Here is a 115,343-nt window from a genome sequence, read left to right as displayed (position 1 = left end):
CATGTAAATCCTTGGAAGAAGCCCCTTGAATATATCTATAGGCCATTTTTCCATTGCTTCAGCAAGAATTGTATGGTTGGTGTAAGCTATAGTATTTGTAGTTACATTCCATGCCTCATCCCAATGAAGCCCTTCAACATCTATTAATATTCTCATAAGTTCAGGTACTGCAACAGCTGGATGAGTATCATTTATTTGTATAGCAATATATTTAGGAAGATCAGTTATCGGTTTGTTAAGCTTTTTATATCTTCGAATTATACTTTGAATTCCAGCACTTACGAAGAAATATTGCTGTTTTAACCTAAGGAGTCTTCCCTTTTCTGTGGAGTCGTCTGGATAAAGTACTTTGGTTATAGACTCAATAGATGACTTATATTCTACTGCTTTAGAATACTCTCCTTGGCTAAATAAATTTAAGTCAAAATCCTTATCAATAGGCTCGGCGCTCCAAAGTCTTAGAGTATTTACTGTTTTATTATTATATCCTATAACAGGAGTATCGTAGGGAACAGCAAGTATTGTTTCTGTATTTTCTTGTATAAATTTTGTTTTGCCATTTTCATATATATGTTTTACAGTCCCGTAAAAATCAACAGTAACAGATTTATTTGCATTTCTAGTTTCCCAAACATTACCTTCTTTTAACCATTTATCAGGTACCTCTACTTGATATCCATTGATTATCTTTTGTTCAAAAAGTCCATAATTATATCTTATACCATTGCCATGACCGGGAATATTAAGAGATGCCATGGAATCCAAAAAGCAGGCAGCGAGTCTTCCAAGGCCGCCATTACCAAGACCAGCATCACTTTCAACTTCCTCAAGTTCGTTTATGTTTATATTAAGTTCTTTTAACGCTTCTTTACATATGCTGTAGATTCCTAAATTCATCATATTGTTACCAAGAAGCCGACCAATTAAGAATTCCATAGAAAAATAATATACCTGTTTATCTTTATTATTAGTATATTTTTTATTAGTTTCTAACCAATTTTCGGCAACATAGGATCTTATTAAGAAACCTAAGGCAACATATTTTTGAAATGAAGAAGCTTCATCAATATCTATGGAATATAAATTGATGAGATTTTGTCGAAAGTCAGCTTTAATTTTTTCTTTATCTATATTCAAGGAAATCCCTCCTCTTTATTTACTGTATTTTCATATGATATATTTTTATTAACTATTAGTCAATAAAAAATGTGATAAAGTTTAACATATTTGAGAATTTTATGGATTAAGGATATAATTATAATAAACTATTATATACTTATATAAACTATAATTTATATTATTCAAAATAGTTTATTATGCACACAATTATAAATGTAGTACTAATATTTATAATGAAAATTTTTCGTGAACTTGTTTATTATGTGATAAAAATTATTTTTTATTTATTTTATGTAATAAGAGTTTTTATATAGGAGGTTAGCATATTTGAATAAAGCAATATTTTTAGATAGAGATGGGGTAATAAATGATTTTAAAGAATATGTACTTACTCCTGAAGACTTGATAATATTTGAAGAGGCAAAGGAAGGGATTAAGATTGCAGCTGAGGCTGGATATAGTATATTTGTAGTAACAAATCAAGGAGGAATAGAAGTAGGAACATTAACAGAAGAGGAACTTGAAAAGATACATACAAAGCTTATAAAAGAAGTAGAACCTTATGGCGAAATAAAGGAAATAGTATATTGTCCGTTTTATGATAGAAATGCTTCTTGTAGAAAACCTAACCCTACCATGTTACTTGGGCTTATAGAAAAATATAATATAAATGCTAAAGAAAGCTGGATGATAGGGGATAGGGATACCGATGTGGAGGCAGGAATAAAGGCAGGATGTAAAACAGGTAAGATTGGGGAGTTTTGTGATAAAGCTAACGTAAATGGGAGCAACTTGCTCAAAGTAATAAAAAAGATATTAAAATATAAATAAAAATAGATAATTTGAAACTGCAGTGGTTATTACTGCAGTTTTTGAACTTTTTGTAAAGTAATAAAAAAATAGGTATAAACATATTTATAGGTTGTAAAACAATTTTAGAGACATTAGGAGGAGATAAAATGTCAGTAAAGACAAAACTAGCAGACATATTAGCAGCTAAGGGATTACCTATTAATTTTCAAGCGGGAGGAACTGCTCCAGAGGAGCTAGTAGATAGAGAAGTAAAGAAAGAACCTACGGAAAGAGCAAAAAAACTAAGAGATATATATTATAATACATTATCCTCCACCAATACAGAATTTCCATACTGGTACACAAGAAGATGGAATGAATTAGAAGGAGAAGTTAATGTAATTAGAAGAGCTGAGGCATTAAAATGTGCATTTTCACATTTAACTCCAACCATTTTTCCAGGAGAAAAGCTTGTAATGCAGAAAACTAACTACTACAGAGGGTCATTTCCAATGCCTTGGCTTTCAGAAGGATTCTTTGTAGCAAAGGAAGATGAACTTTATAAAGAGGCTTTAAAAAGAGGAAGTGCCAGCGCTGGTGAGTTAAGCAAATTTGGTACTGGCGGAGGAAATGTTACTAATAGCTTTGGAAATATAGTGTCTATAGCTGGAAAGTTTGGGATTAGAAAAGAAGAAGTTCCTGCATTGGTAACACTAGCAAAGTCATGGGTAGGAAAATCTGTAGAAGATTTAGGACATAAGTATGAGCAAATGGTTCCAAGTTATCAAATCAAAGAAAATATAATGAAAAGTTTAATATGTATGTTTGACTCAGGATTTACACTTCCACAAGGAAGAGAAGTTATAAATTATTATTATCCTCTCCAATATGGATTTGATGGGTTAATAAAAATGGCTGAAGAATGTAAGAGAGAAGTAGCTGGAAATGCTGATGGAGATGGAGTAATAGGTATGGACAGGCTATACTTCTATGAAGCTGTAAAGCTAGTAGTAGAAGGAATACAAAACTGGATTTTAAATTATGTAAAGGAGGCCAGGAGACTTATAGGTATAACAGAGGACAAAGTTCAAAGAGAAGAATACGAAGAAATAGCAAATTGTCTAGAATGGATAGCTCACAATCAGCCAAGAACCTTTAAAGAAGCACTTCAGCTTACTTATACTGTTCACATTGCTTGTTTAAATGAAGATGCCATTTCAGGGCTTTCACCAGGAAGAGTAGGGCAGGTACTTTATCCTTGGTTTGAACAGGATTTGGAAGCAGGAAAACTTACTAAAAAGGAAGCTTTAGAGTTATTGGAGCTTCATAGAGTTAAATTTACATGTATAGATTGCTTTGCATCCACTGGAGTTGTAGGCGGAGTGCTTTCAGGAAATACATTTAATAACTTAAGCTTAGGTGGTCTCACTAAGGATGGTAAATCTGCAGCTAATGAACTTGAAATGTTAATAGTTGAAGCTGGAATTACCTGTGGATCTCCCCAACCAACATTATCAGTTTTATATGATGAAAAGCTTCCAGAAGAATTTTTACTGAAATGCATTGAATGTGATAAAACTGGAGCGGGATATCCAGCGTGGATGAATAATCAAGGTGGTATGCAATTTATATTAAATCAATATGCAGAAGAAGGTATGACAGTAGAGGAAGCTAGATCTTTTGCCATAGGAGGATGTTTAGAAACATCACCTTGCGCATGGAAAGAGCTTACTTTGAATGGAAAGAAATACTTTATTCCAGGGGGAGCAGGACAGCCAACCAGCGTAGGAGTACATTTTATAGCAAATCCTAAAATATTAGAACTAGTAGTAACAAATGGTAGGGACTACAGAACAAATATTCAAGTATATCCTCCTCACAATAAAAAACTTGAAACCTATGAAGAATTTTGGAACACCTACAAAGAATATTATGATATAACTTGCGATTGCCTTGCTAGAACAAATAATATTCAGCATGACATATGGAGAAAAAATAATATGTCAGTATTTAGCTCAATGCTTAAACCAGATTGCCTGGATAAAGGACAGCACATCGGCAATATGGGATATAGATATAATGCGACTTATAATGTTGAGAGCTGTGGAACCATAAATATGGTTAACTCATTAGCAGCAATTAAGAAACTTGTATATGATGATAAGAAATATACTTTGGAAGAAATACAAGAAGCGATTCTTAACAATTTTGGATTTAAGACTGCATCAGAAGTAGGAAGTTACTCACTAGCAGATCAAGAAAAAAGAGAAGATGGAATTAAGTATGACAAAATATATGGAGATTGTTTGCTTGCTCCTAAATACGGAAATGATGATGCGTATGCAGATAGTATTCTAAAGGATTATGAAGATTGGTTCTGTGAAATGACTCATAATTATGAATCACTATTTGGTAAGAAGATGTATGCATGTCAAATTTCTGTATCAACTCATGGTGCTCAGGGAGCAGCAACACTTGCAACCCCAGATGGTAGACTGGCAGGAACAACTTATTCAGATGGATCTATGTCTGCATATCCTGGAACAGATAAAAATGGTGCTTATGCATTGTTTAACTCTGCAACTATTTGGGATCATACTAAATCACAAAATTCTCAAATGAACTTAAAGATTCACCCAAGTGCTATAAAAGGTGAGGAAGGGGCTAAAAAGCTTCTTGATCTTACAAGAGCTTATATGAGAAAGGGTGGATATCATATTCAATATAATATAGTAGATTCTAAGGTTTTAAAAGATGCTCAACAAAAACCTGAAAATTATAGAGATTTAATGGTAAGAGTGGCTGGATTTACTCAATATTGGTGTGAAATAGGAAAACCAATTCAAGATGAAGTAGTTGCAAGAACAGAATATGAAGGGGTGTAGTATTATGACAAATAACAATAAACACAATGATTGTTTAAATTTTGCATCTATAGACGTAGCTAAAGGAATATGTAGAAAAACAAATTCTATTATATTTATAGATTCTGAAGTATGTGGAAATTTTAACGAAGTACCAAAATGTAAAAATTGCAGCAAGTTTAAAAATCCCAATGCAGATAATATGGGAATATGTACTGGGCTTGATAAAGAGTATTGGACTTATGGAGAGCTTATGGGATTAACTTGTGAAGGATATGAAAAAAAATAATTAGGGGGAAAGTCTATGGAAGATAGAAGAGCAAGTAAATTAGGTCACATGGTTGTACTTGCTTCTTGGCTGGCAGTATTTTGTCTATTTGGATACAGGTCTACCTTTTCTGTACTTTTAGGACCAATGACTAAAAACCTTGGATGGAGTGTATCCAAGGTCTCCCTTGGATATTCAATCATGATGATGGTATATGCAGTAACGGCATTTTTCAGTGGTATGATAATAGATAAGTGGGGAACTAAGCCTGCTTATGCTATTGGTTCTATATGTGCCGCTTTAGGATTTTATGTAACAAGTTTTGCTCAAACTTATTTTGGATATTTAATTCCTTATGCAGTTTTTGCAGGTATAGGTACAGGTATGCTTTGGGTTTCTTCTACAGTATCTGTTCGTAAATGGTATATAGGGAAATCCTATGCCACTATGTGGGGTATTGCTTTTATGGGAGCGCCAGTCGCTCAAGTTGCTTTAAGTTTAGGAGTCAAAAAGATATTACTTACTATGGACTGGAGGCTTGCAATGAGAGGGCTTTCAGTAGTAGTGCTTATAGCTCTTATAATTGCAGCAATTGTAGCAAAGAAAAATCCTCAGGACTACGGACTAGAGGCATTTGGAACTGCTCCAGGTAAAAAGGCATCTGGCAATGAGCATCTGTGGACAGTTAAAGAAGCCTTTGGTACATTTCCTATTTGGGGAGCGATAGTTGCTTTTTTAACTAGTATGGTAGCAGAATTTTTAATTTGGACTCAAGTTGTTACCTATTGGACTACAGATGTTAAATTATCTTTAGGCACAGCTACTAATTTATATGTAATGATAGGTATTGCAGGAATAATCACCATGCCTTTAATGGGAGTTGTAGCAGATAAGGTTGTTGTAAAAGTTGGAAATGAAACAAAAGGCAGAAAAATAATGCTTATTTTTGCACCAGTTATGGGAGTAATCGCTTGTATACTTCTTCTAATGAGTAAACAGTCAATTATACTAGGCGGAATCGCATGTATATTATTTGCTATTTACTGGGCAATTGAACCAGGTGGAGTTGCAGGATATGCAGGTACTATTTATGGAGGTAAAACGCTTGGTAAAATATGGGGAACAGCAACTTTAGTTGTTATGGGTATAGGGCCAGCTATTGGAAGCTTCATGGGAGGATTCTTATTTGATAGATCTGGAAGCTATCTTTATTCTATAATATTTGCGACTTGCTCTTTTGCAGTATCTATTGTAGCAGCTTTATCGTTACCATTGTCTATTGATAATAAAAAAGAAGCAGTCAAATAACAAAGATTAATTAAAGGCTTTGCTTTGAGAAGTTAAACATTAATAATTCTTTAAAGCGAAGTCCTTGATTAATTGTGGGGGAGGGAGTAGATTTTGCAAGAAAATAAAGGATTAATTTTTGATATACAAAGTTATTCAGTACATGATGGGCCTGGATGCAGGACTATTTGTTTTATGTCTGGATGTCCCCTAAAATGTGAATGGTGTGCTAACCCTGAAAGCTGGTATTATGGAGAAAAGCTAATGTTTGCCCAAAGCAAGTGTAAATCTAATAATGGATGTGAAATGTGCATAAATGTTTGTCAAAAGCAATCAATAAGTATAAATCGGGATAAGTCTCTGAATATTCATTGGGAAAAATGCAGAAGCTGTAATACTTTTGAATGTACTAAGGCGTGCTACTATGAAGCTTTAAAGCTTTGCGGGAAATGGTATGATATAGATTCTCTTATAAATATATTAAATAGAGATAGACAATATTGGGGAGGTACAGGGGGAGTTACCTTTAGTGGGGGAGAACCGTTGTTACAATCAGATTTTTTAATTAAGGTTTTAGAAAGATGCAAAGAAAAATATATACACACTGCAATAGAAACTACAGCATACAAGGATACAGAAACTTTTCTAGATGTGATGAAATCTATAAATTTTGCATTTATAGATATAAAGCATATGGATAGAGAAAAGCACAAGGAAAAAACAGGAGTATATAATGATTTGATATTAAAGAACATAACAGAGCTTTCAAAGTCAAGTTGGGATGGAAGGCTAGTTTTAAGAATGCCAGTAATAAGAGATTTTAATGATAGTGATGAAAATATTATACAAACTGCAGAGTTTATGAATTCTCTAGGATTATTTGAAATTAACATATTGCCATTTCATAGACTTGGAGACTCTAAATGGAATCAGCTAGGAAAGGAATATGCTTATAAAAGTGAGGAGGGTACTCCGCAGGATAAGATGGAATATATTCAAGATTTATTTTTAGATAGGGAAATTGCTTGTTATATAGGACATGAGACAAACTTCTAATAAGAATAAGTAGTTGTAAATATAATAAAGACTCTGAGATGAGTTTCTCGGAGTCTTTATATTTTTTAATATATTTTATGCGCCTTCTAATTTACGAACTTTTGCAGTCTCAGGTTGTCCTTCATATCCGTAAACAACTTTTAGAAGTATTGGAGTTATAATTGTTGTAACTATAACTACTAATATAAGTGGAGCAAAATATTCTTCCTTCATAAGGTTCATAGATACACCGATGTTTGCAACTATTAAGGCAACTTCTCCACGAGATATCATTCCCGTACCAATTTGAAGAGCCTCTTGTTTAGAATACCCGCAAGCCTGTGCGCCAAATTTACATCCAACTACCTTGCTTAATATAGCAACTGCTAATAATAAGAAGGTAAATATTATCATTTTCATATTCATGCCATGTATAACAGTAGCTATACCAATATTAGCAAAGAATATAGGAGATAATAATGTAGTTGAAACAGTTTCTACAGTTTCCATTATATTATGTGCTTCACTTGTTTTAGATAAAGCTAAACCTGCAATATAAGCACCTGTAATATCTGCTACTCCGAAGAAATGTTCTGCATCAAAAGCCATCACGAAGCAGAAGATTAAAGCGTATATTGGAAGTTTTTTCTTATCTACTGTTACGGAAGATAATTTATTAAATCCATGATAAAACAATATTCCAAATACTGCAGAAACAGCAAAGAATGCAACAATTTTAAATAAAACTACTTTGATATCCACAGATGGGTTAGAAACACTTGTAACAATAGTTAAAAGTACGATACCTAAAATATCATCTATTATAGCTGCTCCAAGAATTGCCGTACCAGATGGAGTTTTTAATTTTCCCATTTCTTGAAGAGTTTCTACCGTAATACTAACAGATGTAGCAGTTAATACTATACCTATAAATATATTTTGCAAAAGAGTTTGTAGATCTCCACTAAAAGGCTTTCCGTTATTGTTGAAGAAGCCAGCTACAGCAAGTCCGCCTAGCAAAGGCACGATTACTCCAGCAAGTGCAATAATAAATGAAGCTTTACCACTCTTTTTAAGTTCGTCTAAATCGGTTTCAAGTCCGGCAGTAAACATTAAAAGAAGTACACCTAATTTAGAAAGCTTTGATAAAAAGTCGCTGGAATGAACTAATCCTAAAAAAGCAGGGCCTATTATAAGTCCAGCTAAAAGTGCACCAACTACTTGAGGCATTTGAAATCGTTTAGCTAATAGTCCAAATAATTTAGTACTTAGTAGTATAACTACTATATCCATTAAAAATTCTATTGACATACTATTTCCTCCTTGTTAGACAAATTTATATGAAATATATGTATAGCCGATAATTTTGTACGGAATTTGTATATTTGATAATTTTACAATAAGTGAATAAATTGAATAATAGATATGTTAAAAATTCAACAATTTAAGTTTATCATAATTGAGAACTAGACACAATATTTTCACAAAAACGCAGAAAATTTAATTAATTTAACTAAATGTTAATATTTATAAAAATGATTGAGTTTGGTCATTTTTATAAATATATGTATAAATTTATTTATGAATAAGAATAATTGATGCAACTATTTATATGATTTATAATTATATAAATAGTTGGAAAGTATTTATAGGAGGAATAATGAATGCTAAAAAATAACTTGTTAAAAAGTGAAAAGTTAAAAATAACATCATTAAAAGAACAAGATATAGATATAATGATGGAATGGTATGAGGATACGGATTTTTTAAGAAAATTTGACTTTAATGCTGCTGCACCAATGTATAGAGGAAGAATAAAAGAATGGCTTTTAGGGGAAGTGAATAATCCAAATAACTATTTTTTTGCACTTCGAACTAAAGAAGAAAATGAATTTATAGGATATATAGAAATAGATAGAATAAATTGGAACAATAGATTTGGATGGCTAGGGCTTGGAATAGGAAATAATAATTATCGCGGGAGGGGATATGGTACCGAAGGACTATCTCTCGTAATAGATTTTGCATTTAGAGAATTAAATTTACATAGGCTTCAGCTTGAAACAATAAGTTATAATGAAGAAGCTATAGGGTTATATGAAAAACTGGGATTTAAAAAAGAAGGGATATTAAGGGAAGCAGTCAGAAGAGATGGAACATGGCATGATATGTATGTATATGGGATATTAGATAGTGAATGGGGCAAAATAAGGAGCAGGTAAACTCTTAAGTTTATCTGCTCCTTATTTTAATAAAAGTCTTAAGATTAGTAAATAATAGCAAAATTAAAAAAAGATAAAATTTACACTTGAAAAATGCACTTAATGAGTATATAATAAAACAAAACAGACCCCCACCGGGGGAGGGAGGTATGGGAATTGAATGAAGAACAAAAGAAAGCAATGCAAGCTTTAAAAACTTGTAAGGGACAAATAGAAGGAATAATAAAAATGTTAGAGGATGGCAGATACTGCATAGATATATCTAACCAAATAATAGCATCTCAAGCTTTATTGAAAAAAGCAAATATGCTTATACTAAAACAACATTTAAACCATTGTGTAAAGCATGCTTTTATGAATGATAATGGAGATGAAAAGGTAGATGAGATTATAGGAGTTTTAGAGAAGCTTATTCAAAAGTAATGATTAAAGGAGAAATAATTATGAAAGCATTTTTTAAAAAATTTATAACAAAAATTGCACAAGAAAATAATAAAACATTTGGAAACAATAAATTGGATTGCTGTGGATTAAATAGTGACAATGATAAAAATAAGAAAGATGGTTGTAAAAATAAATAACTATAAGAGAGGTAGTAAAATGAGGAAAATTCTCAAAATAGAAGGAATGACTTGTTCGGCTTGCGCTAAGGCGGTAGAAAGAGCTGCAAAAAAAGTCGATGGAATAAAAGAAGCTAATGTGAATTTTGCAACAGAAAAACTTATGATAGATTTTGAAGACGAAAAGATGAACTTAGAAGAAGTAAAAGTCTTTATTGAAAAAGCAGGATATAAAGCTTTTACAGAAACTCAAACTAAAATGTTTTCTGTAGAAGGAATGACGTGTGCATCTTGTTCTAAAGCAGTAGAAAGAGCTACTAGGAAAGTAGAGGGTGTAAGTGAAGCTAATGTTAATTTAGCCTTAGAAAAGTTAACAGTTACCTATGACCCTGAAATCGCTAGTATAAGTGAAATTAAAAAAGCTGTAGAGAAATCAGGATATAAATTGATAGAAGAAGAAACTAAGGATGTTCATCAAGAAAAAAAGGAAAAAGAAATGGATAATTTATGGAAGAGGTTTATACTATCTGCTATACTTACAGTTCCTCTTTTATATATAGCTATGGGGCCTATGATAGGAATTCCTATACCAGACTTCATAAGCCCTGATATCAATCCTAAAGTGTTTTCAGTAGTTCAGCTTGCTTTAACTATACCTGTTATAGTTTTAGGGGCAAAGTTTTACAGGGTAGGATTTAAAACATTAATAAGGAAAGAGCCTAATATGGACTCTCTAATAGCAATAGGTACTTTGGCTGCCTTTGTATATAGTTTGTATTCTATGTATAAAATATTTATAGGAAATCATCATGCAGCACACAACCTTTATTTTGAATCAGCTGCAGTTATTCTTACATTAATAACTTTAGGTAAATATTTAGAAGCAAGAAGCAAAGGGAGAACATCAGAAGCAATTAAAAAACTAATGGGACTTGCGCCTAAAACAGCTCGAGTTATAAATGATGGAGTAGAGTCTGAAATATCTATAGATGAAGTAGAAGTAGGAAGTATAGTTGTAGTAAAACCAGGAGAGAAGGTTCCTGTAGACGGTGTAATTGTAGATGGCATTACTTCTATAGATGAGTCAATGCTTACTGGGGAAAGTATTCCAGTGGAAAAAACAAAAGGAGATAGAGTAATAGGTGGAAGTATAAATAAAAATGGATCTGTAAAATATGAAGCAACTAAAGTAGGAAAGGATACAGTGCTATCTCAAATTATAAAATTAGTTGAGGAAGCTCAAGGAAGCAAGGCGCCTATTGCAAGACTTGCAGATATTATATCTGGATATTTTGTACCTATAGTAATAGTGCTTGCAATACTTTCTTCTATAGGTTGGAAGGTATATGGAGAAACTAATACATTTGCTTTAACTATATTCATATCAGTACTAGTAATAGCTTGTCCTTGCGCTCTTGGACTAGCAACTCCTACAGCCATAATGGTAGGAACAGGAAAGGGAGCAGAGTATGGAATTCTTATAAAGAGTGGAGAAGCTTTAGAAAGTGCTCATCATATAAAGACAGTGGTTTTAGATAAGACAGGAACTATAACTCAGGGTAAACCTGAAGTGACAGATATAATTACTTTTGATTTTAATGAAGAAGAATTATTAATACTTGCGGCAAGTGGAGAAAAAAATTCAGAGCATCCATTAGGAGAATCTATAGTAAGGAATGCAGAAGAAAGAAATCTAGAATTTAAAGGAACTAAAGAATTTAAGGCAATCCCAGGAAAAGGAATAGAAGTTAAAATAGATGGGAAAGATATTTTTCTAGGTAATAAGAAGCTAATGGATGAAAAAAATCTTTTAACAAAGGAAATAGAAAAGATATCTGAAAAGCTTGCAGAAGATGGGAAGACTCCTATGTATGTAGCTATGTCTGAAAGAATAATAGGCATAATTGCAGTGGCAGATAAATTAAAGGAAACAAGTAAAGCGGCAGTTGAAGAAATGCATAAACTTGGAATAGAAGTTGCAATGATTACTGGAGATAACAAAAGAACTGCAGAAGCTATTGCTAAACAGGTAGGAATAGATAGAGTGTTATCTGAAGTATTGCCTCAAGATAAAGCTAATGAAGTGAAAAAGCTTCAAAAAGAAGGTAAGAAAGTGGCTATGGTAGGAGATGGAATAAATGATGCACCTGCTTTAGCGCAGGCAGATATAGGTATCGCTATAGGTTCTGGTACGGATGTGGCCATAGAATCTGCTGATATAGTTCTTATGAGAAGTGATTTAATGGATGTACCAAGAGCTATCCTTTTAAGTAAGAGGACAATAATAAACATAAAGGAAAATTTATTTTGGGCATTTGGGTATAATACCATAGGGATACCAGTAGCAATGGGTATACTTCATGTGTTTGGAGGCCCACTATTAAATCCTATGATTGCAGGAGCCGCAATGAGTTTAAGTTCTGTTTCCGTATTGTTAAACGCATTAAGGTTAAAAACCTTAAAGTTATAATATAATAAAAAGTTTAAAAAGAGAAGGGAGAAATAGAAATGAGAAAGAAAATTATAGTTGAAGGAATGACTTGTGCGCATTGCCTTAGTCATGTTAAAAATGCATTACTTGAATTAGGTGGAGAAAATTTAGAGGGAAATCTTGAAAGTAAAACACTTGTAGGAAGATTTGATGATGAAGTAAGCAATGATGAAATAAAAAGAGTAGTTGCAGAAGCAGGGTACGAAGTAATAACTATAGAATAAAATATTAAATAATATTAAACACAAATAAACTAAGGCACTAGAAACTAGGAAATTTGGGGTTTATTATATAAAATTCCGTATATTCTAGTTTCTAGTACCTTTTCTTTAATACTTAAAAAATGTTACATATTTTTTATTGAAGTTCATTTAATTTTTGGTGACGATTTTCTTGTTTTTCTAACATGTTTTCTAATTGTTTTTCGTCCATATGATCCTTATTGTTCTTAATATATCCATTAGCAAATTCTATATTTTTACGGATATTTTCTTTTTCCTTTGTTGGGCCGCCATCATCATAAACTATTTTATCTTTTAAGTTATCTATATTATCTTCTCTAACTTGTTGAATATGTTTAGCGTTAGATAATTGATCAGGTGAGGCAATATCAGAATGTTGTTCTAAGTGTCTTTCTGTACGTGTATAATTTTCTACCACATTTACCAATTCCTCTATTCTATTTTCAGTTTCTATATCTCTACACTTTTTATTATCCATTTAAGACCCTCCATTCAAGGTTTGTTTTTAGTACACCTTTATTTTGTCCTAATTTAAAATAAAAATTATAATAACATTATGGAAGGTTTATAGAAATGTAATAAAAATGACTTCTATTAGTAACAAATAAGTTTATAATAGTATATAATTAATTTAGAAAACAATAAATTAAGTGAGGATAGGAAAAATGAAACAAAAATCTGTCTTGGGATTAATATTTATATTTATAGGAATTGGAACTTTGTTTAATCAACTTGGAATATGGAATTTTGGGGATATAGTCTCTCTTTGGTGGCCATTAATAATAATTTTTATTGGATTGATACAAATTATAAATAAATCAATTTCTAATACAAGTGGACTTATAATAATAGGAATAGGAGCTTTTTTTCAGTTAAGAAAACTGGGTATTATAACTCAAAGTTTAGGATCTTTATTATGGCCTATAGTATTTATAATAATAGGAATAAAGATAATTTTTTCTCGTTCAGATAAGAATTTTCTAGGTAAAGAAATAAAGGAAGTTTCAGATGAATATATAGATTATTTTACGTTATTTTCAGGAATAGAAAATAAAAATATATCTAAAAACTTTAAGGGAGGAAAAGTAACTGCAATTTTTGGAGGAGCAGATATAGATTTGAGGAAAAGTGAATTAGCAAGAGAAGGAGCAGTACTTGACTTAACGGTAGCCTTTGGAGGAATAGATATATTAGTGCCAGAAGGTTGGAAGGTAATTGCTACAGGGATTCCCATATTTGGAGGTTGGAGCAACAAAACTAAAGAGTATGAAGAAAATTCGTTAAATGATAGACCGGTTTTAAAAGTAAGATGTGTTGCAGCTTTTGGAGGAATAAATATTAAAAACTACAAATAAATTTAAATCAAATTTAAAAGAGGCTGTTGCACTAAAAAAATTAGTACGACAGCCCCTTTATTTTTTTAATGATTAGACTTTACAAAATTCGTTTTTAATTAACAAACTATGGGTTTATTATGTAAAAAAAATACATTTAAGTAATTCAGAAGGGATGTTTTGTTAAGATTGTGTTAAATAAATTTAAGAATTATTTTTTTTAGTTAAATTTAATATATTATTTATAAGGGAAACATATCGATAAAATAAAAGTATATTGATTTATAGTAAATCTAAAATATCTATAACTCATGCGTATAAATGCTTAGAGTAATCGATTTGTATTATTTATAATTAATTTGGAAGGAGCATGAAAATGAATATTGGATCAATGTTGATTGGATTGTTTGGAGGATTAGGTTTATTTCTTTATGGAATGAAGGTAATGGGAGATGGCCTAGAAAATGCAGCAGGAGATAGATTGAAGGTATTTTTTGAAAAGATTGCATCTAATCCTATAAAAGCTGTTCTTACAGGTACAATAGTTACGGCAGTAATTCAAAGCAGTAGTGCCACTACTGTTATGGTAGTAGGTTTTGTTAATGCTGGGCTTATGAATTTATATCAAGCCGCAGGAGTTATAATGGGTGCCAATATCGGTACAACTATTACAGGGCAACTTGTAGCTTTGAATTTAAAAGCAATAGCGCCAATATTTGTAGGGATTGGTGCGCTTATAATTCTCTTTTCTAAGGGTGGAAAAACAAAAGACATAGGAAATATAATACTAGGATTTGGTATATTATTTATAGGTATGGAATCCATGTCTGGTTCTATGAAACCACTTGCTAAATCTGAGGGATTTAAAAGTCTTATAGCTACTTTATCATTTAACCCATTTCTGGGAATATTAGTTGGTTTAGCACTAACAGCAATAGTGCAAAGTTCTTCTGCAACTATAGGAATACTTATAGCATTAGGACAAAATGGAGTATTACCTATATCCGTTGCACTACCAGTACTATTTGGAGATAATATAGGAACTTGTGTAACTGCACTTTTATCAAGTATAGGAACAAATAAGAATGCTAGAAAGGCAGCACTTATACATTTTACTTTTAATGTTATTGGTACAACTATATTTTTAATTTTGCTTAAACCTGTATCTAATCTTATTGTAATGTTAACTCCAGGCAATATAGCAAAGCAAATTGCAAATGCGCATACATTTTTTAATATAGCAAATGTTTTAATACAAATTTGGTTTATTAAATACTTAGTAGCTTTTGCTAATAAAGTTATTCCAGGGGACGAAATAGAAGAACATATTGGAGTTCAGTACATAGATGATAGACTACTTCAAACTCCTGTTATAGCTGTAGGACAGTGTCAAAGAGAAATAGTACATATGGCAGAGAAGGCAAAAGAATGTCTTGAGATGTCAGTAGAATCACTAAAAAAAGGTGATGAAGATTTAATTAAAAAAGTTGGAGAAACTGAAGACCTTATAGATTTGCTAGAAGAAGAGATAACTAAATTTTTAGTAAAATTATCTAATGAAGAGCTTTCAAAACAACAAGTTGATATAGTTACTTCTATGTTCCATGTAGTAAAAGATATAGAGCGTATAGGAGATCATGCTAAGAATATATCAGATTTATCAAAGGAAAAGATAAACAAGAGACTTGTGTTTTCAGAAGATGCTATGGAAGAGCTTCAATCCTTATATGGATATACTTTAGACGCTCTTACAAGAGCATCAGGAAGTTTTGAAAAAAATAATATACAACTTGCAAAGTCTGTATATGAAGTAGAAGAAAAAATAGATGAAGTTCAAGAGTTACTTAGGGACAATGATATAAAGAGACTTAGTAGTGCTACTTGTGAAGCAAGAGTAAGTGCGATATATCTTGATATATTAAGTAACTTTGAAAGAATAGGAGATCATTCATTAAATATTGCAGAAGCTGTACTTGATATAAATCACTTGAATAAGTTAAATGAAAATCCTACAGTAAATCAAATACTTGGAAAAAATTAAAATTGAAAGGGATGCTAAATAGCATCCCTTTAATTTCTCTTATATTGATCATAATAATTTTTAATTGCTTCAGCATTTTTTTTATTGAAAGAATAATCATTATCATTATTTGAATTAACACTGTTATTAAATGCATCATGCATCGCTTCTCCTACAGTATAGCTTAAAGTTGGTGAAGAGTTGACGGTGGTAGTATTTAAATCAGCAGTGTTTGTAAATGCATTATTTGTTCCTAAAGTATTAGAGTCTTTTTCAGGATTTTTAGGAGCACCTTTAAGTGTTGCATCAAAATCCCTTTTCCATAAGTTGGTTAGGTCATCTCTATCTTTTTTAGCTTCTTCCTGGAAGCTTTTACTTACATTTTGATCTATATTTATATTGTTTTTCATTTGATTATCTTCACCATAATTTATATCTGAAAAAGTATTTGTAGTAGTACTTGTATTTGTAGAAGTATTGGTAAAAGTATTCATGTTATCAACTTTATTAAAATTTCCATAGATTTCGCCATTGCCTGGAAGATCTTCTAGTTCTTCAATTTCTATAGTTCCGTCTTTATCTTCAAATTCATTATCATTGGACTTTTTATTAACTGTTTTGTATATTAAAGTACCTACACCAGCTGCAGCAGCTACCATGGCAGCTCCTAATACATATCCATTTTTCTTATGCATTCTCATTGTTATTCCTCCCTTATTTGCTTTAGTAAGTATTTTTATTAAATAAATACAATGTTAAATAAATATAATATATATAAATTAATTTACTCTTTTTAAGATATTTTATACTTAGTATATTTTATGAAGAATCGGACATGAAAGATTTTTGGTACATATTTATAATGAATTTATTGGTAGAATTGATAAAAGTGTGATTTTTTATTAAATATTTTAAAAAATTCTTATATAATAAAATCATGAAGGGAGATGTTGAAGTGTTTAAAGTGGTATGGAAAGCAGGAGATGATGATTTAAGAGATGCACATGAAATACGGAAAAGGGTATTTATTGAAGAACAAAATGTACCAGAAGAAGTTGAAAGGGATAAATTAGATGTATCTTCTAAACATATTATATTCTATAGTGATAATGTGCCTATAGCTACTGGAAGGATAATTTTTAAAGGGGATAGCTGCTCGCTGGGAAGAATTGCAGTATTAAAGGGATATAGAGGTAAAAGTATAGGTAAGATGCTAGTAGAAAACTTAGTAAAAAAGTCTTTTGAATTAGGGGCTCATGAAATACATATTCATGCACAAAAGCATGCAGAAGGATTTTATGAGATGCTTAATTTTACACCTTATGGAGAATTATTTTATGAAGGAGGCATTCCTCATGTAAGCATGGTGCTTCATAAGTAGATAGAAAGCAGTAAACAAGTTCTAAAACGGCTTTATTTATAAATTCAAAATACCGTTAAGAGCCGCCTACTGTCTGAGCGACAGCGAGTTTAGACGGCTTAGGAATTTTAAATTTATAAATATTAGCTGTTCTTGCATGCTTTATAGAAATCTATGATTTCGTTATAAATCAGTACATCTCAGTTTGCTGAGATGCTACCATAACTCAATGTCTTCCTAGATGAAAATTCTATACGACCCAGAGCATTAAAAATGTTGTTAAACCTCATGGGGAAGGTCTCTCCAAGCCATAAGCCCATACTGTGAGTCTGCATGAGTTATGGCATTTATAACAGCTTTTTCTACAACGCGCGCCGCTAAAAGTCCTATTACGTTTATATCAGCATCAACTGTTCCTGTAGCCATGGTAAATATAGTATCTCCATCAGCCATGGAATGAGCGGGACGCATGGTTCTTCCATATCCGTTGTGTGCCATAGAAGCCACCTTACTTGCTTGAGCTTTTGTAAGTTTAGCATTAGTTACCACAACTCCAATAGTGGTATTTCCTGAAAATAAATTTTTCTTTTCGCTATATTGAGATATCATTACGGTTTCTGTGTTTAAAAAGTTTAAGTTTTCGTCAATAGCTCCAGCCATTATTTTGCCATTTTCAGGGTTTACTACATCTCCTAGACAATTAACAGCTATTAATGCTCCAACTTCAAGATCACCGACTTTAACTGAATAAGAGCCTAATCCGCCTTTCATAGAGTGTTCTGGACCAAGTATTTTTCCAACGGTAGCTCCAGTTCCAGCTCCTATATTTCCCTGAACGTCTTTATTGTTTTTTTCCGAATCTAAGCAAGCGTTATATCCCATAGACTTGTCAGGACGAACCTTAGGATTGCCAATAACTAAGTCAAAAAGAACTGCAGAACATACTATTGGAACTTTAGCCACAGTTACATCAAATCCAATATCTTGTTCTTCTAGATATTGCATTACGCCATTAGATGCTTCAAGACCAAAGGCACTTCCACCAGATAAAACTACTGCATGTATTTTATCAACAAGATTCACGGGATTTAAAAGATCAGTTTCACGAGTTCCTGGTGCGCCGCCACGTACATCTACTCCAGCTGTAGCACCATCCTTACATATTACAACAGAGCAGCCTGTAGCTCCTTCGATATCCTGTGCGTGACCCACACTAATGCCTTCTATATCTATAAATTTTATTTCTTCCATTTTCAAAACCTCACTTTTATGTTTGCTTTTTATTTTAAATATATATCATATAAAAAGATACTTGTATTCAAAAAACTCCCGATTAGAAAAATCGGGAGTATAAATTACTTTTTAAGTTTTTTTACTGCCATTACTACTGGTATGGTTATAAGTATTGATACTGTTATTTCAGGTAAGCCATTAGTAGCACCTATGGCAATTATGCCTTTTTTAGCCGCAGAGGAGCTTATATGCAAGATTTGAGCATATTTCTCTACGTATAAGACATACATCATGCCAAGTACACCTACAGTGTTAGTAAGAGTACCTATAGCTGCAGTAATTCCTATTTTAACCATATTTGATTTTTTTATAAAAGGAATATTTTTAATAGATATGTAACAATAATAAGAAACTATACCTATTAAAACTCTTGGTAAAACTGAAACTAAAGGATTCATAAATATAGGGGATAGTGGTGTTGGATTTATAACAGACTGTATTACGCTAAATACACCAAACATAAGTCCGATTAGGGCGCCAACCATAGGCCCCTCGACAATAGCACCTATAATTACAGGTATATGCATTATGGTTGCCTTTGCAGGGGGAATAGGTATAAATCCTAATCCAGTAGCTCCAAGTATGATGGAAATAGCGGACAACATACCAACTACGGCAAGCTGTCTAGTGTTAATGTGGGTAGTAGTTCTTAGATTTTTTTCCATAAATCTTACCTCCGTTCTTATTCCTTGATAAGGATATAATTCGGAACTTTCTTATTAAACTTATTTGTTCAGTTTCATAAGAATACCGACGAAAATATTTTATCACGTTTTTGTGATAAGTAAAATATCTATGTTAAAAAATTATCAAAAAATATTAAAGTTTTTATTTTTCAAATATTTTAACTTTTTTAATAAAGTTTTAACATTTCTTATGTACTAAAATTCTATTATGGAACTCATTAATTTATGACCATAAATACTTGGATGTATTCCATCTGTATATAAATTCTTTATGAGGTTATTTTCAAATACCTCATAAAAATCAAAGTAAACTAAATTTTGACTTTTTAACTTTTTTATCAAATGAGTTCTATACTCTTCAATTTTTAAATTAACTTCATCATAATTTATATAAGAACTCCAATAAAGTTCAGCTGATTTTTTATCTATTTTCATTTGGATACCTAGATAAGGGGTTATATTATTGTGTATACATTCATCAATTATAAGATCTATATTCTCAATTGTGTTTTGTAATTTGTATCCCATTAAAAAGTCATTAGTCCCACCCATTATAAATGCTTTGTCAGGGTTCAAAGCTATTAAGTCTTCTTCAAGTCTAAAGAGCATACCTGAGGTTGTATCACCGTTTAAACCTGAATTTATAAAGGTATTATTTGATATCTCAGACGCTAAGTGTATCCAGCTATTTTCCTTAGGTACACCATACCCATAAGTTAGGCTATCTCCGATGCAAACTATCTTCATTATGTTCCTCCTAAATATACAATAGTATAGCATTATAGTTTAGTTATAATAAATCTCATAAATTCTTTTTATGTTTTCTTTAAACTGATTTATTTTTACAAATCTAGATTCCCTAAACGTTTCGTGCCCTTCAATAAATAGTATCATCATAGGAACAGTAAATAAGGATAAAGTAGAACCTACTTCGGGAAGTTCATCCAAATCCATTTTCCTTAAATTAATATTTGGGAATTCTGATAGCATTTCTTTTATCTTAAGAAAAAGGGGAGCGCATACACTACAATTTTTAGAAGATACATATAAAAATGCAAAAGTATTGTTATTTATAAAACTTTGTAGTTCATTTAGATTATTTATATTTTCCATTCATCAGCACCTCGGTACTAGTATAGCTAAATATTTAATAAAAATAAATAAAAATATGAACTATTACTAGTAATATCGGTATCAATGGTGATTGGTATCAATACTGATATATATCAGTATTGATAATTGTTTGAAAGATGATATAATTTATATAATATATGAAATACTAATTAAGAAGATATATTGATAGGGAGGAATATCTATTGGAAAAAATAGCTTTAATCACAGATACAGCTGCTGATTTACATGAAGATATTATAAAAAAATATAATATAGAGATTTTGCCATTTAGGATTATATATAGTGACAGAGAATATAAGGATAAATTAGAGATAACTCCTCAAGAGGTCTATGATAATTTTAAAATTGAAGTACCAACATCCTCGCTGCCTTCTATGCAAGATACAGAAGATTTGTTAACGAAGTTAGAAAATGAAGGGTACACTCATGCTATTATAATTACACTTTCTTCAGGACTTTCAGGTATATATAATAGTGTTAAGCTAGTAAGCGAAAATCATCCTAATTTAAATATACATGTATACGATTCACGCTCTATTTCCATGGGAGAAGGTATTTTAGCCCAAAAATGTGGAGAAATGATAGCTAAGGGAATGAGTTTTGCTGATATAGTAAATGAGATACCAAGAATAAGAGATAAAGTACATTTATTTTTTGTAGTAGGCACATTAGAATACCTAAAAAAAGGCGGAAGAATTGGAAAGGTGTCTGGAACCATTGCAGAACTTCTTAATATCAAACCAATAATAGGTGTAGATATAAATGATGGGAAGTATTATACTTATGATAAGGTAAGAGGAAGAAAGCAATCATTAAATAGGCTTTTAGAGCTTGCCAAAGAAACCTTAGACAAAAAGAAGTGCAAGTTGTATATAGTTCATGGAGATGCTTTAGAAGAATCAAAAAAGGTATATGATTCGATTTCAACACATGAAAATGTAGTAGAAGGATTCTTTGGAGGTCAAATAAGTCCTGTAGCAGGAGTGCACAGTGGACCAGGTTTGGTTGGCTTGATTTTAGTAGAGGAGTAATAATATATGTCTAATATGGGCAAGGACTCTAAGCTTGAAGAAAAAAGGCTATATGAAGAATATAAAAAGAAATTATTAGAATTAAAAAAAGTAGAAAAGGAAAAGGAAGCGGTAGGACAGGTATTTACTAAAGGGCTGCTGCCTCTATATGTTCTTTATGTACTCAGTTTAGGGCCAACTAATGGAAATGATATTGCACATAAAATAGGGGAAAGAACAAGAGGATTATGGATACCAAGTACTGGAGGTATATATCCTCTTTTGAAAAAACTTGAGAAAGAAAAATTTATAGTTGGTAAGTGGGATGATTCTCAAAATAGAATGCAAAAAATATATACACTTACAGAAGCAGGTTATGTTGAATTTGATGACAAAAAAGAACTTTTGAAGATTAAAATAGAGGAAGCACTAGAGGTATTTAAAATTATATATAAGGATCTTTATAAATGACAGTAAATGAGCTTTTATTGCTTATTTACTGTTATTTTTGCTATATATTTGTCAAAATTGTGATATAATTATAATAAATCAGTATTCTGTAAGGGGTGATTGTATTAATGGATAAAAGAATAATAGTATGCGGATATGGAAATGTCGGAAAAAAACTAATAAAGCTTATTAAAGATAAGTATTCAGAAATATATGAACAGTATAACGTTAATTTAATTTTAAGTGGAGTTATAGGAAGTAAGGGTTGTATATTTGAATATAATGGATTAAATTTGGACATGCTTTTAGAATGCACTACCGGTTCTGATGGACTTATAGAATATGGAGAAAAAAATAGTGATTCCTTTTACAACTATCCAATATATGAAGGAGATATTTTTGTAGATTGCACCCCAAGTGATATAAATGGAGGAGTAGGTTTAGGGCATACGATAAACGCAATTAACTCTGGAATGGACATCGTGTTTCTTTCTAAAGGATCATTGGTTTCAAACTTTTCTTTTATAATGAATACTGCAAAAGAAAAGGATGCAAAAATAAAATATAGTGGAGCTACCGCTGCTGCGCTTCCGACTATGGACGTGGGACAATATAGTTTAGCAGGATGCAAAATTAACTCTATTAAGGGAATTTTAAATGGAACTACCAATTATATTTTAAGTAAAATGCATCAAAGTAATATTTCTTTTAATGAAGCGTTGATAGAAGCACAAGAAAAAGGAATAGCAGAAAGAAATCCAAAATTGGATATAGAGGGGACGGACAGTGCAACTAAGATATTGATTTTAGCTAATAGTCTTATGAACTCGGAATATAGTTTAAGAGACATAAGCATAAAAGGTATAGATGAGATCAAACAAGAAGATATAAAAAGAGCTAAAAATAAAAATGCGAAATTAAAACTTCTAGCCTATGCTTATAAAGAAAATGATAAGGTTAATATTGAAGTAAAACCTATGGAAGTTTATCAAAATGATATATTATCTTATGTAGAAGATACAAACAAGGGAGTAGTATTTAGTACGGATACTATGGGGGAAATATATGTATTAGGAGGAGCTTCTAATCCTTTAGGAGCTGCGGCAGCAGGACTTAAAGATATAATAAACTTATCAAGATAAATAAACTAAAGTTTTGAAAAACTTTGCCGAAAATATATGTAAAGGATTTACAAAAATGATACAAAATTTTGAATATAGTGAATTTTGTATGTATCAAAGTGTATACCTTGGAGAAAGTTATAATATTTTATAGAAAATTGTTAAATTTAATTGAACTTTGTTAATATTTGATATATTATACACTTATAAGCAAATATTTCAGTAACTATTAAGATAGGTTAATTTGTAATAAAATTAAAAATATAAAAATTATGTAGGAAGTATCTCAATAAAAATTGATATGTGCTAATTTACAAAATTAAAATTTCTGTAAATTGTGCAAGGAAGAGGGGGAACAAATGAAATCAATAAAGCAAAAATTAATATTTATGGCAGTTTTAATAGCTGCAATTCCTTTGCTAGTATCCAATTTGATTTTTAATATCTCCATGCAAAGAAGTTTAGAAGAACATGTATATGGAGATCATACAACTCTTGGCAAAACTATTGCTAATGGAGTTACGGATTACATGAATAAAGCCTATGTGCTTACTGAAGAAGTTATTAGTAGTGACATAATAAAAGGATTTGATGGACCGGCTCAAACAAAGGCCATAAAGGATACAATAAGGAGAAATCCTTATTTTGATTTGTTCTGTATACAGGACATGAAAGGAGACCAAACTTCTAGGACTAAGGGAAATCTTGCTAATAGAGCAGATAGATGGTGGTTCAAACAATCAGTTTCCACTCAAAAACCGTTCGTGAGCAAATCTTATTTAACTGTAAATGACGATAGCGAAGCAATTAACTCTATTATATTTCCTATACTAGATGATAAAGGCAAGATGCTTGGAGTTATGGATGCAGACTTGAAGTTGGACGAGCTTCAAAAAATGGTAGAGAAATATAGTACAAATAAAGCTTATGCTTACGTAATAGATGGAGAAGGTGCTGTTATAGCCCATCCAGAGAAAAACCAAGTTCAAGAAATTTATAATTATAAAAATTTAACTAAGACTGTAAAATTAAAAGACGCTTCTGGAAAAGTAGTAAAGGATGCAAGTGGTGCACCTAAAACTGACCAAGAAGATATAGTAGTTCCTGAAGAACTTAAAGAAATAACATTGCAGGCATTACAAGGTAATTCAGGAATTAAGGAATATAAGGATAAGGATGGGAATAAGGTAATTAGTGCCTATGAAACAATAAAACTTCCAGGAAGTTCAGATAACTGGGCAGTTATTACTGTAGAAAAGAAATCAGATGCCTTTGCAATGATAACAAGTATAAGAAATACAAATATATTCTTAGGACTTATTATTCTTATAATTGTAATAGTAATTACTTATATTCTTTCAAATAAATTCACTAAGCCTCTTATATACTTAGTTGATTTAATTAAAAAAGCATCAGAGGGAGACTTAACAGTTAAAAGTATTTATAAATCAAAAGATGAATTTGGAACTTTAAGCAATAGCTTTAATTTGATGATAGGAAATATGCAAGGACTTATACAAGATATACTTGAAGCTTCACAGGTAGTATCTAATTCCTCAGAATCTCTGCTTGCATCAACTCAACAAACTACTACTTCAATTACAGAAGTAGCAAAAACAATTAGTGATGTCACAATTAGTATTGATAAGGGAGCTCAAAATGCACAGGATGGTGTACAAGCAGCTAATGAGCTATCAGCAGAATTAGATGAAGTAGTAGAGCATATAGAGGACAGTAAAGGATCTTCAAATAGGGTATATGAAATATCCAATAAGGGATTTGAAACTATTGAAAAACTAGAGGAAAAAAATAAAGAAAATAACGAAGTATCTTTAGAAATAGTAGAAGTTATAAATTCACTTAGCGAAAAAGCAAACAGCATAGGAAGTATTGTAGAAACAATAACTTCAATTTCAGAGCAAACAAACTTACTTGCTTTAAATGCGGCAATTGAAGCTGCAAGGGCAGGGGAAGCTGGAAGAGGATTCTCCGTAGTTGCAGAGGAAGTAAGAAAACTATCTGAAAATACTGCGCAATCAACAGGTAATGTAAAAAATATAATAAACAATATACAAAAGGATATTGAGCGTGCAAAGAGCACTATGAAGCATGCTGAATCAGTAGTGTCAGAGCAAGATCACGCAGTTAAAAACACAAAAGAAACATTTAAGGAAATAAATACAGCAATAGAACATGTAGTTCAAAAAATAAATAATATAACTGAAAGCTTAAAAAATGTAGATGATAGCAGAAATAAGGTTGTCAAGGTAGTGGAAGATGTTTCAGAAATGTCCAGTAGTATAGCAGATGCAACACAAAGTGTATGTGGAGTAACAGAAGAACAAAATGCTGAAATGGAAGAAGTAAGTGCATTATCAGAAGAGCTTAATAGAATGGCTCAAAAGCTTTCAGGTGAAATAAAGAAATTTAAAATAGAATAATAAAAAAGCTCTATCTTTCAAAAGATAGAGCTCTTTATTTAATTATGGTGGGAGTGTTTTTTATATTCAGTAATTCTCTTTTTCCTATCTAAGGATTTAGGTTCTAAATTAATTTTCTTTCCATGGAATAAAGAAGATACTCCAGTATCGGTAGTTGTTTCTTCAGAAGTACTACATACAGGACAATGACAAGTAGAGTCTTCTGAATGTTTTGGCTCAGTATAAGTAGTTATAACACCTTCATAATTTCTAAGTACAATTTTATTTGGTGATTGACTTATTAAGTATTGAGGCATTACAGGTATTTTACCTCCACCTCCTGGAGCGTCTACAACAAATGTAGGAACAGCATAGCCAGAGGTATGACCACGTAATCCTTCGATGATTTCTATTCCTTTAGAAACTTTAGTTCTAAAATGTTCTATACCTTGAGACAAATCGCATTGATAAAGATAATAAGGTCTAACCCTCATTTTTACAAGTTTATGAACTAAATCCTTTTGGATATGAATACAATCATTTATGCCTCTTAAAAGTACTGTCTGATTTCCTAGGGGAATTCCAACATTAGCTAGTTTTTCACAGGCTTCTATTGAATCTTTTGTTATCTCATTTGGATGATTAAAGTGAGTATTAATCCAAATTGGATGATATTTCTTTAGTATGTTAACCAAATCATCAGTGATTCTCATTGGATTAACTACAGGAGTTCGCGTGCCAAGTCTTATGATTTCCACATGAGGAATTTCTCTAAGCTTCTTTAATATATATTCAAGTTTTTCATCACTTATCATAAGAGCATCTCCGCCAGAAAGTAGAACATCTCTAACCACTGGAGTATTTCTTATATATTCTATAGCTTTATCTATCCTATCTTGGGGCATGGAATCATCCTTATGTCCTGCAAACCTTCTTCTTGTGCAGTGCCTGCAATACATAGAACACATATCTGTTACTAAAAGTAATACTCTATCTGGATAAGCATGAGTAAGTCCTGGCACTGGTGAAGAAGCATCCTCATGAAGTGGGTCATTCATATCAGCTGTTGAAAAATTTAACTCGTGTATTGTAGGTACAGCTTGTTTTCTCACAGGATCTTGAGGATCATTTGGGTTTATTAAAGTTGCATAATAAGGTGATATCCCCATTCTCAAAGTTTTTAAGCACTTATCTATAGCATTTTCTTCTTCAGGAAGAATATTTATAACTTTTTTTAATTGTTCTACTGAGGTAATTCTATTTTTTACTTGCCATTTCCAATCATTCCACTGCTCTTCTGTTACATCTTTCCATAGCTCTATATCTTTATAATTTGTCATACAATTCATCCTCCTTTTAAAATTCTGAACCTTCAATTGGTTCTATAGTTTGCTTATAAACTCTTATCATTTTCAATAAGCCTTTTAGACGAGTATATATATCTGGAGTTATATTATCTCTCTTATAATGAAAGTCTTCAGGATCTAGAAGATAACTATGAGTAATAGCTAAGGCTTTTTTATTATTTTCCATGGCATCAACTAAAAGCTCACTCAATTTTTCTAAATTAAAGTATTCTAATCTAAGCTCTTCAGCATCATTATAGGCATAAACAGGAATAGGAGTTAAAAGATTTTTTGTAACTTTATATTGGCTGCGATAAATATTATGAGACTCGTATTTTATATCTGTTACTTCTATCAATGCTTTAGCGGTATTATCATCCATTGAGAAATAACCGCCTCTAAATATCTCAATAGGAGCAATTTCTTTAGAATGTAAATAGTCTAAACATAATTTTATCAAGGTTTTTTGTTCTTCATAATTGTATGAAGTTAAAATTTCCTCATTTTCTTTCAAGAAGGGGCAGTTCACACTTATTTCTTCAGGTAAATTATCTGGATGAATATGAAGACCAAAAATTACTTTATATTTTTTTATTACCTGGACTAAGTTAAGTTTATGCAGCATGTCTGCAAAATAAGGTGTGATAAAAAGGATGGTATACACATCATTATCTGTATTTAACTTAAGTAATCTCTCTAAGTGTTTAACGTTATTTTCTAAGTTTTTATCGAAGTTTGTCCCTTCTGAGTCTATGGATAAGGCGAAATCAAATCCATCTTTTTTAAAAAAGTTTTTTATGTAACCCATAAAAATATCCCCCTATATCAATTATTGATTTACAATTATCATTTTCGAACAATTTGCACAAAATTCAAAAAATATATAACATAAATTCTCATTATGTAAATAAATGTATTGAAAAATTACAACTTGGCAAGTATAATTAAGTTGTATATATTAACAACTTAATTATATAATACAAGTGTTAGGTTGTCAAAAAATTTCAGTGCATATTTTTAAAAATTTTGAAAAGGGTGATAAATATGATAACTTTAGGATTTCCAAGAATGCATAAAGAAGAAAAGGAAAAAAGAGATTTCTTGCCAGAATTTTTTAATATGTTAAAAAATGAAGAATGTATATTTTACTTAGAAGAAGAGTATGGGAGTAAAATGGGAATAACAGAAGAGGATTACTTGAAAGTAAATCCAAATATAAGATTTGTGAGTAATGAAGAATGTTACAAAAAAGATATAGTAGTAGTTTTAAGATCGCCAGAATTTAAAGAAATAGATATTATGAATGATAATTCAACCTTAGTAAGTATGCTTCATTATCCTACTAGAGATACTAGGGTGAAAAAGCTTAAGGAGAAAAATATATTTGGAATTTCTATGGATTCCTTAAGAAATGACTTTTTAGAAAGAATAGTAGTAAATTATAATGGTACTTCTGGAAATGGCGTAGAAATGGCCTTTAATGAATTATCAAAGATAATGCCGGATTTTTATTCTTTAGATAGGGAATGTATAAATGTATCTATAATAGGTATGGGAATGGTAGGGCTTTATGCAGCAAAGGCAGCAGGAAAGTATGGTAACATAGAGTTAAATAAAAAGATGAACAAGCTAAATACTAAAGGGGTAATAGTAAGTATGCTTCCTAGAAGTATAACAAATGATAAAGAAGAGTTAATAAAAATACTTAAGAACACAGATATATTGGTTGATGCATCAACTAGAGATAATCCTTCACAATATATAATAGATAATGGACTTCTAGGATATTTAAAACCTCATGCTGTTATACTAGATTTAACTGCTGATCCATATTTGACTGATATAAATCCTATTCAGGTAAAAGCTGTAGAGGGAATACCTACAGGAACACTAGATAAAACAGTTATATATGAAAATGATGAAATATATAAAAACATTCCAAAAGAAGTAAATACTTCAATTAGAAGAACAGTTGTAAGCTGCAATGCATGGCCAGGAATAAAGGCAGAAGAATGTATGAAGCTTTATGGAATTCAGTTGATTCCTATAATTCAAAAGCTTATAAGATTAAGTAGAGAAGAATTTAATGAAGATAGTGATGATTATTTTGTAAGAGCAATTTATAGAGGAACTATAGATTACTTTGAAAAATGTGAAAAACACTAGAAATTTGGTGGGTTTTGATATATTATATTTGATGTACTGATTTATAACGAAAGCATGTAAAAAAGCATTTCTAATGAAAATTGGAGGAATATAGATGAAAAATCCACATGGAGGGGCAGTATATAAAAATATAGCTCTGGACATAGCAAATAAGATAGTACTTGGAGAACTTAAATCTAGTGAAAAGATAAGCGGAAGATCGACACTGGCTAGTATGTATAACGTATCTCCAGAAACTATAAGAAGAGCAATAGCATTATTAGAAGATATGAATGTTGTTTTATCTACAAAGGGCAGTGGTGTAGAAATAATGTCAATCCAAGCAGCTGAAAAGTTTATAGAAAAAAATAAGGATACTGAGTATTTAGCAACTGTTAAAGAAAATATATTTGACCTTATAGATAAAAAAAGAAAATTGGATGAAGAAATAGAAGTGAATTTTGAAAAAGTGTTAGATTTTGTAGATAGATTTAAAAATATAACCCCATTTACTCTTATTGAGGTTGAAATAAAAGAGGATTGTAAAGTATTAAATAAGAAAATAAATGAATTAAGATTTTGGCAGGCTACTGGTGCTACTTTGTTAGCTTACAGAAGAAATGGGAAAATAGTAGTATCTCCAGGACCTGACTATGTATTTAAAGACGAAGATATCATAGTGGTTATAGGAACAACTAATGTATATGATAAGGTATATGACTTTATATACAACGCATATTCAGAAGTAGAGAGTTAATGAAGTCTTTTATAAACTCCTGAAAATTATATGATGAGAAATTTTAAATGTCATGTTGTAAGAACATGGCATTTTTTGTATTATAGTTATAGAATGATCTGGAGGGGGCAAACAATTGAAAAGTTTTTTAGTAAGATTTAAAGACTCATTTTCTAAGTACAGAAAACATGATGAAAGATGGAAATACTTTGTACTGGGGATCTTAGTATCCTTTATATCTTTATTTGCATTTTTAAGCATAATACAAGAGTACTTTGAAAATGGAGGTAATTATGCTATAGATAAGGTAGCTATAAATTTTGTAAAATCTATAGAAACACCTTTATTAAGTAAAATAATATATAAAATAACCATGCTTGGAAACTCATTAGCTGTAATAATAATTACAATACTTGCAGCTTTATTTTTGATTTATAAAAACCTTAAAAATGAAGCAGGATTCTTAACATTAAATATTTTAGGAGTATGGCTTTTAAATGAGGCTTTAAAGGCATCTTTTAAAAGAAATAGGCCTGATATAAGAATTATAGAAGTACGCGGGTATAGCTTGCCAAGTGGACATGCTATGATTTTTATGACACTGGCAATAATGGCTTCTTACCTTATATTAATTCATTTAAAGGCGATGCCTATAAGATGGTTTTTTGCCACTTTATTAATAATATTAGCCATAGCTATAGGATTAAGTAGAGTATACTTGAGAGTACATTATTTAAGTGATGTACTGGCAGGATGGTCAGCGGGTGCCTTTTGGTCAGCACTAAACATAATTTTCCACAGATACTCATATTATAAGAAAAATGCTAAGCGTTTTTAATGTTGAACGGGTCGTATAGAATTTGCATTTAGGAAAGCCTCACTTCGCAAAAAAGCTCTAATATTTCTTCCTTTTAAGGCGCCTAAGCCTTCTAAACTCGCTATCGCTCAAACAATAGAAGGCTCTATACGGCGCCTTAAAATCAGAAATAAAGAGCTTTTAATTGTTTGTTCAATGCTTTCTACAATGCAAATTCTATACTCATGTTCAACATTAAAAATATTATTCAGACCACTGACTGAAGGAAAGAATTTCGCTTTGGCGAAATTCTATTAAGTTTCTTAGAGTTATAGAATCGCTATGATTTCAAGGGGATTTTTCTATTTTTATTGAAAATAAATTTATATGATAAGAAGGTTTAAATATTGAAAAAATTGTTGATGATTTTAGGGATAATTTTTGTTTTAGCAATTTCAATTTTATGTTTCAAGACTTTTAAGTTGCCAAGAAAGGTACCTATTCCATTAATAAAATATAATAATTTAGAAATCAAAATTGTTCCATCTACATATGCATGGTTTAATAAAGGTAAAGGTGGAAATAGTGTTCTAGGATTACCTCCTGAAGAGGGCGTAAAAAATATACAGCCTGTAATCATAGAATCCAATGGAAAAGTAAGTTTTAGTTTTGATGTTTTTTTAAAACCCAAAAATATTTCACTTATTCTTTGGAGAAATGGAAAAATAATTTCTGAAAAAACATTGAAAGGAACAAAAGAAGGATTTTTTTATGCACCTAATGAAACAGGGATATATGTTTATGAAATTAACAGCGAATGGGATGAAACACATACGTCTTCATTTTCATTTAAAATAGAAGTAAAGAATTAAAATACGTTATAGTTGTTTATTTGATTTATTGAAATCACTACATTTTTAATGGGGAATGCCATACGAAACATTCCCCATTAAAAATGTAGTGATTATTTACAATATGCTAATTAAAATTGGAGCCAAAAGAGAGGTTATAATGCCAGCAATTCCTATGGCAAGGCTTGACATTGCACCTTCCGTTTCGCCCATCTCAATTGCTTTAGTAGTACCTATAGCATGGGATGCTGTGCCTATAGATATTCCTATAGCAATTTTATTTTTAATTTTAAATACTTTACAAACTAAAGGAGCGATAACTGCTCCTACAATACCTGTAAATATAATAGCAGCTACAGTAATAGCAGGGATTCCTCCTATTACCTTAGAAACCTCTATTCCAATAGGTGTTGTTATGGATTTAGGTACTAATGAAAATGTAAGCTCATCGTTAAGGCCAAATAATTTAGATATATAATATATGCTAAACATTGCTGTAATTGATCCAACTGTTACTCCTAAAAGTATGGGAGCAAAGTACTTTTTAATAAGATCAAGCTTATGATATAGTGGTACTGCAAGTACAACTGTTGCAGGTCCTAAAAAGAAGCTTATGAGGTTACCTCCCATATTAAAGGAATCTAAACTAATATTGAAAAGTTTAACTATAAATATAACTAAAATAATTGCTATTAATAATGGATTAAAAAATGGTATCTTAGTCTTATGGTATATATATAAGCCTAGCTCAAAGCATATTAATGATATGAGCACTCCAGTCATAGGAGAGTTTAAAAGTTCAGTCATTTTTTTCAATCCTCCTTATGTACAATTGAATGGTCCAACCTGTAACAACTATAATTAACACAGTTGTTATAAGACAAATTATAATAAAACTTGCCCATTTGTTTTTTAATAAAGGTAAACAAGTAAGTATACCTACTCCGGCAGGTATAAAAAAGAAGGCTAAATGGTCCAATAAAAAGTCTGTGATTTTATCAATCATAGTCACTTTTATAATGCCTTTATAAAGACAGGCAAATAAAATTGACATACCTATAACATTTCCAGGAATCGTCAAATGGAAAATGGTATGTATTAGTTCTCCCAAATAGCCTATTATAAGAATAATAGCTAATTGTCTTAAAAGTTTCACTAAAACACCTCTTTCTTTAAGAATTATATTAAATGTACAATCTTTATTTTAGTACTTTTCTACATAAAAAACTATATTTTTATAAAAAATATCAAATTATGAGCTAAGGTTACGGTGCTTTTTCAATAAAAAGAATGTAATTATAATTATGGGCATACTTATGTGGTTACTTGCTTTTTATAGATAAATTATAATATATGATATTGACAATATAAGAAAAATGATAATATAATAAAATGTAACTTAAAAGGAAATAATATAAATTCTATGAAAAGGAAAGTACTTTTTATAAAGTTCTTTAAAGCGAGTAGAGTATGGTGAGAGTCTACAAGAAGATAAAAAGGAAGAGAGCCTTGGAGAAGTTTATCTAAAATCAGTAATTATGAAAGTAAGATAAATCGCAAGTTTTGCGTTAAAATTTGGAGTGGACATTAGTCAATTAGAGTGGTACCGCGGAATTTACCCGTCTCTGTTTTTTACAGGACGGGTTTTTGTGATATAGCATTATAATAAATGATATATGTGGTAAAAATAATAATAAATGGAGGTAGTACATATATGGATTATAAAAATACTTTAGTAAAAAGAATTAAAGAACATGTAGATATGCCAGAAGAAAAAATAGAAGCATTAATAGAAATTCCACCTAGACCAGAAATGGGGGATTATGCATTCCCATGCTTTCAGCTTTCAAAGGTATTAAGAAAGGCACCAAATTTAATAGCTGAAGAGTTAAAAACTAATATAAACAAAGAAGGATTTGAAAGAATAGAAACTATGGGTCCATACTTAAACTTCTTTGTGGATAAATCAGTATTCACTGAAAATACCTTAGAAAAGATATTAAGTGAAAAAGAAAACTATGGTAAAACAAATTCAGGTGAAGGTAAAAATGTAGCAGTGGAGTACTCATCTCCAAATATAGCAAAACCTTTCCACGTAGGACATTTATTTAGTACATCTATAGGAAATTCTCTTTATAAAATATTGAGTTTTGAAGGATATAATTGTACTAGAATCAATCACTTAGGTGACTGGGGAACTCAATTTGGAAAGCTTATTTCTGCTTATAAAAGATGGGTAGATGAAGAAGCATTAGAAAAGGAACCGATTAAAGAGCTGCTTAGAATATATGTAAAGTTCCATGATGAAGCAGAAAAGGATCCTTCCTTAGAAGAAGAAGGAAGAATGCACTTTAAAAAATTAGAAGACGGATCAGAAGAAGAAGTAAGACTTTGGAAGAGATTTAGAGATTTAAGTCTTAAAGAGTTCAATAAAGTATATGAAATGTTAAATGTAGAATTTGACTCCTATGCGGGAGAAAGCTTCTACGGAGATAAAATGGATGCTGTAGTAGAAGAAATAGGTAAATGCGGTCTACTTACAGAAAGTAATGGAGCAAAGGTAGTAATGCTTGAAGAATACAATATGCCTCCGTGTATAATAAAGAAATCCGACGGAGCAACTATATATGCTACTCGTGACCTTGCAGCAGCCGTATATAGAAAAAATACATATGATTTTGACAAGAGCATATATGTGGTAGGACTTGAACAATCATTGCACTTTAAGCAAGTATTTACTACTTTAAAACTTATGGGGAAGGAATGGGCAGATTATTGCAAACATGTAGGTTTTGGACTTGTGAGATTTGCAGACAGAAAACTTTCAACCAGAAAGGGTGAAGTTATATTCCTTGAAGAGCTTTTAAATGAATCAATAGAAAAGACAGCGGCAGTAATAAAGGAAAAAAATCCTGATTTAGAAAACAAGGAAGAAGTAGCTAAAAAAGTAGGAATTGGGGCAGTTATATTTACATATCTTAAAAACAATAGGGAAAGAGATATAGTATTTAACTGGGAAGAAATGTTGAGCTTTGATGGAGAAACAGGACCATATGTTCAATATAGTTATGCAAGAGGTAAAAGCATATTAAGAAAAGCAGGCAATATAGAAGGAAGCATAAATTATAAAAAATTATCCTCAAAAGAAGAATTTGAGCTTGCAAAAACACTATCCTCTTTCAATGAAGCAATACTTTACTCTATAGATAAATTAGAACCATCTATCGTTACAAGATATGTTATAGATGTAGCCAAAGGATTTAATAAGTTCTATAATGCACATAGTATTGTGAATGCAGAAGATGAGGAAACTAAGGTTGCAAGAATTAAGCTGGTAGAAGCTACTTGCCAAGTTATAAAGAATGGATTGAACCTTTTAGGAATAGATGTAGTAGAAGAGATGTAAGTATAAATATTGTGCATGTAGTACTTAACTTATTAAGAGGGTACTACATGCATTTGTATAAGTAAGGGTTGCTTTGGTTTGGAGGAGAGTAATGTATATAAGAACTCGGGAAGAAACAATTGATCTAAAACCTGATATATTTTATAAATATGATATGGAAAATATGGCTTACTTTGATATAGAGACTACGGGATTTGACAAAGAAAAGGATTGCATTATGCTTATTTCTTTAGGATGGTTTTCTGAAAAAAGCACCTTTTATGTTAAGCAATATTTTGCAGAAAACTTGCAAGAAGAAAAAGATATACTAATGCAATTCCAAAAAGACATTGAAGGTTTTAATACATGGTGCTCCTATAATGGGAAAGCTTTTGATGAACCATTTATTAAGATAAAGCTTACAAAACATAATATAAATTATATAATGCCTGATAACCATGTGGATTTATATAGAATGATACGACCTTACTATAAAAAGCTTGGTATAGAGAGATGTAATTTAAAAACCGTTGAAAAATTTATTGGTATACAAAGGAAAGATTTAATTGATGGCGGAATAAGCATCGATTTATATTATAAATATTTACAAGAACCCGGAGAAGAGTTAAGAGAAACAATCATGCTTCATAATTTTGAAGATGTACTAAATTTGCCCAAGCTGTTTCAAATTGTGTCCAAGATTGATGAAGATGATTTAAGAAGAGATGATATTATAACAGAAAAGCAGTACAAGTATCTCCAGTATTTGATTAAAAAAAACAATATTGAAATTCCCTGTGATGTACAAAAGATATCTAAAAAATCTGCAGGCAAGGTTATTGACTGCTTGCTAAGGGGAAATATAGATATAGAAGAATTGATGACAATAATAAAAAATAGTTATTAAAAGAGGTAATAGTGAAATATCACTATTACCTCTTTTTGTAACTAGGGCAGTGGGAAGAGCAACTACCGCAGTCGCACTTTCCTTGACCTTTATTTTTTATATTTTTATAAAGTATATACACAGCAGAGCCCACAATTGCTGCTGTAATGATATATTGAATAATCATACTTTTCACCACCTAAAATATAACATTTAGAATTAGGTATGTTATAAAAGATATAATCCAAGCTAAAACAAATTGATATACCATGGAGAAGATAGCCATTTTATTCCCGTATTCCTTCTTCATTGTAGCTATAACTGAAACGCATGGAGTGTAAAGAAGAACAAATACTAAAAATGTATAAGCAGTTACAAAGTTAAAATGCTGAGGAAGTATACTCATTAAGTCTCCGCCATATATTACTCCCATGGAACCAATTATAACTTCTTTAGCCATAAAACCTGTAAGAAGTGAAACTGAAGCTTCCCAGTTTCCAAAGCCTAGAGGGCTGAAAATAGGACTTATAAACTTACCGATAGAAGCAAGTAAACTGTTATTCATATCAGTCATACCTTGCATGTTAAAATTAGATAATATCCAAACTATAATTGAGATTGAAAATATTATAGTACCAGCTTTTCTTAAAAATCCTTTTCCTTTATCCCAAGTATGCAGAGCTAAGTTTTTAAGTGTAGGAAGTTTATACTCAGGTAATTCAAGTATAAATGGTTCTTCATCTTTTTTAAATAATGTATTTTTAAATATTATACCTATAATAAAAGCTATAAATATGCCTAAAAGATATAAAGAAAATACCAATAAGCTTTCATGTCCAGGGAAAAATGCTGCTGCAAAAAGACCATATACAGGAAGTCTTGCATTACAGGACATAAGTGGGACTATTAGTGCTGTAAGTTTTCTATCCTTTTCGCTTTCTAAAGTTCTAGCTGTCATTATTGCAGGAACTGAACATCCAAAACCAACTATAAGGGGAATAAACGCCTTTCCTGAAAGTCCCATGCTTCTCATAAATTTGTCCATTATAAAAGCTGCACGAGCCATATATCCGCTGTCTTCTAAGAAAGAAATTCCAAGGAAAAGAGCAAGTATAACTGGCAAGAACACTATTACTGAACCAACACCGCCAATTATTCCATCAATTATTAATGATTGGAACCAAGGGCTTGTACTGGAAAGTACCATTTCTACAAATGGTACAAATTTATCGTTTAAAAGACCATCTAGAACATCAGCTAGGGGGTTTCCTACCCAAGTAAATGTGAATTCAAATATTAAATATAATAGCCCTAAAAAAATAGGATAAGCTAAAAACTTATTTAAAACAATCTTATCTATAGCTTTACCGATATTTTGATTATTTTTTTTAGGAGATACTGTTACTTTATTTAGCACTTCATCAATAAAAGCATATGCTTGGGATTCGTTCTGAAACTGATAGTCATTATCATTATTGCTTTTAAAAAAAGTACCGCTTTTTAGCAGTAATTTCAACTCATCTATACCTATATTTTTAGAAGCTGATATTGGAATTACTTGTACGCCTAATGCCTTGCCTAAAGCATCATAATTTATTTTTATTCCTCTTTCGTTGATTATATCTACCATATTTAATATCAATACAATAGGTTTGTTAAATTCTTTTAATTGAAGGGTAAGATATAAGTTCCTTTGTAAATTAGAAGCATCTACAATGTTTAATATTACATCTACATCACCATTTAAAAGAAATTCCTTTGATACTTTTTCCTCATTAGAATAGGTATCCATGGCATATATACCAGGAAGATCTACTATTTTAACATTAGTATCTAAATAACCCTCTTTTTTCTCAACCGTTACTCCGGGCCAATTTCCTACGTACTGATTGGAACCAGTTAGTGCGTTAAAGAGAGAAGTCTTACCTACGTTAGGATTACCCAACAATGCTGCATTTATCATAAACTGCCTCCTTATATTCTATTCCTCTTACAAGTATATTTTTAGCATCATTTTTTCTTATTGCTAAATCAAAACCTCTAAAATTTATAATTATAGGATCACCAAATGGTGCCTTGTTTTTCAAACAAACTTCTGTTCCTGCAATGCAACCTAATGATAAAAGACGTTTTGCTAATTTTTCATTTCCACAAACATTTTCTATACAAGCCTTTTCTCCAGGTTTTAAATCTATAATACACATATTATCCACTCCTCGTTGATAACTATTATCATTCTCAACCTTAATATACCACCATAGGGGGTGAATGTCAATATAAATTTTATCTTAGTAAAGCATTTCATAAAAAATATGTATTTAAAGTATTAAAATCTATATATTTTACAAATACTTTAGTAAAGGGTATAATAAAAAGTAAATTGGAAATATATACTTTTTAAGTAAAAATAACTTGTCTATAATAATTAAAATATTGATTGCAGGGAGGTATGAATATGAAGAAGGTAGCAGCGTTTTTTGATATAGATGGTACTCTTTATAGAGAAGGGTTAATTACAGAACTATTTAAAAAACTTATAAAATATGAAATAATTTCTCAAGATAGATGGTACAAAGAAGTAAAGCCTGAATATGTAAAGTGGGATAAAAGAGAAGGAAATTATGATGATTATTTATTAAAAATGGCTAGTATTTATATAGAAGCAGTGAAAGGTCTTCCAAAATATCAGGTAGAATATATAGCTAAAAATGTAATAGAACAAAAGGGAGATAGAGTATATACTTTTACTCGTGACAGAATAAAATGGCATAGAAGCCAAGGTCATGTGGTTGTAACGGTTTCGGGAAGTCCTATTGAGCTTGTAAAAGAAATGAGCGTTAAACATGGATTTGATGATTATAGAGGCACAATTTATAAGTTAAATGAAGAAGGAATATATACCGGAGAAGTTATACCTATGTGGGACAGCGTAAATAAAAAAAGAGCCATAAATGAGTTGAAAGATCTTTATGATATAGACTTAAATGCAAGTTATGCCTATGGAGATACAGCTGGAGACTTTTCTATGTTTCAAATGATAAAGTATCCCATTTGTGTAAATCCAACTAAAGAACTATTAAAAAAGGTTATGAGTAATGAAGAGGTAAGAAGCAAGATAAAGATAATAGTTGAAAGAAAAGACAGTGTTTATAACATAAGTACTGACTGCTTAGATATATTAAATATGTAAAAGTTAAGATAAATAATCTAGAAAGAGTGGAGTTTATGATTGTAAGAGAAAATACACAAAAGGTTGAAGAAATAAATGAAGATATGGCTTTAAAAATAAATGCAAAAGAATCCATATTTAAAAAAGCAGTATTTTTTGACTTAGAACATTATGTATATAAAAAACCTATATGTATAGGAGTGTTTGGATGCAGCTATTATGATGAAGAAAAGCAAGTTTTAAACACTACTCAATATATGATAGAAAATAAAGCTGACTCCTTAGAAATTTTAAGGTTAGCTAAAAAATATTTTGTGAATTTATATGAAAATAAAGGGAAAAGATATATTGTTACTTTTTCAGGAAACAATGATTTTACTGTAATAAACTATCTTATGAATAAATATAAATTAAATCTTAATTTAGAAGAATATTTTACTCATATAGATTTGCAAAAGGAATATGAAAAGTGCAAAGGTGTAAATATAGGTCTTAAGGCATTAGAAAAGGAATTTGATATAGAAAGAGAAAGTGAGCTTATAAGTGGGCAAAATCTTGCTAAAACCTTTGGAAAAGTAATAAAGGATAGAGAGTATATAAATCGAATGCCAACTGAGAAAAAGGAAAAGATACTTCTTTATAATGAGCAGGACGTAGTAAGCTTATTTTATATGTATATTACTTGGGAAAAGTATGTGTCTAGCGAGGTTTCCCCTAAAGAGTAAAAAGTCTCCTTAAAAATTAAGGAGGCTTTTCATTTTATTGAACTTCTTTTAACTTTTCGATTCCTATTCTAATTCTTCTTAAAGATTCTTCTTTGCCAAGTATTTCAGCTATTTCAAAAGCTCCACCAGGAGTAAATTGTTTTCCTGAAACTGCAGTTCTAATTGGCCAAAGAACTACTCCGTTTTTAACTTCTAATTGCTTAACTAAATCCATCATGGAATCATGGATAGAAGTTAAGTCCCAGTTATCTAGTCCTTCTAATATAGGAAGGGCTTTTTCAAGACTTACTAGAGAATTTTCATAATTAGTTTTCATCTTCTTATGAATATATAATTCTGGAGAATAATCTGGCATTTCTTCAAAGAAATCAATTTGGCCAGGTATTTCGCTTAACACCTCTGTTCTAGTGTGTAAAAGTTCACTAAGCTTCATTAAATCTAAGTCTTTTTTAATAACTTGATTGTAATATGGAAGAGCCATCTTATGGAATTCTTCTACAGGAAGCATCTTTATATATTCTGAATTCATCCATCTAAGTTTTACAATATCAAATATTGCAGGTGCTTTATTTATGTGAGTGTAGTCAAACTTTTCTATAAGTTCTTCTAAATTAAATATTTCTTGAGTAGTTCCTGGATTCCAACCAAGTAGGGCTATATAGTTTAATATAGCATCTTTTAGGTATCCTAGTTCAAGTAAATCTTCGAAGGAAGCATCTCCTTTTCTTTTACTTAATTTATTGTGGGCATCTCTCATTATTGGAGGACAATGAATATATTTTGGTACATTCCAGCCAAAAGCATCATATAAACGATTATATTTTGGGGAAGAAGATAAATATTCTGTGCCTCTAACTACATGAGTTATATTCATAAGATGATCATCTACTACATTAGCAAAGTTATAAGTTGGAAAACCATCAGATTTTAAAAGTATCATATCATCAAGTTCATTGTTTTCTACTGTAACCTTTCCGTAAAGCTCATCTTCAAAAGTAGTAGTTCCAGTGGAAGGATTATTTTGTCTTATAACAAATGGAACGCCGGACTTTATCTTTTCATCTATTTCTTCCTTTGATAGGTGAAGACAATGTTTGTCATATTTAAAAGGTCTATTTAGAGCTTCTGAATTTTGTCTAAGCATATCAATTCTTTCTTTGTCACAGAAGCAATAATAAGCATCGCCTTTATCTATAAGCTTTTTAGCATATTCCATGTAAATAGGTTTTCTTTCACTTTGAATATAAGGACCTACAGGACCGCCTACATCTGGACCTTCATCATGATGAAGACCTGTTACATTTAATGTGTTATAAATTACTTCTAGAGCACCCTCTACTTGTCTTTCTTGATCCGTATCCTCAACTCTTAATAAAAAATCTCCTCCATCATGTTTAGCAATTAGATAGGCATAAAGTGCTGTTCTAAGGTTACCAACATGCATGTATCCGGTTGGACTTGGAGCAAATCTAGTTCTTACTTTTTTTCCATCCATAGTTTTTCAACTCCCTATTGTATAAATATTTTAATCCATAAAGGACTTAAAAATTCAGTAAAACAAAAACCTCTCATCCTTTAGATTAAGGACGAAAGGGATAGGTTTTAAGTCAATTCTATCATATAATACTATGATTTCCCTGTCAAGCTAATGAAAGAATAATGACTTATTAAGTGGTATTAAAGTAAATATAAAGAATTAAGTTACTTTAGTGGTAATATTATTAGCAAAATATGGAGAGTTTATACATATACATCTTCTCCTAATTTAACTATATGAGAATTAAATCCTTCTTCATTAAGTATTTTATAAAAACTCTCCTGTGCTTCTTCATCCCCATGAACTAAAAATATATTCTTAGGTTTATTTTTAAATCCTTTTACCCAATTCAAAAGTCCATTTTTATCTGCATGGCCTGAAAGGCCTTGTAAATTATATATATGTGCTTTTACTGCGATTTCATCTCCAAGTATTTTTACTAATTCATCTCCATTTAATATACGTTTCCCAAGAGTTCCTTCCGCTTGATAGCCTACAAATACCACTGAGCATTCTTCTCTCCACAAATTGTGTTTAAGATGATGTTTTATTCTTCCTGCATCGCACATACCGCTGGAGGAAATTATTACAGCACCACTTTGAATATTATTTATATCCATAGATTCCTGAGGAGACTTAGTAAATGTAAGACCAGTAAATTCTAGTGGATTATCACCAGAGTCAACTAATTTTGAAGCCTCAGTATCAAAATAATTTGTATACTTTTTAAATACTTCTGTAGATTCTGATGCTAAAGGGCTATCTACATATACCTTTATGCCTTTTAAAATTCCTGACTCAACATAGTTATTTAATGCATAAATTACTTCTTGAGTCCTTCCTATTGCAAAGGACGGGATTATAATATTTCCTCCTCGGTTTACAGTGTTATGTATTATATTAACTAATTCTTTTAAATCATAAGATACATCTCCATGAAGTTTATCTCCGTAGGTGGTTTCCATAATAATATAATCTGCATTGTCTATGTAGGTAGGGTCTTTTAAAATAGGTATATTTATATTTCCTAGATCACCAGAGTAAACAAGTTTAGTTGTATGTTTATTTTCATTTATCAACATTTCAGTTATGGCCGATCCTAAAATATGTCCTGCATCGGTAAATTTGATTTTAAATCCATCAAATAACTCAATCCACTCATTATAAGTGCAGCCTTTAAATAATTCTATGGATTTTTTAGCATCAATTGCGGTATAAAGGGGAGTGACCTCTGGCAGAGCTTTACGTCTGCGTTTTCTGTTAAGCCATTCGGTTTCCATTTCTTGAATGTGTCCGCTATCTTGGAGCATTATGTTACACAAATCCTTTGTGCCTTCAGTGCATAAAATTTCTCCTTTAAAACCTTCTTTATAAAGCATCGGTATTCTTCCGCTGTGATCTATATGGGCATGGCTTAATATTACAAAGTCTATATCCTGGGGGTTGAAGCTAAATGTATTATTATTTCGTTCTTTTTCGTCTTTTCCTTGAAACATACCGCAGTCTAGCAATATTTTCTTATCATTAATATGCAATATATGTGAGGAGCCTGTAACACATCCAGCAGCTCCATAAAACTCTATATTCAAATTAAAACCTCCTTAAAACTTCCGGTAAAGTATAGTATTACCTAAATCTTGTATATTTATAGTGTGAAAATCTTTTTTATGATAAAATAATAGGGAAATATTTCAATTAGGAGGAAATAATATGGGAGATATAAGATTAAATAAATTAGCAAAGCTTTTAGTGAATTATTCTACAGAAGTAAAGCCAGGAGATTTTGTACTAGTGCAATGTGACGATGTGGCAACTCCATGGATGGTAGAAGTAGTTAAGGAGGCTGTAAAGGCAGGGGCTCATGTAGAAACTTTAATAGACTCACAGGAGACAAAATATATAAAGCTTAAGCATGCATCAAATGAACAGCTTCTGGAAGAAAACTACATACAAAAATGTGCTATAGAAAAGGCAGATGTATGGTTAACTGCTTGGGGAAGTCAAAATACTAAGGCTAATTCTAATATTCCATCAGAAAAAATAAAGTATTCTTCAAAGGGTGCATCCAGCTGGAGAAGGATATATTCGGAAAGATGTGGAGATGGAACACTTAGATGGTGCGGAACACAATTTCCAACCCATGCAGATGCTCAAGAGGCTTCCATGAACATTTTTGAATATGAAGATTTTGTATATGGCGCAGGACTTTTAGATTATGATGATCCAGTATCAGAATGGAAGAAGATAAGCAAAGAGCAGGAAAGATGGGTAAGATACTTAGATACTAAAAAAGAGCTTCATATGATTTCTGAGGGAACAGATATAAAGGTAAATATAGAAAATAGAAAATGGATAAATTGTGATGGAAAGGCAAATTTTCCCGATGGAGAAATATTTACGTCACCAGTGGAGAATGGAATAAATGGAGTTATAACCTTTAGTTTTCCTGGTATATATGCTGGAAAGGAAATAGAGGGAATAGTACTTAAAGTAGAGCAAGGAAAAGTTGTAGAAGCAACAGCTAAAAAAGGAGAAGAACTTTTAAAGGAGCTTATAAACACTGATGAAGGTTCGTCTTTCTTTGGAGAAGTTGCCATAGGAACAAATTATGGTATAAAGAAGTTTACAAGAAATATGCTCTTTGATGAAAAAATAGGGGGAACTATTCATATGGCATTAGGAGATTCTATGCCTGAAGCTGGTGGAAAAAATAAATCCACTATTCATTGGGATATGCTTTGTGATATGAGAAATGGCGGCAAAATATACGCTGATGGAGAATTATTTTACGAAAATGGAGAATTTAAAAAGGACATACTTTTGAAATATAATTTATAAAAAAAGAGAGTACGTTAAAGTACTCTCTTTTAGCTTTAATAATATTTAGGACGTTTTTTTCTTCTTTTTTTATTGGAAATTAGCTTTATGACAACAGCAATTAATGCTAAAACAGCTATTACACTTATTAAAGCAAAAGTATATAAAAGAATGTTTTGCTTAAGTAACGTTCCTTTAGACACATTTGTATACAAGCTGTAGTCTTTTGAAGCTTCTCTTTGTTTTAAAGTAAGAGTTCCAAGTTTAGTGTCTTCATCTAAAGACCAAGGATTTAACTTGTTCAACTTGAATATTTTTTCGTTATCCTTTTTGTTTACTTCGTTTTCATATATTGTTACATCCTCTTTTACGATAAGAGGAACATCTATCTTTTTCTCTGGGCCAAAGAAACCAAGAGGTTTGTATGTAATAGTTTCTGTTTTTAATGCAGTTCCTTTAGGATATATAACAGTCTTTTTTGCATCATAGCTCCAATCAATAACTTTTTTCATATCCTGGAACACATAAGAGTCTTGACTATCATATACTGAATTCATAATTACACCAACAAGTTTTCGTCCGCCTCTTTCATAAACAGCTACTAAGCATCTTCCGGCAGGAGAAGTATAACCTGTTTTTCCACCTACATTACCATCAATACCTAAATTTTTATTTCTATTTTCAATTATAAGCACAGTGCCCGCAGAAGTACGAATAGTACTTGTCTTTTTTGCCATAGATTCTCTAACCCATGGATTTTTGTAGGCAGCTCTTGCTATAACAGTTAAGTCATATGCAGTGGTATAATGATTTGCATCATGAAGACCATTAGGTGTAACAAAATATGTATTTTTAAGTCCTAATTTTTTTATTTCTTCATTCATCATATTTTCGAAACTTTTAGCATTTCCTGCAACGTTGTCTGCTATCATGTAAGCAACATCATTCCCTGAGTAAAGTAAAAGTCCATCCATAGCATCGGCCCCAGTCATAGTTTCGCCAACAGCGATAGGGTGCATATTTTTATCAAGGGAATATTCAGGTTGTATTTTTGCAGACTCGGTATATGTAAGATTATCACCTTTATCTTTATGTTCAGCTAATAGTAAAGCTGTCAAAAGTTTTGTAGTACTTGCTGGATACATTTTGTTATCTGCAGATTTTGCATATATTATTTCTCCAGTATCAGCATCCATGGTAATAGCAGCTTTACCATATATTGAAGGCATATCCTTAGCAGCTGCAAAAACCTGAGTACTTATAGAAAGTGATAAAATACATGAAAGAACAAATGAAAATCTCTTTTTCAACGTACATCTCTCCATTTTCTATAGTGTTTTTTTGCTGTATATTATTAAGTATAATACCCATTAAGTATAACATGGAGTGGTGTATTTGACAAACTTAAATTAGTATATAATATTAATAAGTAATTATGTGAGCTATAAGGAAGGAGTTCAAATTATGATATCAAATATAGAATCAATATTTAAAAACAGGCAAGTAGATTTAATAGGCAATTATAATAAGTATGCAGTGATGATATGTATTACAGAGGAAGAATCGCCTAGTATAGTATTTGAAGTAAGAGCTTTAACATTAACTTCTCAGCCTGGAGATGTATCGCTGCCTGGAGGTAAAATAGAGCCTGGGGAATCCTCTATGGTGGCAGCAATTAGGGAAACTATGGAAGAGTTGAATATAGGTAAGGAGGATATGAAAGTAATAGGTGCTATGGATTATTTTGTTAGTCCTTATAATCAAGTGATATATCCGTTTGTAGGAATCTTAAAGAAATGTGATTTTCAGTGGAGTAAAGATGAAGTACATAAGATATTTAAAGTTCCAGTGGATTTCTTTTTAAGTAATGAGCCTGAGAAATATGATATAAATATAATTCCAGAGTTTCCTGATAACTTCCCATATCATCTTATAGTAGGAGGGAAAAACTACAAGTTTTCAAAGGGAAAGCGAGAGCAATATTTTTATAAATATAATGAATACGTGATTTGGGGATTTACAGCCCTTATAATAAAAAGATTCATTGACATTATAAAACAAAGTTAAATAGGTTATATGAAATTTGCATCTAAGAAAACGTTCATTACGCCAAAACCGGCTAATATTTCTAAATTTAAAATACCTAAGCCTTCTAAACTTGTTTCACTCAAACAATAGAAGGCTCTATACGGTATTTTAAATTTAGAAATAAAGCCGGTTTAAAGCTTACTCAATGCTTTCTACGATGCAAATCCAATATTCATGTGTTCAACATTATTTTTAATAGTGATTAGTGGCTATTTCGAGCGTGTTTTTCTGGGGAGAAAAAGTACTGAGGATAAAACTATAACTCCTAAGTAAATAAAAATCATAAAGCTAGGTATAATAGGGGACTTATATAAATATTTCAAAAATACAAATACTGCTAATGAAATTGCAGACCAAAATAAAGCAATGTAACTCATTCTTTTGTTTCTCTCATGCCAAAGCTCAGGTTTTTTCATAGTACCAATTATTTTATCCTTATCAGGACTTTTGTCAGAACTTTTTATAAGTACGAATTTGAAGTAAACATAAAACAAAATAGCTATAACAAATATTCCAAGGAATATATAAGATAAGGATATGGTTGAAAAATTCATAATTATCACCTCTTAATTCTAGGTATTACAATTAGTTTATATTATTGTTATAAAATTATGTGCCCGGTATCAACTTTTTTGATAAAATAATAAAAAATTCTGTGAATTATCAATTTATTATTTAAATTTTCTAAATATTGGTGTATAATTTATTTAAGCAATAAGGATTCCAATTAATTGGCATCTAATTACTATATTAATGTGGGAATAGGGGGAAAATAAAGTGGGGGAATGTGCTTTTTTATCAACTTGTGATAATAAAGAAGAATGTTTTAAAGATTGTGCTTTATATAACTTAAAGGAAAATGAGGGCATATGTCCTTTTAAAACGTTATCAAATTATAAAGTTAAATCAATAGAAGAGTTTGATGATATATTTTTTAAAGAAAGAGAGCTGGACTTCATTAAAGATTATTACAGAGAAATGCAAGAAGAATATATGATTTAATGAAGATAATGAGTAATAATCAGCAGATATTAAATAAAATAAAGGGAGGCTGGAGTAATCCAACTTCCCTTTATTCTTTATTTTTATTTATTCTCCATATATATATTAGAGTATTTATTAATAAGGTTATGCTTTAAGGACCAAAGCTTTGTAGACAAATCCACATAGTAGTTATGAGGATTTTCAAATCTTAATACTTCATGCCATAACTTCTCAGTCTCCTTATCTACTATCTGTTTAATTTCAGTTACGGAAGGAGAATCATAAACAAGATTTCCTTTATCAAATATTTGCACCATAAGATCTTTCGCGTAAAAATTAGTAATCTTTTTCTTTTTCCAAGTATAAACAGGGTCAAATAACATTAAGGATTCTTGATCTTCTATATTTTCATCATGAAGAGTTATAAGGTCAGCAATGGCTTTATCAGTATCCTTATCAAATATCCTATATATTTTTTTGAATCCAGGATTTGTTATTTTTTCTTCGTTTTCACTTATCTTAATTCTAGGAACTATATTATCCCCATCCTCTATGGCTACAAGTTTATATACTCCTCCAAATACAGGTTCGGATTTTGCTGTTATAAGTCTTTCACCAACGCCAAATCCATCTATAGGGGCACCTTGACGTAAAACTGAGTCTATTATATATTCATCTAATGAATTGGATACGATTATTTTTACATCACTATATCCAGCCTCATCAAGCATTTCTCTACAATTTTTAGTAAGATAAGTTATATCTCCACTATCTATTCTAATTCCTTTTGGTCTAAAACCTTGAGGTTTTAAAACTTCATCAAAAACTTTAATTGCATTAGGAATACCAGATTTCAATACATTATAGGTGTCTACTAAAAATGTACAGTTGTCTGGATAAACCTTAGCCCAAGCTTTAAAAGCATCATATTCAGTAGAGAAAAGCTGTATCCAGCTGTGAGCCATAGTTCCAGAAGATGGAACCCCAAACATTTGCTCAGCTATTGTACAAGCGGTAGAATTACATCCACCAATCATTGCTGCACGAGCTCCATATATAGCTCCGTCATATCCTTGAGCACGACGAGAACCAAATTCCATAACTGTACGGCCATCCGCAGCTCTGCATATTCTATTGGCTTTAGTGGCAATTAGTGTTTGATGGTTTATAGAAAGTAAAATCATTGTTTCTACAAATTGAGCTTGCAGAATAGGGCCGCGGACTGTTACTAAAGGCTCATTAGGGAATACCGGGTTGCCTTCTGGCACAGCCCATACATCACAAGAAAATTTAAAATTTTCAAGATAGTTTAAGAACTCTTCGGAAAAAATAGTTTTGCTTCTCAAATACTCTATATCGTCATGAGTAAAGGATAAATTAGAAAGATACTCTATTAGCTGCTGAATACCTGCCATTATGCAATATCCACCGCCATCAGGTACTCTTCTAAAAAACATATCAAAATAAGCTATTTTATTTCCTAAATCATTTTCTAAGTATGCATTGCCCATGGTAAGTTCATAGAAATCTACTAACATGGTAAGGTTTCTATCATTTCTAACGTTAAAGTTTTTTATGTACTCCATAGTGTTAACTCCTTATATGTTATAAATTAATATTTTTGTTAATAATATAAATAATTATTACTATTTTATACCTTGAAATATTTTTTTACAAGGTAATTGTTAAAAATGCTTATATAAAAATGAAGGTGAGTAAAATGTCCAGCTGTAATTTAGACAAGTGGCAATTTGATGCAGTGAAAAGTAAAAAAAGAAACTTACTTATAGTAGCACCCCCAGGTTCGGGAAAAACCACTGTTATTATAAATAGGATAGAATATCTAATAAAATCTGAAGGGGTAAAGGGAGAAAATATTATAGTAATAACTTTTACAAAAGCGGCAGCAAAAAATATGTATTTAAGATATGTAAGCAACAATAATCTAGAAGTTCCCGCATTTTTTGGAACCTTTCACAGCTTATTTTATAGGATATTATATAAAAATTCAAATAAGCCGCAAATTATAACTGGAGATCGGTGTCTAAAGATTATAGATTATACATTAAGAAAATACACACAAACTATTAATGAGGAAAAGCTAAAAGGAATAATCAATAGTATATACCTTTATAAGAGCAGTGGAAAGAACTTAGATGAGTTTAGGTACGCAGGAGACAAAGAAGTCTTTTATGATTGCTATAATGAGTATGAAAAATATAAAAAGGAAAAGGGACTAATAGATTTTGAAGATTTGCAGATTATGTGTGAAAATTTGCTTAGACAAGATAGAGTACTGTGTAATTATTATAAAAATAAATTTAAACACATACTTATAGATGAGTTTCAGGATTGCGATAATATTCAGCTCAGTATTTTAAAAATGTTAAATAAAGATAATTCCATATTTGCAGTAGGTGATGAAGATCAATGTATATATGGATTTAGAGGTTCAAATCCAGGATGTATGGTTTATTTTGATAAGTATTTTCAAAATGGAGAAAAGGTATACTTACATAAAAATTATAGAAGTGCACTTAATGTAGTAGATTTTTCAAGAACATTTATTAAGAACAATAAATTAAGAAATGAAAAAATAATAGAGGCCTTTAGGGAAGATATAGGGGATATTAATGTACTTACTTGTAGGGATGAAAGAGAAGAATCAATAAAAGTAGCTCAAGATATAAAAGATTTTATAAAGGATAAAAAGATTGAATATAAGAATATAGCAGTATTATATAGAACAAATAATGAGAGTTTAAGCTTAATAGATGTTTTTTTAAAACAAGATATTCCATTTAAGTTATTAGATAAAAATTATAACATCTTTAATCATTTTTTGTGCAAAGATATAATCTCTTACCTGAAATTAGCTATAAATCCTTACGATAGAGAAAGTTTTATAAATATTATAAATAGACCTCTTCGATATATAAGTAAAGTTGATATACATAACTTAAATAAAAATCCCTTAAGAGAAAGTTGCTTTGAAATACTTGCAGGTTATAAATTGCCCATATTTAAGCTGAAAATTATAAGAGATTTGCAAAAGAAGATTAATAAGATGAAAAATATGTCTCCAATTGATGCAATTGAGTATGTAGTGCATTCCTTAAATTATGAAGATTATATTGAAAGTTATATTAAAAAAACTAAAAAAGATAAAGAGGAATTAAAGGACTTTATAGAGATGCTTAAAAGTTCATCTGAGGATTTTATGAATATAGAAGAGTTTATAAATTATATAGAAAGGGGAAGAGATGAATTACCTAAGGAAAGTTCAAATGCTGTTACCTTAAGCAGTATACATGGAGTAAAGGGAATGGAGTTTGAGTGTGTTCTTATAGTGAATTGTATTGAAGGCAATATTCCACATAAAAATGGCAGCGGAGAAAATTTAGAGGAAGAGAGAAGAATTTTTTATGTAGGTGTTACAAGAGCAAAGAAATATTTGACATTATGCATTCCTAAAGTGTATAAAGGACAGTATTGTAATCCATCCAAATTTATAGGGGAATGTGGGTTAGAGAATAGTATATGTAATAATCCCGTGTATAAAGACGGAGAAAATGTAAAACATATATATTTAGGAGAAGGTATAATAGATAAGGTAGATGAAAACTTCATAAGTATATTATTTAAAAACAACATAAAAAGACAAATTAGCATTAAAAATGTTGTAGAAAATAAGATATTAAGTCTAATAAAACATAAAAATGTATAAATAATGGTTAAACTTAACATGTTATATCTAAATTATGATATATAAATAAACCTATAAGGGGATTATTAATTGACATATAAAAAATATATGTTATACTATTATGGAGAATAGTATAGTAAATGAAGTATATATTTTTAAAGTATCCAGGAGGAAAAGTTATGATTTCATTTAAAACTATGTGGGAAGATGTATCAGGATTAATAACAAGAGAAGAAATAAATGACATAGAAATAATAGAAAAGTATACAGATGGATTTGTGGTAAGACATTCAGAGGGAAATTGTTTTGTAAATAAAAACGATTTTATAGACGTATGGTGTAACATACTATATTTTAAAGAAATGCCTAAAAATCAGATTTTTAATGGCCCTAGGGAATCTTTTAAATATGTATATGCTGTTATGAAGAATTTACCATATATAAAAGACAATGCCGAAGTAATAAGATTAGTAGAGTAGTTTGTTGAATAATTGGAAATAATGTTATATAATCTTAATTAAGCTCATATTCTATGAATATGAGCTTTTAAAATGCACAAAAACTAGTAAGTAATTTTAGGAAATTATAACATTATACATATTATATTTTTTAGATTATTAGATAAACTAAAGGTAGGTGTAAAAATTAATATGGTAGATATAAATTTCTTGCAAAAAGCAGAACAAATTAAAGAAGATCTTATAAAATGGAGAAGAAATTTCCACATGAATCCTGAACTAGATTATGATCTTTGTAATACTACTAAATATATAGAAGAGTTTTTACAGCAAAATTGTATAGAGTATAATAAGGTGGCAAAGTCTGGGATATGTGCAATTATAAGAGGGAAAGGAAACAAAACCATAGCTCTTAGGGCTGATATGGATGCACTGCCATTAGAAGATAGAAAAGAAGTGCCCTATGCATCAAAAACATTAGGGAAAATGCATGCTTGTGGACATGATGCACACACTGCGATTCTTATGGGAGCAGCATTAATATTAAATGAGTTAAAGGATAAGTTGCAAGGTAATGTTAAGTTGTTTTTTGAGCCTGCAGAAGAGACAACTGGAGGAGCATTACTCATGATAAAAGAAGGAGTAATGGAAAATCCGCATGTTGATGGAGTTGTAGGACTTCATGTAGATGAGAATGTTGCTTGTGGTAAAATAGGGGTGAAAATGGGAGCGGTAAATGCAGCTTCAGATTCATTTAAGGTAAAGATAATAGGAAAGGGAGGACATGGAGCTCGCCCTGATACAACTATAGATCCTATATTTATTGCAAGTAGTGTTATTGTAAATTTACAATCCATAATAAGTAGGGAATTACCACCTACTTCACCAGGAGTTGTAACTGTAGGATGTATTCAGGGAGGAACCGCCAATAATATAATTCCAGAGGAAGTATACTTCAAGGGGACTATAAGAACTATGAAAACTGAGCATAGACATTATGTAAGAGAGAGATTTAAAGAAATTGTAGAAGGTATGGTTAAATCATTAAGAGGAGAGTGTACCATAGAAATGGAAGAAAGTTATCCATGTCTTTATAATAATGATAATATGGCTAAAAGTTTTCTTAAAAGTGCTGAAGAAGTAATGGATAAGAAGGATATATTAGACTTAGACGCACCAAGTATGGGAGTAGAAAGTTTTGCATATTTTTCAATGGAGAGACCAGGGGTATTTTATAATTTAGGTGTAAGAAACGAATCAAAAGGAATAATTCACCCAGCACATGGAAGTTTATTTGATTTAGATGAGGAGAGCTTGGCCTTAGGTGCTGCTCTTCAAAGTAAATTTGCATGGGATTACTTAAACACAATAGATAAGGAGTAAAAATATGAAAGCAGAAATTGGATCTAACGAAGCGCAGCAAAGATTGGATAAGTTTTTAAGAAAATGGTTAAAGGATGTACCTTTAAGTGCTATATACAAAGCAATAAGAAAAGGCGACGTGAAGGTAAATGGTAAAAAAGCTAAAGAAAAATATACTTTAGAAGAAGGGGATATTGTAGAAGTAACATATATATCATCCGCAGATACTAAAAAGAAGTTGAATTTTCAAAAGGTAGAAGCTACTAAATTCAGTAAGTTAAAGATTACCTATGAAGATGAAAATATGATACTTGTAGAAAAGTGGCCTGGTATACTTGTTCATTCTGATAAAAAGAATGGAGAAGCTACATTAACTGACTATATATTATCTTATTTATATGATAAGGGAGATTATATACCAGAAAAAGAGCTTACTTTTACGCCAGCTCCGTGCAATAGACTGGATAGAAATACTTCTGGTATAGTAATATTCGGTAAAAATTATGAAAGTCTTAAACTCTTAAATGAAATGATAAGAGAAAGAGATATAAAGAAATACTATGAGGCATTGGTAGCAGGAAGAATAAAGGATGGAATATATGAAGGATATATATTAAAAAATGAAGATAGTAATATATCTAAAGTATATACAAAAGAGGTGCCAAATTCTAAGAAAATAGCTATGGAAGTAAAGACAATTCAAAGCTGCGGAACTTTTTCCTTTATAGAAATAGATTTAATAACAGGAAGAAGTCATCAGTTAAGAGCACATTTAAGTGAATTAGGCAATCCTATAATTGGAGATGTGAAATATAATAAGGATAGTAAACTGAATAGTTTTTTCAATAACAAATATGGATTGAATTATCAATATCTTTATGCATATAAGGTTATCTTTAAAAATTGTAAGGATAAACTTGCTTATATGGAAAATAAAACTATAGCAGAAACACTACCTCCAGTACTTAAAAAAATAAAAAATGATGTATTTAAGTTTTAAGTAGAGAAGATAGGAGAAGTAAAATATGAAAGAGCAATCTACTGCTAAGGGGTTTGCAATACTCTCTGCAGCAGGAATGATGGTAAAGGTAATATCTCTTTTATACATACCTTTTTTAAGAGTAATAATAACAGATGAAGGATATGGAGTGTATGGAGCAGCTTATTCTGTATATGTATTCATATTCGTTTTAACTAATTCAGGTATACCAGTTGCAATATCAAAGCTTATATCTGAACTTACTGCGGTAAAAAACTATAGGGATGCAGTAAGAAGTTTTAAGATAGCAAGATTTATATTACTTTTAATAGGAATAATAATGGCAGTACTAATGCTAGTATTAGCAAAACCCTTAGCAAATTTAGTGAATTTCCAAAAAGCTCATTTATCAATACTTGCTTTAGCACCTTCTATATTATTTACTTCAATAGCCTCAGCGTATAGAGGGTACTTTCAAGGATTACATAATATGACACCTACAGCAGTATCTCAAGTTATTGAGCAGGTGATAAATACTATTTTTTCATTGGTGTTTGCAGCGCTTTTTGTAAAGTACGGTATTGAAGCAGCTTGTGCAGGAGCAACAATAGGAACTTCTCTTGGAGCATTTATTTCTGCAGCTTATCTTATATGGTATTATGAAAGGCATAAGAAAATGAAGGTTCCTAAAGGATATATAGAAGCAAATATAAAGAGATATAGTTCTAAGAGCATACTTAGAAAAATTATACATTATGGACTTCCAATTACGGTATGTGTAGGAATGACTTATGCAGGTAATTTAGTTGATTTAGGAAATACAAAAGCAAGGCTATTAGCTGGCGGAGTTTCTGAAGCTTATGCGTCCACACTATATGGATATTTAGTTAAGTATCAGCAGCTTTTAAATGTACCAATAGCTATTATATCATCTCTTGCAGCAGCAATACTTCCAGCCTTATCTGGAGCAGTGGCTGTAGAAGATAGAGATGGTGTAAAAAGTAAGATTAAATACGCATTTAAAATGTGCTTTTTAATAGCTATCCCAGCAGCCTTTGGGCTTTCTGTGCTAAGTACACAAATATTTGAAATGCTTAGATTTGGACAAGGATCTTATTTAATGGCGTATGGTTCTGTAGTTCTTGTTCTAATGTCAATAATGCAAATTCAAACCACTATACTTCAAAGCATAGGTAAGCTTTATACATCTACCTTATATTCGTTTATAGGGATATTAGTTAAAATTTTAGTGAATTATTTCTTAATATCTATACCAAGTATAAATATTTTGGGTGCCATATATGGAAGTATCATTGGATATATAATTCCTATAATTTTGAATCACAATATGCTTCAAAAATCCTTGAGGTTAAAATTCAAATTTTTAAAACCGGCTCTAAAACCATTGGTAGCATCTTCGTTTATGGGTGCGGTTGTATTTGTTGCATACATTGCTTTTCACAGTATTTTTAAATTGTTTGGAAATAATTATTTAGCAATATCAATAAGTGCTATAATCTCAATAATAATTGGAGCGTATTCTTATTTATTTGGATTAATTGTTACAGTTGGAATTTCAAAGGAAGATTTTAATATACTGCCTAGAAAGGCTTTGAAACTTATACCTAATGTATTACTCAAAAAAATAAAGTAGTACAACATTTTTAATGCTCTGGGTCGTATAGAATTTTCATCTAGGAAGACGTTCATTTTGCCTAGAGCATCTAATATTTATAAATTTAAAATCCATAAGCCACCTAAACTCGCTGTCGCTCAGACAGTAGGCGGCTCTTAACGGTATTTTAAATTTATAAATAAAGCCGTTCTAAGGCTCATTCAATGTCTTCTACGACGATGAAAATTCTATGATCCAGAGCATTAAAAATTTCTTTATGTGAAATGCTAAATGAATAATATTTTAATTAGTAAATATATATGCATAAGCCCATATTGTAATCTGCAATATGGGTTTATATTAAGCTAACTGCTTTCTTTTGTTGAAGAAATTTTTATAGGATAAATAACATGCTACAAAAGAAGATATTGAGGTTGTTGAAAGCAGCATAAATGTTACCATAATCTGATATTTGATTGCCTCTACAGGTGAAGTGCCAGCAAGTATAAGTCCTGTCATCATACCAGGCAGCGATACAATTCCAAGTGTTTTTGCTGAATCAATTGTGGGAATCATACCAGTCTTTATAGAGTCTCTGATTATTTCTATAGATGACGGCAAAATATCTGCTCCGAGGGAAAGTTTTGTTTCAATTTCTTCACTTTTATTTTTAAAATCAGAGGTTAATTGTCTGTAACATAAGCCTAAGGCTACCATAGCATTACTTATAATCATTCCACTTACAGGAATAATTTGATAAGGCTCATACCTGATGGCGCCAGAAAATACAAGAATAGATAAGGTAATTATAGTTCCTAATGATATTGATATAAATGATATTAGAAGTCCATTTTTTATTGCGTTACCTCTTTTAGCAGCATTATAAGCGGCATTAAAAGTCATAAACAAAAGTAGGAGAGTTGTAAATATCGGACTTTTAAGTCCAAAAATATAATTAAGTAAATATGCAACAATGACTAGTTGTATTATTGCTCTGATAACACTTATTATAATTTCCTTTTCAAGTTTTAGTTTCTGAAGGTAGGAAAATAATAATGCCACTATAACAAGTGATGAGGAAATTAAAAGTGAAGAAGAATTCATCAAACTGCTACTCATTTTAGCACCTCCAATGACTTAATTTCGCCATGTTCAATGGTTAATATTTTATTTGCAGTCCTTTTACTTTGTTCAGGGTTATGAGTTACCCAGATAATGGTTGTACCATTCTGGTTCAATGATTTTATTACATTTTCAACAATGAGAGTATTATTAGAATCAAGTGCAGATGTTACTTCATCTAAAAGCAGAATCTCCGGTTTAAATAATAATGTCCTGATTAGTGCAATTCTTTGTTTTTCCCCTCCGGACAGGTTTTTTATATTTTGTGTTAAATATTCTTTATCAAGATTAAAGAGAAGAAAAAGTTCCTCTACTCTTTGTAAATCCACCTTGCTCCCCCTTATAGAGTATGGGAAAGAAATATTGTCCATAACAGTATCACCAAAGATGTATGGAGTTTGGAAGCAATATGCAATGTTTTTTCTTAACTCCATAGGGTTGTGTTCCATAATGGATTTGTTTTTATATATGATTTTTCCTTCTGTTGGACTTTTCAAATGACAGCATAGTTTAAGAAATGTACTTTTACCACTGCCAGATGACCCAACAACAGAAATATAATCTCCTTGATAAATAGGAATTGTTATATTTTTTAATATAGCTTTATTATCATTAATAAAATATACATTTTGAAATTCTAATAATGGCAAGATGATACCTCCAATCAATAAATATTATTTTCATTGAACAAACTTTCCTTTTTTAGATTTGTAAGCAGTTCAGTTAGTAACTCTTTAAAGAGCTGTTTTTTATCATCATGTAGAGTATTAAAGAAATTTAATGAAAATAGTTTATCTTCTTTAACATGTACGTTAACAACTTGTTTTCCTAGCTCAGTCACAACAAGCTCAATAGCCCGTCTGTCTTCAGTACTTCTGATTCTTTCTATATGCTTTTTAGATTCTAATCTGTCAATAATTCCTGTAAGAGTGGAGGGGGGGATATCATACTGTTTTGATATATCCCTTATTTTGACTTTTCCTAGGAAATATATCCTTTCCAGTACATACATATCTTGTGGCTGAATATTAGAACTCTTAAGCTGATAAGAGTTTTTATATTCAAAAACATCTATGAGTTTGTGCATTAGTTGATTTTCATCCATTAGATCACCTTCTTCTCGTGTCGTATATTACGATTATCGTAATATATGTGTAGTATAACATTATTCGAAGTATTATACAATAAAAATTATAAAAAAAAGAAGAGCTATATGAAGTTAATATATATTTATGCATAAAGCAAAACAAGGGAAGCCAAATGGCTTCCCTTGAAAACATTGTAATTTCACTTTATTTTTTGGAGAGTTTAAAATCGAAAAATATTAACAGAAAACCTGTAAGAGTTATCATTGCATACTTCATAGGCAGGGTTTCAGGTAAAATGTTTTTTAAAATATTTAATATAAAATAAAACAATACGCATAGCAATATACTTACTATAAAATTATTTTTATTAAACTCAATATTAAGATGTTTTTTAATTTCATACATGTTAATTATAAGTGTTATAGATGAGGTTATTACAAAGGTTATTACAAATCCATATATATTTATATAAGGTATACCTATAAAAATATAAAGACTTGCAAGTTCTATAACAGAAATAATAAGAGAGTTTCTAAGTAAAATGCCTTGTTTACCTAATCCATTTAATATACCATAAGTTGTGGTACTTACATAAACTAAGGGTGCCATTAAAGAAGAAATAGCTATAAAATCCCCTAGATCTAGTCTTTTAAAGAGTAAGTTTCCCAGTTCGTTTGGAATGGTATTGCATATAATCAAGGTAGATAATCCTAATAAAAATGCTATCTTAAGTACACTCATAACTCTAGTTTCTGTACCCCAATAATCTTTATTACTGATGCTTTTGGATATGTCTGGAATAAGTATTGTAGACACAGAGTTTATAACAACCATAGGGAAAAATATTATGCTTAAGCTCATTCCTGTAAATTTACCAATTAAGGATAGTGCTGTGCTATAATCCATTCCAGTAGCAATTAATCTTCTAGGAACTATTAAAGTAGAGATAGTGGATAGTGCGGTGGATGAAAAAGCATTTAAACACAAAGGTATAGAAATAATAAGTACGTTAAATAGCAGCTGAGCCCGTCCTTCTGAAGACTGCATATTATTAGAGGGCTTTACTTTATGTATTTTATAAGATACATAGAGCAAAGCAGTGCTTATCCCTTCACCAATTGCTAAAGCAACATAGGCAAAAGTTACTTTGCTGGAGATATCAGTTGATAACGCATAGGTGCCAAATACGATTATTATAACTATTGTTCGCATAAACTTTTCAAATACATCAATGTATGCAGGGATTTTAACTTTAGATATACCATAAAAGTATCCTTTAAGTATTGAAGAAAATGCAATAAATAACATTGCAGGACAAAGAACCTTTATAGCATATAAGCTTCGACTGTCTTTTATTAAATAGGTACTTATATAGTTTGAACTTACAAATACAATGCTCACAACTATAAGTGCCCATAAACCATCAAAAGATAGAGTTGTGTCTATGGTTTTATTTAAGTTTTTGAAGTCGCGTTTACTGTAATACACTGCAGATACCTTAGAAATAGCAGTTATAAGACCACCAGAAATAATACATATAAATAAATTATATATAGGCATTATTAGTCCATAAAGCCCCATGCCTTCAGGACCAATTTTACTTGATAATATTATGGAAAATGTAAATCCTAATATTCCAGTTGCTATATTAGCTGCTGTTAGAGTAAGGGTGTCCCTATAAAAAGTATCTTTTTTCATTCCTTATAACCTCAATATTATTAACATTAATAATTATTCCTAAGTATCAAGAAATATTCTTAATGCTTAGGAAATTACTAAGAACATAAAAAATACTGTATTATAAATTTTATAATACAGTATAAAAGGCTTTTATTCATTTGTAGTATTTAATTCACCGGATTCTCTAAACCTATCTACAATTACGGCACAAGAAGCATCTCCGGCTATATTAACAGCTGTTCTAAGCATATCAAATATTCTATCTACACCAAATAATATTGGCAGTCCAATAACAGGGACATTAGCTGCAAGTAATACTGCAACAACTAGCAAAGTTGGACCAGGAACACCAGCTTGGCCTATTGAACCTATAGTAGCAGTAAACATTATTGCAATGTACTGAGAAGGTCCAAGGTCTATATTAAACATCTGCGCAAAGAAACAAGTTGCTAAAGAATAGTAAATTGCGTTTCCGTCCATATTTATCGTAGCACCTAAAGGTAATACAAAGGAAGAAGTTTGTTTTGATACTCCAAGCTCCTGTTCACAGGTTTCCATATTTACAGGCAGTGTTGCCATAGAGGAAGCTGTAGAAAGTGCTACTAATTGAGGTTTGTACATAGATGACCAAAACCTTTTTAAGGATATTGAAGAAAATAGTTTTATGTTTAATGAGTAAAAACCAAAGTTATGAATAATTAAAGCTAGTACATATATTAAGAATAAGTAAACTATCTTCTTTAATATTTCATATCCAAATGTTCCAGTAGCATCTGCCATTAGCGCAAATACGCCAAGTGGAGCTATATACATTACCTTCATAATTATAAAAATTAAAGCATCGGTAATATAAGTAAATGTGTTAACGATAAATGTTTTCTTCTCATTTTCTAAAGAAGAGACTCCAAAACCTAAAAATAAGCTGAAGAAGATAATTTGTAGTATGTTTCCTTCTACTAAAGCTTTAATTGGATTTTCTGGAATAATACCTTTTACAGTATCCCAAAAGCCAGGTAAATCTCCTTTGGTTTCAAATTCATTAGAAAACATGGAGCTAAGTGAGGATACATCAATACCTGCACCAGGCTTGAATATTTCACCAAACACAAGTCCTATAATAACAGCAACCAAAGTGGTAATCATATAATAGGAAAAAGTTGCAATTCCTATTTTGCCAGCAGATTTAGTATCACCTATAGAAGCGGCACCAGTTATTATAGAAAAAGCCACTAACGGTATAACAACCATTTTAATAAGCGACATAAATATATCGCCTAAAGGTGCAAACATATGGGCTGACTTTCCCATTATTAGACCTGTTAATATTCCCACAAACATAGCAATGATTATTAAAACGCCTAAATTTGCAAAAATACTTTTCTTTTTAGTACTCATTTATAAGTCCTCCTAATACATAAATACATATTAATATTATAGACATGTCCTCAAATAATTTTAAAGGAAGACACCGAAAAATGCAAGTAAAATAAGGTCGAAATTTCATTTGCTTTTACATTATAAACTTTAGAAGTATGCGTTGACAAAATATATATTATGGAAGATAATTTTATTCAAGAGAAATATTTGAGAATATTTTGATTAATTTTAAATTTATAGGTTTAATTAAAAATCTTTTGGAAATCCTATACATGGAACTTTAATGTAAGAAAATAATAAATAATATAGAAGGAGTAGTTAGATTATATGAGAAATAAAATTGAAAAAACCTATGGGGGTGCACTAAGAGGATTATTTTTTGCTGTAAATCCTTTGAAGAAAAAGGTACTGAAAACTTATTGCACTGTTCATAAATTTATAGATATACAGGCACTAAATATTTTAAAAAATGATGGATATGAAGAAGAATTTGAATTCTTAAAGAAATACATAAGTAGTATAAATGCAGGGGCTATGTGGGCAGATCAGGATTTTAAAAGCTCCAATCATTTCTATGATTACAGAAAAGGGAAGGGGCTATACGGATTTTCTAATGCATTAGAAGAATGCAGACGTTATTATTCAAACGCCTTAGAATATATTCAGGTTGGAAACATGGAAAAGGGTATGTTTTATTTTGGAGCAGCTTGTCATTTGATACAAGATACTACAGTTCCTCAACATGTTAATAATAAACTTTTAAAAAGTCATAGAAAATTTGAACTATGGATAATAAGTAAGCTCATGAATGACTTTATTTTCGTAGCAGATAGTGGTGTAGTGAGATACAAGTATATAGAAGACTATATAAAAAATAATGCATTTATTGCTAATAACGCATATTTGAAAAATATTCACATTAAAGATAGAGAACAAAGGTACGGAAATATCGCATCTGTTTCATTAAAGGAAGCACAGAGAACCACTGCAGGATTTATGTTGGATTTTTGTGACGAAATAGCAAAAATTAGAAAAGACTATAAGGAACTTTTAGAAAAGGCAGATTAAAAATCCTCTATTAGAGGATTTTTAATCTTTATAGAGAAATATTATATATAAAATTGACAAGCCTTAGAAGTAAGAGGTATTCATCTTTGAAGGAGGTGGATATATGGAGAAAAATATTACGTTGCAATTAGAAGATGAATTATTTAACGGCAATCTATTGGATATTGGTATGTCTAATACGGGAATAATATATAATTTATATAAGGAGTTCAATGCTAATCCTACTATAGATTATATAGATGGGAAATGTGAAGAGGATAAAATAGAGGAAAAATATTATGATAACTGTGTATTACTTTTTACTCTAAGTCAAGTTTATTTTGAAAGCAGCAGAAAGGAGCTTATAAAAAATATTAATAAATATCTAAAAGAAAAGGGTAAAATTTACATATGGGATGTAAATAAGGGGTATAATAGGTTAGTGAATTTCAATATAAAAATTATTTCTTCTAAGACAAAAGAAAAAAAGATTACATTTAAAGATAATAAAATATTTTTGAGTTCTAATAAAAAGACTACTTTAAAGATTTTAAGTGAATATTTTAACATAATAGAGGAAATGCAAGACGAAGATATATACTATATAAAAGCAGAAAAGAAATAATATAAATGGTTTGAAAGGAAAGTAAAGAATGAAAGTAATATTAGCAGCAGTAAATTCTAAATATATTCATAGCAATTTAGCGATAAGATATTTAAAAAAATACACAAAAGATTTAAATTATGAATGTATTTTACAAGAATATTCTATAAACGATAGAGTAGAAAGAATAGTGCAAAATATAATGAAAGAGAAACCAGACATGGTTGGATTTTCTTGTTATATATGGAACATGGAATATGTACTGAGAATTTCTAAATTATTAAAGCTTATAGATAAAAATATAACTATCTTTTTTGGAGGGCCTGAGGTTTCCTATGAAGAAGCTTCTTATGTAGAAGAAGATAATTGCGACTACATAATAGCAGGAGAAGGTGAAGAAACATATAAAGAGTTTATAGAATGTATATTAAATAATAGACAAATAATAGACGTAAAAGGCCTATACTTTAAAGATAAAGGGAAAGTTATTTATACAGGCAAAAGAGAACTTATGGAAATGGATAAAATAGTATTTCCATATGATAGAGACGAGGATTTAAAGAATAAGATTGTATATTATGAAGCATCAAGAGGATGCCCTTTTAACTGTAAATACTGCCTATCCTCAACTGTTCATGGAGTGAGGGTTTTAAACCTTGAAAGAGTAAAAAATGAATTAAAGCATTTTATAGATAATAAAGTTAATTTAGTAAAATTTGTGGATAGAACTTTTAATTGTGATCATACCTTTGCGTATTCAATATGGAAGTTTTTGATAGAAGAAGAAGGAGAAACCACCTTCCATTTTGAAATATCTGCGGATTTATTAACAAAGGATGAAATGGAATTATTATCTAAAGCTCCTAAAAATAGATTTCAATTTGAAGTAGGAGTTCAAAGTACAAATAATCAAGTACTTAAAAATATAAATAGAACTGCAAATTTTGAAGATATCAAAGAAAAGGTATGCGAGCTTTTAAAAATTAAAAATATACATCAACATTTAGATTTAATAATAGGGCTTCCTGAAGAAGATTTTAGTTCATTTAAAAAATCATTTAATGACTTGTATTCCATTGAGCCAGAACAAATTCAATTAGGATTTTTAAAGCTTTTAAAGGGATCCTCCATGAGAGAAGAAGCAGATAAATGGGGCATGGTATATTCACCGTTTCCGCCCTATGAAATTTTGAAAACTAATCACATATCCTATGAGGAGTTAATTAAGCTTAAAATGGTAGAAGAAATGGTGGATAGATACTATAATTCAGGTAATTTTAATCTATCTATAAAGTATCTTTTATCAAAATTTGAGAAACCTTTTGACTTATATTATTCACTTAGTCAATTTTACTATTTAAAGGGATACTTTGACAGAAATATATCATTTGTTGACTACTATAGGGTTTTGATTTATTATAATGAAAGTATACTGAATTCAGACAGTTTTGTATTAAAGGAAATAGTTAAATATGAGTTTTTATATCATACTAAAAAGAAATGGATACCTGATTTCTTAAATAAGGATTTGGATAAAGAAGAAGAAAAAGTACTCAAGAGAAGAATATTAGAGTCCGATTATGTAAGTAATAACAGAGAATTGAATAATATTAGGCTTGAAAAATTTTATGTTGATATAATAGCACTGATAAAAGAAGGAAATATATATAATAAAGAAACATATATAATGTTTGATGACAGAAATGGCAAGATTAAAGATGTTACAAGTCTTATCCAGCAGTAAATCTTTGAAAAAGTTTAATATATTTGAAAAAAATAAAAAAATCCTAATAAATATACCTAAAAGGTATAGTTTATTTTTTAAGTATATGATATTATATAAAAAAACAGACAAGTATATAAAATGTTCTTATATCTAAATTTTATAAATATTCTAAAAAAACTATTGACTAAAATAATTATAGATGTAGAATATTATTATCGAGTATACCCCCTAGGGGGATATCTTATGGTAATATTCTACATAGAAAATTTTGGGATTTAGTTGAAAATACTTTTATTATAAACTTAAGGAGGTGATTTGATTGGCATTAGAGGCTGTAAAAAATATAAAAAATGCAGAATCAAAAGCAGAAGAAATTATAAAAAATGCTCAGTTAGAGAGTAAAAGTATTATTAAAAGTGCAGAAGTAAAAGCCAACGAGGAATATAAAAGAATAATTAGTGAAGCTAATATTTCAGCAAATAGCATTATATCAGAAGCTATAAAAGAAGGTGAAAAGGAAGCTGTAATTATTAAAGAAAAAGCTCAAAAAGATATAGATGATATAATAAATTTATCCGAGGATAAAATAAAAAATGCTATTAAGTTAGTAGTCGAGAGGATAGTGATGAATAATGGCAATAGTTAAAATGAATAAATTTACATTATTGGCTTTTCAATCACAAAAAGAAACTATTTTAGAAGGCTTGCAAAAATTTCAAGGAGTGCAGTTTGTGAGTTTTGAGGAAAAAATAATAGAAGAAATGCCATTCCTGGAAGAAGCAAGTGATAATATAAAGGTTTCTGAAGTCCAAAGTGAACTTGCAAAGGTTAAATTTTCATTAGATTTTATGGATAAATATGTACCAAGAGAAAAAGGTATTAAAGCCATAAAAAAGGGAAAGAAACACTTAAGATACGATGAAATTAAAAAACTTACTGAAAAAAGTAATTGGCTTTCAACTTATGAAACATTGAAAAAATTTGATAATAAGTTAAATGATTTGAAAAATGAAATTAGTAAACTTAAGAGTGAAATAGAAGAACTTACTCCCTGGACTAATCTAGATGTATCCTTTGCAGATTTGAAGAGCTTAAAAACATCAAATTATTTTATTGGAACTGTAAATAAAAATTTAGCTGATAAATTTATTGAAGAGTTAAATAGTCAAATTTCTCATTCTTATACTGAAAAGTTAGGAGAAACAAGGGATGAAGTAAGTTTACTAGTGTTATTTCATAAATCACAGGCTGAATTAACAGAAGATTTAGTAAAAAAATACAATTTAAATAAGTTTGACTTTAAATATAGCAATACTCCAAAGGAAATAATAAAAGAAAATAATAAAAAGATAGAAGCAGCTCAAAATGAAGCAAAAGGCATTGAGGAAGAAGTAAAAAAACATAGTGATAAAATAGAGGATTTAGAAGTAGCATTTGAATATTACAGCATGGAAGAAAACAAGGCAAAATCAGGGGAATATTTTCTAAAAACCGATAAAGTATTGGTTATAGAAGGCTGGACACCTGAGGAAAAGAAAGCAGAGTTTGAGGATATTTTAAAAATCTGCTGTGGAGAACATTACTTTATTGAATTTAGAGAACCATCCTCAGAGGATAATGTGCCAATATTATTAAAAAATAATAAATTTGTTGAGCCTTATGAAATTATTACTTCCATGTATAGTCTGCCAAATTATAGAGAGGTAGACCCTACACCTGCAATGACACCATTCTTCTTTGTGTTTTTCGGAATGATGCTGTCAGACGCGGGTTATGGTTTAGTAATGCTTATAGCCTCAACTTTAGCATTGAAGCTCTTGCCTTTAGACAAAGGGGTTCAAAAATTTATGAAACTCTTTCAAAGCATCAGTATTTCTACCATAGCCTGGGGAATTATATATGGAAGTTATTTTGGCGATGCTACAACCATGATTATCTCTGGAGGGATAAAACCTCTTTGGCTAGATCCTTCTTCAGAACCTATGTCTGTATTGATTTTAGCAATAATAATGGGATTTGTGCATTTGTATACAGGTTTAGGTATAAAGGCATATGAATTGATAAAGTCAGGTAAGGCATTAGATGCTCTTTTCGATGTAGGATTTTGGTATCTTACTATTTCAGGATTAGTTTTACTCTTTATTGGACCATCCATAGGAATTCCAGTGTTAGGAACTATAGGCAAGTATATGACTATTGTAGGACTTATTGGACTTGTAGCTACACAGGGAAGAACTAATAAGGGAATAGTTGGTAAAATAGCTGGCGGTTTTTATGGAATATATGGGATAACAGGATATTTAGGAGATATTTTATCTTATTCAAGGCTCTTAGCCCTTGGTCTGGCTACTGGACTTATAGGAACATCATTTAATTTAATGGTAAGTCTTTTAGGTAATGGTGTATTTGCATGGATATTTGGAACTGTTATATTCTTAGGAGGACATATATTTAATCTTGCAATAAATGTATTAGGAGCATATGTGCATGCCTGTAGACTTCAATACTTGGAGTTTTTTGGAAAGTTCTATAGTGGTGGAGGTAAAGAATTTAAGCCATTCACAACTAAAAATAAATATATAAGAATAATAAAGGATTAGGAGGAATTTAATATGAATTTTGCAACTTTTTTAGAATTTATGACTGAAAACGGAGGTTTATTATTTGCCCTATTAGGTGCAGCCTTAGCTACAGCACTTCCAGGTATTGGTTCAGCAAAGGGAGTTGGAATAGTAGGTGAAGCGGCTTCTGGGCTTATTACAGAGGACCCAGATAAGTTTGGTCAGGCACTTATTCTACAGGTTTTACCAGGAACACAAGGTTTCTATGGTTTCGTTACTACACTTATAATATTAAATAAAATAGGATTACTTGGAGGAACAGCAGCACAAGTATCATTAGGATCAGGTTTCTTAATATTCTTAGCATCATTACCAATAGTAATAGCAGGTTGGAAATCAGCTATAGCACAGGGTAAAACTGCAGCATCAGGTATATCAATACTAGCGAAGAAGCCAGAGCACATGTTTAAAGGCGTATTATTTGCAGCTATGGTTGAAACATATGCAGTTATAGCACTTGTTACTTCAATCATAATGATAGTTGGGATACAGGTTTAATATACTTTAAGTTAGAGCCTAAATAAACAGTAAAGGAGGGTTCTTCGTGGCTAATTTAGATAACTTAATTTCTAAGATATTAGAGGATGCCAACAGCAAAGCACAGGAAATTATAAATGAAGCTAAAGAAAAGGAAAAGGAAGCTGTTGACAGTCTCACAAGTAAAGCTGAAAAACAAAAGGAACTAATAATAAATAAAAGTCATATGGAATCTGTCACTAGAAAAGAAAGAATAATATCTAATGCTAATTTAGATATAAGAAATAAGAAGTTAAAAGCTAAACAAGATTTAATAGAAAGTGTGTTTTATAGAGCAGAAAGTGAGTTGCAAGAAATATCTCAAGATGAATATAATAAGTTTGTTAGAAATTTTATATTATCCTTGGATATTGAGGGTGATGAAGAGATAGTGATATCAACAAATTACAAAAATACAATAGATGAAAATCTTATAAACTTTATCAATGGAGAATTAAGAGCTAAAGGTAAAAAAGGAGAACTTAAACTAAGTTCTGAAGATAGAGATATTAAAGGTGGGTTTATTCTTTGTAAAAATGGCATAGAAATAAATTGTACTTTTGAAGCTCTAGTACCTTCATTAAGAGATGAGCTAGAGGATAAGATTTTAGATATTTTATTTAAATCAAATTAAGGAGGATATGGTTATATGGATAACATGAAGTTTATACAAGCGGTGTCAAGGCTCAGAGCACTGGAAACCAAACTCCTTGATAAGTCAAAAATTGATAGGCTTATTGATAGTTCATCTCCTGAAGAAGCTTTAAAATTGCTGCAGGAAACTCAGTACGGCAATCATATGGGAAATATCAAAAGACCAGAAGAGTATGAAATACTTTTAAGTGAAGAATTAAAAAGGCTTTATGCTCTAATGTATGAAGTTTCACCAGAGAAATTAATTATTGATATTATGAGTATAAGATACGATTATCATAATATAAAGGTGCTAATAAAGGGAAAACTACTTGGAAAAGATTTAAGTTATCTTTTAATTCCAGTTGGCACAGTTAATGCTGATAGTTTAAAAAGATGCTCTGATGAGTCTAACTATAGAGATTTAAATGGATTTATGAGATCTACTTTTGAAAAGTCACTGAAGCTTTTTGAAGAATCAGAAGACCCTCAAAAAATAGATATTATAGCAGACAAATTGATGTATGAAGACATGTATAGTAAAGGAAAAGAAACAGGTGAAAAAGCTATAATTGATTATATAAAAACAAATATAGATTTAACCAACTTAAAAGCTTTCTTAAGAATAAAAAAGCAGAATAAAGATAGAAGCTTTTTTAATGAAGTATTTATAGAAAATGGTAAATTAGACAAAGATGTGTTTTTAAATAACTTCAATGATTCTATTGAGAGTTTTATAAATAAGGTTTCTTACACAGATTACTATAATGTATTGAGATTAGGAATAGAGGATTATTTAAATACAGGTGATTTTAACTTATTTGAAAAACTTGTTGATAATTATACTATGAACTATGTTAAGAATGCAAAATATGTAAGTTTTGGAGCAGAGCCATTAATTGCATACATATATGCAAAAGAAACGGAAATAAAAGTTATAAGAATAATAATGGTTGGAAAGTTAAATAGTATAGCACCAGATACTATAAGAGAAAGGCTGCGTGATGTCTATGTATAAAATAGGAGTAGTAGGGGATAAAGATTCTATACTTGCATTTAAAGCATTAGGAATAGACGTCTTTCCTGTATTAGATTCAGACGAAGCTAGAAAAATTGTAGATACATTAGCAGCTAAAAAATATGGAGTTATTTTTATAACGGAGCAGGTAGCTAAGGACTTAGATGAGACTATAGAAAGATATAATAGAGAATTACTTCCTGCCATTATCCTCATTCCTAACAATCAAGGTACCTTAAATATTGGAATGCAGAGGATTAACGATAATGTTGAAAAAGCAGTTGGAGTGAATATTTTATAGGAAGGTAGGTAGGTAGGCTTGAAGACTGGAAGAGTTGTAAAAGTTTCAGGACCTTTAGTTCTTGCTGAGGGTATGGATGAAGCAAACTTATTTGACGTGGTTAGAGTTGGAAATGAGCGTCTTATAGGTGAAATAATAGAAATGAGAGGCGATAAAGCGTCTATTCAGGTATATGAGGAAACTTCAGGACTAGGACCAGGTGCACCAGTAGTTACAACAGGAGCTCCTTTAAGTGTTGAATTAGGTCCAGGTCTTATTGAGGCAATGTTTGATGGAATACAAAGACCTCTTAATGCTATAGAAGAACAAGCAGGAGCATTTTTAGCTAGAGGAGTAGAAGTACTTGCATTAGACAGAAAAAAGATTTGGCACTTTACGCCTGTTAAAGCTGCTGGCGATGAAGTAGAAGCAGGAGATATAGTGGGAGTTGTGCAGGAAACTTCTATAATAGAACATAAAATAATGGTACCTTATGGAATTAAGGGTAAAATAGTTTTCTTAAATGAAGGAGACTACACTGTTGTAGATAAAGTAGGTGAAATTCAAACAGAAAAGGATATTGTAGATTTAACTTTGATGCAAAAATGGCCAGTTAGAAAAGGGAGACCCTATGCTAGAAAGTTAAATCCTTCAGCTCCAATGATAACAGGCCAAAGAGTAATAGACACCTTTTTCCCTGTGACTAAAGGTGGAACAGCTTGTGTGCCAGGTCCTTTCGGAAGTGGTAAAACTGTAGTACAACACCAATTAGCAAAATGGGCAGATGCACAAATGGTTGTATATATAGGCTGTGGAGAACGTGGAAATGAAATGACAGACGTTTTAAATGAGTTCCCAGAGTTAAGGGATCCTAAAACTGGAGAACCATTGATGAAAAGAACAGTTCTTATTGCAAATACATCTAATATGCCTGTTGCTGCAAGAGAAGCTTCCATATATACAGGTATAACCATAGGCGAATACTTTAGAGATATGGGATACTCCATAGCTTTAATGGCAGATTCTACATCTAGGTGGGCAGAAGCTCTAAGAGAAATGTCAGGAAGACTTGAAGAAATGCCAGGTGATGAAGGATATCCAGCTTATTTAGGCTCAAGACTTGCGGAATTCTATGAAAGAGCAGGTAATGTTATTTGTCTAGGTAAAGATGGTAGAGAAGGAGCTCTTACAGCTATAGGAGCAGTATCTCCACCAGGAGGAGATATTTCAGAACCTGTTACACAATCAACACTTAGAATAGTTAAGGTATTTTGGGGATTGGATTCCCAGTTGGCATATAGAAGACATTTCCCAGCTATAAATTGGTTAAGTTCTTACTCCTTATATGCAGATAGAGTTGGGGAATGGCTAAATGAGAATGTTGCAGAAGATTGGACATCGTTAAGAATTAAAGCTATGGCACTGCTTCAAGAAGAGTCCAGCTTAGAGGAAATAGTAAGACTTGTTGGTATCGATGCTTTATCAGAATCTGATAGATTAAAACTAGAAACAGCAAGATCTATAAGGGAAGATTATTTACAGCAAAATGCGTTCCATGATGCAGATACATATGCATCATTAGATAAGCAATATAAAATGTTAAAGTTAGTACTTCAATTTGGTGATGAGGCACAAAGAGCACTAAAAGCAGGAGTATATCTAAAAGATATATTAAATCTTGAAATTAGAGATAAAATAGCAAGATCTAAGTATATAACAGAAGAAAACCTAGGTAAAGTCGATGTTATTTCCAAAGAGTTAACAGCTGTTATGGATGAACTTATCAGCAAAGGAGGAATTTTAGATGCTTAGAGAATATAGAACTGTAAAAGAAGTAGTAGGACCTTTGATGCTGGTAGATGGTGTAGAAAATGTAACTTATGATGAATTAGTAGAAATACAAATGCATACAGGTGAAATGCGAAGAGGTAAAGTACTAGAAATAAATCAAGATAAAGCTCTAGTACAGTTATTTGAGGGTTCTTCGGGTATAAACTTAAAGGGAAGTAAGGTAAGATTTTTAGGGAAGCCACTAGAAATAGGTCTATCTGAAGATATGCTTGGTAGAGTCTTTGATGGACTTGGAAGGCCTAAAGATGATGGTCCTAAGATAATACCAGAAGTAAGAAATGATATAAATGGAATACCTATAAACCCTGTATCTAGAAATTATCCATCAGAGTTTATTCAAACGGGTATATCTGCTATAGATGGATTAAATACTTTGGTAAGAGGACAAAAACTACCAGTGTTTTCTGCATCTGGACTTCCACATGCAGACCTAGCTGCACAAATAGCAAGACAGGCAAAGGTACTTGGTTCTGAATCTAAGTTTGCTGTTGTGTTTGCAGCTATTGGTATAACATTTGAAGAAGCTCAGTTCTTTGTAGATGAATTTACAAAGACTGGTGCTATAGATAGATCAGTGCTTTTCATGAATTTAGCTAATGACCCAGCAATTGAGAGAATTGCTACACCAAGAATGGCGCTTACAACTGCAGAATACTTGGCATATGAAAAAGGAATGCATGTACTTGTAATAATGACAGATATAACAAATTACTGTGAGGCTCTTCGAGAAGTTTCTGCAGCAAGAAAAGAAGTTCCAGGAAGACGTGGATATCCTGGATACTTATATACAGACTTAGCAACACTATATGAAAGAGCAGGTAGAATAAAAGGAAGTGAAGGTTCAATAACACAAATTCCTATTCTTACTATGCCTGAAGATGATAAAACACATCCAATTCCTGACTTAACAGGATATATAACAGAAGGACAGATAATATTAAGTCGTGAACTTTATAAAAAGGGAGTTATGCCTCCAATAGATGTGCTTCCATCCCTTTCAAGATTGAAAGATAAAGGAATTGGAAAGGGAAAAACTAGAGAAGATCATGCAGATACAATGAACCAGTTATTCTCTGCATATGCTCAAGGTAAGCAAGCAAAAGAATTATCCGTAATACTTGGTGAATCTGCCCTTTCAGATACTGATAAGTCATTTGCTAAGTTTGCAGATGGATTTGAAAAGGAATATGTATCTCAAGGATTTAATACAAATAGAACAATAGAAGAAACATTAGATTTAGGATGGAAGCTGCTATCCATACTTCCAAAAGGTGAGCTTAAGAGAATTAGAGATGAATATCTTGAAAAGTATTTGCCAAGCAAAGAAAATAAAGTAGAAGAATAGAGGAATGATAACTTATGAGATTAAATGTCAATCCTACTAGAATGGAGCTCACTACATTAAAAAAGAGATTGGTAACAGCAACCAGAGGACATAAACTTTTAAAAGATAAGCAAGATGAGCTTATGAGGAGATTTATAGACCTTATAAAATATAATAACGAACTAAGGAAAAGTGTGGAGGAAGAATTACAAAAATCATTAAAGAATTTTGTAATGGCAAGAGCTGTTATGTCTTCAGAATTCCTTGAGGAAGCAATAGCCTATCCTATGGAAAGTATTTCTTTAGAAGTAAGTAAAAGAAATATTATGAGTGTTAATGTACCTGTAATGAAATTTAAGCGCAAAATGGAAAATCAAGAAGGCAGTATATATCCTTATGGTTTTGCAAATACATCTGCAGAGCTAGATGGAGCTATAGAAAAGTTATATTCTATACTTCCTAAACTATTAGAGCTTGCAGAAGTAGAAAAGTCATGTCAGCTTATGGCAGATGAAATAGAAAAGACTAGAAGAAGGGTTAATGCCCTAGAATATAGAACTATACCTGATTTACATGAAACCATTAAATATATACGCATGAAACTTGATGAAAATGAAAGAAGTAACTTAACAAGACTTATGAAGGTAAAGACTATGATGGAAGAAAAAAATGGACTATAAGGCAATATCAATTTGTAAAAACACACATGTTATAGAATATCATGTGTGTTTTTTGTCGATGATTTTTATAATATTATAAGAGATATTAGTCTGGAAAAAATATTATATGAGAAATTCTAAATTTAGTATTTGAAGAATATAATAATAGTAAACTTCAAAATAAGTTAGAATTTTAATTTTAGTAAAAATATTTAGAAAATTGCAACAAAATTATTGACAATTATTTAACAAAAGTTGTATAATAAGACTACATAACAAATTAATTGCAGGGGGGATTGCACATGATTATAGACAAGGTTAAATCATGCATGATAGGGGAAAGTATTTTTAAAATAGGAGATTATACCACATTAGCGGAAGGCTGGGGAAGGTATAAAGATAAGTTAACTATAGAAGAGGGTATTAATTTAAAAATAGTTGATATATATTCCATTAAAGAAGAAGGAACGCTTCCACAATTCGAAGCATTAGTAAAGACTAATAAAGGAAATATGTTAAAGATAAAAGTGGAAGATTTAAATGATGTAAGAAGTACTCGTGAAAATCATGAAGAACTTAATAAAGTTGGTTATGATTTTAAAGAAGGATGCATATATTGTAAAGGCTATGAAGAAGAAGACGGAAATTGGAGATTCTTCAATATTGGAGCTAAAAGCATAGAAGAACATAACATGTAATTATTTGGTTAGGTGAAATTTTCACCTAACCATTTGTTTTTTACTCTATAGGAAATTAAATGTTTTTATAAGTAATTTCTAAGATGATATTTACAAGTACATATTACTAGTGTATACTAATGTATATACATTAGTATACAAACGGAGGGATTAATATGAATCTTAAAAATTTAGTTTATGCAGCACTACTTACTGCACTTGCTATAGTAATACCAATTTCTTTTGGGGTACTTGCTGTAACTGTAGGACCATTTTCAGCTACATTAGCATCCCACGTTCCAATGTTTTTGGCTATGTTTTTAGGACCTGTGCCAGCGGCTATGGTTGGAATAGGCTCAGCAATAGGATTTTTAATTACTAAAGGTGCAGTTGTAGCATCAAGAGCTTTTATGCATACATTTGTAGGAATGTTTGGAGCGTATCTTCTTAAAAAAGGAGTTTCATACTCAAAAGTTGTAGCAATTACAGCTCCAGTTCATGGAATATTGGAAGCTTTAGTAGTTATTCCATTTGGGTTTACAATGGAAAAAATACTTATAGCTGTAGGAGTAGGAACAATACTTCACCATGTAGTAGATGGAGTAATAGCATTTTCTGTAGTAAAGATACTATCTAAAGCAGGAAACTTCTCATCAGTAAAAGCAACCCATTAAAGGGATATTACGACATTTTTAATGTTAAATCTTCCGTATGGGTTCTGCATTTAAGAAAGGGTTCACTACGCAAAGAAGCTCTAATATCTCTCAATTTCAATCGCCTAAACTTTCTAAACTCGCTGCCGCTCAGACAGTAGAAAGTTCTTTACGGTGATTTAAATTGAGAGATAAAGAGCTTCTAATTGCTTGTTCAATGCTTTCTACAATGCAGAACCCATACTAAATTTAACATTAAAAATATCTTCATGCTTACCGTACTAAAGGAAGGAATTTCGTTTTGGCGAAAGTTCCTTTTGATAAATTAGAACTTATGAAAGGGCTGGTAAGCCCGCAGACCGATAGGTCGTAAGATATTAATTATTCTATTTTTTATAAGAAATTTTTTATAGAATGGCTTTATTTATAAATTTAAAATACCGTTAAGAGCCGTCTACTGTCTGAGCGACAGCGAGTTTAGGCGGGTTAGTTTTAGATTTATACATATTAGCCGTTCTCAAGGCAAAAGGCGTAGCAATCTTATTAGTACGCCTTAGACTGTAGACAAATAGGGGGTTAGAAATTGTCGATAAGTTCTGAAACTCTGTTATTATGCGTTGTCTTATATAAAACTGGTATTGCCGCTGCTATAAGGACCATACCCATAAAAGCGGGTGCGGCATGACCAAGTGATACATAAATTTGACCTCCAATGATAGGACCAATCATTTTTGCTAAAGCCTGAATAGATTGGCTGCCTCCTTGAATCCTTCCTTGTTCACTAGAATCCACAGACTTGGAGAGCATCCCATTGAATGAAGGCCCGAAGATGGAATCACCAAAAGCAAATATAAACATTCCAGCGATAAAAAGAGGATAGAGTGAGAATAAAGCAGATAGCCCAATAAGACTGTAACCTATAATTTCCGAAACCATTCCAAGAAGTGATACCTGTTTATCGCTAAGTTTTATTAAAAGCTTTGGCATTATGAAACCTTGTGAAACGATGTCTTGGACGCCCATAATTGAAAACATAAGTCCGATTAGTGCATGCTTCCAACTGAAAGTGTCTATTGTAAATTGTGAAAAAACTGCCTGTAAAGATTCATTTGGTATCCAAAGTAAGAATGCTGAGACAAGCAGCTTTTGTAAGTTTTTCATGGAAAGTATGCTGGCAAGCTGTGTAAATGGATTCAGTTTTACAAAAGTAATTTCTTTCAGTCTATTATTCTTGTCAAGACTTTCAGGCATAAAAAAGAATCCGTAAACGACATTCAATAAAGTTATTATTGCTCCAAAATACAAGGGTGCAGAATAACCAAACTTGGCAAGTAATCCGCCTAGAGTTGGGCCAATGACGGTGCCTACACCTACAATTGCGCTCATCCATCCAAAGTATTTGGTTCTCTGCTCTGGAGGAATGATATCTGCGAAATATGAGAAGATAGTGCTTATGGTCCCTCCTGTGATGCCATCTATTACACGCCCAGCAAATAGCATCCATAGAGATCCTCCTATGCCAAAGATAAGGTACCCCATTGCGGAACCCAAAAGGCATACTAATAGCACTGGACGACGGCCATATTTGTCGCTCAAAGCTCCAAGGCCAGGAGCTGCGAAAAACACGCAAACTGCATAAACAGAGGTAAGAAGGGTAAGAACTATAGCTTGTTCTCCTGGATTGCTTGTATAAGGCTGTACTAAGAAGGGGACGACAGGTGATATTATAGTGAAGCCTATTCCGCAAAGAAATACAGAGATAAGACCAAAAATTAATGCATGTTTATCTATGTTTGTTTCTGTGTTCTGTTCATTGTGTGATCTAAATTTGAACATTAAAATTCTCCTCCCAAAAGTCAGTGTTTTGTTTCCTTGTCAACAAAAATGCAGCCCTTTCTCAATAGAGTTGGGCTGCCTATGGTTTTATTTTCACTATTCAAATTTATTCCGACTTAACATCTATACCCAGTTTCTTTATTTCTGCATCCAAATGCCTACTATACTTTTCTACGAATCTGAGCATACTGTCAAACTGCTCGTCGGGTACCTGCTCAAATACGGCTTTATCCCGCTCCTGAAACTCTTTGTGCAGCTTTTCATGGACTTTAAAAATTCTTTGTCCTTGCTCAGTAAGACGGAAATAAATTTCTTTCTTGTTATCCGGCTTCTGGTAGCTTTCGATAATGTCTTTTTCTATGAGCTTCTTGGTCATTTTGCTTATGGCTCCTCTAGTCATATAAAGGGACTCCGCAAGTTTTGTCACGTTGGAATCTACATTTCTTCCAATACATTCGATGTAATGTACTTCAGAAGGCTTATAACCCTTAAGGCTCTCTTCCATCTTCAATTTATTAAGCCAAGCCATTTTGTTAAATAATTCCCTTAAATTCATCATTACCTGTTCTTCTTTGTTCATGGATTGTCCTCCCACCTATTGGTGTATCAACAATATTACTATTTAAATTTTACTGCTGTTCCATAAACTATAACTTCTGCTGCTCCTTGTACTACGGCACTGGAGGCATATCGTATATTTATTATTCCGTCTGCTCCTAGGTTCTCTGCTTCTTCAACCATTCTTTTTGTGGCAATAGCTCTTGCCTCATCCATCATTTCGCTATAAGCCTTTAATTCTCCACCAACTAGGGTCTTAAAGCCGCTCATAAGGTCTTTGCCTAAATGTTTAGATTGAATTGTAGATCCTTTTACTATAGATAATGTTTCTATATCTTTTCCAGTTATAAAATCAGTATTTACTAATATCATCTTTATCTTCTCCTTTAATTTCTTTTATTCTTTCAATTAGAGTTAAGGTCAGCATTATAAAAAGTATTAAAAATACCACTGCAACAAATATTACTGCTATAAAGGGCATGTTGCTATCTAAAAGGCCTATAGTAATGCCAAGAGCATATAATATTAGGAAAACAGCTGCTATTATAGTAATTATAATTACTGGTATAAATCCCTTTTTCAAATTATCTCTCCTAACTTAGTTATATACATTAATCATAACATATATTTAAGCCTTTCATACATAGTATTTAAAAAAAGATAGTTCGATATAGTTGTTTTCAGCGTATATAGTTTGAGTTTCTTTAAAATAATAAGAATGGCAAGATGTCTTGCCATTCTTATTATTTACTTATTTATTTCTTCGTATTCCACGTCAATTACTTCGGTGTTATATACATATTCATTGCTGTCTTTATATATTTCAAATATCTCTTCGTTTATGTTTTCTGTCTTTTTAGATCCTTTAAATTTTGACTGTATGAACTTTATTCCTTTATAGGCTGCGTATATCAATATCCCCACTGGAATTAATATAAATAAGCCTTGGATTATGAAATAAGTTAAAAATAAAAATCCTAAAATTTTTAATAGCCTCACTAACCCTTTTTCCATTCCATAATCTTTATTAAAATATTCCATTTACATCCCCTTCTTTTAGGTATAATTTAAAACCTTATATATAATATATCATATTTTGTAGAAACATAGTGGTAAATACCATGAAGAATTCATTAATAATTTGTTAATTTGGAGATAGTTCGCCGTGCAATTTTTTTAGCGTATCAATTATTGGAAGATTTTGAGGACATAGAGGCTGGCATTTTCCACATTCTATGCAGGAAGAAGCTTTTTTATTTTCATGGAGATCCTTATATTTTTTTAGTGAGCTTTTTAAGTCATTATATATGTGTCTATCGTTGTAAATTGAAAAATTTAATGGTATATCTACACCTTGAGGGCAAGGCATGCAGTATCCGCATTTGGTGCAGTTTATTTTAATTAAGTTATTATAGGTATTACGCACTTCATCTACTATTTTAAGCTCTTGATTTGTAAGTGAGCCTGTTTCTGAATCCTCAGCATAGCTTATGTTATCCATAACTTGCTCTAATGAACTCATACCACTTAATATAAGGGTAACTTCAGGTTGATTCCACAGCCATTTAAGCGCCCAGTGAACATTAGGTCTCTTTATTTTAGATTTATTCCATAAGCTTTGAATCTCATCTGGAGGAGTTACCGCCAGTTTGCCACCTTTTAAAGGTTCCATTATAATAACTGCCAGCCCTTTAGATGAGGCATATTTTAGCCCTTCTACTCCAGCTTGATAATCTACATCTAGTATATTGTATTGTATCTGGCAAAAGCTCCAGTCGTAGGAATCTACAATTTGTTTAAATGTATCTAAATCTCCATGGAAGGAAAACCCGGGATGTTTTATAAGTCCTTTTTCTTTAGCTTTATCTAAAAATTTTAACACATCTAATTTAAGAATGGCTTCCCATCTTTCTTTATTAAGAGCATGTAATAAATACATATCTATGTAGTTCGTCTGAAGTTTTTCAAGCTGCTCATTTAAATATTTATAAAAATCTTCATAGCTTTCTGTAAGCCAAACAGGGGATTTAGTAGCAAGTTTAACTCTTTCTCTATAGCCATCTTTAAGGGCCTTTCCTACAAGGATCTCGCTTTGTCCTTTGTGATAAGGATAGGCAGTATCCACATAATTGACTCCGTTATCTATTGCATATCTTAACATTTCTATGGCTTTTTCTTCATCTATAAGCTCATCGCTATTATTTATTATTGGAAATCTCATACATCCAAAGCCTAATGAAGATACTATGAAGTCTTCTCTTCCGAATCTTCTATAAAGCATAAATTAACCCTTCTTTCTATAATTTTGAAAAACACATCAATTATTATTATATAATATATTTAATTAATTATGAATATTAAAGCTTTGAAAAATACCGTAGAATAAAACTTTTTTAAATACACAAAATAACATTAAATATTGATTAATAATTTCCAGAATTATTTATTTTTTGAGGAAATATGATACAATAATTTTAAGGAACGAATTTCAAGTAGGTTTCCAACCATATATAATATTAAATGAAAATTTGCTTGAAATTATACATGGGCATATAACATAGGGGTCAAGGAGGATATGAAGAAATGAACTATATAAATTTAAAAGAAAAGATTTATTGGATAGGTGTAAAAGATCCAGATTTAGAAGTATTCGATATAATAATGAAGACTGAATATGGAACTACATATAATGCTTATTTAATAAATGATGAAAAGGTTGCTATAATTGATGCTGTAAAAGAAGGTTTTTTTGAAGAATTCATGGTAAACGTTAAAGAAATTATAGGGGACAAAAAGGTTGATTATATAATATCTCAGCATACAGAATTAGACCACAGCGGTACAATAGCAAAGCTTCATGAAGTTTATCCAGATGCTAAGATAATAGCATCCAGAGCAGGTTCGGTATATCTGAAGGACATAATAAATAAAGATTTAGACATAATGGTAATTCCAGAAGAATTAAGTCTTGGTAAAACAACATTAAAGTTTATATCAGCTCCTAATCTTCACTGGCCAGATACATTCTTTACTTATGCAAAAGAGCAAAAGGTGTTATTTAGCTGTGACTTCTTAGGATGTCATTATTGTCCAAAACACAATGTAATAGAAGGATATGAAGAAGATTATGAAGGAGAAGTAGAACACTACTTTGAGGTTATAATGGCTCCTTTTAAAAAATTTGTGTTAGCTGGACTTGATAAAATTAAAGATTTAGATTTAGATATGGTTTGCACTAGCCATGGTCCTATACATACTGGAGAAGATATCTCTAGAAGTATAGAAACCTATAGAAAATTAGCATCTACTGATGCGCCAAAGGATAAAACTGCAGTGGTGCTTTATATTTCAGCTTATGGAAACACAGAAATTATGGCAAAATATATAAATGATAAACTAAATGAAAAGGGAATTAAATCTGAACTACATGAAATAACAACCTTTGGAGTTGATGAGTCAATTAAGGCCATAGAAAGTGTAAAAGGAGTTATATTTGGTTCACCTACTATAAATCAAGATGCTGTAAAACCTGTTTGGGATGTATTGTCTGAAGTATCTGCAATAACTAACAGAGGAAAGGCTGCATCAGCCTTTGGTTCTTATGGTTGGAGTGGAGAAGGTGTTCAGCTTATGATGGATAGAATGAAGGGATTGAAGTTAAATGTAGTAGAGGGATTTAAATTTAAATTTGTACCAAATGAAGATGAATACAAAATGGCAGATGAATTTGTAGATAGATTTATTGATAAACTTTAGTACCATATATAATTATATTTTTAAATAAAAAGGAGATGTATTACAAATGGAAAGAGATGATATAGTTAAATACCTTTTAGTGAGTGGATTAAGTGAAGTAGAACAAATAGAGCATAATGATAATGAAATATTTGTATTAAGATTTTTTTATGATTTTGATGAAGATGAATTATCTGCAGCACAAGCTTATGCAGAAGAAGAAGAATGTGAAGATGATGAGGATGAAGAAAAGTTTTATGACTATTATGTGCCTTACTTAAATGAAATAGCTGTAGATAATGTATCTGATATAATAGAAGGACTTATGGAAGAGAAAGGTTTTAAAGTACAGTTTGTATCCTATGATGTAGAAATTGATGAAGAAGATGCATATACAGAATTTATAGCAGTTATTACAGAAGACAAAGAAGTAGATATAGAAAAGGTATTAGATGAATTAGAGCTATAAAACATAATAGAGAACATGCTAAAGAAAGGAACAATATATGAATATACTAGTTTTTTCAGCTTCTCCTAATAAAAAGGGAAATACTCACAATCTTATGGAGAAGTTTTTAGAGGGATTAGAGGGAAATAAGGAAATAATTGAAGTTTATGATAAAAAAATAGGTGCTTGTATAGATTGTAAGTATTGCTATAAGGTAGAAAATTGTGCTATTAAGGATGACATGATTGAAATTTACGATAAAATAAAGAAGAGTGATGTAATTGTAATAGCAACTCCTATGTATTTTTCCGGAGTGACAGCCCCTTTAAAGGCACTTATAGATAGGCTTCAGGTATATTGGAGCAAGAAATATATAAGAAAAGACAGATTCGATATAAAACCTAAAAGAGGAGTAATACTTGCAACAGGAGGAAGCTCATGGCCTGATATGTTTAGGCCTGTAGAAGAAACTCTCCTATTTGCTATGGCAGCCATGGATGCTAAAGTAGAAGAAAAAATATACGTAGAAAGCACTGATAAACTTCCTGTAAAGGATAATGAAAAGCTATTAGAGGAAGTTTATGAGAAAGCTGCTAAATTTAATGATAAAAAAATATAAAAACGTTTGCAAAAATCCTTGAAAATTTTATAGATAATGCTATAATAATATTGTAGTCCTGAGATGCGCGTGAGACTTAGTTGTTCAACCGACATTATTTGAAAGGGACCTTTAATACTCAAAGTAATGCCAAGCTGCTGACGCTGATAATTAGATTAGCTAAATTGTAGTAGGCAGAAGGTTGATGCAAAGGACCCACCTGCGAGAGGGCGGGTGTGAAGAGTAAGTTTAACGGCATGTTGGGATAAAACTTAGTTTTCATAAGCCAGAAGTTATATAACTTCTGGCTTTTTATTTTTTGCGGCTATATTAAATTAATTTAAATGTAATCAAAAAAGCAAAATAAGTGTTGAGTAAATTGAGATATGTGTTATAATATTTATATAAAGTGTAGCTTAAATGTTTTTTAATAAGTGTTTAAATAAGATAAAGTATATCAAATAGATATTGTACTATACTATATAGTGATGAATTAATACTTATATAAATAGGAGGAACTAACGTGAAGAATCAAGATATAGCAATGGGACTTATAAGAGTAACTGAAGCTGCAGCACTAGCATCAGCAAAATATATGGGTAGAGGAGATAAGATTGCAGCAGATCAAGCAGCAGTAGATGGTATGGAAAAAGCATTTGGACTTATGCCTATAAGAGGTACTGTAGTTATAGGAGAAGGAGAGTTAGATAATGCGCCTATGCTATATATAGGACAAGAGGTTGGAATAGGACATGAAACTATGCCAGAGATGGACATAGCTGTTGATCCATTAGATGGGACATCACTTATAGCTAAAGGTCTTCCAAATTCTATTGCAGTAGTAGCTATGGGACCTAAGGGAAGTTTACTTCATGCTCCAGATATGTATATGAAAAAAATTGCAGTAGGGGCTGGAGCAAAGGGAGTTATTGATATAGATAAATCTAATAAAGAAAATATAATAAATGTGGCAATGGCACTTAATAAAGATGTAACAGAACTTACAGTCATGGTGCAGGAAAGAGAAAGACATTCAGATATAATAAAAGATGCAAGAGAGCTAGGCGCAAGAGTTAAACTTTTCTCAGATGGAGATATAGCAGCAGTACTTGCTTGCGGTTTTGAAAACACAGGAATAGATTTAATGATGGGTACAGGTGGAGCTCCTGAAGGAGTTATTTCGGCAGCAGCTATAAAATGTATGGGTGGAGATATGCAGGCCAAGCTTGTTGCATATAATGAAGAAGAAGTGAAAAGATGTAAAGATATGGGAATCTCTGACCTAAATAAAGTGCTCCTTATAGATGATTTAGTAAAAAGTGATGATGTGTATTTTGCAGCTACTGGAATAACAGACTGCGACTTATTAAAGGGAGTAGTTTATTCAAAGAAAAGCTTTGCTACTACTCATTCTGTAGTAATGAGAGCTAAAACAGGTACTATAAGATTTATAGAAGCACATCACCAGCTTTCAAAAAGTAATTTATATATTTAATGTTTATAATTAAAAAAGATAGCCTCAATTTAAGGAAATTTTGCACTATGCAAAGTTTCCTTAAATTTTTGTCTAAAATCACATTCAGGATAAACCTATTATGGTATAATTTAAGTTAAAATCAAATACCAGGGAGGAAATGTTATGCCAGTTACAGTAGAGGATTTAATAAAGGACTTGCAATTGGAAGTAATAAATGAAGGTAAAAAAAATATAGAAATAACAACTAGTGATATAAATAGACCAGGACTTCAATTTTCAGGTTTTTATAGCTATTTTGCAAATGATAGGGTGCAAATTATAGGTAAGGCGGAATGGAGTTTTTTAGATGTAATGAACACGGAGCTAAGAAACAAAAGACTTAAAAAGTTTTTTCAATTTGAAACTCCTTGCTCAATATTTACTAGGGAGTTAGACCCTCATGATGAATTTAAAGAAGGTGCAAAAGAATATAATAGATGGGCACTTAAGACAAATAGTATTTCTACTAGATTTATAAGCAATCTTATGGGGTATTTAGATGGGAAATTGGCACCAGAAACCAGACTTCATGGAGTGCTTGTAGACGTATACGGTATAGGAATATTAATTACTGGAGAAAGCGGAATAGGTAAAAGTGAAACAGCTCTTGAGTTAATAAAAAGGGGTCATAGGCTAGTGGCAGATGATGCTGTAGATATAAAAGAAATAGAAGGTAAGCTTATAGGTACATCTCCATATATAACATCTGGAATGATAGAAGTTAGAGGGGTAGGTATAATAGACATTCCTGCATTATATGGATTGAGTTCAGTTTTAGAGGCAAAAACAGTTGGGCTTATAATACACTTAGAGCAATGGAAGCCAGAGCAAAATTATGATAGGCTTGGAATAGATAGGGAAAGTGTAAAAATATTAAACACTGATGTAAAGAAAATAACACTGCCTATAAGACCGGGAAGAAATATTGCAGTTATTATAGAAGCAGCGGCAGTTAGTCATAGATATAGTTTAAGTAGTACTATAACTCCAGTAGATACTATAAGCATGAGAATGGATGAAGAAGTAATGAGGAGGAATAAGAATGGTAGATAAAAAAGAATTAAGAAAAATGATATTAGAAAAAAGAGATAATATAGATTTAAGTGAAAGAATTAAATATGATGAGAATATATTTAATTCTATAATAAACAACCCCTTATATAATGAAGCAAAATGTATTTTTATATTTGTAAGTTATAAAACTGAAGTAAATACCCATGAAATAATAAAGGATGCACTATCTAAAGGGAAAAGAGTATGTGTACCTAAAGTTCTATCCAAAAGTGAAGGTATGTATGCAATTGAAATAAAAAAATTTGATGATTTAAAATCAGGAAAGTATGGAATACTAGAACCAGAAAGTTTTGAAAATCAAATAAAGGAAGAGGAAATAGACTTAGCTTTAATTCCTGGAGTTGCCTTTGATAATAACGGCGGCAGAATGGGCTATGGAGCAGGATTTTACGATAGATTCTTAGTAAAAATAAAAAGAGATACTCCTAAAATTGCCATTGCTTATGCCATGCAAATAGTAGATTATATACCAATGAATGAATGGGATGTCAAGGTGGATGGAATAATAACTAATAGGTGAATAGTATGATAACTTTTAATATAGAGGATAAGTTTAAAATAGTAGAAAATAAAATGTTAGATAGTCCGAGTTCTAACTTATGGGTAAATTGTTATGTAGATGAATTATTAGATATTAAACAAAGATTTGCTTTAGAAGAAGAGTCTATAAATGAATGCAAGGATTTTAATAAGGGGACAAAAATAGAGTTTTTTAAGGATTATATATTTATAGTTCTTAATATATTTGATTATTATGATGAAGGCGTACATTCTAGAGAACTATATATTTTTTTAAGTGATAATTATATAATCACTACTTTTAAAGAAAAACTAGAGATTTTAGAACTTCTTTTAGAGGACATAAGAAAAGATAAAAATTGTTTGTTACTTAAAGAAAATTCTGACCCTCAGCTTATACTATATTACATTTTAGATAGAATAATAGTGAAAAACTATAATGTTATATCTAAATTAGAAGAGCAAAGTGACAAAGTAGAAATAAGAATTCTTAAAAATCCAGAGCATAAACAGTTAAATGATCTTATAAATTTAAGAAGACAAGTATATAAAATCAGAAAGTATTTAAGCCCATTAAGGTATATAGGAGATTCGCTTCTAAGTAATGATAATTCTATAATTAAAGATGTGAACATGAAATACTTTCAAAGCTTAAATACAAAAATAGATAAGCTTATGATGTCACTAGAGAGCTTGGTTCAAGATTTAGCTTTAGCAAGGGAAGCCTTCGAATCTGAAATGTCTAATAAAACCAATGAACTTATGAAAATATTTACCTTAATAGCTACAATATTTCTACCTTTAAACTTAATCACAAGTGTATATGGTATGAATGTAAAACATATACCATTTATGCTTATAAACTATGGGTTTTATTATTTGCTTATAATGATGGTTGTGATAGCGCTTTTGCTTATATATTTATTTAAAAGAAAAAAGTGGCTTTGACTCAACCTCAAATTTTAAAATATTTATCTATTATGATATAATGGAAAAAGTAAAGATTAGAGGAAAAGGGAGGTGGATCTGCTCTTAATTACCTATGGGCAGAAAAACTATGGAAAAAGATTTAGTAAAAAAATATGAATATGCTTGGGATAAATATAGTAAAGAAGACTTAGAAAAGGTATTTGCATTAAGTGAAAGATATAAGAAATTTATGTCTAAGTGTAAAACTGAAAGAGAATGTGTAATAGAACTTGCAACACTTGCAGAAGAGAAAGGCTATAAGAACTTAGAAGATATTATAAAAAATAATGGAAGTCTTAAAGCAGGAGACAAGGTATATGCTAATAATAAAGATAAAACTTTAGCATTATTTATTATTGGAAGTGAGCCTATAGAAAAGGGTATGAATATATTAGGAGCTCACGTGGATTCTCCAAGACTAGATTTAAAGCAAAATCCACTTTATGAAGATACTGATTTAGCAATGTTTGAAACTCATTATTATGGTGGAATAAAGAAATATCAGTGGGTAACTCTTCCGCTTGCTATTCATGGAGTTATAGCTAAAAAGGATGGAACAGTAGTAAATGTGGTTATAGGAGAAGATGATAATGATCCAGTAATAGGGGTTTCCGATCTTTTAATTCATTTGTCTGGAGAACAATTAGAGAAAAAGCTTGGCAAGGCAATAGATGGAGAAGATTTAAATATACTTGTAGGAAGCATGCCTATTGAAAGTAAAGATGTAAAGGATAGAGTAAAGAGAAATATATTAAAACTTTTAAATGAAAAATATGATATAACAGAAGAAGATTTTGTATCCGCAGAATTAGAAGTAGTTCCTGCAGGAAAAGCAAGAGATTATGGATTAGACAGAAGTATGGTTATGGCTTATGGACATGATGATAGGGTATGTTCATATACATCCTTTGAAGCTATGATGGATATGGAAAATCCTAAAAAGACATGTGTTACTTTATTAGTTGATAAAGAGGAAATAGGAAGTGTTGGAGCCACAGGAATGAAATCTAAGTTTTTTGAAAATGTTGTAGCGGAAATAATGAATTTAGCTGGAGATTACAATGAATTAAAAGTTAGACGTGCGCTTAATAATTCAAAAATGCTATCTTCAGATGTGAGTGCGGCATTTGATCCAAATTTCCCATCTGTAATGGAAAAGAAGAATTCAGCTTATTTTGGAAAAGGATTAGTGTTTAACAAATACACTGGTGCTAGAGGAAAATCAGGCTCAAATGATGCTAATGCAGAATATGTAGCAGAAATCAGAAATATAATGGATAAACATAACGTATCTTGGCAGACTTCAGAACTTGGAAAGGTAGATCAAGGCGGCGGCGGAACTATAGCATACATCCTTGCAGAGTATAATATGGAAGTAATAGATTGTGGAGTAGCACTTCATAATATGCACGCACCTTGGGAAGTAGCAAGTAAAGCTGATATATATGAAGCTATGAGAGGATACTATGCATTTCTTGTAGAAGCATAAAAGGCTTGGTGTAAATAGTAGAGTTTAAAAATAAAAACCACCAATTAGTTAAATGGCACTAATTGGTGGTTAAGCAAATCCTAACTTATTAAAAAAACTTGATTCTATTTGAATTCTTATCACCTTTTCCTATAGAGGTTTTAACTTTAAGAGTGTAACTAACATCGGAGACTAATTTTGTAAATTATAAATGTTCATAAGCTATTTTATAGGGATACACAAACCGTGCGTTAAAATTGGGATATTTTATACTATGCGTAAACTTAAGCTTATAAAACATTGATAATTTAGAGAGATAACAGATTGTCCTTGTTTCACCATAACCTTGTAAGTTAGGATTTGCAAGAAGAATTTTTATCTTCTTCTTGTATATAGTATAACATAAAAGATATTAAAATGCAATACGATTATTCAGAATATTCTAATATAAATCAGCATATCTCGATTCATTGAGATGTTTCCTTAATTATTATCTCTAGGAATCATATAATTAGATATATTGTATAGGTTGTATGAATAAGGTACTTTACTCATATTTATAAAATCCATTTCATAAAATCCATCCCAGGGGTATATGGAAACCAAATCTTTATTATATACGTTTATTACATATTTTTCGTTAGAAATGGTAATGAATATCTTATATAAAGGTTTGTTAGGAAGATTTTTAGGCTTATCTATAAAGGATTTTTCATCAAGGCTTGAAATAAAATTAGGTATTACGTTTAAATCTTCTGAAGATAGCTCCTTTTCCTTATAAAAAGAAGTATCAGTTATTGTGCATCTGTAAGAGGTATTTAAATTAATTCCTTCAGATAAAAGATTTGTATAATATCGGTTAGTTTCTTTACCCTTGTAATAATAGTATTTGGAACAGGAACTAGCAAAAAACATAATTATAATAGACAAAATTATATAATAAAATTTTCTTTTCATTTAAGCCACCTTTACCTTGTTTTCATTAAACATCATATGAGATGAAAATAGGTTTTATTACTTTAAAAACAGAAAATTTAGTTGAAGGTACATATAAGAAATGATATAATGTGAATACCCGGAGGGGTATTTAAATGAGGTGATAACAATGGCAAGTGATAATGCTAAAAAGGACATTCAAAATAGACTTAAAAGAATAGAAGGTCAAGTAAAGGGTATAGAAAAGATGATAGATAATGATGCCAGTTGTAAGGAAATATTAATACAAATTGCAGCAGTAAGATCTGCAATAAATAAGGCTGGAGCCATGGTTCTTCAAAACTATGCTAAGAATTGTTTAGGAAACTGCGAAGCTTTAAGTAATGATGCAAATGCAGTAGATGATTTAGTAAGTACGTTAACAATGTTTATGAAGTAATTGTGCTAAATTACACTTTAGCACAATTGCTTTTTTTATTATAATAAAATGTTATAAGTCTAGTTAATGATGAAACTAAAATCACTCCAACTGCAATGGCTCCTGCTATTGTAAGGGTTGAAAGTCCTGTGTTTAAGGATTTAGTTACATTTCCTTCTACTGAAGCAAGCATAGTATAATACATTCCACCTCCAGGAACTAGTGGAAGTATGCCGCAGATTATAAATATAGTAACTGGGCATTTTCGTACTCTTGCCATTATTTCAGAATATATAGCTACAGCTACAGAAGCATAAAAGAAGGCTAGAGGTTGAGAAACAGTATATTTTAATGACAGAATATAAAAAAACCAACTTAGTCCTCCTCCTAGGGCAGCTAGCCAAGTGTTTTTTCCTTTTATATTAAATAAAACTGAAAATGCCAGTGTTGCAATGAAAGAATAAAAAGAAGGCAAAAATAAATTCATTTTATATAGATCCTCCTCCAAAATAAGATATCCAGAATGAGAACACGAGTCCGCTTCCAACAGCAATTGCAATGGCGATTAAAAATGCTTCTATAATTCTAGAAGTTCCTGCCACTAAATCTCCTGCTATAGTATCCCTTATGGCATTGGTTATTGTAAGACCTGGAACTAATAACATAAGAGAGCCTATTACAATTTTATCCGTATTATTTCCTATATGTAATGAAGTGCTTGCTAGTGCAATAAAAGAAGCAGCAGCACCACCTATGGCATTTATAAAGAAGGAGTTAGTTCCAATTTTGCTTAGAGTTCTAGAAAGTATTTGTATGGTAAATCCAATAATCATAGAAATACAAAAATCGTTAAAATCCCCTCCATATAATAAAGTAAAAAAACCAGCAGATATGGAAGAAGAAAATATAACTAGGTTTCGTTCGTAGTCTTGTCCGCTATTTATAGTTGTTAAATTATCTTCTACTATATTTAAGGGAAGATTTTTACTGCATATTTGTCTAGATAAATCATTTATTTTCGATATTTTATCCAAATCAACTTTACGATGTCGAACTCTACTTACTTTAGAATAGATTTTCCCATCTACATCCGTTATAGATATCATTATTCCTGTAGGAGTTACAAAGCTATTAACTTCTTGTACACCATAGGCACTGCACATACGTTCTATAGTTTCCTCTACTCTGTAAGTTTCGGCCCCGTTTTCCAGCATTATTTCACCAGCAAAGGAAGTTAAATGTACTAACTTATTTATATCCATTTTATCGCCATCCTAATAATAAAATTCAATCCAATTATAGCATAATTCTTTAAAAAGAATATAAAAAACCACAAAAAATATTGACTAATTAATAAAATTATGAATTAATAAAATAGTATGTAAAATCATAGAAAAGGGAGTAGAGGCAAATGATAAAAGTTTTTCTTGTAAAGTCTTTTACATCATCTGAAAATGGAGGAAATCCTGCAGGTGTAGTTATAAATAATGGTCTTAAGGATGAAGAAATGCAAAGTATAGCTAAAGAAGTCGGATTCTCAGAAACTACTTTTATAAGCAAGATAGATTGCAGGAATTTTGAACTTAAGTATTTTACTCCAGAAGTTGAAACCAACTTATGCGGTCATGGAACCATAGCAGCTTTTCACTGTATGCAAGTATTAAATGAAGTAGAAGAATCAGAGGTATATATGCATACTAAGGCTGGTAAATTAAAAGTATTTATTAATGGCTCTAAAATTTATATGGAGCAATCAAGGCCTATTATAGACGATATTTGTATCGAAGAAAGTATAATATTTGAAGCGCTTAATATACCTTATGAAAATAAGGAGGAAAACCTTCCTATTAAAGTAGTATCTGTAGGAACACCTAAAATAATTATACCTCTTAAAAATCGAGATATGCTTTTCAATATAAAACCAGACTTTGAAAAGTTAAAGGAAATCTCACGTGTAACAAATTCTAAAGGATTTTATCCTTTTACCTTTGATGCATTAGATAAAAACAACCTTATACATGCAAGGCAGTTTAATCCATTGTTTGGGATACCTGAAGACCCAATTACAGGGGTGGCAGCAGGTGCATTAGGAATTTATTTAAGTAAGTTTTATGATGAAGGAATAGAAGTATTTAGTGTAGAGCAGGGATATATATTAGATAAACCAGGTATTGTAGATGTAAAAATAGAAGAAGGTATTTCTTATATAGGTGGATCAGCTGTACTATATGATGAAAAATATATTGAACTATAAATTGGTATTATGCAATTGTCGAAATAATCTTAAGTTAGTTACTATTCGAACATTTGAAACGACAAAAGCAATTATTCATTTTGATTATTTAGAGAGGAATTTGCACGTTGTTGTAGAATAATATTATGTCTGAGAAGTATTGCCTATGTATCCAATGAACTAATTTAAAAGTTGTTCAAAAACTATTGACATATTTCGCGGAACAAATTAGTATATAAATGAGTATTTGTGTGCTCAAAAACTTAATGTTTATATTGTATTTCATATAGAATTTAAAGAATGGAGGGTCTTTATGGAATTATTAACTTTTAAAAACGGAGTACATCCCCCTCATGGTAAACATTATACAGAAAACAAACAAATAGAAGAGTATTTACCAAAGGGAGACGTTGTTATACCAATGTCACAGCACATTGGTGCACCTGCTGAACCACTAGTAAAAAAAGGTGATAGGGTTTTAGTAGGACAAAAAATAGGAGAAGCTAAAGGATTTGTATCTGCAAATATTCACAGCAGTGTATCTGGAACTGTTAAGAATATTGTACAAGTATCAAACTTTAATGGGGCTAAGATTTCAGCAGTAGTAATTGAAAACGATGGTCTTTATGAAGAAGTAGATACAATAAAACCAAATGCTGATTATGCAAAGTTATCAAAAGAAGAAATAATTGAAATCATTAAAGAAGCAGGTATAGTAGGTATGGGTGGAGCTACATTCCCAACTCATGTAAAACTTATGCCACCTGCTGACAAGAAAATAGAGTTCATAGTAGTAAATGCTGCAGAATGTGAACCATATTTAACTTGTGACCACAGAATGATGCTTGAGTACACTAAGGAAATAATCGAAGGATTAAAAATAGTTCTAAAGTTATTCCCAGGTGCAAAAGGATATATAGGAATAGAAGACAATAAGCCAAATGCTATAAAAGCTATGAGCGATGCAGCACAGGGAACAGGAATAGAAGTAAAGGCTGTTAAGACTAAGTATCCTCAAGGAGCTGAAAAACAGTTAATCTATGCTTTAACAAAGAGAGAAGTACCATCAGGCGCACTTCCAGCAGATGCAGGATGTGTTGTACAAAATGTTGACACAATTTATGAAATATACAATGCTGTAGTAAATGGCAAGCCGCTTACTTCAAGAGTTGTAACTGTAACTGGTGATGCAGTAAAAGAACCAAAAAATATCAGATTTAAAATTGGAACTTCAATGAAGGAACTAGTAGAATTTGCTGGTGGATTTGTAGAAGAACCAACTAAGATAATATCTGGTGGTCCTATGATGGGAATTGCAATGTATACTTTAGATGCTCCAGCAACAAAGGGAAGCTCAGGAATACTTTGCTTAACTAAAAAAGTAGCAACTGTAGAAGAAGAATCTAACTGTATAAATTGCGGAAAGTGTGTACAAGTTTGTCCTATGAACTTAATGCCAACAACACTTGCAGCATCAGCTTCCATGCAGAACTATGAAATGTTCGATCAATATGATGGAAGAGATTGTATAGAATGTGGTTGTTGTTCATTTACTTGTCCAGCAAGACGTCATTTATTACAAAGAATACGTTCCGGTAAAAAGGTCGTTTGTAAAACTCCAAAAAAGAAATAAATTAAAAATTTAAATAAGAGGTGAATATAAATGTCCGAAACAACAATGTATACCGTATCTTCATCTCCACACATACGTGCGAAAGATACAACTCAGAGCATAATGAGAGATGTTGTTATAGCTTTACTTCCAGCGACTGCTGCAGGAGTATACTTCTTTAAACTTCAGGGACTTTTAGTAATACTTGCTTCAGTACTTTCATGTGTAGCTGCTGAATATATTTGGCAAAAAGCTACTCATAGAAAAGTAACTATAAGTGATTTAAGTGCCGTTGTAACAGGATTATTATTAGCATTCAACTTACCAGCATCCGTTCCACTTTGGTTGCCAGTGATTGGTGGCTTCGTTGCAATTATAATAGGTAAACAATTTTTCGGTGGAATAGGTCAAAATATCGTAAACCCAGCTTTACTTGCAAGAGCGTTCTTGCTTGCATCTTGGCCAGTAGCTATGACTACTTGGACACTAGATGGATCAACTACAGCTACACCACTTGCTTTCTTAAAGGGAGTTGAAGCAACTGGTCAAGCACCTAGCTTAATGAATGTATTTATAGGAAATGTTGGGGGATGTATTGGTGAAACTTCAGCCCTTGCAATAATTCTTGGTGCAGCTTACTTATTTGCTAAGAGAATAATTGATTGGAGAGCTCCAGTTACATTTATAGCTACTACTTTCATTATGACTGCAATAGCAGGAAGATCTGCAAACCCTGTATATGAATTATTTGCGGGTGGATTAATGCTTGGAGCATTCTTCATGGCAACAGATTATGCAACTTCTCCAATCACACCACGTGGTAGAATAATATTTGGTATTGGTTGTGGAGTAATTACTGGTCTTATCCGTATATTTGGTGGATATCCAGAAGGTGTATCCTATTCAATACTAGTAATGAACTTGTTCGTTCCACTTATTGAGAGATGGACAGTTCCAAGAACTTTTGGAAAGGAGAAATAACATGAAGAAGAATAGCAGTTTAAAATTAGGTTTAGTATTGTTAGCTATAGCTGCAATATGTGGACTTATACTTGGTGGTATAAGTGAAGTAACTAAAGAACCAATAGCTGTTCAAGCTAAAAAAGCAGTTGATGAAGCAAATAAAGCAATACTTCCAGAAGCAACAGAATTTGTTGATAAAACTGGAGTTGAATTTACAGGAACAGTTTCAGCTGTAACTGAAGGAAAATCAGGAGCAGATGTAAAAGGATATACTATAACAGTATCACCTAAAGGATATGCGGGAGCTGTTAAAACAATGGTTGGAATAACTACAGATGGAAAAGTTTCCGGAATTAAGATATTAGAACATGCAGAAACTCCAGGTCTTGGTGCGCTTGCTCCAGAACCAAAGTTCTCTGGACAATTTTCAGGAAAACCAGCAAAAGAATTAACAGTTGTAAAGGCAGCACCATCAGCAGACAATCAAATAGAAGCAATAACTGGTGCTACAATAACTTCAAGAGCAGTTACAGATGGAGTTAATGAGGCTATTAAATTCTTTGATGCTAACTTGAAAGGAGGAAACTAATCGTGGGATTAATGAGTGAAAGATTATATAATGGTATAATAAAAGAAAATGCAACTTTCATGCAAGTTCTTGGTATGTGTCCGACACTAGCAGTTACATCCAGTGCTATAAATGGACTTGGTATGGGACTTTCTACTACTGCAGTTTTAATAGGAACTAATATGGCTATTTCTGCACTTAGAAAGATAATTCCAGGAGAAATACGTATACCAGCTTTTATAACTGTAATTGCTACGTTTGTTACAGTACTTCAATTTGTACTTCAGGCATATTTACCAGCATTAAATAAATCACTTGGTATATTTATACCACTTATAGTTGTTAACTGTATTATACTTGGTAGAGCAGAAGCATATGCTTCTAAGAACGGAGTAGGAGCAGCTTTATTTGATGGATTAGGTATGGGACTTGGGTTCACAGTATCCTTAACTGTACTTGGATTAATAAGAGAGCTACTTGGAACAGGAAAGGTATTTAACGTTCAAGTTACACCTGCAGCGTTTCAGCCTGCTTTAATAATGGTACTTGCGCCAGGTGCATTTATTACACTTGGAATACTTATGGCTCTATTAAACAATAGAAAATTAAAGAAGGCAAAAGCTAAATAATTTAGCTTTGCCTTCAGTCCTTACTCTAAAAAAAGGAAGGTGTCGGAAGAAAAATGAGTATATTTACTATATTTATAAGTGCACTATTAGTTAATAACTTCGTTTTATCTAGATTCTTAGGAATATGTCCATTTCTTGGAGTTTCTAAGAAGGTAGAAACATCAGCAGGTATGGGAGCTGCGGTTACTTTCGTTATGGTATTAGCAGCAATGATGACGTTCTTAGTTGAAAGATTTATATTAATACCACTAGGATTATCATATTTATCAACACTAGCATTTATACTAGTTATAGCATCTTTAGTTCAGTTTGTTGAAATGGTTATAAAGAAGATGAGCCCTGATCTTTACAAGAGTTTAGGTATATTCTTACCACTTATAACTACAAACTGTGCAGTACTTGGTATGGCTCTTATAAATAGTCAAGAACAATATACATTTATACAATCTATTGTAAACTCTGTAGGAGCAGCACTTGGATTTACATTAGCACTTGTTTTACTTGCAGGTATAAGAGAAAAATTTGAAACTAATGAATATATTCCTGAGCCATTAAGAGGCTTGCCAATAACTTTAATAACAGCAGGTATAATGGCGATAGCTTTCTTAGGATTCCAGGGCTTAATCTAATTAGGAGGTGTTAGCATGGAAATGAATAGCTTAGTATTCCCTGTTTTAAGCTTAGGGGGATTAGGTGTAGTATTTGGACTTCTTTTAGGATATGCTTCAAAGAAGTTTGCTGTAGAAGTTGATGAAAGAGTGCCACTAGTTAGAGAAGCGTTACCAGGGGCTAACTGTGGTGGTTGTGGATTTGCAGGTTGCGACGCTTATGCAGATGCAGTTGTTAATGAAGGTGCAGCAGCAAATAAGTGTCCAGTTGGTGGAGCAGCATGTTCAGCTGCAATTGCTGAAATAATGGGAGTAACAGTTGATTCTTCAGAACCAAAGAAGGCATATGTAAAATGTCAAGGTTCTTGTGGAAAAGCTAAAGAAAAATATGAGTACTATGGTGCAACTAGTTGTATAGATGCAGCTAATACTCCAGGCGGCGGTTCAAAGTCTTGTCAATATGGATGTCTTGGACTTGGAAGCTGTGTAGGAGTTTGTGCATTCGATGCTATCCATGTAGTAGATGGAATAGCTGTAGTAGATGAAGAAGCTTGTGTTGCTTGCGGTGCTTGTATAAATATTTGTCCAAAGAGTGTTATTGAATTAGCGCCTATGTCCAAAAAAGTACGTATTGCATGTAATTCTCACGACAAGGGATTAGAAGTTAAAAATGTATGTTCTACTGGATGTATTTCTTGTGGACTATGCGTAAGAAACTGCCCAAGTGAAGCTATAACAATGGTTAATAACTTACCAGTTATAGATTATGACAAGTGTACTCAGTGTGCAGTATGTGTGGCAAAATGCCCAACAAAAGCTATTGCAAACTTAAATGAAAAGTTAGAAACAAAAGCAGCAAACGCTTAATATAAAAAGCATGTAGTTTATAAGCTACATGCTTTTTTATATGCCTTTTTGTGATTTTATTATAAAAGGAATATCTTAAATTCATTAAGATATTCCTTTTAAGAATGGTATCTTTTCTAAATGCTTTGCTAAAAAATTAGTAACAAGTCCTATAAAATATCCAGCTGCTATGGCTGAAATCATAAGTACAGGGAGGTAAAAATATATTTTAAAATCCTGTACAACTAGTGCTGCTATAAAAAGCTGCCCTATATTATGAAATATTGCTCCAGCTATACTTATGCTCCAAAGACTAAAGCTTTCGTTAAACTTTTTATAAAGTATTATCATTACAATATTACTAAGTATTCCGCCAGAAATACTATATAAAAATGCCGACATGTTTCCTCCAAGGAAAGTTCCAAGCAAGGTTCTTAAGAGCATTATAGTCAGTGCCTCTTTAGGCCCCATTATGATTAGGGCTAAAAGTGAAATTGCATTAGCAAGTCCAAGTTTTATACCAGGAAGTATTACCGGAATTTGAGCTTCTATCACATATACTACAAGAGCAATGGCTGTAAGAAGACTCAAAAGAACCATTTTTCGTGTTTTTTTCATTTAATCACCTCAATGCTCTTAATATGAAGCACCATCTATATCAGTTGGAGGCTTATCAGAAGTTTCTCCACCCTCGATACTTATTATAAGTTTATTTGGAAGGCAGACAATTGACTCACCTGCATCAGAAATCCATCCAGTTTTTATACAAACTTTATCGGGACAATCTGCATCTATTATACTAATTTTATCCTTTTCTACTACAATGGTATTAAAATGATCGCCTTCTTTAATATCAAATTTTTCAGGTTTCTTTAATTTTGAAAGATTTATAGTTTTAACAACCTTTCCGTCTGCTTTAATTACAGCTACTTTATCTTTATCTTTAAAGGCTAATTTATAGGCATAGGTTCCAGCACTCATAATCAGTAAAACTGCTATTACTATAACAAATAATATTTTATCACCTTTTTTCATACTTATACTCCTCGTTTGTTATTTTAAAATGATCCTTTAATCCAGAGGTATAATATACTTTTTTATCTGCTGTTACAAATACTGCTTCTACACCATCTAGAGATTCTATAAGCTTCATTCCTTCATCTACACCAAGTACAAAGGTACTAGTAGAAAGTGCATCTCCGTCAACGGATTTATTAGAAATAATAGTAGTTCCTATTATTCCACTTTCAGATGGATACCCTGTTTTAGTGTTTAAAATATGATGATATCTCTTACCATCTTTTATAAAAAATCTTTCGTAATTTCCTGAGCTTACAACAGATTTGCTGCCAACTTTAGCTATAGCAAAATATTCGCCTCTTTCCTTTAAAGGGTCTTGAACACCAATGTTCCAAAGAGATCCATCTAACTTGTTACCGACGGTTAGTACATTGCCGCCCAAGTTAATAAAGGCTGTTTTTACGTTATTGTTTTCTAAAATATCTTTAACTAAGTCTGCAGTATATCCTTTGGCTATCCCGCCTAAATCTATAGCTTGATTAGGGTTTTTAAGTTTAACTTCTTTAGTGTCTTCCTTAATTAACACATCATTATAATTAACAAGCTTTAGTTTATCCTTAATATCACTGTCTTTAGGAAGATTAGCTTTATCCGTCCCAATTCCCCAAAGACTGCTTAAAGGCCCTATTGTTATATCAAAGGCACCATTCGAAAGTTTACTGTATTCAAGGGACTTTTTTATTACATAAAAGGTATCATCGCTAACTTGTACATAAGCTTTACCTGCATTTTTATTTATAAGGGAAACTTCGCTTGTAGGTTTAGTTGTAGACATCTTGTCATCAACTTCAGATATCTTTTTCATAGCTTCATCTGTTGCTTTTTCAGCACTTTTACCATAGGCCTTGATTTCTACAATTGTTCCTAAAAGATAATTTTTCTTAACTACTTCTTTATTTGAATCGCTGCTACAAGAACTAAGTATAAAAGACAAAGAAAAAGCTGCAATTATACCTGCTAGTATTTTTTTCTTCATATTATCCCACCTTTGTTACGTTTATTGTCAAAAATAAAAACATATTTATTATAACATAAATGTATTTATATTTGTATGAATTATAGTATATTATGGGGATTAGTTAATTCATTTGTATTAAAAGGGTAGATTTTTAACTATGGGAAGATATATAATAGAAATGTTAATCTTTTAAGAAGGAGTGAACTTTATGAAAAGTCAAAGCAATTATCATACCATAAAAAAGTTTCAGCAGATGGTACAAGAGGAATATAACACAAACATAAATGAAGAAAATTATATTGAGTCAATTTTAAAGGAAGTAGAAAAAAATACTTCATTACATAATTATTTTAAACAGTACATAGAAGAAAATAAGGATAAGCTTGATGTTTTATGGGCATTAGAAATGTTCTTATTTATAAGAGCCTCAGAAAAGAAAGATGTAGAAGCAGTAGAAAACTACAGCAAAAGATTAAAAATATATGCTGATAATTATTACACCGAATATGTATTAGCGGATATGGGCTTAAGATATTATGGAAACATATTTGAAAGTAAGGAAAGGTTTTTAAAATCACTTGAGTTAAAGAAAAATGATTCAATGTCATACTATAACTTAGGATATATATATAATCTTTTAGGAATGTTTGATAAGTCCTTAGAAAACTATCAAAAATCAAGCTTCTTTAGTGATGAGGCACCTAATGGAGAAGAGTTAAAAGTTAAAGCACTTTATAATATGGCTAAGCATTATCTTATAGTGAAAAATGATGATGAAAAATCAGAAATTGTATTAAATGAAGTGCTGGCAATTAATCCAGATTACAGTAATGCAAGACAAATGTTAGCCAGCTTGAAAGGAGAATAATACTATGGGAAATAACAATACTCATGACATATGGTTACCAGATCAGCTTACAGCAGTAAAATTATTTTTAACGCAAATAGAATGTTCTTTAAATGAAAAGTTTGAAGCTTTAGATGGAAAAACACTTTATGAATATACAGTTATAAATAAAGATGCTTCGGGAATATTAAAGGTAATGCCGGAACTTGAAAAATCACCAATACAGGATGAATATAAAAAAATGCTTCCATTACATAAGTCCGATTTTATATACCAATCTGTTTATAAGAAAACAGGAGGAGTACTTAATTTATTTTATGGAGAAATAAAGGAATCCATGGATAATACTTTAAAAGATTTAACAAATAAAAAGGGAAATAGAAAAGAAGCTATAGATGCGTGGGTTGGTACCCCTTCAGAACTTTATAGTGCATTAACTCCAAAGCTTGTATGGGCAGGCGGTGGAAAGATTGAAAAGGAGCTTTTATTTGATTTTGGGAAAAAGCTTACAGAAGCAGTAGGAAAAGAAACTTTTTATACTCAAGGGGGAGCTGTTACAAGAGCCATAGAATTTTTAAGAGTGTGGCAGCTATCTTATAATGAAATATGTGATGATACTCCAATGAATGCTATCATAAAAGAGAGACAGGAAATATATAATCAAAAGGTTAAGCTTTTAAATGAACTAGGAATAGAGCACGATTTTTAAAGGAAGCATCTCACCAAAGTGAGATGTGCTGATTTATCACGAAATCAAAGATTTCTATAAATTATGCAAGGGGTGAATTAATCATGGATAAGTTAATATATGATGGATGGTTAAAACTTTATAAAAGGGAAGTTAAAGATAGGGAATATGAAATAGTTAAAAATCATGATGCAGTTTCAGCTGTAGTATTAAATGAAGAAAATGAAATACTTTTAGTAAGACAATTTAGACCTGCAGTAATGAAAGAAACCTATGAAATTCCAGCGGGAGTCCTAGATGTAGAAGGGGAAGCAATAGAAGACTGCTTGATACGTGAACTTCAAGAAGAAACGGCACTAAATGTTAAAAGAGATGATGTTAAGAAAATAGTTTCCTATAAACCTATACTAGGATTTAGCGCAAGTACTATGAATATGTTTTTAGTAAATATAAATAAGGGTGACTTTGATACAAGTAAAATACAAGATGAAGATGTATTAGAAGGAAAATGGGTAGATTTTAGTACATTTGAAAACATGGTTTCAAGCGGAGAAATAATAGATGATAAAACCATAATGGGATATTTTTATTTAAAGTCGCTTAAATAGGTAATAGGAGGGGACAATGATAAAGGCAATACTTTTTGACTTAGATGGAACTCTTATAGATACCAATGATTTAATATTAAAATCCTTTAGGCATGTTTTTGACACTCATTTAGGGCATTTAACTATAGAAGATGAAGAAATAGTTAAAACCTTTGGAGAGCCTTTAATGGGGGTAATGGAGAGATATGGTAAGGATAGAGCAAAATTCTTATATGATACATACATAAAATATAATGAAGCAATTCATGATGAGCTAACAAAGGAAATAAAGGGAGTTAAAGAAGGTTTAACCGCTTTAAAGCATAAGGGATTTAAGCTTGGAATAGTTACTTCTAAAAGAAGAGCTATAGCCTTAAGAGGACTTAAATTATTTAATTTAGATAGGTTTATGGATGTGGTTATAACTCCAGAGGACACATTAAAACATAAACCAGAAGGAGAGCCCGTTTTGAAGGCTTGCGAAATTCTGGATGTGTCTCCAAAAGAATCCTTAATGGTAGGAGACAGCCACAATGATATTCTTTGCGGCAAAAATGCAGGAGCTTTAACATGCCTTGTGAAATATACAGCTCTTTCTGTAGATGAAATACTTACTCATAAGCCTGATTATGTAATAGACTCTATTGAAGAAATAGTAGAATTGGTTAATATTTAAGGGTTAATGTTGAACTAACAGTATGGAATTTGCATTTAGGAAAGCGTTCATTTCGCTAAAAACGGCTAATATTTATAAATTTAAAATACCTAAGCCTTCTAAACTCGCTGTGCTCAGACAGTAGAAGGCTCTTAACGGTATTTTTAATTTATAAATAAAGCCGTTTTAAAGCTCATTCAATGCTTTCTACAATGCAAATCCCATACTATAGTTCAACATTAAAAATATTACTAGAAACTTACTAAAGGAAGAAATTCAGTGAACTGAATTTCAACTATATATATAGTTATTGACATATAAGTGATGTATTGGAAAGCAATAGTATTGGGGATGAATGGGAAATGGTTAATAATAAAATTAAAACTCAGTGGATAGGGGAAAATCTAACTATTTGGCTGTTAGCTTTAATCACATGTTATTGGTTCCTGGAACATAACAATTTCATAACTATTATTTGTTTAATCTTATCGGGAATTGTATTAGTAGTTTTTTATGTTCTAGGTAAAAAGGGTATACTAGCTGATATATATACAAAAAATAATGATTCTAATGATAAATTTATTCAAGTTCTCAGTGTAATAGTTTTACCGATTTTTCTCATTTATGCTAGGGATACAGGAACTGGTAAGGAAATTGCTTATTTTACGTTTTTTGCATTTTCTATTACGGATATGATTATGCAATATAAAAACTTAAGTAATTAAAAAAGGAAATTGCATCAGTTGCAATTTCCTTTTTTAATTACTTGTATTCAATTATGTTTTTATAATCAGTTCTAAGAACTTCGCCTTCTTCAAGAAGAATGTGTCCTGAGCTGTAAGGCTTTCCATCCATAGTTATTATTACGTTAGTGGTATTGTAATAATCTCCAAGGGTGTTTGTTATTCCTTTTAATATAGCTGCTTCTAAGCCGCTTCCAGCATTCATTTCAGTAACTAAGTTTCCTGTGAAATCTACCATTACTGTATTAGATTTTTGATTTAAATAAAGCTTGTTAATTTTTACCTTTTGTCCAATCAGCGGGTTAAAATCTTTATTTGGACTTTCTTTTAAATATTTTTCAAAGGCCGCCTTAGTATCATCATTTGTTTTGAAATTTAAAGCTATCTTGTGAAAAACCATTCTGTCATTTGCATAATCAGGATAATAGAATTTAGTTGTTTGAACTACAGGAGCATCTTTAATTATTTTTTCTAGTGAAGTTGTAACTTCCATACCATTTGATTTAAATAGGCTTTTTACTAAGCCTTGATTTAAAGCATAATAATCATAAGTTGTAGAATCTCCATGTTCTGTAGTTACTTCTAGCGCTTTATAGCTCCCAGAAGGAGTAGTTACTTCTTTATCCACAGCAGAAATATATCTTTTTTTGCCATCAGATAGTGTCCATGAAGTTCCTTTCTTCAAAGGTTCTTTTAACAGAATTTCGTACTTACTATATTCATTATTAGTTAAGTTATCCCTATAATAAAACTCTCCTACAGAATCTAGGAGTCTTAGCTCTCCATCTGTATACTGTAATACCTGTGCTAAGGTAGTACCAGCATTTATGCTCCTAAGCTGAATTTTATTTCCATTTATGAAATCTGTGTATACAGTTTTTTCAGCATATTCATTTCCAATTCCCTCATATTTTAGTGTTATATTTTCTTTAAAAGGATAATAATCTTTTATAGTGTAATTTGTAGTTTGCTCAGTAGGATTATCTGTTGGCGTTTTATCTCCAGTTGGATTATTATTTACAGTATTATTTTTGCTGCAAGAAGCGAGGAATACAAAGGACAAACATAACAATATACAAATCTTTTTAAAGTTCTTCATAAATATACCTCCTTAAGTTAATTTAATTATTACTTTAATTATACAAAAAATATTAGAAAATAGGTGTATAAATAAAAAATAAATATTAAAATATAGCATAAATATTAAAATTTAGGATAAAAGTAAGGGACAAGCAATGCTTGTCCTAACTATTTTCCATTTAATAACTGTTTTAAAATATTTACACATATATTAATATGTTCTTTATTAACCCAGTAGTTAGTAACAAATCTAAATTCACCATTTTCAGGTGGGTTTATCTTAATGCCATTTTTATAAAATTCATCTACTATAAGTTTATCGTCAATAGAGGAATCTTCTATGCTAAAGAATACCATATTAATGTGAATTTGGTCAAGGTTTACATTAATACCCGGAATTTTGGATAATTCTTCTCCTAAAAATCTAGCATTTTCATGATCAACTTTTAAGTGCTGTCTCATATCTTTAAGGGCAACCAATCCTGCTGCAGCTAGTATTCCCGCTTGTCTCATTCCGCCGCCCATAATCTTTCTCTTTTTACGTGCTTTTGCAATAAATTCTTTAGAACCTGCAATCATGGAACCTATAGGAGCACACAGACCCTTTGAAAGACAAAACATAACAGAATCACAGTATTTAGTTATGTCAGAGGCTTCCACATCTAAAGAAGCAGCTGCATTAAAAAGTCTTGCACCATCTAAGTGAACAGGTAAGTTATGCTTTTTAGCTGCTTCATATATTTCTTTCATATTTTGAATAGACATAACTCTTCCATTAGAATGAGCGTTTTCTACACATATTAAACTGGTTTCAGGAAAATGTATATCTTCACCTCTTATAGTTTTTTCAACTTCGCTGGGATTCATTTCTCCTTTATTGCTTTTTAAAGGCCTTATCTGAACTCCAGCAATGATTGCAGGCGCGCCTACTTCATGCTGAAGAATGTGACAGTTTTCCTCCAGTATAACTTCAGTGCCGCGAAGGCAGTGTGTAAATAATGAAAGCTGATTTCCAAAGGTGCCAGTAGGAACAAATAGTGCAGCTTCTTTATTAACTAACTTTGCAGCATATTCTTCTAATTCCTTAACAGTAGAATCATCTTCATATACATCATCGCCAACTTCAGCATTATACATAGCTTTTCTCATTTCTTCAGTTGGCTTTGTTACTGTATCACTTCTCAAATCAATAAAACTCATTCAAATACCCCCAATACAAAATGTCTTATTTTTATTATAACTTAAAATTAATTTTAAATAAACTTAAATGTTCATAATATTTACCAGTGGATTACGACATTATTGAGGTTCTAAATATATGTTTTTCCTAATATAAATAAATACAACAATAGAATAGAAGCGAATAATTAATCAATTTAGTATGGAGGGAATTATGAATTTTAAAGAGTTGATAGAGAAGGATAGAGAAAGAAGAAAAAGCGATAAATTTGAAGGAACTTTCCTTGACTATTTGGAAATATTGAAAAATAATCCTGAAGTATATAAATTAGCTCATGAAAGAATGCATGAGATAATAACTCGTGAAGGCGTAGAAGTATTAGATCCAGAGGAAAATATAAGAATAAGAAAGATATATGGAAATCAAGTAATTAAAAGTTATAAGTTTTTTAAAAATGACTTCTTTGGAATAGACAAAACTTTAATGAAACTTGTTAATTATTTTTATTCAGCATCTATGAAAGGTGAAGAATCAAGACAGGTATTATATCTTGTAGGACCTGTAGGATCAGGAAAGTCTTCTTTGGTTGAATCTCTTAAAAAGGCACTTGAAACATCAGAATCAGTATATGGCTTAAAGGGATGTCCTATGAGAGAAGAACCACTTCATTTAATTCCTAAACATTTAAGAAAAGAATTTGAAGAAGAGCTTGGAATTAAAATAGAGGGAGATTTATGTCCAGTATGTAGATATAAATTACTTCATGAATATAATGGAGAATATGAAAAATTCCCAGTAGAAAAAGTAGACTTTTCAATCAGATCAAGGAAGGGCATAGGAGTTGTGCCGCCAGTTGATCCAAATAATCAAGACACATCTGTCCTCATTGGTTCTGTAGATATCTCAAAGATGGATCTTTATGCTGAAGACGACCCTAGAATATTTGCATTAAATGGAGCCTTTAACGTAGGTAATAGAGGGCTTGTAGAGTTTATTGAAGTATTCAAAAATGATGTTGAATACCTTCATACTATAATAACAGCTACTCAGGAAAAATCTATACCATCACCAGGAAAAGGCTCTATGATATATTTTGATGGAGTAATCCTTGCCCATTCAAATGAAGCAGAATGGACTAAATTTAAATCAGATCATACCAACGAAGCAATACTAGATAGAATAGTAAAAATAGAAGTACCATATTGCATGGAGCTAAATGAAGAGAAAAAGATTTATAAAAAGATACTTGGTAAGAGTAATTTTGCTGCTCACATTGCACCTCATACTATAGATATAGCAGCTATGTTTGCCATACTTACAAGGCTTCAGCCATCTAATAAAGTTGACCTCTTAACTAAGCTTAAAATTTATAATGGAGAAGAAATTGTAGAAAAGGGAACCACTAAAAAGATTGATATCACAGAGCTTAGAGAAGAAGCAGGACTTAGAGAAGGTATGAGCGGTATTTCAACTAGATTTATAGTTAAGGCAATAGACAATGCATTATCCGAATCTAAGGAAGGCTGCATAAACCCATTAAGTGTAATGGAAAGCATTATAAAATCCGTTAAAGATTTAGATATAGCAGATGACGAAAGAAAGAAATATCTAGCGCTGCTTCAAGATACAATAAGGAAAGAATACAATAAGATTTTAGAAAAGGAAATCACTAAGGCATTTATCCAAAGCTTTAGAGAACAGGCAGAAAGCTTATTTAATAACTACTTAGATCATGCTGAAGCTTTTGTTAACAAGACAAAGATTAAGGATAAGGCAACTGGAGAGCAGCTTGAGCCAGATGAAAAATTTATGCGCTCCATAGAAGAACAAATAGGAATTTCAGATAGCTCAGCGAAGGGATTTAGATCCGATGTAACTTCTTATATGTTCTATTTGGTAAGAAAGGGAGCTAAGATAGATTACACTTCCTACGAACCACTAAAAGAAGCTGTAGAAAAGAAATTAACCTATTCTGTAAGAGAAATGTCTAGAATTATAACTAAGTCTAGAGTTAGAGACAAAGAGCAAAATCAAAAATACAATGCAATGGTAGAAGAAATGAAGAGAAATGGCTATTGTGATGAGTGCTGTGATGTAATACTTAAATACGCAGCTAATAACCTATGGAAGGATTGATATTATGGCAATCTTTAGAGAGTTTAATCCTATCCCTCACGATAGAACAGCGGAGGATAGAAGAAGACATCAAAAGCTTGTGGAAGATTCCATAAAGAAAAATTTAGTAGATATCCTTTCTGAAGAGAGCTTAATAGGCCAAAACTCCCAGAAAAAAATAAAGATTCCTATAAAGGGTATAAAGGAATATCAATTTGTATATGGTAAAAATACTTCTGGAGTTGGAAGTGGAGACGGGTCTGAAAAAAGGGGAGATGTAATTGGCAGCGAAAAGGAAGGCAATGCAAAGGGGAAGGGAAACAAGGGTGCAGGAAATGAGGAAGGAGAAGATATATTTGAAACTGAAATCACACTAGAAGATATTTTTCAATATATTTTCGATGACTTAGAACTTCCAAACTTAAAAAAGAAAAAGATCTCCGAAATCCTTATGGAAGGCTCCAAGAAGAAATCAGGATATCAAAGAAATGGAATTCCACCAAGACTTGCTAAGAAGAGAACCGTTGTGGAAAAGCTAAAAAGAAAGCAGGGCATGAAAAGAGCATTAAGAGAAAATAATGAAAGTCCATCAATAGAAAGATTCCCATTTAAGAAGGATGATATAAGATATTATAGAGTAAAGCCTAGAATGAAAAAAGAGTATAACGCAGTGGTAATATGCATAATGGATACTTCTGCATCCATGGATCAAACCAAAAAATATCTTGCCCGCTCATTTTTCTTCATGCTTTATAGCTTTATAAGGATGAAATATGAAAAAGCACAGGTAGAATTTATAGCACACTCTACAGTAGGAAAAATCGTAACAGAAGATGAATTTTTTCATAAGGTAGAGTCAGGGGGAACCTATGTATCCAGTGGATATCAAAAGGCACTAGAGCTTATACGCGAAAAGTATAATCCATCTCAGTATAATATTTATGCCTTCCATGCAAGTGATGGAGATAACTGGAGTGAAGATAATGAAAGGGCTGTAAAATCAGTAAATGAATTATGTGATGTATGTAACTTATTTGGATATACAGAAATAATGACCTATGGATATTCCAGTACCATAAAGAAGAAATACTCTCAAGATATAAAGAGAGATAATTTTGCAATGGTTTCTATGCAAAAGAAAGAGGATTTATGGAATGCCATTAAGGATATGCTGAAGGCGGAAATGAGCCAATCTGCAGAATAAAGGGGGTGGCAGCATGGATTATACTATAAGTGAACTTGAAAAGTGGAATGAAAAGATAGAAAAAGTAGTTAAAAAATTTGGACTTAATTATTATCCTCAGGAGTTTGAAATAATAGATCATAATGATATGCTGGCTTATGAGGTATATGTGGGTATGCCTGCCCACTATCCTCACTGGAGCTTTGGTAAGGCATATGATAAGCTGAGAACATTGTATAACTATAACCTTACAGGGCTTCCCTATGAAATGGTTATAAACTCAAGTCCATGCTTAGCTTATTTAATGAAGGATAATACTCTTCTTTTGCAAATACTAACCATGGCTCATGTATATGGACACAATGATTTTTTTAAGAATAATAGACTTTTTAAAACAGCAACCGATGCTTCCTACACCATTGAAATGTTTAAAAGCCATGCAGATAGAATAAGAGACTATATAAATGACCCAAGTATTGGATATGAAGAAGTAGAAAAGATGTTAAATGCAGCTCATGCTGTAAAGCTTCAAAGAGAGAGAAGTATAGGAATAAAAAAGATGTCCAATGAAGAAGTAAAGCAGAGAATAATTAAGGATTATATAACTGAAGACACTACAGATGTATTAAAACCTTGGGAAAAGAAAAGTTTAAATAATATAGAAAAAATACCACTAGAACCTGATGAGGACATTTTAGGATTTGTAATAAGATATGGAGATCTTACTTCTTGGCAAAAAGACATTGTAGATATAGTAAGACAGGAAACAGAATACTTCCTTCCTCAAATAGAAACAAAGATTATGAATGAGGGATGGGCAAGTTATTGGCACTACAATATATTAAAGGAACTAGAACTTCCTACCTCCCTTCACTTGGAATTTATAAAAAGGCATAATGATGTAATAACTCCTCTTGAGGGCAGAATAAATCCTTATTATATGGGCTTTAAAATATTTGAGGATTTAGAGAAAAAATATGGCAGAGAAAAAATATTTGAAGTAAGAGAGCTTGAGAGAGATGCATCCTTTATAAGAAGATACCTCACAGAGGAGCTATGCAGTGAAATGAATTTATTCCAGTTTGGAAAACACGATAGAGATTATGTAATAGAAGAAGTATCCGACGAAGATGGATTTAAACAAATAAGAAATACCATTTGCAGCTCCTGCGGTATGGGAAGTATACCTGCCATTGCAGTAACAGATATGAGCCTTTACAATAAGACTCTTGTATTACAGCACACCTTTGATGGAAGAGAATTAGACTTGATTTATGGTGTGGAAACATTAAAGTATATAGTAGACTTATGGGGACACAAGGTGATTTTAAAGACTCGCATAGACGGAAAGGATACGGACATAGTTTGTAATATAGATAAGGGCATAACTTATGTATAAATTTTATTAAAAGATTTAATTTAAAAATCATTAGGGAACATTTAGTGTATTATAATTGCACTTATGTTCCTTTGTTATTTGTAAAAATAATACAAAAATTTAATAAATAGGTTTTACATAATTGCAAATATAATTTAAAATGATATTAGTATAAAGTATACTTAGGAGGATTTTATGATAGAAGTTAATAACTTATCAAAACAATTTAAAAATATAAAAGCAGTTGATAATGTAAACTTTAAAGTAAATAAAGGTGAAATATTAGGACTCCTTGGAGAAAATGGAGCAGGAAAGACAACTACTCTTAGAATGATAGCCACAATGCTAAAACCTACTTCAGGAGATGCAGTAATTGAAGGTTACAGCATAACAAAGGAGCCTTCAAAGGTAAGAGGGGAAATAGGTATACTCTTTGGAGGAGAAGTTGGATTATATGACAGGCTTACAGCAAGGGAAAATATGATGTACTTTGCAAGACTTAATGGAATGAATGATGAAGAAGCTAAAGAAAGCATAGAAAATTTAATTAATATGCTTCAAATGGAGGAGTTTATAGATAGAAGAGTAGGCAAGTTTTCCAGAGGAATGAAGCAAAAGGTAGCCATAGCAAGATCCATAGTTCATAAGCCTTCTGTAATGCTCTTTGATGAGCCTACCATAGGACTAGATGTTACCGCATCAAAAATAGTGCAGGACTTTATATTAAGCTGCAAGGCAGAAAATAAGTCCATAATATTTTCAAGTCACAGTATGAGGGAAGTGGAAAAGCTCTGCGATAGAATTATAATAATTCATAAAGGCAAGTTAATAGAAGAAGGAACTGTAGAGGAATTAAAGAAAAAGTACAATAATTGCGATATGGAAGAGATATTTATAAGTTTGGTAGGTGATAAAAATGAGTAGTATAGCATTTACGGTATTTAAAAAGGAGCTTAGGGATATATTTAGAGATAAAAAGACACTTTTAGTAAGCGTATTAATCCCTTTAATTCTATTTCCTATAATGTTTTATGCTATGGGGAAAACCGGTGCTGATAACGTAAAAAAGGTTGAAAACAACTTTAAAGTAGCAATAAATGGAGGAGAACGCACACAATTTAGGAGGATTATAGAAAATTACCCTAAATTAAAAATCACTCCTTCAAGTAACATTGAGGAAGATGTTAAAAATGGAAATATATTAATTGGAATAGAAATTCCTGATAATGTGGATGCGCTTTTAGAAGAAGAAAAAGGTACCTCTGTTAAGATTATATTTGACAATACAAGCCAGCAGTCATCTATGGCTCAAGGTATGATAGAGAAAACCATTGAAGACTATAATAAGCAGGTGGTATCCCACAGACTTCAAAAGAGAAATATAGATATATCCATATTAAATCCAGTGAATGTAGAATATCAGACCTCAACCACAGATAAGGACAGTATGGGTAAAATAATGCTTTCTATGCTTCTGCCGCTTTTTCTTGTTATATACAGCATAACAGGGCCTATGGGTGCAGCGGTGGATTTAGGAGCGGGAGAAAAGGAAAGAGGAACACTAGAGCCTCTTTTAACCACTCAGGCAGGAAGAATGTCACTTTTATGGGGGAAGTTCTTTGCAATAGCTGTAGTAGGACTTATGACCACAGGAGCTTCAATGCTGGGACTTTTAATATCTTTAACCAAATTTGGAGAAACCCTTGGAACTGAAGGAGGAGCTATCAGTTTAAATTTAGGAGCTTCAACCTTTGCTTTGATATTTTTAATGATAATACTTTTAAACATGACCTTTGGAGCATTGGAACTTTCTATAAGCATATATGCCCGTTCCTTTAAGGAAGCACAAACCTATTTAGCACCGCTTAATATAATAGCATTGGTACCAGTTTACACAACTTATATGCTGGATGCTAGAAATATAGATACTTTTTACTTCCATATACCTGTAGCAAATACAGTGTGTCTGCTTAAGGAGTTTTTAGCAGGAGTGTTTAATACATCTCATATTTTAATGACCTTTGGATGGATTTTAGTATACATTATGGCAGCCATATTCTTTGCAAGATATATGTTTAGCAAGGAAGAAGTTATATTTAGAACATAGTGAGTGAATATAGGATTTGCATTTAGAAAAGTTTTACTGCTTTTGTAATGCAAATCCTTTTTTTATGGATTTTGAAGTTAAATATTGTTAAATTATATCAGGGTATGAATGGAACATAATCCATATTATATGGAAAACATGTAATTAAATCGCGTACACGTACTTGTATATGGAATTAAGTTCATAAATTACAAACAAACCACTATTGTTGTTAATATATCGTTCATATTATTATTAACATGCAATGGCGAAAGGAGAGAATTTATGAACAAACTATTTCAACAATGTATAGCAAGAATGCTTATTGTATTTATGATTACTGTAATGCTTCCTGTCAGGATATTCGCAGCAGGTGAAGACGGCATAGTTACTACTGCACAGGAAATTTCAGAAAACATAAATATAGAATCAGAAGAATTGGAAGCAAAAATAGTTGGGGAGGTAAAGGAAAAAAGAGAGAAAAACGTTAAATACTTTTTTAAGGACAATGGAACCTATGAGGCTGCAATTTATAACACTCCAGTGCATTACTTAGAAAATGGAGTATGGAAGGATATCGATAACAGCTTGATAGAGGAAAAGGATGAAGAAAACAGTAATGTTTTAGGTAACAAGGAAAACGATTACAAAGTAAAGATAGCAAAAAATTCCAACTCCAAAAAGTTAGTAAAAATTCAAAAGGACAAATATGAATTATCTTGGAATATAGAAAGTGGAAATAAGTCTAAATCCGAGGTACAAGCTTTAGATGAAGAAAAGCTCAATGAAGATACAGAGAAAGAAGTAGTAGAGGATTTAGAAAATAACAAGGCATTAAAAAAGAAATCACAAGCAGAAAAAGAAAAAATAAAAAACAACGCCATTGAAAATGAAAAGAAGAAAATTGTTAAAAACACCTCATCTTCAGTAAAGTTTACTGAAATTCTTGAAGGGGTGGACTTAAGCTATGATATTTTAAGTGATAATGTAAAAGAAAACATAATTATAAACAAGCCTATAGAAAATCCTACATTTAAGTTTAATTTATACATAAAAAACTTAATACCAAAACTTCAAAAGGATAAAACCATAATATTTTATGATGAAAAGGATAGTAATAAAGCAGTATTTATGATGAATGCACCTTTTATGGTGGATGCTAAAGGCGAGCATAGTGAAAATATAGAAATAACTTTAGAACAAAGTAAAAAGGATTATAATTTAACAATAATTCCAAACAAGGAATGGATAAATAATCCTGATAGAGCATTTCCAGTGGTTCTTGATCCGCCAGTTAGAACAGACTTGGGTATTACCAGTATTCAAGATAGTTTTGTAGGCTCTAATGTAGCTGGAAACAATTATAGCAATGCTATATCCCTTGGAGTAGGAAATGGAAGCGGCTCAGGAACTACAAGAAGCTTTTTAAAGTTTCAGCTTCCAGCTGATTTAAATAAGCCAGGTTCTGTAGTGGTAAATGCAAAGCTTAACTTAGCACTATATAAAACTAATCTGGAAAGCAGACAAATAAATGTACATAAGGTCTTAGGAGATTGGCAGTCAAGTACAATAACTTGGAGTAATAAACCTGATTACTATTCTCATGTGGAAGATTATGAAAATGTAAAAGGTGAACTAGGAACTTGGTTTGATTGGGATATTACTACCATAGTAAGAGAATGGCTAAAAAGCGGAAAAAATTATGGGGTTATGCTGAAGTACGATAATGAAAGTACGGGATATAATGAATTTTTTTCGTCAGACTATGGGGATGAAATAGGCAGACCTCAAATTATTATACAATATGTAAACAATTCAGGACTTGAAAGTTATTGGACTTATCAATCACAAAGTGCTGGCAGGGCAGGTACTGGCTATATAAATAGTGCAAATGGGAATTTAGTATTTGTTCATAACGACTTATCCATGAGTGGAAACAAAATGCCAGTTACTATAAATCATGTATATAACAGCAATGATAGAGCATCCAGCATAGGCTACGGTAATGGATGGAGGTTAAATTTAAATCAAAGAGTAACTCCTAAAACATTTTTTAATGAAACTTGGTATGAGTATATAGATGAAGATGGGACGCTGCATTATTTTTCTCCAAGCTCAGAGTCAGGAGTTTATAAAGATGAATCAGGAATAGATTTAACTTTAAAGAAAAATGCAGATGAAAGTTTTACTATAGAGGATAAAGAAAATAATAAGCTAATTTTTAATTATGGCGGATATCTATTAAAGATACAAGACAGTAATGGAAATACGCAGTTACTTTCTTATGATGGAACAAAGCTAAAAAGCGTAACGGAAAAAGGCCCAACAAATGAAACGGACAGAACAACAGAATTTATTTCATCAACTGCGGGATATTTACTTGAAATTATAGATCCAAGTAAAAGAAAAACCATTTTTGGTTATACTGGAACAAAACTCACTAAGATAATTTATCCAGACAAAAGAGAAGTATCTTATAATTATGACAGCAATAATAATTTAGCAGATGCAATAAATATCGATGGATACAAAATAAATTATGGGTATTCTTCTAGTGCTCCTTACTTAGTAAATAAGGTACAAGAATTTGGAACAGATAATAGTCCAGGATCAAATTTAGATTTGGTTTATGGTAATAATTCCACCATATTTACTCAAATAGTTAATGAAGACCCTGGTATAAGAAGAAATATATATCAATTTAATGACTATGGAAATACCATAAGCATAAAGGACAATGAGGATGCTACTGGAGTATCTTACAACTTTGGAAGAAATTTAGGTACAGACAAAAATAAATTAACCCTTGAATCTAAGCTTCAAAAAACTATTATAAATTATTTAAAAAATCATAATGTAGAAATTACAAATAACAGCTGGAGTGCAGGCAACGACTCAGCTTCAGTGGGAAGTGCAGCTTTCACTACAGAGCATAAATATATAGGAAATCAAGCCTTAAAGATAACAAAAACCAATAATACAGGGGCGCACTTTTATAAACAGGCAGTTACTCTGCAAAAGGGTAAAACCTATACTTTTTCTGGTTATATAAGGGCCAAAGATATTTCAAGTGCAAGCAAAAAGGGTGCAGTTTTATATGTAGAAAGCGGAGGACAGATAATAGCACAATCCAACTTTATAAGAGGGGACAGCGATTGGCAGAAGGTGGAGGCAACCTTTGCAATTCGACAAGATGCAGCAACGGCTGCTGTAGAAGTGAAAGCAGGAATAATTGAGGGAACAGGAACAGCCTACTTTGACTGTTTTCAACTTGAAGAAGGGGAAATTTCCAACAGATATAACTTGGTAGAAAACTCTGATTTTAATCTTGACAATGGAGCTGGAACCTATTGGAATAAAGCTAATAGTGATGCAAATGACAAGGTAGTAAGCACAGATAATAAATTAGCTTTTCAAATTAAGGGCTCAGCGGCTTTAAAAAAGAGCGTAAATCAAACCATAAAGGTTTCAGGTAAAAAGGGAGATACCTTCGTACTTAGCGGATGGGCTATAGGAAAATCTGTACCTGTAACAGAAGAAGGGGAAAGACTTTTTGCATTAGATATTGGAATAAAAAAGAATAGTGGAGGATATCAGTATAAAGTTGTAACTTTCAATCCAGATTCATCTGAATGGCAGTATGCAGCAGATGCTATTCTAGCAGAAGATGATTATTCTGAGGTAAATGTATATGGATTATACTACGGCAATTTAAATACAGCAAGCTTTGATAACATACAGCTTTATAGAGAGGAATTTGCACAAAGCTACAGCTATGATGATAAGGGTAACTTAGCATCTACACAAAATTTAGCAGCACAGAAATCCCAATTTAAGTACGACGGCAATAATAATTTAGTCAATGCCATAGACCCAAAGGGGTCAAATTTTAAATATACCTACGATGAAAAACATAATATAAAGACTGCAGCTTCTGGTGAGAATGTTATATATTCCTTTGATTATGATTCCAACGGAAATCCTGTAAAGGCAAAAATAGGAGATGACTCCCTATTTATAAATTCTGAATCTACCTATACTCCTAGTGGAAATTATATTTCTAAACTCACAGATGCATCTGGAAACGAAGTCGACTACACTTATTATGATGAAGTCAAAGGAAACTTAAAAACCGTTACAGATGGAAAACGTACGGATACTACCTACACCTATTATGATTCAGATAAGCTAGAAAGTGTATTCAAACAAGTAGATGGACAAGAAGTTAAAAATGTATATAAATATAAAGATTACAATAAAGATGACAAATTAGAAACTATAACTCACAATGGATTCAATTATAAATTTGAGTATGATGTTTTTGGTAATAATAATAAGGTTTTGGTAGGAGATCAAAGTTTAATAACCAATACCTTTGATAACCTAACAGGAAATCTTACTAATTCAACATATGGTAATGGACACATAACCTCAATTATCTATGACAACTTAGGAAGAATTACAGGCAGAAAATATAATGGATTAGAAAAATTTAAGTACTCCTACGATGCTTTTGGAAATTTAGGAAAGCATGAAGACCTAGAAAACGGTATAAGTTATAGATACTTCTATGACATGGCAAACAGGCTTACAAAGGTTGAGGATTCTAATAAAAACAGCACTGAATACAGCTTTGATATAAACAGTAATTTAAACAGTGCTACAGAAAAAATAAATAATGTTCCTTATGCTACAAAATACCAATATGATAGAGACAATAAGCTTAAGGATATATATTATGATAGATATAAGGTAGATAATTCAAAGGTTCAAAGCTTTTCTCTAAATAATAACCTAATGGGTGATAAGGGAATAAACCCTTATGATGAAAATGCAGTTTTTGAAAAGAATGATGCTTATGATACAGCCTTAGCTGCATATGAAGGCACCACTAATTTAGTGAAAAATAACTCTTCCTTTGAAAACAGTACTTCCTCATGGGTTGTAGGAGATATGGGCTCTGGAACAGGAAAGCTTAGAGTTGTAAATGACGGATTTTATGGAACAAAGGCTTTAGAGCTGTATGATTCAGATGGTTTATATGATGGAAGTAAGACTAA

The 115,343-nt window shown here is 31.3% G+C and carries 113 protein-coding genes, 1 other RNA gene and 1 other annotated feature (1 of these 115 running past the window's edge); of the genes, 75 read left to right on the top strand and 39 right to left on the bottom strand.

Going from position 1 to position 115,343, the window contains the following annotated elements; translation table 11 throughout:
* Window positions 1-1,137 carry the beginning of a glycogen/starch/alpha-glucan phosphorylase gene (locus tag JOC70_RS13070; RefSeq protein ID WP_204599344.1) on the bottom strand. It extends 1,272 nt beyond the left edge of the window, so the window shows 1,137 of its 2,409 coding nt (coding positions 1-1,137); it begins with the start codon at window positions 1,135-1,137; its stop codon lies off the left edge, out of view.
* Between the two features lie 309 nt (window positions 1,138-1,446).
* Here JOC70_RS13070 and JOC70_RS13065 point away from each other — a divergent pair, with 309 nt between their 5' ends.
* From JOC70_RS13065 to hpdA, 5 genes are all read left to right on the top strand, one after another.
* A complete protein-coding gene (locus JOC70_RS13065; RefSeq protein WP_204599343.1) occupies window positions 1,447-1,950 on the top strand; it encodes a D-glycero-alpha-D-manno-heptose-1,7-bisphosphate 7-phosphatase in 504 nt (167 codons plus the stop codon).
* Window positions 1,951-2,078: 128 nt separating this feature from the next.
* Window positions 2,079-4,796, top strand: a complete 2,718-nt coding sequence (gene hpdB / locus JOC70_RS13060) for a 4-hydroxyphenylacetate decarboxylase large subunit (protein WP_204599342.1) — start codon at window positions 2,079-2,081, stop codon at window positions 4,794-4,796.
* Window positions 4,797-4,800: 4 nt separating this feature from the next.
* A complete protein-coding gene (hpdC, locus tag JOC70_RS13055; RefSeq protein WP_204599341.1) occupies window positions 4,801-5,064 on the top strand; it encodes a 4-hydroxyphenylacetate decarboxylase small subunit in 264 nt (87 codons plus the stop codon).
* Window positions 5,065-5,079: 15 nt separating this feature from the next.
* The gene (locus tag JOC70_RS13050; RefSeq protein WP_204599340.1) at window positions 5,080-6,351 is read left to right on the top strand and encodes an MFS transporter; all 1,272 of its coding nucleotides are present in this window, start codon (window positions 5,080-5,082) and stop codon (window positions 6,349-6,351) included.
* A gap of 93 nt (window positions 6,352-6,444) precedes the next feature.
* A complete protein-coding gene (gene hpdA / locus JOC70_RS13045; protein ID WP_204599339.1) occupies window positions 6,445-7,386 on the top strand; it encodes a 4-hydroxyphenylacetate decarboxylase activase in 942 nt (313 codons plus the stop codon).
* A gap of 75 nt (window positions 7,387-7,461) precedes the next feature.
* Here the strand turns inward: hpdA and JOC70_RS13040 are convergent, their stop codons facing one another.
* The gene (locus JOC70_RS13040) at window positions 7,462-8,676 is read right to left on the bottom strand and encodes a cation:proton antiporter (RefSeq protein ID WP_204599338.1); all 1,215 of its coding nucleotides are present in this window, start codon (window positions 8,674-8,676) and stop codon (window positions 7,462-7,464) included.
* A gap of 353 nt (window positions 8,677-9,029) precedes the next feature.
* On the opposite strand from JOC70_RS13040, the gene JOC70_RS13035 reads away from it, so the two are divergent.
* From JOC70_RS13035 to JOC70_RS13015, 5 genes are all read left to right on the top strand, one after another.
* Window positions 9,030-9,587 carry a GNAT family N-acetyltransferase gene (locus JOC70_RS13035; protein ID WP_204599337.1) on the top strand — a complete coding sequence of 186 codons (558 nt, stop codon included), beginning with the start codon at window positions 9,030-9,032 and terminating at the stop codon, window positions 9,585-9,587.
* A 156-nt stretch (window positions 9,588-9,743) separates the two neighbouring features.
* Window positions 9,744-10,010 (top strand): metal-sensing transcriptional repressor, encoded by a 267-nt coding sequence (locus JOC70_RS13030; RefSeq protein WP_204599336.1) that lies wholly within the window; start codon window positions 9,744-9,746, stop codon window positions 10,008-10,010.
* A gap of 20 nt (window positions 10,011-10,030) precedes the next feature.
* Complete coding sequence (locus tag JOC70_RS13025; RefSeq protein ID WP_204599335.1) at window positions 10,031-10,168, top strand: LDCC motif putative metal-binding protein; 138 nt, start codon at window positions 10,031-10,033, stop codon at window positions 10,166-10,168.
* A gap of 19 nt (window positions 10,169-10,187) precedes the next feature.
* A complete protein-coding gene (locus JOC70_RS13020; protein ID WP_204599334.1) occupies window positions 10,188-12,617 on the top strand; it encodes a heavy metal translocating P-type ATPase in 2,430 nt (809 codons plus the stop codon).
* 38 nt (window positions 12,618-12,655) lie between these two features.
* Window positions 12,656-12,862 (top strand): heavy-metal-associated domain-containing protein, encoded by a 207-nt coding sequence (locus JOC70_RS13015; protein WP_035308961.1) that lies wholly within the window; start codon window positions 12,656-12,658, stop codon window positions 12,860-12,862.
* 133 nt (window positions 12,863-12,995) lie between these two features.
* Here JOC70_RS13015 and JOC70_RS13010 read toward each other — a convergent pair whose 3' ends face one another.
* Entirely contained in the window at window positions 12,996-13,358 is a 363-nt protein-coding gene (locus JOC70_RS13010; RefSeq protein ID WP_204599333.1) for a hypothetical protein, read from the bottom strand.
* A 187-nt stretch (window positions 13,359-13,545) separates the two neighbouring features.
* On the opposite strand from JOC70_RS13010, the gene JOC70_RS13005 reads away from it, so the two are divergent.
* Entirely contained in the window at window positions 13,546-14,235 is a 690-nt protein-coding gene (locus tag JOC70_RS13005; RefSeq protein ID WP_204599332.1) for a LiaF transmembrane domain-containing protein, read from the top strand.
* Window positions 14,236-14,590: 355 nt separating this feature from the next.
* A complete protein-coding gene (locus JOC70_RS13000; protein WP_204599331.1) occupies window positions 14,591-16,255 on the top strand; it encodes a Na/Pi cotransporter family protein in 1,665 nt (554 codons plus the stop codon).
* A 29-nt stretch (window positions 16,256-16,284) separates the two neighbouring features.
* Here the strand turns inward: JOC70_RS13000 and JOC70_RS12995 are convergent, their stop codons facing one another.
* The gene (locus JOC70_RS12995) at window positions 16,285-16,935 is read right to left on the bottom strand and encodes a hypothetical protein (protein ID WP_204599330.1); all 651 of its coding nucleotides are present in this window, start codon (window positions 16,933-16,935) and stop codon (window positions 16,285-16,287) included.
* 254 nt (window positions 16,936-17,189) lie between these two features.
* Here JOC70_RS12995 and JOC70_RS12990 point away from each other — a divergent pair, with 254 nt between their 5' ends.
* The gene (locus tag JOC70_RS12990; protein WP_204599329.1) at window positions 17,190-17,615 is read left to right on the top strand and encodes a GNAT family N-acetyltransferase; all 426 of its coding nucleotides are present in this window, start codon (window positions 17,190-17,192) and stop codon (window positions 17,613-17,615) included.
* Between the two features lie 258 nt (window positions 17,616-17,873).
* Here JOC70_RS12990 and JOC70_RS12985 read toward each other — a convergent pair whose 3' ends face one another.
* The 4 genes from JOC70_RS12985 to JOC70_RS12970 all read right to left on the bottom strand — a co-directional run bounded on the left by JOC70_RS12985 (window position 17,874) and on the right by JOC70_RS12970 (window position 20,686).
* Window positions 17,874-18,845, bottom strand: coding sequence for a P1 family peptidase (locus JOC70_RS12985; RefSeq protein WP_204599328.1), 972 nt, complete (start codon window positions 18,843-18,845; stop codon window positions 17,874-17,876).
* Window positions 18,846-18,949: 104 nt separating this feature from the next.
* The gene (locus tag JOC70_RS12980) at window positions 18,950-19,552 is read right to left on the bottom strand and encodes an ECF transporter S component (RefSeq protein WP_204599327.1); all 603 of its coding nucleotides are present in this window, start codon (window positions 19,550-19,552) and stop codon (window positions 18,950-18,952) included.
* A gap of 216 nt (window positions 19,553-19,768) precedes the next feature.
* Window positions 19,769-20,320 carry a GDSL-type esterase/lipase family protein gene (locus tag JOC70_RS12975; RefSeq protein ID WP_204599326.1) on the bottom strand — a complete coding sequence of 184 codons (552 nt, stop codon included), beginning with the start codon at window positions 20,318-20,320 and terminating at the stop codon, window positions 19,769-19,771.
* Between the two features lie 39 nt (window positions 20,321-20,359).
* Window positions 20,360-20,686: a thioredoxin family protein gene (locus JOC70_RS12970; protein ID WP_204599325.1), complete on the bottom strand. Its 327-nt coding sequence runs from the start codon at window positions 20,684-20,686 to the stop codon at window positions 20,360-20,362.
* Between the two features lie 203 nt (window positions 20,687-20,889).
* Between JOC70_RS12970 and JOC70_RS12965 the strand changes: the two genes are divergently transcribed.
* The 4 genes from JOC70_RS12965 to JOC70_RS12950 all read left to right on the top strand — a co-directional run bounded on the left by JOC70_RS12965 (window position 20,890) and on the right by JOC70_RS12950 (window position 25,729).
* Window positions 20,890-21,738: a DegV family protein gene (locus JOC70_RS12965; RefSeq protein WP_204599324.1), complete on the top strand. Its 849-nt coding sequence runs from the start codon at window positions 20,890-20,892 to the stop codon at window positions 21,736-21,738.
* A 6-nt stretch (window positions 21,739-21,744) separates the two neighbouring features.
* Window positions 21,745-22,188: a PadR family transcriptional regulator gene (locus JOC70_RS12960; protein ID WP_423880679.1), complete on the top strand. Its 444-nt coding sequence runs from the start codon at window positions 21,745-21,747 to the stop codon at window positions 22,186-22,188.
* Between the two features lie 107 nt (window positions 22,189-22,295).
* A complete protein-coding gene (locus JOC70_RS12955; RefSeq protein WP_204599323.1) occupies window positions 22,296-23,309 on the top strand; it encodes a homoserine dehydrogenase in 1,014 nt (337 codons plus the stop codon).
* Window positions 23,310-23,647: 338 nt separating this feature from the next.
* Window positions 23,648-25,729: a methyl-accepting chemotaxis protein gene (locus JOC70_RS12950; RefSeq protein WP_204599322.1), complete on the top strand. Its 2,082-nt coding sequence runs from the start codon at window positions 23,648-23,650 to the stop codon at window positions 25,727-25,729.
* 38 nt (window positions 25,730-25,767) lie between these two features.
* Here the strand turns inward: JOC70_RS12950 and kamA are convergent, their stop codons facing one another.
* Both kamA and JOC70_RS12940 read right to left on the bottom strand, forming a co-directional pair.
* On the bottom strand, window positions 25,768-27,048 hold the full coding sequence (kamA, locus tag JOC70_RS12945) for a lysine 2,3-aminomutase (protein WP_204599321.1): 1,281 nt from the start codon (window positions 27,046-27,048) through the stop codon (window positions 25,768-25,770).
* A gap of 16 nt (window positions 27,049-27,064) precedes the next feature.
* The gene (locus tag JOC70_RS12940; protein ID WP_204599320.1) at window positions 27,065-27,862 is read right to left on the bottom strand and encodes a polysaccharide deacetylase family protein; all 798 of its coding nucleotides are present in this window, start codon (window positions 27,860-27,862) and stop codon (window positions 27,065-27,067) included.
* A 236-nt stretch (window positions 27,863-28,098) separates the two neighbouring features.
* Here JOC70_RS12940 and JOC70_RS12935 point away from each other — a divergent pair, with 236 nt between their 5' ends.
* The 4 genes from JOC70_RS12935 to JOC70_RS12920 all read left to right on the top strand — a co-directional run bounded on the left by JOC70_RS12935 (window position 28,099) and on the right by JOC70_RS12920 (window position 31,603).
* On the top strand, window positions 28,099-29,220 hold the full coding sequence (locus tag JOC70_RS12935) for an alanine dehydrogenase (protein WP_204599319.1): 1,122 nt from the start codon (window positions 28,099-28,101) through the stop codon (window positions 29,218-29,220).
* Between the two features lie 94 nt (window positions 29,221-29,314).
* Window positions 29,315-29,956 carry a GntR family transcriptional regulator gene (locus JOC70_RS12930; RefSeq protein ID WP_204599318.1) on the top strand — a complete coding sequence of 214 codons (642 nt, stop codon included), beginning with the start codon at window positions 29,315-29,317 and terminating at the stop codon, window positions 29,954-29,956.
* 115 nt (window positions 29,957-30,071) lie between these two features.
* Window positions 30,072-30,773, top strand: a complete 702-nt coding sequence (locus JOC70_RS12925) for a phosphatase PAP2 family protein (protein ID WP_204599317.1) — start codon at window positions 30,072-30,074, stop codon at window positions 30,771-30,773.
* Window positions 30,774-31,138: 365 nt separating this feature from the next.
* Entirely contained in the window at window positions 31,139-31,603 is a 465-nt protein-coding gene (locus JOC70_RS12920) for a hypothetical protein (RefSeq protein WP_204599316.1), read from the top strand.
* Window positions 31,604-31,699: 96 nt separating this feature from the next.
* On the opposite strand, the gene JOC70_RS12915 is transcribed toward JOC70_RS12920, so the two are convergent.
* The gene (locus JOC70_RS12915; RefSeq protein ID WP_204599315.1) at window positions 31,700-32,389 is read right to left on the bottom strand and encodes an LrgB family protein; all 690 of its coding nucleotides are present in this window, start codon (window positions 32,387-32,389) and stop codon (window positions 31,700-31,702) included.
* Window positions 32,382-32,738: a CidA/LrgA family protein gene (locus JOC70_RS12910; RefSeq protein ID WP_204599314.1), complete on the bottom strand. Its 357-nt coding sequence runs from the start codon at window positions 32,736-32,738 to the stop codon at window positions 32,382-32,384. Before JOC70_RS12910 ends, JOC70_RS12915 begins: the two co-directional genes overlap by 8 nt.
* A gap of 258 nt (window positions 32,739-32,996) precedes the next feature.
* Window positions 32,997-33,212: a binding site (T-box leader), on the top strand.
* Window positions 33,213-33,296: 84 nt separating this feature from the next.
* Between JOC70_RS12910 and argS the strand changes: the two genes are divergently transcribed.
* Window positions 33,297-34,988 (top strand): arginine--tRNA ligase, encoded by a 1,692-nt coding sequence (gene argS / locus JOC70_RS12905; RefSeq protein WP_204599313.1) that lies wholly within the window; start codon window positions 33,297-33,299, stop codon window positions 34,986-34,988.
* 91 nt (window positions 34,989-35,079) lie between these two features.
* Window positions 35,080-35,874 (top strand): ribonuclease H-like domain-containing protein, encoded by a 795-nt coding sequence (locus JOC70_RS12900; protein ID WP_204599312.1) that lies wholly within the window; start codon window positions 35,080-35,082, stop codon window positions 35,872-35,874.
* Window positions 35,875-35,899: 25 nt separating this feature from the next.
* Here JOC70_RS12900 and JOC70_RS12895 read toward each other — a convergent pair whose 3' ends face one another.
* Genes JOC70_RS12895 through JOC70_RS12885 form a run of 3 tightly spaced genes read right to left on the bottom strand, consistent with a single transcriptional unit; the run spans window position 35,900 to window position 38,057 of the window.
* A complete protein-coding gene (locus JOC70_RS12895; RefSeq protein ID WP_204599311.1) occupies window positions 35,900-36,040 on the bottom strand; it encodes a FeoB-associated Cys-rich membrane protein in 141 nt (46 codons plus the stop codon).
* A 12-nt stretch (window positions 36,041-36,052) separates the two neighbouring features.
* Window positions 36,053-37,816 carry a ferrous iron transport protein B gene (gene feoB, locus JOC70_RS12890; RefSeq protein ID WP_204599310.1) on the bottom strand — a complete coding sequence of 588 codons (1,764 nt, stop codon included), beginning with the start codon at window positions 37,814-37,816 and terminating at the stop codon, window positions 36,053-36,055.
* Window positions 37,791-38,057 carry a FeoA family protein gene (locus tag JOC70_RS12885; protein WP_204599309.1) on the bottom strand — a complete coding sequence of 89 codons (267 nt, stop codon included), beginning with the start codon at window positions 38,055-38,057 and terminating at the stop codon, window positions 37,791-37,793. Before JOC70_RS12885 ends, feoB begins: the two co-directional genes overlap by 26 nt.
* A 251-nt stretch (window positions 38,058-38,308) precedes the next feature.
* Here JOC70_RS12885 and JOC70_RS12880 point away from each other — a divergent pair, with 251 nt between their 5' ends.
* Together JOC70_RS12880 and JOC70_RS12875 are read left to right on the top strand one after the other, a co-directional pair.
* Window positions 38,309-39,043, top strand: coding sequence for an HAD-IB family hydrolase (locus JOC70_RS12880; RefSeq protein ID WP_204599308.1), 735 nt, complete (start codon window positions 38,309-38,311; stop codon window positions 39,041-39,043).
* A 35-nt stretch (window positions 39,044-39,078) separates the two neighbouring features.
* Window positions 39,079-39,747 (top strand): ribonuclease H-like domain-containing protein, encoded by a 669-nt coding sequence (locus JOC70_RS12875; RefSeq protein ID WP_204599307.1) that lies wholly within the window; start codon window positions 39,079-39,081, stop codon window positions 39,745-39,747.
* A 34-nt stretch (window positions 39,748-39,781) separates the two neighbouring features.
* On the opposite strand, the gene gltX is transcribed toward JOC70_RS12875, so the two are convergent.
* Both gltX and JOC70_RS12865 read right to left on the bottom strand, forming a co-directional pair.
* Window positions 39,782-41,242, bottom strand: coding sequence for a glutamate--tRNA ligase (gene gltX / locus JOC70_RS12870; protein WP_204599306.1), 1,461 nt, complete (start codon window positions 41,240-41,242; stop codon window positions 39,782-39,784).
* A 245-nt stretch (window positions 41,243-41,487) separates the two neighbouring features.
* Window positions 41,488-42,873: an MBL fold metallo-hydrolase RNA specificity domain-containing protein gene (locus JOC70_RS12865; RefSeq protein WP_204599305.1), complete on the bottom strand. Its 1,386-nt coding sequence runs from the start codon at window positions 42,871-42,873 to the stop codon at window positions 41,488-41,490.
* A gap of 121 nt (window positions 42,874-42,994) precedes the next feature.
* Between JOC70_RS12865 and JOC70_RS12860 the strand changes: the two genes are divergently transcribed.
* A complete protein-coding gene (locus JOC70_RS12860) occupies window positions 42,995-44,122 on the top strand; it encodes an aminopeptidase (protein WP_204599304.1) in 1,128 nt (375 codons plus the stop codon).
* Between the two features lie 35 nt (window positions 44,123-44,157).
* Here JOC70_RS12860 and JOC70_RS12855 read toward each other — a convergent pair whose 3' ends face one another.
* Complete coding sequence (locus JOC70_RS12855) at window positions 44,158-45,426, bottom strand: D-alanyl-D-alanine carboxypeptidase family protein (protein ID WP_204599303.1); 1,269 nt, start codon at window positions 45,424-45,426, stop codon at window positions 44,158-44,160.
* A 139-nt stretch (window positions 45,427-45,565) separates the two neighbouring features.
* Here JOC70_RS12855 and JOC70_RS12850 point away from each other — a divergent pair, with 139 nt between their 5' ends.
* Window positions 45,566-46,168, top strand: a complete 603-nt coding sequence (locus tag JOC70_RS12850; RefSeq protein WP_204599302.1) for an NUDIX hydrolase — start codon at window positions 45,566-45,568, stop codon at window positions 46,166-46,168.
* Window positions 46,169-46,398: 230 nt separating this feature from the next.
* On the opposite strand, the gene JOC70_RS12845 is transcribed toward JOC70_RS12850, so the two are convergent.
* Window positions 46,399-46,743: a hypothetical protein gene (locus JOC70_RS12845; protein WP_204599301.1), complete on the bottom strand. Its 345-nt coding sequence runs from the start codon at window positions 46,741-46,743 to the stop codon at window positions 46,399-46,401.
* 223 nt (window positions 46,744-46,966) lie between these two features.
* On the opposite strand from JOC70_RS12845, the gene JOC70_RS12840 reads away from it, so the two are divergent.
* The gene (locus JOC70_RS12840; protein WP_204599300.1) at window positions 46,967-47,191 is read left to right on the top strand and encodes a hypothetical protein; all 225 of its coding nucleotides are present in this window, start codon (window positions 46,967-46,969) and stop codon (window positions 47,189-47,191) included.
* A gap of 83 nt (window positions 47,192-47,274) precedes the next feature.
* Here the strand turns inward: JOC70_RS12840 and JOC70_RS12835 are convergent, their stop codons facing one another.
* On the bottom strand, window positions 47,275-48,759 hold the full coding sequence (locus tag JOC70_RS12835) for a nicotinate phosphoribosyltransferase (protein WP_204599299.1): 1,485 nt from the start codon (window positions 48,757-48,759) through the stop codon (window positions 47,275-47,277).
* Window positions 48,760-48,893: 134 nt separating this feature from the next.
* Between JOC70_RS12835 and JOC70_RS12830 the strand changes: the two genes are divergently transcribed.
* From JOC70_RS12830 to JOC70_RS12810, 5 genes are all read left to right on the top strand, one after another.
* Window positions 48,894-50,900 (top strand): ATP-dependent helicase, encoded by a 2,007-nt coding sequence (locus JOC70_RS12830; RefSeq protein ID WP_204599298.1) that lies wholly within the window; start codon window positions 48,894-48,896, stop codon window positions 50,898-50,900.
* Between the two features lie 158 nt (window positions 50,901-51,058).
* Window positions 51,059-51,358: a hypothetical protein gene (locus tag JOC70_RS12825; protein WP_204599297.1), complete on the top strand. Its 300-nt coding sequence runs from the start codon at window positions 51,059-51,061 to the stop codon at window positions 51,356-51,358.
* Window positions 51,359-51,529: 171 nt separating this feature from the next.
* On the top strand, window positions 51,530-52,720 hold the full coding sequence (locus tag JOC70_RS12820) for a M20 metallopeptidase family protein (RefSeq protein ID WP_204599296.1): 1,191 nt from the start codon (window positions 51,530-51,532) through the stop codon (window positions 52,718-52,720).
* 4 nt (window positions 52,721-52,724) lie between these two features.
* A complete protein-coding gene (locus JOC70_RS12815; protein WP_204599295.1) occupies window positions 52,725-53,699 on the top strand; it encodes an RluA family pseudouridine synthase in 975 nt (324 codons plus the stop codon).
* A 25-nt stretch (window positions 53,700-53,724) separates the two neighbouring features.
* Complete coding sequence (locus tag JOC70_RS12810) at window positions 53,725-55,332, top strand: putative polysaccharide biosynthesis protein (protein WP_204599294.1); 1,608 nt, start codon at window positions 53,725-53,727, stop codon at window positions 55,330-55,332.
* Between the two features lie 321 nt (window positions 55,333-55,653).
* Here the strand turns inward: JOC70_RS12810 and JOC70_RS12805 are convergent, their stop codons facing one another.
* The 5 genes from JOC70_RS12805 to JOC70_RS12785 all read right to left on the bottom strand — a co-directional run bounded on the left by JOC70_RS12805 (window position 55,654) and on the right by JOC70_RS12785 (window position 60,578).
* Entirely contained in the window at window positions 55,654-56,412 is a 759-nt protein-coding gene (locus JOC70_RS12805; RefSeq protein WP_243429132.1) for an ABC transporter permease, read from the bottom strand.
* Window positions 56,409-57,065, bottom strand: coding sequence for an ABC transporter ATP-binding protein (locus JOC70_RS12800; protein WP_204599293.1), 657 nt, complete (start codon window positions 57,063-57,065; stop codon window positions 56,409-56,411). The genes JOC70_RS12805 and JOC70_RS12800 overlap by 4 nt, the downstream gene beginning before the upstream one ends.
* Before the next feature lie 14 nt (window positions 57,066-57,079).
* Window positions 57,080-57,520, bottom strand: a complete 441-nt coding sequence (locus JOC70_RS12795) for a MarR family winged helix-turn-helix transcriptional regulator (RefSeq protein ID WP_204599292.1) — start codon at window positions 57,518-57,520, stop codon at window positions 57,080-57,082.
* A gap of 187 nt (window positions 57,521-57,707) precedes the next feature.
* A complete protein-coding gene (gene spoVB, locus JOC70_RS12790; RefSeq protein ID WP_204599291.1) occupies window positions 57,708-59,201 on the bottom strand; it encodes a stage V sporulation protein B in 1,494 nt (497 codons plus the stop codon).
* A 132-nt stretch (window positions 59,202-59,333) separates the two neighbouring features.
* Window positions 59,334-60,578, bottom strand: a complete 1,245-nt coding sequence (locus JOC70_RS12785) for a dicarboxylate/amino acid:cation symporter (protein WP_204599290.1) — start codon at window positions 60,576-60,578, stop codon at window positions 59,334-59,336.
* A 309-nt stretch (window positions 60,579-60,887) separates the two neighbouring features.
* On the opposite strand from JOC70_RS12785, the gene JOC70_RS12780 reads away from it, so the two are divergent.
* From JOC70_RS12780 to JOC70_RS12715, 14 genes are all read left to right on the top strand, one after another.
* Window positions 60,888-61,628, top strand: a complete 741-nt coding sequence (locus JOC70_RS12780; RefSeq protein ID WP_204599289.1) for a zinc dependent phospholipase C family protein — start codon at window positions 60,888-60,890, stop codon at window positions 61,626-61,628.
* A 103-nt stretch (window positions 61,629-61,731) separates the two neighbouring features.
* Window positions 61,732-62,232, top strand: coding sequence for a class I SAM-dependent methyltransferase (locus tag JOC70_RS12775; protein ID WP_204599288.1), 501 nt, complete (start codon window positions 61,732-61,734; stop codon window positions 62,230-62,232).
* A 28-nt stretch (window positions 62,233-62,260) separates the two neighbouring features.
* The gene (locus JOC70_RS12770) at window positions 62,261-63,955 is read left to right on the top strand and encodes a B12-binding domain-containing radical SAM protein (protein WP_204599287.1); all 1,695 of its coding nucleotides are present in this window, start codon (window positions 62,261-62,263) and stop codon (window positions 63,953-63,955) included.
* Between the two features lie 301 nt (window positions 63,956-64,256).
* A complete protein-coding gene (locus JOC70_RS12765; protein WP_204599286.1) occupies window positions 64,257-64,583 on the top strand; it encodes an ATPase in 327 nt (108 codons plus the stop codon).
* Window positions 64,570-66,537, top strand: a complete 1,968-nt coding sequence (locus JOC70_RS12760) for a V-type ATP synthase subunit I (protein ID WP_204599285.1) — start codon at window positions 64,570-64,572, stop codon at window positions 66,535-66,537. Before JOC70_RS12765 ends, JOC70_RS12760 begins: the two co-directional genes overlap by 14 nt.
* A 12-nt stretch (window positions 66,538-66,549) precedes the next feature.
* Entirely contained in the window at window positions 66,550-67,056 is a 507-nt protein-coding gene (locus JOC70_RS12755; RefSeq protein ID WP_204599284.1) for a V-type ATP synthase subunit K, read from the top strand.
* 46 nt (window positions 67,057-67,102) lie between these two features.
* On the top strand, window positions 67,103-67,708 hold the full coding sequence (locus JOC70_RS12750) for a V-type ATP synthase subunit E family protein (RefSeq protein WP_204599283.1): 606 nt from the start codon (window positions 67,103-67,105) through the stop codon (window positions 67,706-67,708).
* Between the two features lie 15 nt (window positions 67,709-67,723).
* Complete coding sequence (locus tag JOC70_RS12745) at window positions 67,724-68,725, top strand: V-type ATP synthase subunit C (RefSeq protein WP_204599282.1); 1,002 nt, start codon at window positions 67,724-67,726, stop codon at window positions 68,723-68,725.
* Window positions 68,718-69,026, top strand: a complete 309-nt coding sequence (locus tag JOC70_RS12740) for a V-type ATP synthase subunit F (protein ID WP_204599550.1) — start codon at window positions 68,718-68,720, stop codon at window positions 69,024-69,026. Before JOC70_RS12745 ends, JOC70_RS12740 begins: the two co-directional genes overlap by 8 nt.
* Before the next feature lie 18 nt (window positions 69,027-69,044).
* Window positions 69,045-70,817, top strand: a complete 1,773-nt coding sequence (locus JOC70_RS12735) for a V-type ATP synthase subunit A (RefSeq protein WP_204599281.1) — start codon at window positions 69,045-69,047, stop codon at window positions 70,815-70,817.
* Complete coding sequence (locus JOC70_RS12730; RefSeq protein WP_204599280.1) at window positions 70,810-72,201, top strand: V-type ATP synthase subunit B; 1,392 nt, start codon at window positions 70,810-70,812, stop codon at window positions 72,199-72,201. The genes JOC70_RS12735 and JOC70_RS12730 overlap by 8 nt, the downstream gene beginning before the upstream one ends.
* 14 nt (window positions 72,202-72,215) lie before the next feature.
* Window positions 72,216-72,860 (top strand): V-type ATP synthase subunit D, encoded by a 645-nt coding sequence (locus tag JOC70_RS12725; protein WP_204599279.1) that lies wholly within the window; start codon window positions 72,216-72,218, stop codon window positions 72,858-72,860.
* Between the two features lie 281 nt (window positions 72,861-73,141).
* The gene (locus JOC70_RS12720) at window positions 73,142-73,537 is read left to right on the top strand and encodes a hypothetical protein (RefSeq protein WP_204599278.1); all 396 of its coding nucleotides are present in this window, start codon (window positions 73,142-73,144) and stop codon (window positions 73,535-73,537) included.
* Between the two features lie 155 nt (window positions 73,538-73,692).
* The gene (locus JOC70_RS12715) at window positions 73,693-74,190 is read left to right on the top strand and encodes an ECF transporter S component (RefSeq protein WP_204599277.1); all 498 of its coding nucleotides are present in this window, start codon (window positions 73,693-73,695) and stop codon (window positions 74,188-74,190) included.
* Window positions 74,191-74,745: 555 nt separating this feature from the next.
* On the opposite strand, the gene JOC70_RS12710 is transcribed toward JOC70_RS12715, so the two are convergent.
* The 6 genes from JOC70_RS12710 to JOC70_RS12685 all read right to left on the bottom strand — a co-directional run bounded on the left by JOC70_RS12710 (window position 74,746) and on the right by JOC70_RS12685 (window position 78,844).
* Window positions 74,746-76,005: an MFS transporter gene (locus JOC70_RS12710; protein ID WP_204599276.1), complete on the bottom strand. Its 1,260-nt coding sequence runs from the start codon at window positions 76,003-76,005 to the stop codon at window positions 74,746-74,748.
* A gap of 106 nt (window positions 76,006-76,111) precedes the next feature.
* Window positions 76,112-76,585: a MarR family transcriptional regulator gene (locus JOC70_RS12705; RefSeq protein ID WP_204599275.1), complete on the bottom strand. Its 474-nt coding sequence runs from the start codon at window positions 76,583-76,585 to the stop codon at window positions 76,112-76,114.
* Between the two features lie 38 nt (window positions 76,586-76,623).
* Window positions 76,624-76,935, bottom strand: a complete 312-nt coding sequence (locus tag JOC70_RS12700) for a YbjQ family protein (protein WP_204599274.1) — start codon at window positions 76,933-76,935, stop codon at window positions 76,624-76,626.
* Window positions 76,916-77,146 (bottom strand): hypothetical protein, encoded by a 231-nt coding sequence (locus JOC70_RS12695; RefSeq protein WP_204599273.1) that lies wholly within the window; start codon window positions 77,144-77,146, stop codon window positions 76,916-76,918. The genes JOC70_RS12700 and JOC70_RS12695 overlap by 20 nt, the downstream gene beginning before the upstream one ends.
* A gap of 164 nt (window positions 77,147-77,310) precedes the next feature.
* A complete protein-coding gene (locus JOC70_RS12690) occupies window positions 77,311-77,604 on the bottom strand; it encodes a hypothetical protein (protein WP_204599272.1) in 294 nt (97 codons plus the stop codon).
* A 103-nt stretch (window positions 77,605-77,707) separates the two neighbouring features.
* Window positions 77,708-78,844, bottom strand: coding sequence for an aldo/keto reductase (locus JOC70_RS12685; protein ID WP_204599271.1), 1,137 nt, complete (start codon window positions 78,842-78,844; stop codon window positions 77,708-77,710).
* 302 nt (window positions 78,845-79,146) lie between these two features.
* Between JOC70_RS12685 and JOC70_RS12680 the strand changes: the two genes are divergently transcribed.
* From JOC70_RS12680 to JOC70_RS12640, 9 genes are all read left to right on the top strand, one after another.
* Complete coding sequence (locus JOC70_RS12680) at window positions 79,147-80,319, top strand: FprA family A-type flavoprotein (RefSeq protein ID WP_204599270.1); 1,173 nt, start codon at window positions 79,147-79,149, stop codon at window positions 80,317-80,319.
* A 46-nt stretch (window positions 80,320-80,365) separates the two neighbouring features.
* Window positions 80,366-80,767 (top strand): hypothetical protein, encoded by a 402-nt coding sequence (locus JOC70_RS12675; protein ID WP_204599269.1) that lies wholly within the window; start codon window positions 80,366-80,368, stop codon window positions 80,765-80,767.
* Window positions 80,768-80,804: 37 nt separating this feature from the next.
* On the top strand, window positions 80,805-81,365 hold the full coding sequence (locus JOC70_RS12670) for a flavodoxin family protein (protein ID WP_204599268.1): 561 nt from the start codon (window positions 80,805-80,807) through the stop codon (window positions 81,363-81,365).
* A 52-nt stretch (window positions 81,366-81,417) separates the two neighbouring features.
* Window positions 81,418-81,615: non-coding RNA, 6S RNA (gene ssrS, locus JOC70_RS12665), on the top strand.
* Between the two features lie 252 nt (window positions 81,616-81,867).
* Window positions 81,868-82,839, top strand: a complete 972-nt coding sequence (glpX, locus tag JOC70_RS12660) for a class II fructose-bisphosphatase (protein ID WP_204599267.1) — start codon at window positions 81,868-81,870, stop codon at window positions 82,837-82,839.
* A 144-nt stretch (window positions 82,840-82,983) separates the two neighbouring features.
* A complete protein-coding gene (gene hprK / locus JOC70_RS12655; protein WP_204599266.1) occupies window positions 82,984-83,913 on the top strand; it encodes an HPr(Ser) kinase/phosphatase in 930 nt (309 codons plus the stop codon).
* Window positions 83,903-84,454 carry a 5-formyltetrahydrofolate cyclo-ligase gene (locus JOC70_RS12650; RefSeq protein WP_204599265.1) on the top strand — a complete coding sequence of 184 codons (552 nt, stop codon included), beginning with the start codon at window positions 83,903-83,905 and terminating at the stop codon, window positions 84,452-84,454. The genes hprK and JOC70_RS12650 overlap by 11 nt, the downstream gene beginning before the upstream one ends.
* Before the next feature lie 5 nt (window positions 84,455-84,459).
* Window positions 84,460-85,401, top strand: coding sequence for a magnesium transporter CorA family protein (locus tag JOC70_RS12645; RefSeq protein ID WP_204599264.1), 942 nt, complete (start codon window positions 84,460-84,462; stop codon window positions 85,399-85,401).
* A 94-nt stretch (window positions 85,402-85,495) separates the two neighbouring features.
* Complete coding sequence (locus tag JOC70_RS12640; RefSeq protein WP_423880678.1) at window positions 85,496-86,911, top strand: aminopeptidase; 1,416 nt, start codon at window positions 85,496-85,498, stop codon at window positions 86,909-86,911.
* 462 nt (window positions 86,912-87,373) lie between these two features.
* Here JOC70_RS12640 and JOC70_RS12635 read toward each other — a convergent pair whose 3' ends face one another.
* Entirely contained in the window at window positions 87,374-87,847 is a 474-nt protein-coding gene (locus JOC70_RS12635) for a DUF4883 family protein (RefSeq protein ID WP_204599262.1), read from the bottom strand.
* Between the two features lie 148 nt (window positions 87,848-87,995).
* Here JOC70_RS12635 and JOC70_RS12630 point away from each other — a divergent pair, with 148 nt between their 5' ends.
* Window positions 87,996-88,265, top strand: a complete 270-nt coding sequence (locus tag JOC70_RS12630; RefSeq protein WP_204599261.1) for a metal-sensitive transcriptional regulator — start codon at window positions 87,996-87,998, stop codon at window positions 88,263-88,265.
* Between the two features lie 10 nt (window positions 88,266-88,275).
* Here JOC70_RS12630 and JOC70_RS12625 read toward each other — a convergent pair whose 3' ends face one another.
* Both JOC70_RS12625 and JOC70_RS12620 read right to left on the bottom strand, forming a co-directional pair.
* The gene (locus JOC70_RS12625; protein ID WP_204599260.1) at window positions 88,276-88,731 is read right to left on the bottom strand and encodes a threonine/serine exporter family protein; all 456 of its coding nucleotides are present in this window, start codon (window positions 88,729-88,731) and stop codon (window positions 88,276-88,278) included.
* A gap of 1 nt (window position 88,732) precedes the next feature.
* Entirely contained in the window at window positions 88,733-89,506 is a 774-nt protein-coding gene (locus JOC70_RS12620) for a threonine/serine exporter family protein (RefSeq protein WP_204599259.1), read from the bottom strand.
* Window positions 89,507-89,655: 149 nt separating this feature from the next.
* Here JOC70_RS12620 and JOC70_RS12615 point away from each other — a divergent pair, with 149 nt between their 5' ends.
* The 7 genes from JOC70_RS12615 to rnfB all read left to right on the top strand — a co-directional run bounded on the left by JOC70_RS12615 (window position 89,656) and on the right by rnfB (window position 95,724).
* On the top strand, window positions 89,656-90,498 hold the full coding sequence (locus JOC70_RS12615) for a PhzF family phenazine biosynthesis protein (RefSeq protein ID WP_204599258.1): 843 nt from the start codon (window positions 89,656-89,658) through the stop codon (window positions 90,496-90,498).
* Window positions 90,499-90,790: 292 nt separating this feature from the next.
* On the top strand, window positions 90,791-92,110 hold the full coding sequence (gene rsxC / locus JOC70_RS12610) for an electron transport complex subunit RsxC (protein ID WP_204599257.1): 1,320 nt from the start codon (window positions 90,791-90,793) through the stop codon (window positions 92,108-92,110).
* 30 nt (window positions 92,111-92,140) lie between these two features.
* Window positions 92,141-93,070, top strand: coding sequence for an RnfABCDGE type electron transport complex subunit D (locus JOC70_RS12605; protein ID WP_204599256.1), 930 nt, complete (start codon window positions 92,141-92,143; stop codon window positions 93,068-93,070).
* Between the two features lies 1 nt (window position 93,071).
* Window positions 93,072-93,641, top strand: coding sequence for an RnfABCDGE type electron transport complex subunit G (locus JOC70_RS12600; protein WP_204599255.1), 570 nt, complete (start codon window positions 93,072-93,074; stop codon window positions 93,639-93,641).
* Between the two features lie 11 nt (window positions 93,642-93,652).
* Entirely contained in the window at window positions 93,653-94,249 is a 597-nt protein-coding gene (gene rsxE, locus JOC70_RS12595) for an electron transport complex subunit RsxE (protein ID WP_207755315.1), read from the top strand.
* Between the two features lie 53 nt (window positions 94,250-94,302).
* The gene (gene rsxA, locus JOC70_RS12590) at window positions 94,303-94,878 is read left to right on the top strand and encodes an electron transport complex subunit RsxA (RefSeq protein ID WP_186430474.1); all 576 of its coding nucleotides are present in this window, start codon (window positions 94,303-94,305) and stop codon (window positions 94,876-94,878) included.
* 21 nt (window positions 94,879-94,899) lie between these two features.
* On the top strand, window positions 94,900-95,724 hold the full coding sequence (gene rnfB, locus JOC70_RS12585; protein ID WP_204599549.1) for an RnfABCDGE type electron transport complex subunit B: 825 nt from the start codon (window positions 94,900-94,902) through the stop codon (window positions 95,722-95,724).
* A gap of 84 nt (window positions 95,725-95,808) precedes the next feature.
* On the opposite strand, the gene JOC70_RS12580 is transcribed toward rnfB, so the two are convergent.
* The 3 genes from JOC70_RS12580 to JOC70_RS12570 are packed head-to-tail and all read right to left on the bottom strand — an operon-like array spanning window position 95,809 to window position 97,759.
* On the bottom strand, window positions 95,809-96,321 hold the full coding sequence (locus tag JOC70_RS12580; RefSeq protein WP_204599254.1) for a Gx transporter family protein: 513 nt from the start codon (window positions 96,319-96,321) through the stop codon (window positions 95,809-95,811).
* 18 nt (window positions 96,322-96,339) lie between these two features.
* Window positions 96,340-96,738, bottom strand: a complete 399-nt coding sequence (locus tag JOC70_RS12575; RefSeq protein ID WP_204599253.1) for a NusG domain II-containing protein — start codon at window positions 96,736-96,738, stop codon at window positions 96,340-96,342.
* Window positions 96,725-97,759, bottom strand: a complete 1,035-nt coding sequence (locus tag JOC70_RS12570) for an FAD:protein FMN transferase (RefSeq protein WP_204599252.1) — start codon at window positions 97,757-97,759, stop codon at window positions 96,725-96,727. The genes JOC70_RS12575 and JOC70_RS12570 overlap by 14 nt, the downstream gene beginning before the upstream one ends.
* A 190-nt stretch (window positions 97,760-97,949) precedes the next feature.
* Between JOC70_RS12570 and JOC70_RS12565 the strand changes: the two genes are divergently transcribed.
* The 5 genes from JOC70_RS12565 to JOC70_RS12545 all read left to right on the top strand — a co-directional run bounded on the left by JOC70_RS12565 (window position 97,950) and on the right by JOC70_RS12545 (window position 101,243).
* Window positions 97,950-98,609, top strand: coding sequence for a tetratricopeptide repeat protein (locus JOC70_RS12565; RefSeq protein WP_204599251.1), 660 nt, complete (start codon window positions 97,950-97,952; stop codon window positions 98,607-98,609).
* Window positions 98,610-98,613: 4 nt separating this feature from the next.
* Entirely contained in the window at window positions 98,614-99,297 is a 684-nt protein-coding gene (locus JOC70_RS12560; RefSeq protein WP_204599250.1) for a hypothetical protein, read from the top strand.
* Between the two features lie 83 nt (window positions 99,298-99,380).
* Complete coding sequence (locus tag JOC70_RS12555; RefSeq protein ID WP_207755310.1) at window positions 99,381-99,884, top strand: NUDIX hydrolase; 504 nt, start codon at window positions 99,381-99,383, stop codon at window positions 99,882-99,884.
* Window positions 99,885-99,900: 16 nt separating this feature from the next.
* The gene (ppaX, locus tag JOC70_RS12550; protein WP_204599249.1) at window positions 99,901-100,539 is read left to right on the top strand and encodes a pyrophosphatase PpaX; all 639 of its coding nucleotides are present in this window, start codon (window positions 99,901-99,903) and stop codon (window positions 100,537-100,539) included.
* Between the two features lie 341 nt (window positions 100,540-100,880).
* Window positions 100,881-101,243, top strand: coding sequence for a hypothetical protein (locus tag JOC70_RS12545; protein WP_204599248.1), 363 nt, complete (start codon window positions 100,881-100,883; stop codon window positions 101,241-101,243).
* Between the two features lie 37 nt (window positions 101,244-101,280).
* Here the strand turns inward: JOC70_RS12545 and JOC70_RS12540 are convergent, their stop codons facing one another.
* A complete protein-coding gene (locus tag JOC70_RS12540; RefSeq protein WP_204599247.1) occupies window positions 101,281-102,360 on the bottom strand; it encodes a GerMN domain-containing protein in 1,080 nt (359 codons plus the stop codon).
* Window positions 102,361-102,509: 149 nt separating this feature from the next.
* Window positions 102,510-103,541: a low-specificity L-threonine aldolase gene (gene ltaE, locus JOC70_RS12535; RefSeq protein ID WP_204599246.1), complete on the bottom strand. Its 1,032-nt coding sequence runs from the start codon at window positions 103,539-103,541 to the stop codon at window positions 102,510-102,512.
* Window positions 103,542-103,734: 193 nt separating this feature from the next.
* Between ltaE and JOC70_RS12530 the strand changes: the two genes are divergently transcribed.
* The 6 genes from JOC70_RS12530 to JOC70_RS12505 form a co-directional block, all read left to right on the top strand.
* Window positions 103,735-105,657, top strand: coding sequence for a PrkA family serine protein kinase (locus JOC70_RS12530; protein ID WP_204599245.1), 1,923 nt, complete (start codon window positions 103,735-103,737; stop codon window positions 105,655-105,657).
* A gap of 4 nt (window positions 105,658-105,661) precedes the next feature.
* Complete coding sequence (gene yhbH, locus JOC70_RS12525) at window positions 105,662-106,840, top strand: sporulation protein YhbH (protein WP_204599244.1); 1,179 nt, start codon at window positions 105,662-105,664, stop codon at window positions 106,838-106,840.
* Between the two features lie 13 nt (window positions 106,841-106,853).
* Entirely contained in the window at window positions 106,854-108,218 is a 1,365-nt protein-coding gene (locus tag JOC70_RS12520) for a SpoVR family protein (RefSeq protein WP_204599243.1), read from the top strand.
* Window positions 108,219-108,392: 174 nt separating this feature from the next.
* Complete coding sequence (locus JOC70_RS12515) at window positions 108,393-109,121, top strand: ABC transporter ATP-binding protein (protein ID WP_204599242.1); 729 nt, start codon at window positions 108,393-108,395, stop codon at window positions 109,119-109,121.
* A complete protein-coding gene (locus tag JOC70_RS12510) occupies window positions 109,114-110,304 on the top strand; it encodes an ABC transporter permease (protein ID WP_204599241.1) in 1,191 nt (396 codons plus the stop codon). Before JOC70_RS12515 ends, JOC70_RS12510 begins: the two co-directional genes overlap by 8 nt.
* A 264-nt stretch (window positions 110,305-110,568) precedes the next feature.
* Window positions 110,569-115,343, top strand: a 4,775-nt coding sequence (locus JOC70_RS12505) for a DNRLRE domain-containing protein (protein WP_204599240.1), incomplete at its 3' end; no start/stop codon positions are given.

The organism is Clostridium pascui (genome assembly GCF_016908015.1).
Lineage (GTDB): Bacteria > Bacillota > Clostridia > Clostridiales > Clostridiaceae > Clostridium_AK > Clostridium_AK pascui.
The sequence above is the reverse complement of the archived record's forward strand: the minus strand, read 5'-3'. Positions and strand labels throughout refer to the sequence as shown.

What these genes read in the sequence shown, in the direction of transcription:
- hpdB (WP_204599342.1), top strand. Translation starts at nt 2,079, where the DNA reads ATGTCAGTAAAGACAAAACTAGCAGACATATTAGCAGCTAAGGGATTA.
- hpdC (WP_204599341.1), top strand. Translation starts at nt 4,801, where the DNA reads ATGACAAATAACAATAAACACAATGATTGTTTAAATTTTGCATCTATA.
- JOC70_RS13050 (WP_204599340.1), top strand. Translation starts at nt 5,080, where the DNA reads ATGGAAGATAGAAGAGCAAGTAAATTAGGTCACATGGTTGTACTTGCT.
- JOC70_RS13040 (WP_204599338.1), bottom strand. Translation starts at nt 8,676, where the DNA reads ATGTCAATAGAATTTTTAATGGATATAGTAGTTATACTACTAAGTACT.
- JOC70_RS13035 (WP_204599337.1), top strand. Translation starts at nt 9,030, where the DNA reads ATGCTAAAAAATAACTTGTTAAAAAGTGAAAAGTTAAAAATAACATCA.
- JOC70_RS13025 (WP_204599335.1), top strand. Translation starts at nt 10,031, where the DNA reads ATGAAAGCATTTTTTAAAAAATTTATAACAAAAATTGCACAAGAAAAT.
- JOC70_RS13020 (WP_204599334.1), top strand. Translation starts at nt 10,188, where the DNA reads ATGAGGAAAATTCTCAAAATAGAAGGAATGACTTGTTCGGCTTGCGCT.
- JOC70_RS13015 (WP_035308961.1), top strand. Translation starts at nt 12,656, where the DNA reads ATGAGAAAGAAAATTATAGTTGAAGGAATGACTTGTGCGCATTGCCTT.
- JOC70_RS13010 (WP_204599333.1), bottom strand. Translation starts at nt 13,358, where the DNA reads ATGGATAATAAAAAGTGTAGAGATATAGAAACTGAAAATAGAATAGAG.
- JOC70_RS13005 (WP_204599332.1), top strand. Translation starts at nt 13,546, where the DNA reads ATGAAACAAAAATCTGTCTTGGGATTAATATTTATATTTATAGGAATT.
- JOC70_RS13000 (WP_204599331.1), top strand. Translation starts at nt 14,591, where the DNA reads ATGAATATTGGATCAATGTTGATTGGATTGTTTGGAGGATTAGGTTTA.
- JOC70_RS12995 (WP_204599330.1), bottom strand. Translation starts at nt 16,935, where the DNA reads ATGAGAATGCATAAGAAAAATGGATATGTATTAGGAGCTGCCATGGTA.
- JOC70_RS12985 (WP_204599328.1), bottom strand. Translation starts at nt 18,845, where the DNA reads ATGGAAGAAATAAAATTTATAGATATAGAAGGCATTAGTGTGGGTCAC.
- JOC70_RS12980 (WP_204599327.1), bottom strand. Translation starts at nt 19,552, where the DNA reads ATGGAAAAAAATCTAAGAACTACTACCCACATTAACACTAGACAGCTT.
- JOC70_RS12975 (WP_204599326.1), bottom strand. Translation starts at nt 20,320, where the DNA reads ATGAAGATAGTTTGCATCGGAGATAGCCTAACTTATGGGTATGGTGTA.
- JOC70_RS12970 (WP_204599325.1), bottom strand. Translation starts at nt 20,686, where the DNA reads ATGGAAAATATAAATAATCTAAATGAACTACAAAGTTTTATAAATAAC.
- JOC70_RS12960 (WP_423880679.1), top strand. Translation starts at nt 21,745, where the DNA reads ATGTCTAATATGGGCAAGGACTCTAAGCTTGAAGAAAAAAGGCTATAT.
- JOC70_RS12955 (WP_204599323.1), top strand. Translation starts at nt 22,296, where the DNA reads ATGGATAAAAGAATAATAGTATGCGGATATGGAAATGTCGGAAAAAAA.
- JOC70_RS12950 (WP_204599322.1), top strand. Translation starts at nt 23,648, where the DNA reads ATGAAATCAATAAAGCAAAAATTAATATTTATGGCAGTTTTAATAGCT.
- kamA (WP_204599321.1), bottom strand. Translation starts at nt 27,048, where the DNA reads ATGACAAATTATAAAGATATAGAGCTATGGAAAGATGTAACAGAAGAG.
- JOC70_RS12940 (WP_204599320.1), bottom strand. Translation starts at nt 27,862, where the DNA reads ATGGGTTACATAAAAAACTTTTTTAAAAAAGATGGATTTGATTTCGCC.
- JOC70_RS12935 (WP_204599319.1), top strand. Translation starts at nt 28,099, where the DNA reads ATGATAACTTTAGGATTTCCAAGAATGCATAAAGAAGAAAAGGAAAAA.
- JOC70_RS12930 (WP_204599318.1), top strand. Translation starts at nt 29,315, where the DNA reads ATGAAAAATCCACATGGAGGGGCAGTATATAAAAATATAGCTCTGGAC.
- JOC70_RS12915 (WP_204599315.1), bottom strand. Translation starts at nt 32,389, where the DNA reads ATGACTGAACTTTTAAACTCTCCTATGACTGGAGTGCTCATATCATTA.
- argS (WP_204599313.1), top strand. Translation starts at nt 33,297, where the DNA reads ATGGATTATAAAAATACTTTAGTAAAAAGAATTAAAGAACATGTAGAT.
- JOC70_RS12900 (WP_204599312.1), top strand. Translation starts at nt 35,080, where the DNA reads ATGTATATAAGAACTCGGGAAGAAACAATTGATCTAAAACCTGATATA.
- JOC70_RS12895 (WP_204599311.1), bottom strand. Translation starts at nt 36,040, where the DNA reads ATGATTATTCAATATATCATTACAGCAGCAATTGTGGGCTCTGCTGTG.
- feoB (WP_204599310.1), bottom strand. Translation starts at nt 37,816, where the DNA reads ATGATAAATGCAGCATTGTTGGGTAATCCTAACGTAGGTAAGACTTCT.
- JOC70_RS12885 (WP_204599309.1), bottom strand. Translation starts at nt 38,057, where the DNA reads ATGTGTATTATAGATTTAAAACCTGGAGAAAAGGCTTGTATAGAAAAT.
- JOC70_RS12880 (WP_204599308.1), top strand. Translation starts at nt 38,309, where the DNA reads ATGAAGAAGGTAGCAGCGTTTTTTGATATAGATGGTACTCTTTATAGA.
- JOC70_RS12875 (WP_204599307.1), top strand. Translation starts at nt 39,079, where the DNA reads ATGATTGTAAGAGAAAATACACAAAAGGTTGAAGAAATAAATGAAGAT.
- gltX (WP_204599306.1), bottom strand. Translation starts at nt 41,242, where the DNA reads ATGGATGGAAAAAAAGTAAGAACTAGATTTGCTCCAAGTCCAACCGGA.
- JOC70_RS12860 (WP_204599304.1), top strand. Translation starts at nt 42,995, where the DNA reads ATGGGAGATATAAGATTAAATAAATTAGCAAAGCTTTTAGTGAATTAT.
- JOC70_RS12855 (WP_204599303.1), bottom strand. Translation starts at nt 45,426, where the DNA reads ATGGAGAGATGTACGTTGAAAAAGAGATTTTCATTTGTTCTTTCATGT.
- JOC70_RS12850 (WP_204599302.1), top strand. Translation starts at nt 45,566, where the DNA reads ATGATATCAAATATAGAATCAATATTTAAAAACAGGCAAGTAGATTTA.
- JOC70_RS12845 (WP_204599301.1), bottom strand. Translation starts at nt 46,743, where the DNA reads ATGAATTTTTCAACCATATCCTTATCTTATATATTCCTTGGAATATTT.
- JOC70_RS12835 (WP_204599299.1), bottom strand. Translation starts at nt 48,759, where the DNA reads ATGGAGTACATAAAAAACTTTAACGTTAGAAATGATAGAAACCTTACC.
- JOC70_RS12830 (WP_204599298.1), top strand. Translation starts at nt 48,894, where the DNA reads ATGTCCAGCTGTAATTTAGACAAGTGGCAATTTGATGCAGTGAAAAGT.
- JOC70_RS12825 (WP_204599297.1), top strand. Translation starts at nt 51,059, where the DNA reads ATGATTTCATTTAAAACTATGTGGGAAGATGTATCAGGATTAATAACA.
- JOC70_RS12820 (WP_204599296.1), top strand. Translation starts at nt 51,530, where the DNA reads ATGGTAGATATAAATTTCTTGCAAAAAGCAGAACAAATTAAAGAAGAT.
- JOC70_RS12815 (WP_204599295.1), top strand. Translation starts at nt 52,725, where the DNA reads ATGAAAGCAGAAATTGGATCTAACGAAGCGCAGCAAAGATTGGATAAG.
- JOC70_RS12810 (WP_204599294.1), top strand. Translation starts at nt 53,725, where the DNA reads ATGAAAGAGCAATCTACTGCTAAGGGGTTTGCAATACTCTCTGCAGCA.
- JOC70_RS12805 (WP_243429132.1), bottom strand. Translation starts at nt 56,412, where the DNA reads ATGAGTAGCAGTTTGATGAATTCTTCTTCACTTTTAATTTCCTCATCA.
- JOC70_RS12795 (WP_204599292.1), bottom strand. Translation starts at nt 57,520, where the DNA reads ATGGATGAAAATCAACTAATGCACAAACTCATAGATGTTTTTGAATAT.
- spoVB (WP_204599291.1), bottom strand. Translation starts at nt 59,201, where the DNA reads ATGAAAAAAGATACTTTTTATAGGGACACCCTTACTCTAACAGCAGCT.
- JOC70_RS12785 (WP_204599290.1), bottom strand. Translation starts at nt 60,578, where the DNA reads ATGAGTACTAAAAAGAAAAGTATTTTTGCAAATTTAGGCGTTTTAATA.
- JOC70_RS12780 (WP_204599289.1), top strand. Translation starts at nt 60,888, where the DNA reads ATGAGAAATAAAATTGAAAAAACCTATGGGGGTGCACTAAGAGGATTA.
- JOC70_RS12775 (WP_204599288.1), top strand. Translation starts at nt 61,732, where the DNA reads ATGGAGAAAAATATTACGTTGCAATTAGAAGATGAATTATTTAACGGC.
- JOC70_RS12770 (WP_204599287.1), top strand. Translation starts at nt 62,261, where the DNA reads ATGAAAGTAATATTAGCAGCAGTAAATTCTAAATATATTCATAGCAAT.
- JOC70_RS12760 (WP_204599285.1), top strand. Translation starts at nt 64,570, where the DNA reads ATGGCAATAGTTAAAATGAATAAATTTACATTATTGGCTTTTCAATCA.
- JOC70_RS12755 (WP_204599284.1), top strand. Translation starts at nt 66,550, where the DNA reads ATGAATTTTGCAACTTTTTTAGAATTTATGACTGAAAACGGAGGTTTA.
- JOC70_RS12745 (WP_204599282.1), top strand. Translation starts at nt 67,724, where the DNA reads ATGGATAACATGAAGTTTATACAAGCGGTGTCAAGGCTCAGAGCACTG.
- JOC70_RS12740 (WP_204599550.1), top strand. Translation starts at nt 68,718, where the DNA reads ATGTATAAAATAGGAGTAGTAGGGGATAAAGATTCTATACTTGCATTT.
- JOC70_RS12730 (WP_204599280.1), top strand. Translation starts at nt 70,810, where the DNA reads ATGCTTAGAGAATATAGAACTGTAAAAGAAGTAGTAGGACCTTTGATG.
- JOC70_RS12725 (WP_204599279.1), top strand. Translation starts at nt 72,216, where the DNA reads ATGAGATTAAATGTCAATCCTACTAGAATGGAGCTCACTACATTAAAA.
- JOC70_RS12720 (WP_204599278.1), top strand. Translation starts at nt 73,142, where the DNA reads ATGATTATAGACAAGGTTAAATCATGCATGATAGGGGAAAGTATTTTT.
- JOC70_RS12715 (WP_204599277.1), top strand. Translation starts at nt 73,693, where the DNA reads ATGAATCTTAAAAATTTAGTTTATGCAGCACTACTTACTGCACTTGCT.
- JOC70_RS12710 (WP_204599276.1), bottom strand. Translation starts at nt 76,005, where the DNA reads ATGTTCAAATTTAGATCACACAATGAACAGAACACAGAAACAAACATA.
- JOC70_RS12705 (WP_204599275.1), bottom strand. Translation starts at nt 76,585, where the DNA reads ATGAACAAAGAAGAACAGGTAATGATGAATTTAAGGGAATTATTTAAC.
- JOC70_RS12700 (WP_204599274.1), bottom strand. Translation starts at nt 76,935, where the DNA reads ATGATATTAGTAAATACTGATTTTATAACTGGAAAAGATATAGAAACA.
- JOC70_RS12690 (WP_204599272.1), bottom strand. Translation starts at nt 77,604, where the DNA reads ATGGAATATTTTAATAAAGATTATGGAATGGAAAAAGGGTTAGTGAGG.
- JOC70_RS12685 (WP_204599271.1), bottom strand. Translation starts at nt 78,844, where the DNA reads ATGCTTTATAGAAGATTCGGAAGAGAAGACTTCATAGTATCTTCATTA.
- JOC70_RS12680 (WP_204599270.1), top strand. Translation starts at nt 79,147, where the DNA reads ATGAACTATATAAATTTAAAAGAAAAGATTTATTGGATAGGTGTAAAA.
- JOC70_RS12675 (WP_204599269.1), top strand. Translation starts at nt 80,366, where the DNA reads ATGGAAAGAGATGATATAGTTAAATACCTTTTAGTGAGTGGATTAAGT.
- JOC70_RS12670 (WP_204599268.1), top strand. Translation starts at nt 80,805, where the DNA reads ATGAATATACTAGTTTTTTCAGCTTCTCCTAATAAAAAGGGAAATACT.
- hprK (WP_204599266.1), top strand. Translation starts at nt 82,984, where the DNA reads ATGCCAGTTACAGTAGAGGATTTAATAAAGGACTTGCAATTGGAAGTA.
- JOC70_RS12650 (WP_204599265.1), top strand. Translation starts at nt 83,903, where the DNA reads ATGGTAGATAAAAAAGAATTAAGAAAAATGATATTAGAAAAAAGAGAT.
- JOC70_RS12645 (WP_204599264.1), top strand. Translation starts at nt 84,460, where the DNA reads ATGATAACTTTTAATATAGAGGATAAGTTTAAAATAGTAGAAAATAAA.
- JOC70_RS12640 (WP_423880678.1), top strand. Translation starts at nt 85,496, where the DNA reads ATGGGCAGAAAAACTATGGAAAAAGATTTAGTAAAAAAATATGAATAT.
- JOC70_RS12635 (WP_204599262.1), bottom strand. Translation starts at nt 87,847, where the DNA reads ATGAAAAGAAAATTTTATTATATAATTTTGTCTATTATAATTATGTTT.
- JOC70_RS12630 (WP_204599261.1), top strand. Translation starts at nt 87,996, where the DNA reads ATGGCAAGTGATAATGCTAAAAAGGACATTCAAAATAGACTTAAAAGA.
- JOC70_RS12625 (WP_204599260.1), bottom strand. Translation starts at nt 88,731, where the DNA reads ATGAATTTATTTTTGCCTTCTTTTTATTCTTTCATTGCAACACTGGCA.
- JOC70_RS12620 (WP_204599259.1), bottom strand. Translation starts at nt 89,506, where the DNA reads ATGGATATAAATAAGTTAGTACATTTAACTTCCTTTGCTGGTGAAATA.
- JOC70_RS12615 (WP_204599258.1), top strand. Translation starts at nt 89,656, where the DNA reads ATGATAAAAGTTTTTCTTGTAAAGTCTTTTACATCATCTGAAAATGGA.
- rsxC (WP_204599257.1), top strand. Translation starts at nt 90,791, where the DNA reads ATGGAATTATTAACTTTTAAAAACGGAGTACATCCCCCTCATGGTAAA.
- JOC70_RS12605 (WP_204599256.1), top strand. Translation starts at nt 92,141, where the DNA reads ATGTCCGAAACAACAATGTATACCGTATCTTCATCTCCACACATACGT.
- JOC70_RS12600 (WP_204599255.1), top strand. Translation starts at nt 93,072, where the DNA reads ATGAAGAAGAATAGCAGTTTAAAATTAGGTTTAGTATTGTTAGCTATA.
- rsxE (WP_207755315.1), top strand. Translation starts at nt 93,653, where the DNA reads ATGAGTGAAAGATTATATAATGGTATAATAAAAGAAAATGCAACTTTC.
- rsxA (WP_186430474.1), top strand. Translation starts at nt 94,303, where the DNA reads ATGAGTATATTTACTATATTTATAAGTGCACTATTAGTTAATAACTTC.
- rnfB (WP_204599549.1), top strand. Translation starts at nt 94,900, where the DNA reads ATGAATAGCTTAGTATTCCCTGTTTTAAGCTTAGGGGGATTAGGTGTA.
- JOC70_RS12580 (WP_204599254.1), bottom strand. Translation starts at nt 96,321, where the DNA reads ATGAAAAAAACACGAAAAATGGTTCTTTTGAGTCTTCTTACAGCCATT.
- JOC70_RS12575 (WP_204599253.1), bottom strand. Translation starts at nt 96,738, where the DNA reads ATGAAAAAAGGTGATAAAATATTATTTGTTATAGTAATAGCAGTTTTA.
- JOC70_RS12570 (WP_204599252.1), bottom strand. Translation starts at nt 97,759, where the DNA reads ATGAAGAAAAAAATACTAGCAGGTATAATTGCAGCTTTTTCTTTGTCT.
- JOC70_RS12565 (WP_204599251.1), top strand. Translation starts at nt 97,950, where the DNA reads ATGAAAAGTCAAAGCAATTATCATACCATAAAAAAGTTTCAGCAGATG.
- JOC70_RS12560 (WP_204599250.1), top strand. Translation starts at nt 98,614, where the DNA reads ATGGGAAATAACAATACTCATGACATATGGTTACCAGATCAGCTTACA.
- JOC70_RS12555 (WP_207755310.1), top strand. Translation starts at nt 99,381, where the DNA reads ATGGATAAGTTAATATATGATGGATGGTTAAAACTTTATAAAAGGGAA.
- ppaX (WP_204599249.1), top strand. Translation starts at nt 99,901, where the DNA reads ATGATAAAGGCAATACTTTTTGACTTAGATGGAACTCTTATAGATACC.
- JOC70_RS12545 (WP_204599248.1), top strand. Translation starts at nt 100,881, where the DNA reads ATGGTTAATAATAAAATTAAAACTCAGTGGATAGGGGAAAATCTAACT.
- JOC70_RS12540 (WP_204599247.1), bottom strand. Translation starts at nt 102,360, where the DNA reads ATGAAGAACTTTAAAAAGATTTGTATATTGTTATGTTTGTCCTTTGTA.
- ltaE (WP_204599246.1), bottom strand. Translation starts at nt 103,541, where the DNA reads ATGAGTTTTATTGATTTGAGAAGTGATACAGTAACAAAGCCAACTGAA.
- JOC70_RS12530 (WP_204599245.1), top strand. Translation starts at nt 103,735, where the DNA reads ATGAATTTTAAAGAGTTGATAGAGAAGGATAGAGAAAGAAGAAAAAGC.
- yhbH (WP_204599244.1), top strand. Translation starts at nt 105,662, where the DNA reads ATGGCAATCTTTAGAGAGTTTAATCCTATCCCTCACGATAGAACAGCG.
- JOC70_RS12520 (WP_204599243.1), top strand. Translation starts at nt 106,854, where the DNA reads ATGGATTATACTATAAGTGAACTTGAAAAGTGGAATGAAAAGATAGAA.
- JOC70_RS12515 (WP_204599242.1), top strand. Translation starts at nt 108,393, where the DNA reads ATGATAGAAGTTAATAACTTATCAAAACAATTTAAAAATATAAAAGCA.
- JOC70_RS12510 (WP_204599241.1), top strand. Translation starts at nt 109,114, where the DNA reads ATGAGTAGTATAGCATTTACGGTATTTAAAAAGGAGCTTAGGGATATA.